This is a genomic window from Lebetimonas sp. JS032 (genome assembly GCF_000523315.1).
GTDB lineage: Bacteria > Campylobacterota > Campylobacteria > Campylobacterales > Nautiliaceae > Lebetimonas.
In genome coordinates, this window is sequence record NZ_ATHS01000001.1 from 675,001 (window position 1) to 788,936 (window position 113,936).

At 30.5% G+C, this 113,936-nt stretch carries 124 protein-coding genes and 6 pseudogenes (2 of these 130 only partly in view); 89 read left to right on the forward strand and 41 right to left on the reverse strand.

The annotated features are described in order from the left end of the window. The 10 genes from secG to DZ65_RS0103745 all read left to right on the forward strand — a co-directional run. Positions 1-168: the 3' portion of a preprotein translocase subunit SecG gene (secG, locus tag DZ65_RS0103700; protein WP_024789502.1), read on the forward strand. Its footprint begins 129 nt before the window's first position; 168 of the gene's 297 nt are visible here — the last part of the coding sequence; the start codon falls outside the window, past its left edge; it ends in the stop codon at positions 166-168. Then, positions 165-1,091 (forward strand): polysaccharide deacetylase family protein, encoded by a 927-nt coding sequence (locus tag DZ65_RS0103705; RefSeq protein ID WP_024791230.1) that lies wholly within the window; start codon positions 165-167, stop codon positions 1,089-1,091. Before secG ends, DZ65_RS0103705 begins: the two co-directional genes overlap by 4 nt. A gap of 11 nt (positions 1,092-1,102) precedes the next feature. Continuing rightward, complete coding sequence (frr, locus tag DZ65_RS0103710; RefSeq protein ID WP_035907071.1) at positions 1,103-1,657, forward strand: ribosome recycling factor; 555 nt, start codon at positions 1,103-1,105, stop codon at positions 1,655-1,657. Between the two features lie 26 nt (positions 1,658-1,683). Then, positions 1,684-2,292, forward strand: coding sequence for an orotate phosphoribosyltransferase (pyrE, locus tag DZ65_RS0103715; RefSeq protein WP_024787316.1), 609 nt, complete (start codon positions 1,684-1,686; stop codon positions 2,290-2,292). After that, positions 2,292-2,693: an HIT family protein gene (locus DZ65_RS0103720; protein WP_024787317.1), complete on the forward strand. Its 402-nt coding sequence runs from the start codon at positions 2,292-2,294 to the stop codon at positions 2,691-2,693. The genes pyrE and DZ65_RS0103720 overlap by 1 nt, the downstream gene beginning before the upstream one ends. Beyond that, positions 2,675-3,715, forward strand: a complete 1,041-nt coding sequence (locus tag DZ65_RS0103725) for an MFS transporter (RefSeq protein WP_024791231.1) — start codon at positions 2,675-2,677, stop codon at positions 3,713-3,715. Before DZ65_RS0103720 ends, DZ65_RS0103725 begins: the two co-directional genes overlap by 19 nt. 18 nt (positions 3,716-3,733) lie before the next feature. After that, complete coding sequence (locus DZ65_RS0103730; protein ID WP_024791232.1) at positions 3,734-4,699, forward strand: ATP-binding protein; 966 nt, start codon at positions 3,734-3,736, stop codon at positions 4,697-4,699. Continuing rightward, positions 4,681-5,253, forward strand: a complete 573-nt coding sequence (locus DZ65_RS0103735; RefSeq protein ID WP_024791233.1) for a ribonuclease HII — start codon at positions 4,681-4,683, stop codon at positions 5,251-5,253. The genes DZ65_RS0103730 and DZ65_RS0103735 overlap by 19 nt, the downstream gene beginning before the upstream one ends. A gap of 7 nt (positions 5,254-5,260) precedes the next feature. After that, positions 5,261-5,968 carry a glucosaminidase domain-containing protein gene (locus DZ65_RS0103740; RefSeq protein ID WP_024791234.1) on the forward strand — a complete coding sequence of 236 codons (708 nt, stop codon included), beginning with the start codon at positions 5,261-5,263 and terminating at the stop codon, positions 5,966-5,968. Between the two features lie 64 nt (positions 5,969-6,032). Further along, positions 6,033-6,830: a mechanosensitive ion channel family protein gene (locus DZ65_RS0103745; RefSeq protein WP_024791235.1), complete on the forward strand. Its 798-nt coding sequence runs from the start codon at positions 6,033-6,035 to the stop codon at positions 6,828-6,830. On the opposite strand, the gene DZ65_RS0103750 is transcribed toward DZ65_RS0103745, so the two are convergent. Further along, positions 6,827-7,747 carry a D-2-hydroxyacid dehydrogenase gene (locus tag DZ65_RS0103750; protein ID WP_024791236.1) on the reverse strand — a complete coding sequence of 307 codons (921 nt, stop codon included), beginning with the start codon at positions 7,745-7,747 and terminating at the stop codon, positions 6,827-6,829. The genes DZ65_RS0103745 and DZ65_RS0103750 overlap by 4 nt on opposite strands. Positions 7,748-7,784: 37 nt before the next feature. Here DZ65_RS0103750 and DZ65_RS0103755 point away from each other — a divergent pair, with 37 nt between their 5' ends. After that, on the forward strand, positions 7,785-8,489 hold the full coding sequence (locus tag DZ65_RS0103755) for a DUF3108 domain-containing protein (RefSeq protein ID WP_024791237.1): 705 nt from the start codon (positions 7,785-7,787) through the stop codon (positions 8,487-8,489). Here DZ65_RS0103755 and DZ65_RS0103760 read toward each other — a convergent pair. Next, complete coding sequence (locus tag DZ65_RS0103760; RefSeq protein WP_024791238.1) at positions 8,473-9,807, reverse strand: acetyl-CoA carboxylase biotin carboxylase subunit; 1,335 nt, start codon at positions 9,805-9,807, stop codon at positions 8,473-8,475. The genes DZ65_RS0103755 and DZ65_RS0103760 overlap by 17 nt on opposite strands. Further along, a complete protein-coding gene (gene accB / locus DZ65_RS0103765; RefSeq protein WP_024791239.1) occupies positions 9,804-10,250 on the reverse strand; it encodes an acetyl-CoA carboxylase biotin carboxyl carrier protein in 447 nt (148 codons plus the stop codon). Before accB ends, DZ65_RS0103760 begins: the two co-directional genes overlap by 4 nt. A 76-nt stretch (positions 10,251-10,326) precedes the next feature. Here accB and dcd point away from each other — a divergent pair, with 76 nt between their 5' ends. From dcd to DZ65_RS0103830, 13 genes and pseudogenes are all read left to right on the forward strand, one after another. Beyond that, on the forward strand, positions 10,327-10,887 hold the full coding sequence (gene dcd, locus DZ65_RS0103770; RefSeq protein ID WP_024791240.1) for a dCTP deaminase: 561 nt from the start codon (positions 10,327-10,329) through the stop codon (positions 10,885-10,887). Between the two features lies 1 nt (position 10,888). After that, a pseudogene (gene pyrF / locus DZ65_RS09830) lies at positions 10,889-11,574 on the forward strand (orotidine-5'-phosphate decarboxylase). Next, complete coding sequence (locus tag DZ65_RS0103780; protein ID WP_024791241.1) at positions 11,574-12,311, forward strand: thioredoxin fold domain-containing protein; 738 nt, start codon at positions 11,574-11,576, stop codon at positions 12,309-12,311. Before pyrF ends, DZ65_RS0103780 begins: the two are co-directional and overlap by 1 nt. Beyond that, a complete protein-coding gene (locus DZ65_RS0103785) occupies positions 12,308-12,997 on the forward strand; it encodes a suhb (RefSeq protein ID WP_024791242.1) in 690 nt (229 codons plus the stop codon). Before DZ65_RS0103780 ends, DZ65_RS0103785 begins: the two co-directional genes overlap by 4 nt. 1 nt (position 12,998) lies before the next feature. Next, positions 12,999-13,847 (forward strand): acetyl-CoA carboxylase, carboxyltransferase subunit beta, encoded by an 849-nt coding sequence (accD, locus tag DZ65_RS0103790; protein WP_024791243.1) that lies wholly within the window; start codon positions 12,999-13,001, stop codon positions 13,845-13,847. Further along, positions 13,847-14,509 (forward strand): thiamine phosphate synthase, encoded by a 663-nt coding sequence (locus DZ65_RS0103795; protein WP_024787331.1) that lies wholly within the window; start codon positions 13,847-13,849, stop codon positions 14,507-14,509. The genes accD and DZ65_RS0103795 overlap by 1 nt, the downstream gene beginning before the upstream one ends. Continuing rightward, the gene (locus tag DZ65_RS0103800) at positions 14,443-14,874 is read left to right on the forward strand and encodes a 23S rRNA (pseudouridine(1915)-N(3))-methyltransferase RlmH (protein ID WP_024787332.1); all 432 of its coding nucleotides are present in this window, start codon (positions 14,443-14,445) and stop codon (positions 14,872-14,874) included. Before DZ65_RS0103795 ends, DZ65_RS0103800 begins: the two co-directional genes overlap by 67 nt. 114 nt (positions 14,875-14,988) lie before the next feature. Next, a complete protein-coding gene (gene dksA / locus DZ65_RS0103805) occupies positions 14,989-15,351 on the forward strand; it encodes an RNA polymerase-binding protein DksA (RefSeq protein WP_024787333.1) in 363 nt (120 codons plus the stop codon). Continuing rightward, entirely contained in the window at positions 15,348-16,268 is a 921-nt protein-coding gene (locus tag DZ65_RS0103810) for a hypothetical protein (protein WP_024791244.1), read from the forward strand. Before dksA ends, DZ65_RS0103810 begins: the two co-directional genes overlap by 4 nt. Next, the gene (locus DZ65_RS0103815) at positions 16,243-17,169 is read left to right on the forward strand and encodes a tRNA-dihydrouridine synthase (protein ID WP_024787335.1); all 927 of its coding nucleotides are present in this window, start codon (positions 16,243-16,245) and stop codon (positions 17,167-17,169) included. Before DZ65_RS0103810 ends, DZ65_RS0103815 begins: the two co-directional genes overlap by 26 nt. Next, a complete protein-coding gene (gene ribE, locus DZ65_RS0103820) occupies positions 17,169-17,771 on the forward strand; it encodes a riboflavin synthase (RefSeq protein WP_024791245.1) in 603 nt (200 codons plus the stop codon). The genes DZ65_RS0103815 and ribE overlap by 1 nt, the downstream gene beginning before the upstream one ends. A 139-nt stretch (positions 17,772-17,910) precedes the next feature. Continuing rightward, positions 17,911-19,293, forward strand: a complete 1,383-nt coding sequence (locus DZ65_RS0103825) for a Do family serine endopeptidase (RefSeq protein ID WP_024787337.1) — start codon at positions 17,911-17,913, stop codon at positions 19,291-19,293. After that, positions 19,290-19,985, forward strand: coding sequence for a YaaA family protein (locus DZ65_RS0103830; protein WP_024787338.1), 696 nt, complete (start codon positions 19,290-19,292; stop codon positions 19,983-19,985). The genes DZ65_RS0103825 and DZ65_RS0103830 overlap by 4 nt, the downstream gene beginning before the upstream one ends. On the opposite strand, the gene DZ65_RS0103835 is transcribed toward DZ65_RS0103830, so the two are convergent. The 8 genes and pseudogenes from DZ65_RS0103835 to DZ65_RS0103870 all read right to left on the reverse strand — a co-directional run bounded on the left by DZ65_RS0103835 (position 19,982) and on the right by DZ65_RS0103870 (position 26,027). Then, positions 19,982-20,521 carry a hypothetical protein gene (locus DZ65_RS0103835; protein ID WP_024787339.1) on the reverse strand — a complete coding sequence of 180 codons (540 nt, stop codon included), beginning with the start codon at positions 20,519-20,521 and terminating at the stop codon, positions 19,982-19,984. The two genes, DZ65_RS0103830 and DZ65_RS0103835, sit on opposite strands and share 4 nt — an antisense overlap. Next, complete coding sequence (gene mreC, locus DZ65_RS0103840; protein WP_024791246.1) at positions 20,511-21,248, reverse strand: rod shape-determining protein MreC; 738 nt, start codon at positions 21,246-21,248, stop codon at positions 20,511-20,513. Before mreC ends, DZ65_RS0103835 begins: the two co-directional genes overlap by 11 nt. Next, complete coding sequence (locus DZ65_RS0103845) at positions 21,241-22,266, reverse strand: rod shape-determining protein (RefSeq protein ID WP_024791247.1); 1,026 nt, start codon at positions 22,264-22,266, stop codon at positions 21,241-21,243. The genes mreC and DZ65_RS0103845 overlap by 8 nt, the downstream gene beginning before the upstream one ends. Continuing rightward, a pseudogene (gene clpX / locus DZ65_RS09835) lies at positions 22,256-23,481 on the reverse strand (ATP-dependent Clp protease ATP-binding subunit ClpX). The gene DZ65_RS0103845 and the pseudogene clpX overlap by 11 nt, the downstream one beginning before the upstream one ends. After that, positions 23,465-24,226, reverse strand: coding sequence for an acyl-ACP--UDP-N-acetylglucosamine O-acyltransferase (lpxA, locus tag DZ65_RS0103855; RefSeq protein WP_024791248.1), 762 nt, complete (start codon positions 24,224-24,226; stop codon positions 23,465-23,467). The pseudogene clpX and the gene lpxA overlap by 17 nt, the downstream one beginning before the upstream one ends. Continuing rightward, a complete protein-coding gene (gene fabZ, locus DZ65_RS0103860) occupies positions 24,226-24,666 on the reverse strand; it encodes a 3-hydroxyacyl-ACP dehydratase FabZ (RefSeq protein ID WP_024787345.1) in 441 nt (146 codons plus the stop codon). Before fabZ ends, lpxA begins: the two co-directional genes overlap by 1 nt. 20 nt (positions 24,667-24,686) lie before the next feature. Further along, positions 24,687-25,760 (reverse strand): epoxyqueuosine reductase QueH, encoded by a 1,074-nt coding sequence (locus DZ65_RS0103865; RefSeq protein ID WP_024791249.1) that lies wholly within the window; start codon positions 25,758-25,760, stop codon positions 24,687-24,689. A 45-nt stretch (positions 25,761-25,805) separates the two neighbouring features. Next, a complete protein-coding gene (locus tag DZ65_RS0103870; protein WP_024791250.1) occupies positions 25,806-26,027 on the reverse strand; it encodes a hypothetical protein in 222 nt (73 codons plus the stop codon). Positions 26,028-26,120: 93 nt separating this feature from the next. Here DZ65_RS0103870 and DZ65_RS0103875 point away from each other — a divergent pair, with 93 nt between their 5' ends. From DZ65_RS0103875 to DZ65_RS09840, 3 genes are read left to right on the forward strand one after another with little or no spacing between them, the layout of a single operon-like run. Then, positions 26,121-26,615, forward strand: a complete 495-nt coding sequence (locus tag DZ65_RS0103875) for a spermidine synthase (RefSeq protein WP_024791251.1) — start codon at positions 26,121-26,123, stop codon at positions 26,613-26,615. A 1-nt stretch (position 26,616) separates the two neighbouring features. Continuing rightward, positions 26,617-27,171, forward strand: a complete 555-nt coding sequence (gene coaE / locus DZ65_RS0103880) for a dephospho-CoA kinase (RefSeq protein WP_024791252.1) — start codon at positions 26,617-26,619, stop codon at positions 27,169-27,171. A gap of 22 nt (positions 27,172-27,193) precedes the next feature. Beyond that, entirely contained in the window at positions 27,194-27,481 is a 288-nt protein-coding gene (locus DZ65_RS09840; RefSeq protein WP_024791253.1) for a hypothetical protein, read from the forward strand. On the opposite strand, the gene DZ65_RS0103890 is transcribed toward DZ65_RS09840, so the two are convergent. From DZ65_RS0103890 to dnaA, 7 genes are all read right to left on the reverse strand, one after another. Continuing rightward, complete coding sequence (locus tag DZ65_RS0103890; RefSeq protein WP_024791254.1) at positions 27,420-28,307, reverse strand: RsmB/NOP family class I SAM-dependent RNA methyltransferase; 888 nt, start codon at positions 28,305-28,307, stop codon at positions 27,420-27,422. The genes DZ65_RS09840 and DZ65_RS0103890 overlap by 62 nt on opposite strands. A gap of 1 nt (position 28,308) precedes the next feature. Continuing rightward, positions 28,309-28,695: an Hpt domain-containing protein gene (locus DZ65_RS0103895; protein ID WP_024791255.1), complete on the reverse strand. Its 387-nt coding sequence runs from the start codon at positions 28,693-28,695 to the stop codon at positions 28,309-28,311. Then, positions 28,695-30,038, reverse strand: a complete 1,344-nt coding sequence (locus DZ65_RS0103900; protein WP_024791256.1) for an FAD-dependent thymidylate synthase — start codon at positions 30,036-30,038, stop codon at positions 28,695-28,697. Before DZ65_RS0103900 ends, DZ65_RS0103895 begins: the two co-directional genes overlap by 1 nt. A 233-nt stretch (positions 30,039-30,271) precedes the next feature. Further along, entirely contained in the window at positions 30,272-30,823 is a 552-nt protein-coding gene (gene queF, locus DZ65_RS0103905) for a preQ(1) synthase (RefSeq protein ID WP_369792328.1), read from the reverse strand. Positions 30,824-30,950: 127 nt separating this feature from the next. Further along, a complete protein-coding gene (gene gyrB, locus DZ65_RS0103915; protein ID WP_024791258.1) occupies positions 30,951-33,227 on the reverse strand; it encodes a DNA topoisomerase (ATP-hydrolyzing) subunit B in 2,277 nt (758 codons plus the stop codon). 39 nt (positions 33,228-33,266) lie between these two features. Continuing rightward, positions 33,267-34,319, reverse strand: coding sequence for a DNA polymerase III subunit beta (dnaN, locus tag DZ65_RS0103920; RefSeq protein ID WP_024791259.1), 1,053 nt, complete (start codon positions 34,317-34,319; stop codon positions 33,267-33,269). Positions 34,320-34,439: 120 nt separating this feature from the next. Further along, on the reverse strand, positions 34,440-35,750 hold the full coding sequence (dnaA, locus tag DZ65_RS0103925; protein ID WP_024791260.1) for a chromosomal replication initiator protein DnaA: 1,311 nt from the start codon (positions 35,748-35,750) through the stop codon (positions 34,440-34,442). A 169-nt stretch (positions 35,751-35,919) separates the two neighbouring features. Between dnaA and ruvC the strand changes: the two genes are divergently transcribed. The 3 genes from ruvC to DZ65_RS0103940 are packed head-to-tail and all read left to right on the forward strand — an operon-like array spanning position 35,920 to position 37,459. Continuing rightward, on the forward strand, positions 35,920-36,384 hold the full coding sequence (gene ruvC, locus DZ65_RS0103930) for a crossover junction endodeoxyribonuclease RuvC (protein ID WP_024791261.1): 465 nt from the start codon (positions 35,920-35,922) through the stop codon (positions 36,382-36,384). Further along, a complete protein-coding gene (locus DZ65_RS0103935) occupies positions 36,378-36,959 on the forward strand; it encodes a trimeric intracellular cation channel family protein (protein ID WP_024791262.1) in 582 nt (193 codons plus the stop codon). The genes ruvC and DZ65_RS0103935 overlap by 7 nt, the downstream gene beginning before the upstream one ends. A gap of 26 nt (positions 36,960-36,985) precedes the next feature. Further along, a complete protein-coding gene (locus DZ65_RS0103940) occupies positions 36,986-37,459 on the forward strand; it encodes a host attachment protein (RefSeq protein ID WP_024791263.1) in 474 nt (157 codons plus the stop codon). Here DZ65_RS0103940 and nusB read toward each other — a convergent pair. From nusB to kdsA, 3 genes and pseudogenes are all read right to left on the reverse strand, one after another. Then, positions 37,437-37,859: a transcription antitermination factor NusB gene (nusB, locus tag DZ65_RS0103945; RefSeq protein WP_024790742.1), complete on the reverse strand. Its 423-nt coding sequence runs from the start codon at positions 37,857-37,859 to the stop codon at positions 37,437-37,439. The two genes, DZ65_RS0103940 and nusB, sit on opposite strands and share 23 nt — an antisense overlap. After that, positions 37,860-38,330, reverse strand: coding sequence for a 6,7-dimethyl-8-ribityllumazine synthase (gene ribH, locus DZ65_RS0103950; RefSeq protein ID WP_024791264.1), 471 nt, complete (start codon positions 38,328-38,330; stop codon positions 37,860-37,862). Positions 38,331-38,363: 33 nt separating this feature from the next. Continuing rightward, positions 38,364-39,161: pseudogene (gene kdsA / locus DZ65_RS0103955) on the reverse strand (3-deoxy-8-phosphooctulonate synthase); the annotation flags it as partial. Positions 39,162-39,199: 38 nt separating this feature from the next. On the opposite strand from kdsA, the gene DZ65_RS10325 reads away from it, so the two are divergent. From DZ65_RS10325 to DZ65_RS0103980, 5 genes are read left to right on the forward strand one after another with little or no spacing between them, the layout of a single operon-like run. Further along, on the forward strand, positions 39,200-41,269 hold the full coding sequence (locus tag DZ65_RS10325; protein ID WP_024791266.1) for an EAL domain-containing protein: 2,070 nt from the start codon (positions 39,200-39,202) through the stop codon (positions 41,267-41,269). After that, a complete protein-coding gene (dapF, locus tag DZ65_RS0103965; RefSeq protein ID WP_024790745.1) occupies positions 41,269-42,027 on the forward strand; it encodes a diaminopimelate epimerase in 759 nt (252 codons plus the stop codon). The genes DZ65_RS10325 and dapF overlap by 1 nt, the downstream gene beginning before the upstream one ends. Further along, positions 42,008-42,739, forward strand: a complete 732-nt coding sequence (locus DZ65_RS0103970; protein ID WP_024790746.1) for a TIGR01458 family HAD-type hydrolase — start codon at positions 42,008-42,010, stop codon at positions 42,737-42,739. Before dapF ends, DZ65_RS0103970 begins: the two co-directional genes overlap by 20 nt. 48 nt (positions 42,740-42,787) lie before the next feature. Then, positions 42,788-43,207, forward strand: coding sequence for a MarR family winged helix-turn-helix transcriptional regulator (locus tag DZ65_RS0103975; protein WP_024790747.1), 420 nt, complete (start codon positions 42,788-42,790; stop codon positions 43,205-43,207). Between the two features lies 1 nt (position 43,208). Further along, positions 43,209-44,024, forward strand: a complete 816-nt coding sequence (locus DZ65_RS0103980) for a hypothetical protein (protein ID WP_024790748.1) — start codon at positions 43,209-43,211, stop codon at positions 44,022-44,024. On the opposite strand, the gene DZ65_RS0103985 is transcribed toward DZ65_RS0103980, so the two are convergent. Genes DZ65_RS0103985 through hisF form a run of 5 tightly spaced genes read right to left on the reverse strand, consistent with a single transcriptional unit; the run spans position 44,017 to position 47,238 of the window. Then, entirely contained in the window at positions 44,017-44,361 is a 345-nt protein-coding gene (locus DZ65_RS0103985; protein WP_024787370.1) for a DUF3343 domain-containing protein, read from the reverse strand. The genes DZ65_RS0103980 and DZ65_RS0103985 overlap by 8 nt on opposite strands. Next, positions 44,354-45,397, reverse strand: a complete 1,044-nt coding sequence (rlmN, locus tag DZ65_RS09850; protein WP_035908141.1) for a 23S rRNA (adenine(2503)-C(2))-methyltransferase RlmN — start codon at positions 45,395-45,397, stop codon at positions 44,354-44,356. Before rlmN ends, DZ65_RS0103985 begins: the two co-directional genes overlap by 8 nt. After that, positions 45,390-45,947: a purine-nucleoside phosphorylase gene (locus DZ65_RS0103995; RefSeq protein ID WP_024791267.1), complete on the reverse strand. Its 558-nt coding sequence runs from the start codon at positions 45,945-45,947 to the stop codon at positions 45,390-45,392. The genes rlmN and DZ65_RS0103995 overlap by 8 nt, the downstream gene beginning before the upstream one ends. 41 nt (positions 45,948-45,988) lie before the next feature. Then, the gene (locus DZ65_RS0104000; RefSeq protein WP_024791268.1) at positions 45,989-46,462 is read right to left on the reverse strand and encodes a hypothetical protein; all 474 of its coding nucleotides are present in this window, start codon (positions 46,460-46,462) and stop codon (positions 45,989-45,991) included. Positions 46,463-46,476: 14 nt separating this feature from the next. Further along, complete coding sequence (gene hisF / locus DZ65_RS0104005; protein WP_024791269.1) at positions 46,477-47,238, reverse strand: imidazole glycerol phosphate synthase subunit HisF; 762 nt, start codon at positions 47,236-47,238, stop codon at positions 46,477-46,479. 110 nt (positions 47,239-47,348) lie between these two features. Between hisF and rsmA the strand changes: the two genes are divergently transcribed. Further along, a complete protein-coding gene (gene rsmA, locus DZ65_RS0104010) occupies positions 47,349-48,068 on the forward strand; it encodes a 16S rRNA (adenine(1518)-N(6)/adenine(1519)-N(6))-dimethyltransferase RsmA (protein WP_236617344.1) in 720 nt (239 codons plus the stop codon). Next, positions 48,037-49,893, forward strand: coding sequence for a ribonuclease J (locus DZ65_RS0104015; RefSeq protein WP_024791270.1), 1,857 nt, complete (start codon positions 48,037-48,039; stop codon positions 49,891-49,893). Before rsmA ends, DZ65_RS0104015 begins: the two co-directional genes overlap by 32 nt. Here the strand turns inward: DZ65_RS0104015 and DZ65_RS0104020 are convergent. Beyond that, positions 49,881-52,103 (reverse strand): diguanylate cyclase, encoded by a 2,223-nt coding sequence (locus tag DZ65_RS0104020; RefSeq protein WP_024791271.1) that lies wholly within the window; start codon positions 52,101-52,103, stop codon positions 49,881-49,883. The two genes, DZ65_RS0104015 and DZ65_RS0104020, sit on opposite strands and share 13 nt — an antisense overlap. Positions 52,104-52,159: 56 nt before the next feature. Between DZ65_RS0104020 and DZ65_RS0104025 the strand changes: the two genes are divergently transcribed. The 7 genes and pseudogenes from DZ65_RS0104025 to DZ65_RS0104060 all read left to right on the forward strand — a co-directional run bounded on the left by DZ65_RS0104025 (position 52,160) and on the right by DZ65_RS0104060 (position 57,914). Beyond that, the gene (locus tag DZ65_RS0104025; protein ID WP_024791272.1) at positions 52,160-52,399 is read left to right on the forward strand and encodes a DUF493 domain-containing protein; all 240 of its coding nucleotides are present in this window, start codon (positions 52,160-52,162) and stop codon (positions 52,397-52,399) included. A 9-nt stretch (positions 52,400-52,408) separates the two neighbouring features. Further along, positions 52,409-52,621 (forward strand): hypothetical protein, encoded by a 213-nt coding sequence (locus DZ65_RS0104030; RefSeq protein WP_024787379.1) that lies wholly within the window; start codon positions 52,409-52,411, stop codon positions 52,619-52,621. Beyond that, positions 52,608-53,012 carry a type II toxin-antitoxin system VapC family toxin gene (locus DZ65_RS0104035; RefSeq protein ID WP_024787380.1) on the forward strand — a complete coding sequence of 135 codons (405 nt, stop codon included), beginning with the start codon at positions 52,608-52,610 and terminating at the stop codon, positions 53,010-53,012. The genes DZ65_RS0104030 and DZ65_RS0104035 overlap by 14 nt, the downstream gene beginning before the upstream one ends. A 9-nt stretch (positions 53,013-53,021) precedes the next feature. Continuing rightward, positions 53,022-53,991: pseudogene (pyrC, locus tag DZ65_RS11460) on the forward strand (dihydroorotase). A 118-nt stretch (positions 53,992-54,109) separates the two neighbouring features. Further along, positions 54,110-56,407 (forward strand): annotated as a pseudogene (locus DZ65_RS0104045) (ribonucleoside triphosphate reductase). After that, a complete protein-coding gene (locus DZ65_RS0104055) occupies positions 56,407-57,084 on the forward strand; it encodes an anaerobic ribonucleoside-triphosphate reductase activating protein (protein ID WP_024787384.1) in 678 nt (225 codons plus the stop codon). The pseudogene DZ65_RS0104045 and the gene DZ65_RS0104055 overlap by 1 nt, the downstream one beginning before the upstream one ends. 32 nt (positions 57,085-57,116) lie before the next feature. Then, complete coding sequence (locus tag DZ65_RS0104060; protein ID WP_024787385.1) at positions 57,117-57,914, forward strand: sulfite exporter TauE/SafE family protein; 798 nt, start codon at positions 57,117-57,119, stop codon at positions 57,912-57,914. Positions 57,915-57,932: 18 nt separating this feature from the next. Here DZ65_RS0104060 and DZ65_RS0104065 read toward each other — a convergent pair whose 3' ends face one another. After that, on the reverse strand, positions 57,933-58,295 hold the full coding sequence (locus tag DZ65_RS0104065) for a DsrE/DsrF/TusD sulfur relay family protein (protein ID WP_035908145.1): 363 nt from the start codon (positions 58,293-58,295) through the stop codon (positions 57,933-57,935). Between the two features lie 93 nt (positions 58,296-58,388). Between DZ65_RS0104065 and DZ65_RS0104070 the strand changes: the two genes are divergently transcribed. The 3 genes from DZ65_RS0104070 to DZ65_RS0104080 are packed head-to-tail and all read left to right on the forward strand — an operon-like array spanning position 58,389 to position 60,019. Beyond that, positions 58,389-58,718 (forward strand): helix-turn-helix transcriptional regulator, encoded by a 330-nt coding sequence (locus DZ65_RS0104070; protein WP_024790757.1) that lies wholly within the window; start codon positions 58,389-58,391, stop codon positions 58,716-58,718. Between the two features lie 3 nt (positions 58,719-58,721). Beyond that, the gene (locus tag DZ65_RS0104075; RefSeq protein WP_024790758.1) at positions 58,722-59,327 is read left to right on the forward strand and encodes a class I SAM-dependent methyltransferase; all 606 of its coding nucleotides are present in this window, start codon (positions 58,722-58,724) and stop codon (positions 59,325-59,327) included. Next, positions 59,324-60,019 (forward strand): MBL fold metallo-hydrolase, encoded by a 696-nt coding sequence (locus tag DZ65_RS0104080; RefSeq protein WP_024790759.1) that lies wholly within the window; start codon positions 59,324-59,326, stop codon positions 60,017-60,019. Before DZ65_RS0104075 ends, DZ65_RS0104080 begins: the two co-directional genes overlap by 4 nt. Here DZ65_RS0104080 and DZ65_RS0104085 read toward each other — a convergent pair. Further along, positions 60,006-60,641 carry a TrmH family RNA methyltransferase gene (locus DZ65_RS0104085; RefSeq protein WP_024790760.1) on the reverse strand — a complete coding sequence of 212 codons (636 nt, stop codon included), beginning with the start codon at positions 60,639-60,641 and terminating at the stop codon, positions 60,006-60,008. The two genes, DZ65_RS0104080 and DZ65_RS0104085, sit on opposite strands and share 14 nt — an antisense overlap. 65 nt (positions 60,642-60,706) lie before the next feature. Between DZ65_RS0104085 and DZ65_RS0104090 the strand changes: the two genes are divergently transcribed. The 4 genes from DZ65_RS0104090 to DZ65_RS0104105 all read left to right on the forward strand — a co-directional run bounded on the left by DZ65_RS0104090 (position 60,707) and on the right by DZ65_RS0104105 (position 66,636). Beyond that, positions 60,707-62,404 carry a lysophospholipid acyltransferase family protein gene (locus DZ65_RS0104090; RefSeq protein WP_024789581.1) on the forward strand — a complete coding sequence of 566 codons (1,698 nt, stop codon included), beginning with the start codon at positions 60,707-60,709 and terminating at the stop codon, positions 62,402-62,404. A gap of 63 nt (positions 62,405-62,467) precedes the next feature. After that, a complete protein-coding gene (locus DZ65_RS0104095; protein ID WP_024791273.1) occupies positions 62,468-65,131 on the forward strand; it encodes a bifunctional YncE family protein/alkaline phosphatase family protein in 2,664 nt (887 codons plus the stop codon). Between the two features lie 40 nt (positions 65,132-65,171). After that, complete coding sequence (locus tag DZ65_RS0104100) at positions 65,172-65,915, forward strand: UDP-2,3-diacylglucosamine diphosphatase (protein WP_024787391.1); 744 nt, start codon at positions 65,172-65,174, stop codon at positions 65,913-65,915. After that, complete coding sequence (locus DZ65_RS0104105) at positions 65,905-66,636, forward strand: patatin-like phospholipase family protein (RefSeq protein ID WP_024787392.1); 732 nt, start codon at positions 65,905-65,907, stop codon at positions 66,634-66,636. Before DZ65_RS0104100 ends, DZ65_RS0104105 begins: the two co-directional genes overlap by 11 nt. On the opposite strand, the gene DZ65_RS0104110 is transcribed toward DZ65_RS0104105, so the two are convergent. From DZ65_RS0104110 to purB, 7 genes are read right to left on the reverse strand one after another with little or no spacing between them, the layout of a single operon-like run. Beyond that, positions 66,623-67,402 (reverse strand): metal ABC transporter permease, encoded by a 780-nt coding sequence (locus DZ65_RS0104110; protein WP_024789583.1) that lies wholly within the window; start codon positions 67,400-67,402, stop codon positions 66,623-66,625. The genes DZ65_RS0104105 and DZ65_RS0104110 overlap by 14 nt on opposite strands. Continuing rightward, a complete protein-coding gene (locus tag DZ65_RS0104115; protein ID WP_024787394.1) occupies positions 67,383-68,111 on the reverse strand; it encodes a metal ABC transporter ATP-binding protein in 729 nt (242 codons plus the stop codon). The genes DZ65_RS0104110 and DZ65_RS0104115 overlap by 20 nt, the downstream gene beginning before the upstream one ends. After that, positions 68,108-68,911: a metal ABC transporter solute-binding protein, Zn/Mn family gene (locus tag DZ65_RS0104120; protein ID WP_024787395.1), complete on the reverse strand. Its 804-nt coding sequence runs from the start codon at positions 68,909-68,911 to the stop codon at positions 68,108-68,110. The genes DZ65_RS0104115 and DZ65_RS0104120 overlap by 4 nt, the downstream gene beginning before the upstream one ends. Beyond that, positions 68,880-69,272 carry a Fur family transcriptional regulator gene (locus tag DZ65_RS0104125; protein ID WP_024787396.1) on the reverse strand — a complete coding sequence of 131 codons (393 nt, stop codon included), beginning with the start codon at positions 69,270-69,272 and terminating at the stop codon, positions 68,880-68,882. Before DZ65_RS0104125 ends, DZ65_RS0104120 begins: the two co-directional genes overlap by 32 nt. A 37-nt stretch (positions 69,273-69,309) precedes the next feature. Then, complete coding sequence (locus tag DZ65_RS0104130) at positions 69,310-69,918, reverse strand: protein-L-isoaspartate(D-aspartate) O-methyltransferase (RefSeq protein ID WP_024787397.1); 609 nt, start codon at positions 69,916-69,918, stop codon at positions 69,310-69,312. Continuing rightward, on the reverse strand, positions 69,915-70,607 hold the full coding sequence (locus DZ65_RS0104135) for a carbon-nitrogen hydrolase family protein (protein ID WP_024791274.1): 693 nt from the start codon (positions 70,605-70,607) through the stop codon (positions 69,915-69,917). The genes DZ65_RS0104130 and DZ65_RS0104135 overlap by 4 nt, the downstream gene beginning before the upstream one ends. Beyond that, entirely contained in the window at positions 70,591-71,928 is a 1,338-nt protein-coding gene (gene purB, locus DZ65_RS0104140; protein ID WP_024791275.1) for an adenylosuccinate lyase, read from the reverse strand. The genes DZ65_RS0104135 and purB overlap by 17 nt, the downstream gene beginning before the upstream one ends. 116 nt (positions 71,929-72,044) lie before the next feature. Between purB and tatB the strand changes: the two genes are divergently transcribed. Together tatB and DZ65_RS0104150 are read left to right on the forward strand one after the other, a co-directional pair. Next, positions 72,045-72,464 carry a Sec-independent protein translocase protein TatB gene (tatB, locus tag DZ65_RS09860; RefSeq protein WP_024787399.1) on the forward strand — a complete coding sequence of 140 codons (420 nt, stop codon included), beginning with the start codon at positions 72,045-72,047 and terminating at the stop codon, positions 72,462-72,464. 39 nt (positions 72,465-72,503) lie between these two features. Then, entirely contained in the window at positions 72,504-73,388 is an 885-nt protein-coding gene (locus DZ65_RS0104150; protein ID WP_024787400.1) for an RluA family pseudouridine synthase, read from the forward strand. A 240-nt stretch (positions 73,389-73,628) separates the two neighbouring features. Here the strand turns inward: DZ65_RS0104150 and DZ65_RS0104155 are convergent, their stop codons facing one another. Then, positions 73,629-76,088, reverse strand: a complete 2,460-nt coding sequence (locus DZ65_RS0104155; protein ID WP_024790770.1) for a GGDEF domain-containing phosphodiesterase — start codon at positions 76,086-76,088, stop codon at positions 73,629-73,631. A 24-nt stretch (positions 76,089-76,112) separates the two neighbouring features. After that, complete coding sequence (gene fliI / locus DZ65_RS0104160) at positions 76,113-77,411, reverse strand: flagellar protein export ATPase FliI (protein WP_024790771.1); 1,299 nt, start codon at positions 77,409-77,411, stop codon at positions 76,113-76,115. Positions 77,412-77,470: 59 nt separating this feature from the next. Here fliI and tig point away from each other — a divergent pair, with 59 nt between their 5' ends. The 10 genes and pseudogenes from tig to DZ65_RS0104210 all read left to right on the forward strand — a co-directional run bounded on the left by tig (position 77,471) and on the right by DZ65_RS0104210 (position 85,906). Then, complete coding sequence (gene tig / locus DZ65_RS0104165; protein WP_024791276.1) at positions 77,471-78,757, forward strand: trigger factor; 1,287 nt, start codon at positions 77,471-77,473, stop codon at positions 78,755-78,757. Positions 78,758-78,760: 3 nt separating this feature from the next. After that, the gene (clpP, locus tag DZ65_RS0104170; protein WP_024791277.1) at positions 78,761-79,348 is read left to right on the forward strand and encodes an ATP-dependent Clp endopeptidase proteolytic subunit ClpP; all 588 of its coding nucleotides are present in this window, start codon (positions 78,761-78,763) and stop codon (positions 79,346-79,348) included. Continuing rightward, the gene (locus DZ65_RS0104175) at positions 79,348-80,352 is read left to right on the forward strand and encodes a diguanylate cyclase domain-containing protein (RefSeq protein WP_024790774.1); all 1,005 of its coding nucleotides are present in this window, start codon (positions 79,348-79,350) and stop codon (positions 80,350-80,352) included. The genes clpP and DZ65_RS0104175 overlap by 1 nt, the downstream gene beginning before the upstream one ends. Continuing rightward, the gene (gene def, locus DZ65_RS0104180) at positions 80,352-80,876 is read left to right on the forward strand and encodes a peptide deformylase (RefSeq protein WP_024789595.1); all 525 of its coding nucleotides are present in this window, start codon (positions 80,352-80,354) and stop codon (positions 80,874-80,876) included. The genes DZ65_RS0104175 and def overlap by 1 nt, the downstream gene beginning before the upstream one ends. After that, a complete protein-coding gene (locus tag DZ65_RS0104185) occupies positions 80,840-81,172 on the forward strand; it encodes a magnesium chelatase domain-containing protein (protein ID WP_024791278.1) in 333 nt (110 codons plus the stop codon). The genes def and DZ65_RS0104185 overlap by 37 nt, the downstream gene beginning before the upstream one ends. A 424-nt stretch (positions 81,173-81,596) precedes the next feature. Next, entirely contained in the window at positions 81,597-81,731 is a 135-nt protein-coding gene (locus DZ65_RS11285; protein WP_255327422.1) for a hypothetical protein, read from the forward strand. A 964-nt stretch (positions 81,732-82,695) separates the two neighbouring features. After that, a pseudogene (locus tag DZ65_RS11465) lies at positions 82,696-82,851 on the forward strand (magnesium chelatase domain-containing protein); the annotation flags it as partial. Between the two features lie 30 nt (positions 82,852-82,881). After that, positions 82,882-83,919, forward strand: a complete 1,038-nt coding sequence (locus DZ65_RS11470; RefSeq protein WP_369792329.1) for an ATP-binding protein — start codon at positions 82,882-82,884, stop codon at positions 83,917-83,919. Continuing rightward, positions 83,916-84,524 (forward strand): tyrosine-protein phosphatase, encoded by a 609-nt coding sequence (locus DZ65_RS0104205; protein WP_024789598.1) that lies wholly within the window; start codon positions 83,916-83,918, stop codon positions 84,522-84,524. The genes DZ65_RS11470 and DZ65_RS0104205 overlap by 4 nt, the downstream gene beginning before the upstream one ends. Continuing rightward, positions 84,524-85,906, forward strand: coding sequence for a bifunctional ADP-dependent NAD(P)H-hydrate dehydratase/NAD(P)H-hydrate epimerase (locus tag DZ65_RS0104210; RefSeq protein WP_024789599.1), 1,383 nt, complete (start codon positions 84,524-84,526; stop codon positions 85,904-85,906). The genes DZ65_RS0104205 and DZ65_RS0104210 overlap by 1 nt, the downstream gene beginning before the upstream one ends. Here the strand turns inward: DZ65_RS0104210 and DZ65_RS0104215 are convergent. Beyond that, positions 85,896-87,593 (reverse strand): ABC transporter ATP-binding protein, encoded by a 1,698-nt coding sequence (locus DZ65_RS0104215; protein ID WP_024789600.1) that lies wholly within the window; start codon positions 87,591-87,593, stop codon positions 85,896-85,898. The genes DZ65_RS0104210 and DZ65_RS0104215 overlap by 11 nt on opposite strands. A 47-nt stretch (positions 87,594-87,640) precedes the next feature. On the opposite strand from DZ65_RS0104215, the gene DZ65_RS0104220 reads away from it, so the two are divergent. From DZ65_RS0104220 to gmhA, 17 genes are all read left to right on the forward strand, one after another. After that, positions 87,641-88,558 (forward strand): glycosyltransferase family 9 protein, encoded by a 918-nt coding sequence (locus DZ65_RS0104220; RefSeq protein WP_024789601.1) that lies wholly within the window; start codon positions 87,641-87,643, stop codon positions 88,556-88,558. Further along, positions 88,548-89,432, forward strand: coding sequence for a lipid A biosynthesis lauroyl acyltransferase (locus DZ65_RS0104225; RefSeq protein WP_024790783.1), 885 nt, complete (start codon positions 88,548-88,550; stop codon positions 89,430-89,432). The genes DZ65_RS0104220 and DZ65_RS0104225 overlap by 11 nt, the downstream gene beginning before the upstream one ends. Before the next feature lies 1 nt (position 89,433). Next, positions 89,434-90,192, forward strand: coding sequence for a glycosyltransferase family 2 protein (locus tag DZ65_RS0104230; RefSeq protein ID WP_051428246.1), 759 nt, complete (start codon positions 89,434-89,436; stop codon positions 90,190-90,192). Between the two features lie 2 nt (positions 90,193-90,194). Continuing rightward, positions 90,195-91,286, forward strand: a complete 1,092-nt coding sequence (rfaQ, locus tag DZ65_RS0104235) for a putative lipopolysaccharide heptosyltransferase III (RefSeq protein WP_236617350.1) — start codon at positions 90,195-90,197, stop codon at positions 91,284-91,286. Then, the gene (locus DZ65_RS0104240) at positions 91,273-92,328 is read left to right on the forward strand and encodes a glycosyltransferase family 4 protein (protein ID WP_024790785.1); all 1,056 of its coding nucleotides are present in this window, start codon (positions 91,273-91,275) and stop codon (positions 92,326-92,328) included. Before rfaQ ends, DZ65_RS0104240 begins: the two co-directional genes overlap by 14 nt. Beyond that, positions 92,321-93,082: a polysaccharide deacetylase family protein gene (locus DZ65_RS0104245; RefSeq protein WP_024790786.1), complete on the forward strand. Its 762-nt coding sequence runs from the start codon at positions 92,321-92,323 to the stop codon at positions 93,080-93,082. Before DZ65_RS0104240 ends, DZ65_RS0104245 begins: the two co-directional genes overlap by 8 nt. After that, positions 93,079-94,014 carry a glycosyltransferase family 9 protein gene (locus DZ65_RS0104250; RefSeq protein WP_024791280.1) on the forward strand — a complete coding sequence of 312 codons (936 nt, stop codon included), beginning with the start codon at positions 93,079-93,081 and terminating at the stop codon, positions 94,012-94,014. Before DZ65_RS0104245 ends, DZ65_RS0104250 begins: the two co-directional genes overlap by 4 nt. Further along, the gene (locus DZ65_RS0104255) at positions 94,011-95,066 is read left to right on the forward strand and encodes a glycosyltransferase family 9 protein (protein ID WP_024787435.1); all 1,056 of its coding nucleotides are present in this window, start codon (positions 94,011-94,013) and stop codon (positions 95,064-95,066) included. Before DZ65_RS0104250 ends, DZ65_RS0104255 begins: the two co-directional genes overlap by 4 nt. After that, entirely contained in the window at positions 95,063-96,145 is a 1,083-nt protein-coding gene (locus DZ65_RS0104260) for a glycosyltransferase family 4 protein (protein ID WP_024787436.1), read from the forward strand. Before DZ65_RS0104255 ends, DZ65_RS0104260 begins: the two co-directional genes overlap by 4 nt. Beyond that, complete coding sequence (locus tag DZ65_RS0104265) at positions 96,135-97,349, forward strand: O-antigen ligase (RefSeq protein ID WP_156920218.1); 1,215 nt, start codon at positions 96,135-96,137, stop codon at positions 97,347-97,349. Before DZ65_RS0104260 ends, DZ65_RS0104265 begins: the two co-directional genes overlap by 11 nt. Then, the gene (locus DZ65_RS0104270) at positions 97,324-98,394 is read left to right on the forward strand and encodes a glycosyltransferase family 4 protein (RefSeq protein ID WP_024787438.1); all 1,071 of its coding nucleotides are present in this window, start codon (positions 97,324-97,326) and stop codon (positions 98,392-98,394) included. The genes DZ65_RS0104265 and DZ65_RS0104270 overlap by 26 nt, the downstream gene beginning before the upstream one ends. Then, positions 98,366-99,379 (forward strand): glycosyltransferase family 4 protein, encoded by a 1,014-nt coding sequence (locus tag DZ65_RS0104275; protein WP_024787439.1) that lies wholly within the window; start codon positions 98,366-98,368, stop codon positions 99,377-99,379. The genes DZ65_RS0104270 and DZ65_RS0104275 overlap by 29 nt, the downstream gene beginning before the upstream one ends. Further along, positions 99,363-100,250 (forward strand): lipopolysaccharide heptosyltransferase II, encoded by an 888-nt coding sequence (waaF, locus tag DZ65_RS0104280; RefSeq protein ID WP_024787440.1) that lies wholly within the window; start codon positions 99,363-99,365, stop codon positions 100,248-100,250. The genes DZ65_RS0104275 and waaF overlap by 17 nt, the downstream gene beginning before the upstream one ends. 120 nt (positions 100,251-100,370) lie before the next feature. Next, complete coding sequence (gene gmhB / locus DZ65_RS0104285; protein WP_035907104.1) at positions 100,371-100,847, forward strand: D-glycero-beta-D-manno-heptose 1,7-bisphosphate 7-phosphatase; 477 nt, start codon at positions 100,371-100,373, stop codon at positions 100,845-100,847. 1 nt (position 100,848) lies between these two features. Further along, entirely contained in the window at positions 100,849-101,844 is a 996-nt protein-coding gene (gene rfaD, locus DZ65_RS0104290; protein WP_024787442.1) for an ADP-glyceromanno-heptose 6-epimerase, read from the forward strand. Beyond that, positions 101,841-103,229 carry a D-glycero-beta-D-manno-heptose-7-phosphate kinase gene (rfaE1, locus tag DZ65_RS0104295; RefSeq protein ID WP_024787443.1) on the forward strand — a complete coding sequence of 463 codons (1,389 nt, stop codon included), beginning with the start codon at positions 101,841-101,843 and terminating at the stop codon, positions 103,227-103,229. The genes rfaD and rfaE1 overlap by 4 nt, the downstream gene beginning before the upstream one ends. A 191-nt stretch (positions 103,230-103,420) precedes the next feature. Continuing rightward, positions 103,421-103,927, forward strand: coding sequence for a D-sedoheptulose 7-phosphate isomerase (gene gmhA, locus DZ65_RS0104300; protein ID WP_369792211.1), 507 nt, complete (start codon positions 103,421-103,423; stop codon positions 103,925-103,927). On the opposite strand, the gene murG is transcribed toward gmhA, so the two are convergent. Then, positions 103,905-104,933 carry an undecaprenyldiphospho-muramoylpentapeptide beta-N-acetylglucosaminyltransferase gene (gene murG, locus DZ65_RS0104305; protein ID WP_035907106.1) on the reverse strand — a complete coding sequence of 343 codons (1,029 nt, stop codon included), beginning with the start codon at positions 104,931-104,933 and terminating at the stop codon, positions 103,905-103,907. The genes gmhA and murG overlap by 23 nt on opposite strands. 48 nt (positions 104,934-104,981) lie before the next feature. Continuing rightward, positions 104,982-106,121 carry an FtsW/RodA/SpoVE family cell cycle protein gene (locus DZ65_RS0104310; RefSeq protein ID WP_024790788.1) on the reverse strand — a complete coding sequence of 380 codons (1,140 nt, stop codon included), beginning with the start codon at positions 106,119-106,121 and terminating at the stop codon, positions 104,982-104,984. A gap of 186 nt (positions 106,122-106,307) precedes the next feature. On the opposite strand from DZ65_RS0104310, the gene flgB reads away from it, so the two are divergent. From flgB to rpmJ, 9 genes are all read left to right on the forward strand, one after another. Then, positions 106,308-106,715, forward strand: coding sequence for a flagellar basal body rod protein FlgB (gene flgB, locus DZ65_RS0104315; protein ID WP_024787447.1), 408 nt, complete (start codon positions 106,308-106,310; stop codon positions 106,713-106,715). A 78-nt stretch (positions 106,716-106,793) separates the two neighbouring features. Beyond that, the gene (gene flgC, locus DZ65_RS0104320) at positions 106,794-107,291 is read left to right on the forward strand and encodes a flagellar basal body rod protein FlgC (protein WP_024787448.1); all 498 of its coding nucleotides are present in this window, start codon (positions 106,794-106,796) and stop codon (positions 107,289-107,291) included. Positions 107,292-107,301: 10 nt separating this feature from the next. Further along, positions 107,302-107,592 carry a flagellar hook-basal body complex protein FliE gene (fliE, locus tag DZ65_RS0104325; RefSeq protein ID WP_024787449.1) on the forward strand — a complete coding sequence of 97 codons (291 nt, stop codon included), beginning with the start codon at positions 107,302-107,304 and terminating at the stop codon, positions 107,590-107,592. Positions 107,593-107,663: 71 nt separating this feature from the next. Beyond that, positions 107,664-109,322 carry a penicillin-binding protein 2 gene (locus tag DZ65_RS0104330; RefSeq protein WP_236617351.1) on the forward strand — a complete coding sequence of 553 codons (1,659 nt, stop codon included), beginning with the start codon at positions 107,664-107,666 and terminating at the stop codon, positions 109,320-109,322. Continuing rightward, positions 109,306-110,376, forward strand: coding sequence for a mechanosensitive ion channel family protein (locus DZ65_RS0104335; protein WP_236617352.1), 1,071 nt, complete (start codon positions 109,306-109,308; stop codon positions 110,374-110,376). Before DZ65_RS0104330 ends, DZ65_RS0104335 begins: the two co-directional genes overlap by 17 nt. Continuing rightward, entirely contained in the window at positions 110,373-111,674 is a 1,302-nt protein-coding gene (locus tag DZ65_RS0104340) for a hypothetical protein (RefSeq protein WP_024787452.1), read from the forward strand. The genes DZ65_RS0104335 and DZ65_RS0104340 overlap by 4 nt, the downstream gene beginning before the upstream one ends. 77 nt (positions 111,675-111,751) lie before the next feature. Next, positions 111,752-112,177: an Hsp20/alpha crystallin family protein gene (locus DZ65_RS0104345; RefSeq protein WP_236617353.1), complete on the forward strand. Its 426-nt coding sequence runs from the start codon at positions 111,752-111,754 to the stop codon at positions 112,175-112,177. Between the two features lie 155 nt (positions 112,178-112,332). Continuing rightward, positions 112,333-113,619, forward strand: a complete 1,287-nt coding sequence (locus DZ65_RS0104350) for an NCS2 family permease (protein WP_024787454.1) — start codon at positions 112,333-112,335, stop codon at positions 113,617-113,619. Positions 113,620-113,876: 257 nt separating this feature from the next. Next, positions 113,877-113,936, forward strand: the 5' portion of a protein-coding gene (rpmJ, locus tag DZ65_RS0104355) for a 50S ribosomal protein L36 (RefSeq protein ID WP_024787455.1). 54 nt of this gene lie beyond the right edge of the window; only the first 60 of its 114 coding nucleotides appear in the window; the start codon lies at positions 113,877-113,879; its stop codon lies off the right edge, out of view.

Here is a 113,936-nt window from a genome sequence, read left to right on the forward strand (position 1 = left end):
AAAGGTCCTATGAACTTTTTGGCAAAAGCAACAATAATTTTAGGATTTTTATTTGTATTAAATACTTTAACACTGACATATTTGTATAATAAACAAGCAAACACTTCTGTTGTAAGTGAAGTTAAACTTCCAAAATCAACCCCTGTTCCTCCCGCTCCTGTAAAATGAAATTTTTTCTTTTTTTTCTACCTATTTTTCTTTTCGCCCAAGCCCATATTTTTGTACTTCACAGAATAAATGACCCCAGACATTCATATACAAACACCTCAACAAAAGAACTTGAGAAATATTTAAAATATATAAAAAATAATAATTACAAAGCTGTTAAACTCTCAGCCCTTGTAAAAAAAATAGAAAACAGAGAAAATATTGATAATTATGTTGTTTTTACCATAGATGACAATTATAAAAGTTTTTATAAAAACGGCCTGCCTTTATTTAAAAAATACCATATTCCTTTTACCCTTTTTGTATATACAAAGGCAACTGAAGGTAAATGGGGAGATTTTATGACATGGAAAATGGTAAAAGAATGTGCAAAATACGGTGAACTTGGAGTCCACAGCTACGCTCATCCGCATCTGCCAAAACTTAGCGATAAAGAAATAAACCAGGATACGCTTAAGGCTATTAATTTATTTAAAAAAAGAATCGGTTACGTTCCCGACATGTATGCATATCCGTATGGAGAATATGACAAGAGGGTAAAAAAAATAATTTCAAAATATTTTAAGGTTATTGCAAATCAAAATCCCGGAGCAATTGATTTAACCACTCCGATTGACGATTTGGACAGAATCGCACTGACAGGAAAAGTAAATATAGCAGAAAAACTAAAGCTCAAAAGACTCCATATAAAAAATTTGATAATTAAAAGAAATAAAAATTCAATTACTGAAATTTCGGGAAAACTGATAAATAAAATTCCATATATAAATATCTATTTAACAGATTTCGGCTGGAAATACCATATAAAAATTAAAAATAATAAATTCTGTTTTCATCCGAATTTTAAGCTCAAAAGATTCAGAAACAGGATTATCATAAGGTATAATTATAAAATCTTTTCAAGAATGATAATAAAATATTAAGGAGGATAAAAATGGAAGAAGTTTTTAAATTTGCCAAAGAGCATATGCAAAAAAGTATAGATGTATTAAAAAAAGATTTAAATACACTAAGAACCGGAAAAGTTTCTATTCATGTTCTTGACGGGGTGAAAGTTGAATATTACGGAACGCCAACTCCACTAAATCAGGTTGCAAACGTAAATGCCGTGGATGCAACAACCATTGTAATTCAGCCTTGGGACAAATCTATTATGAAAGATATAGAAAAAGCCATTCAAGAAGCCAATGTTGGAGCAAATCCTAACAATGACGGAGAAGTTATCAAAATGTACTTTCCTCCAATGACAGAAGAAGAGAGAAAAAAACAGGCCAAAAAAGCAAAAGAGTTTGCAGAAAAAGCAAAAATCGCTATTAGAAACGTAAGACGCGAAGCCAATGATAAAATCAAAAAAATGTTTAAAGACAAAGAAATAACAGAAGATGAAGAAAGAAAAGGACTCGATAAAGTTCAGGAAATAACCGATAGTTTTGTTAATAAAGTTGATGAAACAGTAAATAAAAAAATTGATGAAGTAATGAAAGTATAATTTAATGGAAAATGGGAAATAAAAAAATGAATGTAAAAGATATTTATGAAAAACACGCCGCTTTATTAAAAGGCCATTTTCTTTTAAGCAGCGGAAAACACAGCGAATATTACCTTCAAAGCGCGAGAGTTTTGGAATATCCAGAAGTTGCCGAGACTTTGGCAAAAGAACTTGCAAAAAAAATAATTGAAGCCGGAGTTAAAGTAGATACTGTATGTTCTCCGGCTATCGGGGGGCTGCTTGCCGGATACGAACTGGCAAGGGCTCTTGATGTCAGATTTATTTTTACCGAAAGAGTTAACGGTAAAATGACTTTAAGAAGAGGATTTGAAGTAAAGGAAAATGAGAAAGTATTAATCTGTGAAGACATTATTACAACCGGCGGATCCGCAATGGAAGCGGCAAGAGAAATTGAAAAAAGAGGCGGCAGGGTAGTAGGATTTGGGGCAATTGCCAACAGAGGCGTTTGTAAAAGGGTTAATGGAAAAACCGAGAGAAAACCGGAATGTAAATTACCCCAAAACAAACCTTTTTTTGCTTTAGAAGACTTTGATTTTGAAGTTTATGAACCGGAAAACTGCCCAATGTGCAAAACAGGAAGCAAACCGGTTAAACCCGGCAGCAGAGGAAATTAGTGAACTGCCCTTTGTGTAATCCGGAAAATGAAAATATAATTTTTCAGAATACCCTTTTTAGGGTTATTTTGATTAATGAAATTCCTGGCTACATTAGAATCATTACACAAAAACATATAAAAGAATTCAGCGATTTGGAAGATAAAGAAATAATACAAATAATGCAGTCTGTCAAAAATATTGAAAAAACAATGATAAAACTGCTTAATCCTGATAAAATAAATATTGCTGAATTCGGAAATATGGTTCCCCACCTCCATTTTCACATAATGCCGAGATATATAAATGACCCATGGTGGCCGGCAAGCACTTTTTGTAAAAAAGTAAGAAATTTTACATATCCAGAGTTTGATAAAAACAGATATAAAAAAGCAATAAAAGCGTGCTTAGAGAATTTATAGCCCTTAGTTTATATTATTTCCTCTTTTTTGCATTAATCGGTGATTATGTAATTTTTATGCCAAAAATGTATTCAGCTTATTTTACACCGGCTCAAATAGGAATTCTTTTTTCCATGCTTCCAATTGCCAGATTTTTAACTCCTTTTTTGTTTTTTAAACTTACAATAAATAAAAAAATATTTTTATCGGCGCTTACATTTTCAATATTTGCTTCATTTTTACTTATCAATAAAAATTTTTATTTAATTTCTTTCGCTTTTTTTCTGATAGGGGCATGCTTTAGTATAATATTTCCTTATATTGAAACAATTGCAGTTGAAAAATTGAAAGAAAATTACGGCAGAGCGAGAGTGTATGGAAGTATAGGATTTATGCTGTTTGGGATTATATTTTCATATTTTAAAATAAATTTCATTTATATTTTTATTATTTTGATGATATTTACCAATATTACAGCTTTATATTTTTTGGAAGACAAATATGTAAAAAAAGAAACCAGACCGATAAATTTTTTTATTGCATGGAAATTCTGGTTTGCTTTAATATTAATGCAGATTAGTTTCGGGGGATTTTATAATTTTTTTACAATTTATAATTTAAATCACAACATTCCAAAAGAAATAAACGGATGGCTTTGGGCTATAGGGGTAATTGCTGAAATTTTAATTTTTCTGATTCAACATAAATTTATAAAAAAACACCCCCCTCTCTTTTGGATTAAAATTTCAATATTTTTAACATCAATCAGATGGCTGATGCTATATTTGTTTGCCGGCAATATAATGTTAATAGCTCTTTCGCAGCTGCTTCATGCTTTTTCTTTTGCTATATTCCATACATCTGCTATGTTGTATCTTTTTGGAATTTATAAAAACAAAACACTTGCCCAGCAGTTTTATGCAGGAATCGGTTACGGGTTTGCCGCATTTTTAGGAAGTGTCATATCAGGAATTTTATACGGGGAAAATCTTTATTTATACGAAAGCCTGATAGCAATGGCGGGATTTTTAATTATGCTATAATTAAGCAAAAAGGTTTTTATGTTTCCCAAAAAAATATATGACAGAAAAATAAAATTAAATTATGAAAACACATTAATTACCGGCCCTAAAGGGGTTGGAAAAACATTTTTGATTTTTAATTTTTTAAAAAAATTTAAAGGTAGCTGGAAATATTATGATTTCTCTGATTACAGGGAAAAAAACTTTGAATTAACATCCGATTTAATTATTTTTGAAAATTTCGATTTTTCGGTAAAAATTCCTGCTGATAAAACAGTTTTTATAACAAGCTCTGAAAATATTGAAATTGAAAATTTTAAAAAAATAGAATTAAAAGCGCTTGATTTTGAAGAATTTTTCGCTTTTGAAAAATCAAATTCCCCGACAAACACATTTGATAAATTTTTAAAATACGGGAATTTTGCAAAAAACGCTTTTGTAGAAGATTATTTTAAAGAAGAATATTTAAAAGATGTGTTTGACCTACTGCCTTTTAATAAAGAAATTTTAAAATTCTTTTTTGCCCATATCGGAGAAAAACTGACTCTTTATCAAATATTTCAGATTTTAAAAAAAAGAATAAAAATAAGTAAAGACAGTTTTTATAAAACAACAAATGAATTGATTAAAAACAGGGTTATTTATGAAGTTGAAAAATATAAGGCACCGAAATCACCTAAAAAATTTTTTGCTTATAATTTTGCCTTCAGAAATATTTTAACTAATAAAAAAAATTTTTCCCATAAATTTGAAAATATGGTTTTTCTTGAATTAAATGAAAAAGAAATTTATTATAAAGATACCCTTAATTTTTATTTACCTCAAAAAGAGATGGGAATACTTATAATGCCTTTTGCAGATGAAAACACAATTTTGGAAAAACTAAACAAAGTAAACGATGTAAAAAAAATTGAAATCATTACAATTTCAAACGAACTTGAAATAAAACATAAAAATTTTGAAGTGGAGGTAAAGCCGTTTTGGCAATGGAGATTTGCGGAATAGACGAGGCTGGACGCGGACCTATTGCAGGGCCTTTAGTTGTGGCTGGATGCTTAATAAGTGAAAAATGTAAAGTAAAAAGTGAAAAATGGTATAAAGAGTTAACAGATTCAAAAAAATTAACCTCTAAAAAAAGAGATGAACTATTTGAAATAATAAAAGAAACCAGTATCTATCATATTGTATGGATTGACAATAAAACAATAGATAAAAAAGGGCTTTCTTTTGCCATCAATTTTGCATTAAAAGAAATAAAAGAAAAAATTAAAGCGGACAAATACCTGTTTGACGGAAACAGTAATTTTGGGGTTAAGCAAATAGAAACTATAATAAAAGGGGATTTTAAAATTAAAGAAATAGGCGCAGCAAGTATTTTGGCAAAAGTAAGCAGAGACAGATACATGATAAAAATTGCCGATAAATATCCCGAATATAATCTCGCCAAACATAAAGGATATATAACGAAGGAGCATATTGAAGAAATTAAAAAATTCGGATTTAGCGATATTCACAGAATCAGCTATAAATTAAAAGCATTAGAGAAAACACTTTTTTAGGAGTACAATGAAAAAAATTATTTCACTTTTAATTTTTAATTTTTTACTTTTCACTGTTTTAAACGCAGCTTTCCCGGACTGGTATTATAATATCAGAAATATTAACGAGCAAAAAAAAGCATTTGTGGAAATAATGCTGCCTTTAATTCAAACAGAAAACAAAAATATATTAAATTTAAGAAAAAAAATTATAAAAATATTTAACGACCCGGCCTTTTTATTAAAACCGGAAAAAATTGCTTTTTTGGCTAAAGAGGCCAAAAAATACAAAATAAAAAATATACTGAACAGAGATGAATTTTTAAAAAAAATAGACACAATACCCCCTTCACTCGCCCTGGCCCAGGCTGCAATAGAAAGCGGATGGGGAAAAAGCAGATTTGTTAAGTTAGCTAACAACCTCTTTGGACACTGGGAATATTCTAATAATGGCCTTTCTCCAAAAGACAGATATAGTAGCATTGATATAAACTATTCATTAAAAATTTTTCCAAGCATCGAAGATTCCATAAAAGCCTATATGCTGAATCTAAACAGAAACCCGGCTTATAAAGAATTTAGAAATGTAAGATATTTTTATAAATTAAAAAATAAAAAATTTACCGGTCTCATAGCTGCAACTACAATGGAATTATATTCCCAAAAAAGAGATGAATATGTGAAACTTCTTCAAAAAATGATAATCCAAAATCACTGGGAAAAATTTGACAAATAAATTTTGTCATTTAAATATCATTTAAATTTGTTAAAATGTTATTAAATCCTAAAAAGGAGATAAAATGGATAAATACATTAATTTGACAATGCAGTGGGGAATCAAAATCATCGGAGCCATTGCCATTTATATCATCGGTAAATGGATTGCGAAAATTATTACAAATATTGTGAAAAAACTTCTGGAAAAATCAAAAGTAGATATTACACTGGTAAAATTTTTAGGAAATTTAACATATATCGGTCTGCTTATTTTAGTAATTATTACGGCTCTTGGAACATTAGGGGTTGATACCACCTCGTTTGCAGCAATAATTGCGGGTGCAGGTTTAGCTGTAGGTATGGCACTTAAAGATAATATATCAAATTTCGGTGCGGGAGTATTGATTTTATTCCTTAGGCCGTTTAAAATCGGGGATTTTGTTGAAGCGGCCGGAACTTCTGGCGTTGTTGATGAAATAGGTATTTTCAACACTATTATGAAAACAGGGGATAACAGAGTAATTATAATTCCTAACAACAATATAATCGGAAATAATATAATAAATTATTCAAGAGAAAAAATCAGAAGAATTGATTTGGTGATAGGCGTGGGATATGAAGATGATTTAAAACTGACTAAATCTACACTCGAAGAAATTTTAAATTCTAATCCTAAAATATTAAAAGAACCGGCACCGACAGTGGCTCTTGCAGAATTGGCTGATAGCAGTGTTAACTTTAATGTAAGACCTTGGGTTAAGAGTGACGATTATTGGGGGGTAAGAAGCGAACTACTCGAAACGATAAAACAAACATTTGATGAAAAAGGCATTAATATCCCGTATCCTCAAATGGATGTACACATAGAAAAAACGCTTTAATTTCCGCTTTTTATAAATTTTTCTATATTTTTATAAATTCCTTCCATCAATTTTTCCCTTGCTTCAATGCTGCTCCAGGCCATATGCGGGGTTAATAAAACTTTTTTACTTTTTAAAAGCGGATTATCAATATTTACAGGTTCTTTTTCAAATACATCCAGACCGACAAAAATATTTTTTTCTTTTAAAATTTTTACCAACTCATCTTCATTTATTATTCCGCCTCTTCCCACATTTACTAAAATACTTCCTTCTTGCATGAGCGAAAGTTTTTCATAATTTAAAAGATTTTTGGTATTTTTATTTAAAGGCGCATGGATTGTTATTATTCCTGAAGTTTTAAGAAGCTCTTCAAGTCCAACTCTTTTAAATTCTTTTGAACTGTTTTTCCCGCTTGTTGAATAATACACAACCTTGGCCCCGAAACATTCAGCCGCTCTTGCAACATTTTTTCCTATTTCACCAAGTCCTATGATTCCCCATTTTTTTCCTTTTATTTCAAACCAGTTTTGAATATGGGTAAATATTTTTGAATTTGGATATTCTTTCCTTACATATTTATCAAAATAACAAATTTTGTTTATTAGCCCCAACACAACAGCAAAAGTATGCTGAACAACCGCATTTGTGGAATATTCCGCTACATTCTTTACAATTATCCCCTTAGCTTTGGCATATTCTAAATCCACATTATTCATACTCGTTGCCGCAATTTGAATAAATTTTAATCTTTTTGCATTATCTAAAACACTTTTATCAATTACAACTTTATTAGTTACAACTATATCAGCATTTTTAATCCTATCTATTGTTTCATCTTTATCTGTAGTCTGATAAATTTCAACCTCACCGAATTCTTTAAACCTTTCAAAATCTACACTCCCAAGAGTTAATGCATCTAAAAATACTATTTTCAATTTCTTCCTTTGATATAATTTCTAAAAAAGGCAAATTATGAAATATATTTTACTATGTTTTTTATTCTTTTCATTATACTCTAAAACACTAACTGCCACATACGAGGCAAAATACGGCTGGTTCGGTACAATTGCAACAGCCCAGGGTTTTTTTGAAAAGAATCAAACAAATTATAAAATTCAGACAATAGTAAAAACAAAAGGGCTCGCAGCCGTACTTTCGCATCATATGATACAAAAATACACAAGCATAGGAATAATTAAAAATAATAAACTGATTCCTTTTGAATATATCACATACAGAAAAAGGGGGGATAAAGAATATAAAAGAATATATCTGTTTGACCATAAAAAGAAAACAATTACAAGGATAAAATACTTTAATAACAAATTTGACGGAAAGGAAAAATTCGATTATTATGCGCCTCAGGATATTTTAAGCCTTTATTTTAATTTGCCGTTATATCTCAAAGACAAAAATAAAATTTATACATTTTATGCGTTAGGGGCAAGAAAGCGTGACGGAAGGGTTGATGTAAATTTTTGTAAACAAAATATTTTTGAGAGTAAAGGCGTTTGTATAAAAGCAAATTTATATAATAAAGTTTTTTCAGGGGATAAAGGAATTTTATATTTACTTATAAACCAAAAAAACTGGGTCACTTTAAAAGGAATTGTAAAAAATGTATTAAAAATCGGGGACTTGAAAGGAAAACTTGTTGATTTTAAACAAGTCCCTTAGTTTCTAAATATTTAGTATCATAGTTATTATTTAGAAAATCTTCATTTTCAAGCATTTTTAAATGAAAAGGTATTGTAGTTTTTATACCGCTTATTTGAAATTCCCTCAGAGCCTCTTTCATAATTTCAATTGCTTCATTTCTGTCTTTTCCCAAAACAATTACTTTTGCAATTAAACTGTCATAATATTGTGGAATAATATAACCTGCATATATATGTGTATCAACCCTTACATCTTTTCCTCCCGGGATATAAAGCTTTTGAATTTTTCCGGGATTTGGAATAAATTTATCAGGATCTTCGGCCAAAATTCTGCATTCAAGGGAATGCCCTTTTATATTTATATCTTTTTGTTCAGGTATTTTTTCACCTTCTTCTACTCTTATCATCCATTCAACCAGATCAATTCCGCTTACCATTTCACTTACCGGATGTTCTACCTGAAGCCTTGTATTCATTTCCATAAAATAAAAATTTAAATTTTTATCTACTAAAAATTCAATTGTTCCGGCTGAATAATATCCTATAGCTTTAGCGGCTTTTACAGCCGTTTCATGTAATTTATTCCTGGTTTTTTCATCTAAAATAACTGCCGGGGATTCTTCTATAAGTTTTTGGTGTCTTCTTTGAAGAGAACAGTCCCGCTCACCCAAATGAATAACATTTCCGTGTTTGTCGCCTAAAATCTGAACTTCAACATGGCGCGGTTTTTCAATATATTTTTCCATATAAATAGTTGGGTCTCCAAAAGCACTCTGGGCTTCCGAGGAAGCTGCTAAAAAAGCATTTTCTATATAACTTTCATTTTCAACAACCCTCATTCCTCTTCCGCCTCCGCCGCTTGCCGCTTTGAGAATAACAGGATATCCTATTTCAGCAGCCACTTTTTTAGCAGCTTCAACATCTTTTACAGCCCCGGCACTACCCGGAATTACGGGAACACCGGATTTTTTCATAACTTCTTTGGCTTTTGATTTATCGGCCATAAGCTCCATAACTTCAAGACTCGGACCTATAAAAGCGACATTATGGGCTTTGCATATTTCTACAAACGTCTGACTTTCACTCAAAAATCCGTATCCGGGGAAAATTGCGTCACATTCGGTAATTTCTGCCGCACTTATTATAGAAGGTATGTTTAAATAACTCTCATTGCTTCTTGGTCCGCCTACACAGACGCCCCCATCGGCAAAATTAAGATAAACTGCATCCCTGTCGGCCGTAGAATAGACACAAACAGCCTCTTTTTTTAATTTATGTATAGCCCTGATAGCCCTTAAGGCAATTTCCCCTCTGTTTGCTATTAAAATTCTTTTCATAATTTTTTAACCTTAAAAAGAGGAGTGTCAAATTCAACAGGTTGGCCGTCTTCCACTAAAATATCAATTATTTCACAATCAAATTCGGCTTCCAATTCATTCATTATTTTCATAGCTTCTATAATGCAAAGCGTATCTCCCTTTTTTATTTTATCGCCCACTCTTACATAAGGAGGGGAATCCGGGCTTGGAGCCTGATAAAAAGTCCCGACCATCGGAGAAGCAATAAGTTCCCCTTCCTCTTCACACTCAGGTTTTGCTTCTACTTTTTGAACTGCCTTAGGAGTGTCTTCCAAAACCAATGCCGGTGCGGGTGTTTGGGCAGGAACGGCTTTCACAGATTTATCAAGAAAAATCCTAAATTGTTCATTTTCAAGTTCCAAAACATTGGCTTTTGAATTATCAAATATTTTTACAATTTCTTTTAATGTTTTAATATCCATAATATTAACTCCTTAATCCTTTTTAAAATAATATCATAAATTTGTTATAATTTTAAATATTCAATAAAGGATGCCGATGGGTGTAAAATCTGATAAATGGATTAGGACAATGGCCAAAGAATTTGGCATGATAAATCCTTTTGAAGAAAAACAGGTTCGCACAAACACTATAAGCTACGGAGTTTCTTCATACGGATATGATATAAGAGTAAGCGATGAATTTATGGTTTTTACAAATATAAATTCCACTATAGTCGACCCTAAAAATTTTGATGAAAACAATGTAGTTAATATTAAAGGAGATTGTATTATTCCTCCAAATTCATTTGCACTTTGCAGGAGTGTGGAATATTTTAAAATGCCAAGGGATGTACTTGCAGTATGTGTTGGGAAATCCACTTATGCAAGATGCGGAATAATTGTAAATGTAACACCGATTGAACCGGAATGGGAAGGACATATTACCATAGAAATAAGCAATACCACACCTCTTCCGGCAAAAATTTATGCAAATGAGGGAATTGCACAATTAATTTTTCTTAGCGCTGATGATGAAATGTGCGAAATTAGCTACGCCGATAAAAAAGGAAAATATCACGGGCAAAAAGGAATTACCCTTCCTAAGGTGGATAAATAAAATGAAACTCTGTATTGCTTTAGATTTACCGAGTAAAGAAGAAAATTTAAAATTAGCTAAAGAAATTGGCGAACATGCAAATGATATTTGGCTTAAAGTCGGTTTTAGAAGCTATATAAGAGACGGAAACGAATTTTTAAAAGAATTAAAAAAATTAGGGTTTAACCTGTTTTTAGACTTAAAGCTTTATGATATCCCTAACACCATGGCGGACAGCGCGGAAGAAATCGCAAAACTCGGGATTGATATGTTCAATGTTCATGCAAGTGCGGGTGAAAAAGCAATGAAAGAGGTAATGAAAAGAATTTCTAAATTTGAAAAAAGGCCGTTGGTTTTGGCGGTAACGGCACTGACCAGTTTTTCAAACGATGAATTTAAAAAAATATACGGAAACGATATTGACATTAAAGCCAAAGAATTCGCAAAAACGGCTTTTCATTCCGGGCTTGACGGCGTTGTTTGCAGTGTTTGGGGGAAATTAAAAACATCACTTCAAATAATTTTATTACACTTACGCCTGGTATAAGACCTTTCGGAGAAAATGCCGGAGATCAAAAAAGAGTTGCCGATATAGATTTTGCCAAAAGCAATTTAGTTGATTTTATAGTTGTGGGAAGACCGATTTATAAAGATAAAAACCCTAAACATAAGGTTAAAAAAATTTTAAATAAAATCAAGGAGATATAATGAAAAAATTATTTTTAAGTTTAAGTGTAGCAATAAGTCTATTTGCAAGCGATAAACTGTTGCCTCAAAAAGAATTAAATTCCATTTTAAAATCAAGTATTTTATACCCAAGACTCTCCCAGGATATAAAAAAAGGCCTTATCAAAGTCAGAGGAGTTAAAAAAGACGGATTTTATATAATAAATATTCAAACAAAAAGAGGGGCCGGAAATATTTATATAACAGCCGATAAAAAATATACTATTATAGGAAGAATATTAAACAATAAAAACGGAAGCACATTAAGCGCAAATTTTCCGGTAAATAAAAAAATAGTAAATAAGGGAATTTCTTTCAGTTTCGGAAAAGGTAAAAAAGATTTGTATGTTGTTACAGACCCTGAGTGTCCATTTTGCAGAATGATGGAACAGAAAACAAAAAATACCCTGGCAAAAAATTACAGAGTTCACGTAATTTTATTCCCTCTGCCGTTTCATAAAGACGCAAGGGCAATGAGCTGTTATATTTTAGCAGGAAGAACAAATAAAGAAAGACAAAAAAGATTTAAAGAAACTTTGCTTGGCGGAAATGAATGGAAAAATTATAAACCTTCAAAAACAGAACTCAACAAATGTTACAGCGAGCTTGAAAAATCAAAAAAAGCGGCAATTGAACTTCAGGCAAAAGGCACACCAAGCGTATATGATGAAAATTTTAATTCTATTGAATGGCCGAGTTTAATAAAAGGTAAAAAATGAGTTTTATCGATGCTGCTTTATGCGCAAGTTTAAAAATCATAAGGGCCCTTCACGAAGAAGAAGGTATTTTTGAAGCCAAAGGAATAGGATACGGAGGGGACAGAAGTTTAAAAATAGACCTTTTGGCAGAAGAAATGTTTATAAAGGCATTAAGCCACTATGGAAATATTTTTTCAGAAGAAAGAGGGTTTATAGATAACGGGAAAGATAAAAGAATTATAATTGACCCAATTGACGGAAGTTACAATGTCTCAAACCATATCCCCTATTTTGGAAGCAGTGTTTATCTTGAAGATGAAGCGGCTGTTATTGTAAATTTAAGTAACGGTGATTATTTTGTTAAAGACAAAAACGGCAAAAGATTTGAAAATTTATTTAGAAAACCGTTTCAGTCAAATTACAGACACGATGTCGTTTTATTTGAAAAGGCATACAAAAATCCGGAAATTGTCGCAAAATTAAATAAACATAATTTAAAATTCAGAGCACCTGGTGCACTCAGTTTATCCCTGTGTTACGGAGAATTTTCAAAAGCGATAATATACAAAGGGGAAATAAGGGAATTCGATATTGCCGCCGCAAAATTTTATAACAGCGAATATTTCTGGTATTTTGAGGAGAGTTTGATAATAATGGCACCTAAAAAAAATGATTTAGAAGAAATTCTAAGGATAATAAAGGAATAAAATGGGATTCAGTAATTTTTTGAAAAAATTTAAAAAACCTCAGCCTAAAAAAGAAGACACCTCTAACAACTGGATAAAATGCCCCGCCTGTGGCGCAATAAGTTTTTACAAAGAAGTTCAAAAACAAAATAACACATGTCCAAAATGCGGATATCATTTCAGAATGAGCACAAACGACAGAATAAAATTACTTGCCGATGAAGATACTTTTACTGAATTTGATAAAAACTTAAAACCGAACGACCCTCTAAATTTTGTGGATAAAAAAAGCTATAAAAAAAGAATAGAAGAAAATTACAAAAAAACACAAAACTATTCTTCTGTAATAAGCGGAGAATGCAGAATTAATTCTATCTTAACCCAGCTTGTAGTGTTTGATTTTAACTTTATGGGAGGAAGCCTGGGAAGCGTTGAAGGTGAAAAAATAGTAAGGGCTGTAAAGAGAGCCATTGAGAAAAAATGCGGTTTGGTTATTGTATCCACCAGCGGAGGCGCCAGAATGCAGGAGAGCACATTTTCTCTTATGCAAATGGCTAAAACATCCGCAGCACTTGCAAGTTTATCTGAACATAATCTCCCGTATATTTCTGTTTTAACAGACCCGACTTTCGGGGGAGTAAGCGCAAGTTTTGCATTTTTAGGCGATTTTATTATTGCAGAACCCGGGGCAATGATTGGATTTGCAGGACCTAGGGTTATTAAACAGACAATCGGGGAAGATCTGCCGGAAGGCTTTCAAAGGGCGGAGTTTTTACTTGAGCACGGGTTAATAGATATGGTTGTAAAAAGAGACAAATTAAAACAGAGTATTGCCGATTTATTAAAATATACGCTAAAGAATGCCGGTTAATGATTTATGCCCTCTTAGACTGGGATACGCTGCAAAAATATCATTTATCCATTAAAGATTTTTGCAAAACGGCAAAAGGGCTCAAAGCAAAATTTTTACAATACAGAGACAAAAATTCCTCTCTGGAAGAAAAACTAAACAGACTCCGTGAAATTAGAAAACAGTGGAAAAAAACATTAATAATAAATGATGCAATAGAACTTCTTCCTTATGCTGACGGAATACACATAGGACAGGAAGACCTTGAAAATTTATGCAAAAGATTTAATCTATCAAAAAAAGAAGTAATATTAAATTTAAAAAATGGGAATATTAGTGGCCAAGTTCCAAGTTCCAAGTTACAAGACAACAAATTTAAAACCAAAATTGTTGGTCTTTCCACACACAATAAAAAAGAGATACTTAAAACCAATAAACTGCCGCTTGATTATATAGGGCTTGGGGCTTACAAAAAAACTTCCACAAAAGATACATCAAATATTTTGGGAAAAAAAGTAATAGAACTTATAAAATTTTCAAATCATCCTGTTGCAATTATAGGCGGAGTAAAAATTTATGATAAAATTCCAGCCATAAAAGTAATAGGAAGTGATATATGCAAATTAACGTCTATTCGATTGAAAAAAAAGAAGAATATAAAAAAGAGATTGAAGAATTTATAAAAAAATCACGCCCCTTTGCAGATGTTAAAAATATAACACTCTATTCTAAAAATCTTTCCAAAACAAATAATCCAAAAAGAGAATATTCAAACATTTTTGAAAAATATACAGCTGAGGGGTTCAATATTATATTGACACCCGAAGGGAAACTGATTGATTCAATTGAATTTTCAAAGATGTTTGAATATCCGAAAATTAACTTTTTTATAGGGGGTGCGTGGGGATTTGACGAGGAATTCAAAAAAAAAGGGATTAATGTTTCGCTGAGTCCTTTAACTATGAGTCATAAAATAGCAAAAATTGTTTTATTTGAACAAATTTATAGAGCTCTCAGTATAAAAAACAATCATCCGTATCATAAATAGTGAAAATGGTGAGTTGTGAGCTTGCCCGGCCGCTTGAAAAGCGGCGGGGTGGTGAGTTGTGAGTTATGAGTTGCTAAGAAGCCAAGTTTAATTAAGAAATAAAAAGGAGAGAGAATGACAATGAATAACAATCATATTTTTAAAGAAAAACTGCTTGAAAGAAAAAAAGAAATTATTAAAATTCTTGATGACATTACAAACGAAATAAAAGAACTTTCATGTGATGATGTATGCGACGAAGGCGATGAGGCTACAAGTGCAATGGACAGCGGAAGAAAACAGCAAATTTATTTAACACTGAAAAACGAACTTGAAGAAATAAATATTGCCCTAAAAAAAATAGAAGAAGGCACATACGGAATATGTGAAATGTGCGAAGAACCTATAAATAAAGAAAGACTTTTAATAAAACCTTATGCAAAATATTGTATAATATGTAGAGAAATAGTTGAAAAAGAAGGAAAAAACAAAAAATGAAAAAATATTCCGTTTTCAGTCTTATTTTTATTGCATTAATGACTCTTTTTGTTTATATACAGGATAATTCATCTACCGTCTTTTCAATATTTGGAATTAATATCTCTTTGCCTAATGCCGTATGGATAGCACTGTTTTTAGGAATTTTTTATATTTTATCCATTCTCTTTTTTGTTTTTATACATTTACAAACCTTCTTTTATAAAAAAAACATACAAAAAGATATAGAAATAATAATAAATAATATTAAAAACAAAATTCTTTATAAAAACAGTTTAAAAGAAGTCAAAGTTCTTAAATACTGCAACAATTTTGTAAAAAACATCAACGGGCTTAATATAGAACCAAATCCTAGTGAAAAATTTGAATTTTTAGAAGATTTGAAAAAACTTAAAAACGGCAAGGTTATAGAAATCAGCAAATATAAACTGAGTGAAAACAATCCGTGGTATATTTTAAATATAAAAAACAGACTCAAAAAAGATGGAAACTATGCAAAAGAAGTGTTGAGAAAATTTAAAAATGAAGAACTTAAAAAAGAAGCTTTTCAAATTTTTGCCCAAAAAGCCCCTATCGAAGAAATTTTAAAATATAAATATCCCCTAACAAAAGAGATAATACTTTCGCATATAAATGATAAAGATTTAAAAAAACTGCTTGAAATTGCCAAACTCTCTAAATTTGAAGAAATAAAAATAGCAAAAGCACTTTACGGCTCAAGAACGCCTGATGAGGAACTTGAAATAATATTTCCGTTTGTTTACGGAAGTGCTTATTTAGCATTAAAATATGAGCATATTGAAAAAGCAAAAGAAATTATTGAAAAGCATTCACTTAAAATTTTTGAATATATTTTAAAATTAAAAGAATGCGGAGTCAAAATAGACATTGATGAATATCTTCAGGCAATATCCTAAATTTTTTTTGGCTCCTTTAGCAGGATATACCGACCTTCCATTCAGAAGCGTCGTTAAAAAATTCGGATGTGATTTGACATTTTCTGAAATGATAAATGTAAACGCTTTTGTATATAATAATGAAAAAACAAAAAAAATGATGCAAAAATCCCCAATTGAAACCCCTTATTTTGTACAAATTGCCGCTAATAACACTGAAAACGCAAGAAAAGCTGTAGAAATTATTAATGAAATAGATGAAATTGACGGAATTGACATAAACCTGGGATGCCCCGTAAAAAAAGCCAGAAGAAGCGGATTTGGAGGAATTTTGCTAAAAGATGAAAATAAAGAATTTTTAAAAGAAATTATAAAAGTAATTGTCAATACTTCCAAAAAACCTGTAAGTGCCAAAATAAGGCTTGGATTTGAGAGAAGCGTGGCGGTAGAGAGGGCTAAAATGCTAGAAGATCTGGGAATTAAATTTTTAACTCTTCACGGAAGATCGATCACACAAATGTACAAAGGCAAAAGTAATTATGAAGAAATCAAAAAAGTGGTGAAAGCCGTAAATATCCCGGTAATTGCAAACGGAGACATTACCGATTTCAAAAAAGCCAAATATGTTTTGGAATACACTGGTGCAAAAGGCGTCTCAATTGGAAGAGGTGCTATCGGAAAACCCTGGATTTTTCTTGAAATGAAACAAAGCGGTAATATTACACCTAAGCAGAAAAAAGAAGTAATAATTGAACATTTAAAACAGATGCATAATTTTTACAGAGATTACGGCGTTATTTTATTTAGAAAGCATGCGCACGGATATTCAAAAGGAATAGAAAAAGCAAGCGAATTTAGAAGTAAAATAAATAGTGTTACTGATTTTAATGAAGCGATGAAGCTAATTGAGGAGTATTTTTAATGTTTAACGGAGTAATAAGAGAAATAGGAAAAATAAAAAATTTCAGCAATAACAAACTAAGTATAATTTCAAAATTACAACCGCAAACAGGTGATTCAATAGCGGTAAACGGAGCATGTCTTACGGTTACCAAAATTTTTAGTGACGGATTTGAAGTAGAACTCTCTCCTGAAACCCAAAAAATAGTTGAAATTAAAAATTACCAAAGCGGAAAAAAAGTTCATTTAGAAGAGGCGTTGCGTTTTGGAGACAAAATAGACGGACATCTGATTCAGGGGCATATTGACGCAGTTGGAGAAATACTTGAAATTAAAAAAAACAGAAACTCTTATGATGTAATAATAAAAACAGACCCTAAAATAATGAAATATATTGCCCAAAAAGGCTCTATTGCAATAGACGGGGTCAGCCTTACAATAAATGATGTTTTTTCTGACAGGTTTAGACTGACTATTATTCCCCATACTTTTGAAAACACTCTATTTAGAGAATATAAAATTCATAGGAGGGTAAATATAGAAACAGATTTGTTTGCAAGATATATATATAATATGTTTAAAAAAGAAAATAATAATTTCGATGAGGTTTTGGCCTGGTGGTAATATTAAATGTTAAATGATGAATGTTAAATGTTAAATTGAATGTTAATTTTTAAGAAAAGTTTAAGAAATTTAATATTTTAACCTCTTTTTAATAAAAAAGATTTATACTTATGAAAACAAAAACTTTTAAGGAGAGGTTATGAAAAAGATTATATTAAGCTCATTTTTAGCAGCTGCCCTGTTGGCAGGAAATATCAATATAAAAAGTGACAATTCCACATTAAACAGAGTTGCGCCTAATCAAAATCAGGTTATGTCCTTTTCACCGGTAGTAAAAAAAGTAATCCCTAGCGTTGTAAACATTTCCACCACTAAAATAGTAAAAATAAAAATTCCCGATCAGTTCAGAAGATTTTTCAACGACCCGTTTTTTAAAAGATTCTTCGGACCGTTCGGAAATGTTCCAAACACTCCGAAAGAACAGAAAGAATATGCACTCGGTAGCGGCGTGATTATCTCCAAAAACGGATATATTGTTACAAATAACCATGTTGTATCGGGAGCGACTAAAATTATAGTAAAAACATTTGATGGGAAAAAATATACAGCAAAACTTATAGGAAGCGACCCGGCAACAGATATTGCAGTTATAAAAATAGAAGCAAAAAATTTACATCCTATCACTTTTACAAATTCAAACAAAGTAAAAGTGGGGGATGTTGTTTTGGCTATAGGTGAACCTTTCGGACTCGGAGAGAGTGTAACACACGGAATTATAAGCGCAAAAAACAGAACTTCGATTGGACTAAATTCCTATGAAAACTTCATTCAAACCGATGCGGCCATAAATCCCGGAAACAGCGGGGGAGCTCTCGTGGATTTAAAAGGAAGGCTTATAGGGATAAATTCCGCAATAATTACAAAAAGCGGCGGAAATAACGGAATAGGTTTTGCAATTCCAAGCAATATGGTCAAATTTGTAGCAACTTCACTTATTGAAAAAGGGAAAGTAGTAAGAGGCTACCTTGGGGTTATGATTAGCAATATAGATTCAAGCAAGGCAAAACTGTACGGAATTGACCACGGTGTACTTGTAAACAAGGTTCAAAAAAATTCCGCTGCAAGTAAAGCAGGAATAAAACCTGGGGATATTATTGTGGCTGTTGACGGTGAAAAAGTTAAAAATGCAGGCGAACTTAGAAATAAAATAGCATTTAAAGGAGCGGGGGCCGAAATTACTTTAACCGTATACAGAAACGGAAAATATATAACACTAAAGGCAAAATTAAAAGCTCTAAAAGTAAAAAAAGAAAAAATTCAAAATATTAAACTGCTTGAAGGCCTTACTTTGAAAGAAGAAAAAAATGAAGTAAAAGTAGACAATGTCAATCCAAATTCTTATCCTTCAATGGTGGGCGTTCAAAAAGGCGACATTATACTTGCGGTTAAAACTGTAAAAACGGGAAAATGGGTTGAAATACACTCAATAAATGAATTGAAAACTTTGTTAAAAGGATTGGACAGGGGTGATGCACTACTTAAATTAAAAAGAGAAAATTCAATATTCATAATTCAGTTATGAAAATTTTATTAGCCCCGAGCGAAAGAAAAACAAAGGGGAGAGATTTTTCTCCTATTAATAAAGACTCTTTTATATTCCCTGAAATATATAAAAAAAGAGTTGAAATTGTTAAAAAGTATGATGAGTTTTTGCAAAAGAATACAGATACGAAAAATTTTGGTGATGATAAATCTTCAGTTTTTACACGTCCTACAAAAAAAGCGATTTTAAGATATTCAGGGGTTGCGTTTGAACATTTAGACTATCCTTCCCTGGATAAAGAATCTCAAAATTATATAGATGACAATCTGTTTATTTTTTCCAATCTTTTTGGAGTAATTAGCGCAAAAGATTTAATACCTTTTTATACACTTAAACAGGGGGCAAAACCGGGATTTGATATTTATAAAATGCATAAGGAAATATTTACCCCTATTCTGGATGAAATAAACAAACATGAAGAATTTATAGATTTAAGAGCCAAATTTTATGAAAAAATATATAAACCGAAAAACGCAGTTACTTTTAAATTTATAAAAAACAATAAAATAGTTAGCCATTTTGCCAAGGCTTACAGAGGCAAACTTACAAGAATTATAGCTGTAAATAAACCTTCAAACATTAATGAACTTTTAAAAATAAATTTTCCTGATATTAAAATCATGGAAATAACAGAAAAAAAAGGAATTAGAGAAATAGTCTGCGAAGTTTAAACATCATCAATTCCGTCAAAATCGTCAAATCCGCTGTCAAAATCATTGTCAGGTAAATTATTTTCATAACTTTCATAATAATCATTATCCATTATATCATCACTGTTAGCTGAATTATTTTCATCCAGTTTTTGATCAATTTCATCAAGTTTATTATCAATTTCACCCAGTCTTTCATCAATATAATCAAAATTATTACCGGTTGTTTCATTTATCTCATTTGTATCCATTCCAAGAGATTCTCCAAAATTTTCGGGGGTAACGGAATGATCAAACAATAAATGATAAAGTCCCATCCCGGCCATTGAACCTGTAAGGGAGCCCAAAAAACTATTTCCAAAACCACTTAAGGAACTGCTTGAAGAATGTTTCGTCTGAGTTTGGGTTTGAGTCTGAAAATCCTTGCTTGAGAACTTTTTTTCAACGTCTCCTGATTTTTCTTCCAATTTAGAAACCCTCTTATCTAATTCATCAACCTTCCCAGCCAATTTTTCAATCACCAGGCCCATTTTTTTTAATGTATTTTCAATTTCCATTGTTACCTCCTTCAATTACATAAAAAAATTCCGGATGTAAATCATTATAAAAAAGCTTTACCTTTGCCTCCTGATAAAGTTTCTTTTGTATTATTTCAGTTATTATACCAACTTTCGCACCTTTGTAAAAAATACCGTCAAGCCCGCTTGTAACAACCTCATCCCCTACATTTATATGTTTAAATTTGGGAATATATTTTAATGTATCTGTTTTTCCGTAAAAAATACCTGGAATTTCATTTTTTCCTATATAAACGGTATATCTTGTTTTTTCATTTGAATTAAGAATAGCCAGTGAATAATTTCCTATGTTTTTAATAACCTCCCCGCAAACCAAATTATTATAAACCAATCCTTTAGGCTTAATTAATTTTTTATGATAATTTATATAAATTTTACTGAAATCAGGCACTGAGGCATAAGAGAGGGTATAAACAAATGTCAGATTGGGTTTATTTATATATTTAAAATATTTTAAATCTCTGCAAGAGTTAATTTTAGCTTCCAGATTATTTATTTTGTTTACCAGCAGTTTATTTTTTTCAACAAGATTTTTAATTTTTTCCGCCTGATTAAAATGCTCATTTATTTGTTCATAAATTTTATTTTTTATAAAAAGAACACTGTTCCCGACATATAAAGAAGATTCAATTATAAAATCCTTAAAAAGAAAAGAAAAGAAAAAAGCTAATAATAAGCTTATAATTAAAATTAATTTTTTACTCATTGATACTTGAAAGAAGTTCTATTTCATCAAGCACTTTTCCGGTACCTTTTGCAACGGCTAAAAGAGGCTCTTCTGCCACATATACAGGAAGGTTAACCAAATCGCTTATATATGAATCAATCCCTCTGAGAAGGGCTCCGCCTCCAGTCATTACAATACCGTTCTCTACAATATCCCCTGCCAAATCAGCCGGGGTATCTTCCAAAACTTCTTTTACAGCTTCACCTATATCTTTTACCGGCTCTTTAAGAGCTTCCCTGATATCTTCGCTTGTAATTGTAATAGTCTCAAGAAGCCCGGAAATTCTGTTTTTACCCTGAATTTGAATTGACATTTCCTCTTCAAGTTTAACGGCACTTCCTATTGCTTTTTTAATTTCTTCCGCTGTTCTTTCACCTATAATCAGGTTATATTTTTTATTTATATAATCAACTATGGATTTATCAAACTTATCCCCTGCGACCCTGATTGATTTACTTACCACCAAACCGCCTAAAGATATCACACCTATTTCTGTCGTACCGCCGCCTATATCAATTACCATGCTTCCCTGAGGCTCTTTTACAGGAAGCCCTGCCCCGATGGCAGCAGCCATCGGCTCTTCTATTAAATAAACTTCCCTAGCCCCCGCACTCATAGCAGACTCTTTAACGGCTTTTCTTTCAACCTGGGTTAATCCGAAAGGCACGCAGATTACAATTCTTGGACGAATCAGGGTTTTTCTGTTGTGAACTTTTTGAATAAAATGTCTTATCATCTCTTCAGTTACAGTAAAATCGGCAATTACCCCGTCTTTCATAGGTCTTATTGCCACTATGTTTTTAGGAGTTTTTCCGACCATTTCTTTTGCTTTGTGACCTACAGCCAAAACCTTTCTTTTATGTTTATCATCCTGAATGGCAACAACACTCGGCTCGTTGATAATTATACCTTTTCCCTTAATGCTTACAAGCGTATTTGCAGTACCCAAATCAATTGCCAAATCACTGCTGAAAAGCCCCAATAATTTATTTAGCATTTTTATTCCTTTTTATAAGAATAGGCTCATTCTTTTTTTCTATTACATCTTTTGTAATAATTATTTCATATCCCCTGTATTCAGGCAAATTAAACATAACATCAACCATTGCTTCTTCAAGAATTGCCCTGAGCCCTCTGGCTCCTGTGCCTCTTTGAATGGCTTTTTTGGCAATTGCCCTTAAAGCGTCTTCTTCAAAAGTAAGTTTAACATTATCAAGTGCAAAAAGAGCCTGATATTGTTTAATTAAAGCATCTTTTGGCTCGGTTAAAACCCTTATTAAATCATCTTCGCCAAGTTCTTTTAATGTGCAATAACGGGAAGCCTTCCGATAAGTTCCGGAATAAGGCCGTATTTAACCAAATCTTCAGGTTCTGCCAATGCATAAATATCATCTTTTTTCATTTTTGCTTTTGCATTTCCCAAAAATCCCACGGTTGAGCCTTCAAGCCTTTTTTCTATAATATCACCCAGTCCGTCAAATGCACCGCCGCATATAAATAAAATATTGCTTGTGTCTATTTGTATAAACTCCTGGTTCGGATGTTTTCTTCCACCCTGAGGGGGAACGTTTACTATACTTCCTTCTATAATTTTTAAAAGCGCCTGCTGGACACCTTCTCCGGATACATCCCTCGTAATGGAGCGGTTTTCAGAAAGTCTTGAAATTTTATCAATTTCATCTATAAATACAATACCCCTTTGGGCCCTCTCAATATCCCAGTCGGCAGCCTGAATTAATTTTAATAAAACATTTTCAACATCCTCACCTACATACCCGGCTTCCGTTAAAGAAGTCGCATCTGCTATTGCCAAAGGAACATCAAGAAGCTTTGCAAGGGTTCTTGCTATTAATGTTTTACCGCTACCTGTTGGTCCTATCATCAAAATATTTGATTTTTGAATTTCTACATCCTGATTCTCACCGTAAAGTATTCTTTTATAATGGTTATAAACAGCAACTGAAACAATTTTTTTAGCTCTTTCCTGACCAATTACATATTCATCCAAATGAGCTTTTATCTCTTTTGGGGTTAATAATTTTATCTGCTCGCTTTTTTTATTTTTTTTATCCTGCTTTTCCTCGGCCCCCATTATAATTTCATAAGCGGTTATTACACAGTTTTTACAAATAAAAGCCTTATTGTCCGGTGCTGCCAAAAGAGGGTTATCTTCACTCTCAACACTTCCGCAAAAACTACACTTTTCTAACATACGGTATTCCCCTTTTTGAATTTAATACAAACTCGCATAAATGTTTTACATATTTATTGTAATTATTTTCTAATATTTTTTTTGCTACATCTTTTAACGGTTTTCCGCTTTCAAACAGTTCTTTATAAGCTTTTTTAAGTTCATCTATATCGTTTCTGTTCTCAAGCTTTCTCCTAAGCCCTGTAATATTAAGACCCCTTAGTTTTGCCCTGTTTCCCTCAGCTAAACAATAAGGAGGAATATCCTGACTTAAAGCGCTCGCACCGGCTATCATGGCAAATTCTCCTATTTTTACAAATTGGTGAATCGGAGTCATGCCCCCGATTACAACATTGTTTTCTAAAACCACATGCCCGGCTAAAGTTGCCGCATTTGCCAAAATACAGTTATCTCCTATTATTACATCATGCGCCACGTGAACATATCCCATTAAAAGGTTGTTATTACCTATTTTTGTCACTCCGCCTCCGCCTTGGGTCCCTGGATTTATTAAAGTAAATTCACGGATTTTATTATTATCACCTATTACAAGATAGGTTTTTTCACCGTTATATTTTAAATCCTGAGGAATACTTCCTATAACTGCATGGGAAAATATATGATTATTATTTCCTATTTTTGTATATCCCGTAATTACGGCATATGGGTCTATTATACAGTTATCCCCTATTTCTACAAATTCATCAATTATTGCACCCTCTCCTATTTTACAGTTTTTACCAATTTTGCCTTTTATATTATTCATTATTTATCCATTATCATAGCTTTTAAATCTGCTTCGGCTACAATTTCATTATCTATATATGCTTCCCCGTGAAGCATCCAGATTTTCCCTCTTTGTTTAACAGTTGAAACCCTGTATTCCAATCTGTCCCCTGGTCTTACCGGTTTTCTGAATTTAGCATTATCTATACTCATAAAATATACAACTTTGTTTTTTAACTCTTTTTTATCCATTACAGTAAAAGGCAAAACTGCTCCGGTTTGAGCCATACCTTCAATTATTAAAACACCTGGATATATGGGATGACCTGGAAAATGCCCCTGAAATACAGCATTTGTAATAGAAATATTAAGAAAACCCTCCACATATTCTCCTGTTTTTACACTGGTAATTCTGTCTACCAGTAAAAAAGGATATCTGTGTGGAAGCATTTCCTGAATTTCATTAATATTGTAAACCATTCTTTTCCTTTTTTTAAAAATTATATCAAAATTTCCCGTGTGTCAGGATATATTTTAGCTTCTATTTTTATATCAATTGTTTTATCCGTCAGTTTATCTAAAACTATTATAGGTGATAGATTAAACGGTGTGTTTGTAATAAAATTTCTAATTTTTAATTCTTCTTCTATTGTTAAAGGGTTAGAATAAAATTCATTTATATTTTTATAAGATTTACCTAAAATTTCATTTATTTTTTTTACAGTAACAAATATTACATTCGCCCTATTTGCATATCCAACTCCATTTTTAATATATTCAATTCTAACTCTTTGTTTTCTATCAAGATACGAATAAAATAAAGTATAACTATAAATTATTTCACTTTTCACTTTACATTTTACATTTGATTGAAGCAGTCTGTAATTTAAAAAACCCTCTTTTTCTATTTTATAAAGAGTTCCCTTTTCTTCTAACTTCATTCTATTTTCATAAAAATTTAACCTCTCTTCTATACTTGCTGGAAGTATCTGAAATGGATATGGAGAAATAAGCTCATCAATAATTTCCTGATTTTGTTTTTGCTGCCAGATTCCGTAAATACATCCGCAGTAATCCTGACGGTAAAGCTGATTTTCTTTTGCATATAACTGCTGCTCTTGCGTACCGCCTTTTTTCCTGTAATCAACCACTAAAAAATCGACATCATATTTTCTTTTTACCGCTTTTCCGATTGATGACAGCTGCTCCTGGGATTTCATCGGAGACATAAGAAGTGAAGTTGTAATTTTATTTTCCCCTATTTTTTTAGCAAACCTTGCCGTTCTTTCAAGGGAATGGTCAAAACATATTGAACATCTAATTCCTTTTTCAGGCTCTTCTTCATACCCTTTTACAGCCTTAAGCCAGCTTTCATAATCATATTTACCCTCAATATATTCAACCCCAAGTTTTTCACAAATTCTTTTTGTATCCATACTTCTTAATTTAAATTCGCTGTATGGATGGATATTTGAGTTATAAAAATATCCTATTATTTTTTCATTAGGATAATCTTTTTGTAATCTTTTTAAAAAATAGCCTGCATCAACACTGCAGCATAAATGTACAACCATAAAAAACCCTATTAATGTTTAATTACAAATGTCAATGTTAAATTTTTAACTAATTTTAGGACAGGAAAGTTCTACACAGATTGTAAAATTATTCCCTTCTTCATTAACAAAAAACCTGTGTTTTTTACAATAATTGGCATTCATATAATTTGCTAGCTTCAGTGCTTCAAATTCCGCTTCTTTTTTATCCTTAAAAGTTTTTGGAAGTTCTAAGCTAGTGTCTTTTTTTACACATCCGCATCTTTTTTCTATGTCGATATTATACATTTTTTTATCCTTAATATAGTTTTGTCTTAAATATATCAAATTTTTTTGAAATTTCAAGATTTTTTGTTATATTAACCCAAAAAAAGGATAATAATGAGTCAAATTAAAAAAGAGATGATGGCGTTGGTCGGCGCTTGTGTCAGCGAGGGAACAAAGGTTTTAGCTCCAAGTGAATTTAACAGTGAGTTTAAAAAAATAATAACTGCTAAATTTGATATTTTCAATGAAGACAGCGAAGAAAAATATGACTTAATTATAGAAGACAAACCGACAGATTACATTAAAATTTATCAAAAACTAAACGACAAAGGCGTATATATTACTACAGCTGAAAGTTTAGCGGATAAAGCACTTTTTGAAAATTTAAGCAAAATGTTTTATATAGTGCTGCCTTATTATTACATTGAAGAGAATAAAATTTATCCGCTTGTATTCGCAAGTAAAAAACCTCATCCTACAGCGGATATTATAAGACACAGAAGTGATTTTGTGGAAAATACATATTATTATCATACAGACATACATTTGGCTTCTTTTGTAATGCCAAAATATATTTTTGAAGAAATAAAAAACTTTATTAAAATGTAAAATGGAAAATGAAAAATTTAAAAATGCAATATTTTTAACAGGAGGCATAGGCACAGGAAAAAGCACCGTTGCATCTTTACTAAAACTTTACGGATATAAAATTATTGATGCAGATAAAATAAGTAAAAAAATTTTTGAAGAAAAAAAAGATAAAATTAAAGAAATTTTTGGTACAGATAATAGAAAAAAGCTTAGAAAAATAGTTTTTAACGATAAAGAAAAACTTAAAATTTTAGAAGATTTGATTTTGCCGGTATTAGAACTTGCCAAAAAACATGAAAAAGACGGGGTAATTTATTTTGTAGATTTGCCGCTTTTTTTTGAAAAACAGAATTATCCAGAATTTGATAAAGTTTTAGTTGTATATACCCCAAAAGATTTTCAAATAAAAAGAGTAATAAAGAGGGATAAAGTAGATGAAAAAGGGGCTTTATCAATTATAAACAATCAAATGAATATAGAAGAAAAGAAAAAAAAAGCGGATTTTGTAATAGAAAATTCAAAAGATTTAAAGTATTTGCAAAAAGAAATTGAAAAATTTTTAAATATGATATAATAAATTAAAAAAGGAGGGGAATATGAAAAAAACTGTTCCTATAGCTGAATTTCCTCTGGCTCATACAAAAGAAGGGGTTATCAGCATAACTCATATAGAAGAACCTTACGGAGAAGGAAGTAAACCGATTGTAAGTATCGGTATTTCAATTAACGGGGAAAAACCTGACTGGAAAGCGCATATTCCATATGAAAATATAGATGATGTAATAAACGCACTAAAAGTGGCAAAAGAAAAATATAAAAAAGCTAATTTTTCTTTATTTTACAGAAGAAAAAGCCGCTGTATGCATCTTTTGGCAGTATTCTAACTGACTTTTTGACTTCATTACTAAATGTTTTATCTTCCCATTTAGTTATACCTTCTTGGATATTCTCAATTGGTAAATCAACTTCCAAAACTTCGGCATTAGGGAATTTATTTAATAAAAAATCTATATTTTCCTCATTTTCCTCAGGGGAAAAAGTACAGGTTGCATAAATCATCTCACCCCCACTTTTTAAACAGTTAAATGCAGAAATTATAAGCTCTTTTTGGAGTTTTGAAAATCTTTTTACCCTTTTTAAATTCCACCAAGTAACTTCCCCATCTATATGCGCTTCGCTGCTACAGGGTGCATCCAAAAAGACTTTATCAAACATCTCGCCTGTTGCTTTATACACAAATCTTCCGTCTTTATTGTATGTCTGAATATTTTTTGCACCGTGTTCTTTAAAATTTCTTTTCATTCTGAAAAATCTCTTTTTATCTGGCTCAACCGCACTAACTTTTTTTGCCATCTCGCTGAAAATTAAACTTTTCCCCCCGGGGGCTGCCGCAAGGTCTAATACCCAGTCTTCTTCATTTACATTCAGGCTAAGAGCAGCTATAATTGATGATAGGTTTTGGATATAAATTTTATTTTGTGTATATGAGGATGATTTTATTATTTTTTTACGCTCTTCAATTGGCAACGTAAAAACATATTCATTCCATTCAACTTTTTTAGGAGAAAAACCTTCTTTTTTAAGTTCATCAATTACATCTAAATCAGCTTTGTGTCTGTTTATTCTAAAAGAAAACTCTTTTTTTTCTTTTAAACCTTTTAAAATTTCAGGATTTATTTTATTAATTTTTTCTTCAAATACCTTTTGCAATTTAAACCTTTGGCAGTTTTTTTAATATGCTCATATCAGCAGGACTAAGTTCTCTATTTTTATCAATATCCTCATACCATTTATGAATTTGAGCTGTAGCATCAAACAGCCAGTCAATTACTTCTTTTGGGATTTTTTCTTTTCCCCTTATTTTATCTAAAATATCTTCTATTAAATGCGCATAATTTGAAATTCTGCTTAGTTTTAAATAAGCAGTTGCAGATTTTAAATTATGAAACATTCTAAAAAGGTCATTTACAGCTTCCGGATTGTTATAAAGCTCTTCTAACAAAAGGTCTAAATTATCTTCAATAATATCATAAAGCATTAAAAATTCATCAACAATTTCACTGTCAAATTCAGAATATAAATAATCTTTTATACCCATTAAATTATCCTGTTATATTCCTCAAAATTAAGTTTCCATACCTTTACCCCGCAAAATCTTTCACCTTCAGGACAGACAGGCCTTAAACCTTCTTTATACCTTATAGCACAAGGAGGTAAAAAATTTTTAGAAGCTTTGACTCCTGCTTTTTTTAACTGATTAACCTGATTATAAACTATATCAAAAATTTCCTCCTGGGCATTATAACAAAGCCTCATTTGAGCCTTATGGGCAAATTCATTAAAATCATCATGCTCAATTATTTCAATATTATGGGCATTCAAAAGAGCATAAGCAGCTTCACTAAACCCTAATTTTTCTCTTTCTTTTTCAAAAAATTCATACGCATAATTTATAGCTTCTTCATATAAATCTTTTGCAAATTTTTCTATTACCGGTGGAATATAAAAATCTCTTTTATAGATAGTTTCTAACTTCGGCCTAATTGCAGGTGAACGGCGGTGTCTTTGATTTTGAGCATCGGCTGAGAGAGATAATTTTATATAAGAATTAAAGCTGCCTAAGATAGATTCATCTAAATACATACTGCTAAGCCTCATAACACCTGCATAGTTTGAATTAAGCTCAAAATCATAATCCACTATATCAAAAACCTTTACTTTCTCGTTTTTAATATGTCTTTTTTTTATCTTTTCAATATCAGTATCAGGAAAAACCACTTTTTCATTTTCTGCAAACTCTATTAAATCTCTCAAATTTTCATCTATTTTTAACATCTCCTGTTTTAACTGATTTATAAATTCCTTTGCTTCATCTTTAGCTTCCGGGATTGCTTCTGCGGCTGTAATATACCTTAGGGCTGTTATTACATTAATAGTATGGTAAAGATGTGCATTCATACCCATTGGCAATAAATATCTTGCAAATTCCTGGGCTTTTTTCTTAGCTAATTTTTTTTGGAATTTTGGCAAAATTTTTTCAATTACAGGAGTCAGTTTTTCTATTAATTTTTCATAATAAGAAAACATTTTTTCATAATATTTATGCCACTTCTTTTTGTCTGCATTTTTTGGATAGGTGAAATTATCGTGTTTCATTTTTGCATATCTCTGGCTTACCTGCTCGGAATTATAAAAAGGGTGCGAATGAAGTAATCTCCAGATTAAAAGCCTGCTCATTCCCTCAATTAAAAAAGTAAAATTGTAATGCATAAGCGTTGTATGATGCCCCGCTTTAAAAATGGAATTTAAAAGTTCATTTTTTTTATCCCAATTAGCTGCACCTTCCGGAGTTATTATATGCTTTCCAAAATAGCAGCTTCTTGCACTCCCCACTGCAATATCTGTCGGTTTATAATTAGTTTTTAGAGCCGTTATTTTCATTGTCTGCCTTTAATAAAAACACTATTAATTTTTTATATTGTAACATTTTTTTTAAAAATTAAAAAAATTAATATAATACTTAAATCCAATATTCAAATAGCTATTCAGTAAAATCACTATCTTCTTTATCTATAGTATTAAAATTTTGATATTCTTTATAAGAAAGCTTTGTAGACGTAATTAAATAATTATATATATTTGCTGATAAAAAAGAGGAAAAATAATAAAATTTTTTATTTTTCTTTATTAATTTTTTCGCTGTCTATTTCAATTACGGTATGAACGTTTCCCCTCGGATTAAAATCCATTGTAATTTTCATATATTTTGGTTTTAGTTTGTTATAAAGCGTGTCAAAAATTTCATTTGCACTGTCTTCATGTGAAATGTATCTGTTCATAAATGAATTTATATAAAGCTTAAGAGCTTTAAGCTCAACCACCCATTCATCAGGAATATATTCCAAATAAACTGTTGCAAAATCGGGATATCCGCTTCTTGGACACTTACACATAAATTCAGGCAGAGTGATTTTAATTAAATAATTTTTTTTGTTTTTATTCGGCCATATTTCCATTTTATCCAGGTTAAATTTCGCTATCTCTTTTTCACCGTATTTCATCTCCTCTAAAGTAATTAATTTATTAAATTTTTTATTTTTTAATCCATTAAAAAGTTTTTTATCCCCTGTTAATAAAAGCCCATTCAATTCAATTGTTAATGCTACAAAACTTATATCATTTCTGTCAATATCTTTACATAATTCATATGCGATTGTATTGATAATGTTTCCTCATTTACTTTTCAAAAAAATTGCTTTTTTTAATAATTTTCATTTATTTCAATATTACCTATATCTTTATCAATTTCTATTAACAATTTTCCATTTTTATAACAAAATTGCATTTTATTCCTTACACATCCAGATTTTCAACTTCTTTTGCATTAGCCTGGATATATTCTCTTCTCGGTGCCACTTCGCTTCCCATAAACAGTTCAAATTTTTTGGCCGCTTCTTCGGCATCTTCCATAGTTACCTGCACCAATACCCTGTTTTCAGGATTCATTGTAGTCTCCCAAAGCTGTTCCGGATTCATTTCACCAAGACCTTTGTATCTTTGTATGTTAGCCCCTTTTCTTGCTTTGGCAACCACCTCATCCAATAATTCCAAATAATCACCTTCAATCAAATCTTTATATTCTTTTAATTTATTAAAAATTTTTTTAGCTTCTATAAACAAAGGATGATTAAGAAGTTTTTCATCAATTGTCATCTCTTCAAGTCCTCTTGTTGTTTGAATATAAAAATGGTTGTTATGTCTGGAAATAATATTAAATCCGATTGATTTTAAATACTCTTCCAAACCTTCAATTGAATCATGCTCTACCAAATATCTTATGACTTCGGGAATATTAAACCTGATTGAAAGTTTTTTAAGCAGCAGTTTATAATAAGCCGCATTTTTGAGTAATTCTTTGAGTTCCGGTTTTCCTACCCCTGTAATATCTATGGAATTTATACCCTGCTCAATTAAAAATTCATTCAGTTCTTTTTCGTCTTTAAGATATTTTTCAATTTTCCCTTTTTTGTATCTGTATAAAGGAGGCTGGGCTATATATAAATAACCGTTTTCAATTACTTCCCTTAAATGATTAAAGAAAAATGTCATAATAAGTGTTTGGATATGGCTTCCGTCCACATCGGCATCGGTCATTATAATAATTTTATTGTATCTGATTTTTTCTATATCAAAATCACCCCCTATACCTGTTCCAAGCGCTGTAATTATATTTTTAATCTCTTCAGAACTTAGAGCTTTGGCATTCGTAGATTTTTGAGTATTAAGTATTTTACCCCTAAGAGGCAAAATTGCTTGAAATACTCTATCTCTTCCTTGTTTTGCACTTCCTCCGGCACTGTCTCCCTCAACCAGATACAATTCGGATTCACCTGCATCTTTGCTTTGGCAGTCCGCTAATTTTCCGGGAAGTGTTCCGACACCGACTTTTGCCTGTTTTCTTGTTAAATCCCTTGCTCTTTTTGCGGCAAGCCTGCTTCTTGCTGCTGCTATTGCTTTTTGGGAAATAATTTTTGCGCCATTGGGATTTTCTTCAAAATATCTTGTTAAAAATTCATAAGTGACTTTTTGTGTAATCGGTTTTACGTAAGAACTTCCGAGTTTTCCTTTTGTCTGTCCTTCAAACTGAGGCTCACTCATTTTAACGCTGATTATTGCATTGATTCCTTCTTTTACATCGTCCCCGGTAATTTTTATATTGTCTTTAAGTTTCATATTTTTATTTATATAATTAATCACCGCTTTAGAGAGCCCTGCTTTAAATCCGCTTTCATGCGTTCCTCCCTCCGGTGTTTTAATATTGTTTACAAAACTTAAAACCTTTTCATCATAACCGCTGTCATAACATAAAGCAATTTCCAAATCCAATGCTTTTTCTTCATCTTCATAACGGTCGTTTGTATAAATAACATCTGTAATGCACTCTTTGTTTGTAAGAGTTTTTACAAAATCTTTTATTCCGCCTTCATAATGATAAACTTCTTTAACGCCGTCATTTTCATTTTCAAAATAAATAGTAATATTCGGATTAAGATAAGCCAATTCTTTTAGTCTTTTTTTTAGAATTTCGCTTTTAAATTCAGTGGTTTCAAATATTTCATCATCAGGCCAAAATCTTATTGATGTACCTGTTCTGTTTGTATCTCCTGTTATTTCTAAATCGGTTACGGGTTTGCCTCTTTCAAATTCCTGAAAATATATTTTTCCGTTTCTTTTAATAGTCATTATCAGTTTTTTACTTAGGGCATTTACTACAGACACCCCTACCCCGTGAAGTCCGCCCGAAACTTTATATGTTTTATTGTCAAATTTTCCTCCGGCGTGAAGTACCGTTAAAACAACGGTGGCTGCCGGTATTTTTTCGTCCGGATGTATATCAACGGGAATTCCTCTTCCGTTGTCTTCTATTTCCGCACTGCCGTCTCTAAGAATTTTTACTTTTATCTTATTGGCATATCCTGCCATCGCTTCATCTATTGAATTATCAACCACTTCATAAACCAGATGATGAAGACCTCTTACACCGGTATCACCGATATACATTCCCGGTCTTTTTCTGACAGCTTCAAGTCCTTTTAGAACTCTTATATTTTTAGCTTTGTATTCACCCATATATAACCTTTAAAATATATTTATTTTATTAATATTATATCATATATTAAGAGGCATTACTATTGTCAGGAAATTCTCACTGTTTAAGATAAATGGAATATTTGGTTCGTTTAACCCCAAGATAAAATCTTCTTTATCTATTACAGTTAAAAAGTCTATTATATATCTGCTGTTGACGGCAAATGTGAATTCTTCTATATCACAGCTGTAATCAAAACTTGTTTTAGCCTGCATACTTTCTTCTGATATACTTTCAAATTCAATTTTGTCTTTTCTTATTGTAATTTTTACCTCTGTGGATACTATACTTATCTGTTTTAAATGGGAAAGAAATTCATTTTTATCAATTTTTAATTTATATATCAGATTTTTTGGTATAATTTTTTCATAAGTAGGAAATTTTCCATTTATCAGTTTGGTGAAAAAGAATATGTTTTTGTTTTTTAAAATTAAATAAGTCTCGTCATAAAAAATCTGCATATCATCTCTTATAATTCTTTTAATTTCTGCAATTGAACGTTTAGGTACTATTATTTTATTTTCTTTTGCTTTTGCATTTGAATAATAAACAGCAAGTCTTCTTGTATCGGTTGAAACAAAATTTGATTTTTCTTTTAAATCAAATAAAGCACCGTTTAATTCATATTTCGGATTATTTGTATCGATTACCGGATAAATTTTTTTTATTGCATCCTGAAATTCATCTATATTTATATCTATTGCTTCCAAATTATCTGTTGTCGGAAATTCAGGAAATTGATTAGGATCGAATGAAATTAACTTATATACGGAGGTGTCTTGGATTACTGTTATTTTGTCATTTTCGGAAATTATTTCAATTTCTTTGTTTTTAAGGGCTTTTACGATATCATTTATTTTTTTAGCATTTAATGTTGTTTTGCCTTTTTTTAATATTTCACATTCTGTTGATAGTTTTATTCCTATTTCTTTATCTGTAGCTTTTATCGTCAGTTCTTCGTCTGCTTCTAATAAAATATGTGATGTTATCTGGGTGTTGTCTTTTTTTTCAGTAAAACCCATTATATTTGATAATATGCTTTCCATTAACGGTTTTTCAATTTTGATATGCATTGTTTCTCCTTTTTAAATTTCTTTAATAGTAATAGTAAGCAGCGTTAATATGTGAAAAACTTTATTTTTTACCATTATATCTAATTTTTCTTGGTGAATGTGAAATTTTTTTTGTTCACATTATTCACTTTTTTTAAGTTGTATTTTACTTTTGAGCTCTTCTATTTTCATTCTGAAATCCCCGTCTTCTTTTAATTTTTTGTTAAAACTTTTTATAGCATGGCTTACCGCACTGTGATCTTTGAGACCAAAATATTTCGCAATTTTAGGAGTTGATTCCTGGGTAAATTCTCTTGCAAGGTAAATTGCGCATCTTCTTGCCTGAACAATATTTCTGTTTCTGCTTTTTGAACTTATTTCGCTTGGTTTTATATTGAATTCTTTTGCAATTAATTCTATTATATCCTCGAGTGTAATATTTTCTTTTTTATCTTTTATGTGTTCTTTTAGCGCCTGTTTTGCAAAATCGAGAGTAATTTTGTTTACTCCAAGAATTTTGGACATTGCATTTATTTTTGTAATCATCCCTTCAATTTCACGTATATTGGAATCGAGTTTTGTAGCAATATATTCTATTATTTCATCTGGCAGATAAATTCCGTTAAGTTCACATTTTTTTCTTATTATTTCTATTTTTGTTTCAAGTTCCGGAGGTTGGATATCCACTATAAGTCCTGCTTCAAATCTGCTTCTGAGTCTGTCTACCAGGTCATAAAGTTTTTTGGGAGGTCTGTCCGCTGTTAGGCAGATTTGTTTTTTTTGATTATACAGTTCATTGAAAGTATGGAAAAATTCTTCCTGGGTCTGTTCTTTCCCGGCAAAAAACTGAACATCGTCGATAAGCAGTACATCGCAGTTTCTGTATTTTTCGTGAAATCTCTCGGGTGTTTTCATTCTTATGTTTTCTATAAATTCGTTCATAAACTGTTCGCTTGTTACATACAATACATTGAGTCTGTTTTTAAGATAATTTCCAATTGCCTGGAGCAGGTGCGTTTTTCCGAGTCCGACACCTCCGTATATAAACAGTGGGTTGTAATTTTTTCCTGGGTTTTCAGCCACACTTTTTGCAGCTGTGTATGCAAACTGGTTTGAAGGGCCCACTATAAAACTCTCAAACGTATATTCGGGAATCAGAACACTGATTTGGGTAAGGGAAGGGGCGGTTTCAATATTTGTAATTTTAGGTTTTATTTTTCCGGTTATAATTTCAATATTGGGTTTTATTCCCGTTTCTTTTTCATAAAGTGAAATTATTTTATTTAAAAATTTTCTTTTTATATAACTTGCTATGAAAATATTTGCGGCTTTGATTATCAGATGCGATGATGATGAATTTTCTTCATCGAGTGTTAAATTTTTTAAAAATTTATTATAATTCACAGGATTTTCACTTTTTAAGTGTTTTTTTATTTTTTCAAATAAGTTCAATTTAAACCTTTGTATAAATTTTGTGAAAATTTTTTTATTCACATATTGAAAAATTTGTGAAAATTTATGTGAATTTAATTTTATCATAACCTAAAATAAATGTCTATATAAGTTATTCACATTGTGAAAAAGATGTGAATAAAAACTGAATTAATTGTGAAAGGAAATAATGAAAATATTGGGAATCGATCCCGGAACCATCAGGTGCGGATATGCAATTATTGAAACAAAGCCCAAAATTCATCTGATAGATGCGGGAATTATAAAAATAAAAGAAAAAGAGTTACAGTATCAATTGTCCGAACTTATAGAAGGGATTGATAATATATATCAAAATGATATAGACGATGTCGCAATAGAAAATATTTTTTATGCGTTTAACCCGAAAACCGTTCTTAAACTGGCCCAGTTCAGGGGGGCTTTGAGTCTTAGGGTTTTGCAAATCCATGGGAATTTTTTTGAATATACCCCACTTCAGGTAAAAAAAGCTGTAACAGGAAACGGAAAAGCCGCAAAAGAGCAGGTTGCATTTATGGTTAAAAAAATTTTGGGTATAAAAAGTGAAATCAAACCTTTTGATATTACCGATGCAATTGCTGTGGCAATTACCCACGCTCAGAGGATAAAATGTTAGAAATAGCGGATATTATAGGTATAATAGCTTTTTCAATCAGCGGATTTATAATAGGCGTTAAAAACAGGCTTGATATGCTTGGAATAATTTTAAGCGCTTTTTTTACAGCGCTCGGGGGAGGGATTATCAGGGATTTATTGACTCATAGAAATATTTTTGCTTTTAATAATTCTTTTGCAGGGAGCATAGTTTTAATAGTTGTAATTATAGGAATTTATTTAAAATTTCATCAAAAAAATATTGAAAATAAAACCATTTTTATTTTAAGCGATGCGATAGGGCTTTCCTCTTTTTCTATTTCCGGATCTTTAGCGGCAATAAATGCGGGGTTTAATATTTTCGGTGTTGTTTTTTTGGCTTTAATAACAGCTGTGGGCGGCGGAATGATAAGGGATATTATGATAAATGAGGTTCCCTTTATATTAAGAGAAAAATTTTACGGAAGCATCAGTATTATTATCGGTTTTATAATTTATTTTTTTAATTATAATTTTTTAATACCGTTTATTTTTATTTTTGGAATAATTTTAAGAATTTTTGCATATATTTACGATTGGCATTTGCCAAAAATTTAAGTATAATTTAAAAAAAAAGGAGTAATATGAAAGTAGGAGATTTAGTTATAGTTGCAGGACTTGGAGAAATTAAAGCATATATTGCCTCTCCAAGAACACCGGAAGCCGAAGCCGGTTTAAAACCTGAGAAAATCAAACTTGATTTTGTAAGAGGTATAGATGTGGTCGAATCCCATAAAAAACTTCAGGATTTAATTACAGACACAGCCGGCACGACGTATAAGCCAGGATTTTTAGACAGAGCCACAAGTGGGGAAAAACATACCCTAAAACAGGAAATTATAAATGAAGCCGTAAAAGATGTGGCCGAAGATATTGATTTAATAATAAATGAACTTGGAGAAAAAAAAGTGTTTTTATCTCTTCCTAAAATTTATGCCAAAGATATTTTGGAAAAACTTAAAAATAAAGATAAAATTTTCAGGGTAGTTGAAAAAGATTTATTAAAAACAGATAAAAACAGACTACTTAAAGAATTTAAGCCAGAGATTTTAAAATAATCTCTTTCTCTTTTGCCACTTTATCCAAAATACCGTTAATAAAACCTTTTGATTTGTCTTCTGAAAAGTTTTTGGCTATTTTAATTGCTTCGTTTATAACTATCTGATAAGGTGTGTCGGTAAAAAGTATTTCATAAACACCAAGTCTTAAAATCTGTTTGTCAACCTTATCAAGTCTCTCAAAATCCCAGTCTATTAAATGATTTTTTATTATTTCATCTATTTTGTCTAAATTTTCTGTTATTCCTTTTAATAATTTTTTGGCAAACCCTGCTTTGGCATCTTTTACTTTTTTGTCTTTTAATATTTCTTCAAACTGGTTAAAAGCATCGTCATTTCCCATTTCTTTTGCATATAATGTTTGAATGACTGCTTCTCTTGCATGTGTGATTGTGGCCATTTATTCTCCTAAATTTTTATATAAATTTATCATTTCAATAAGTCCTGTCATTGCTTCAAAACCTTTGTTTCCGGCTTTTGTCCCTGCCCTTTCTATGGCCTGTTCTATTGTATCTGTGGTTAAAAGGCCAAATGTCACAGGTGTGTTTGAATGTAAGGTGGTATTTGCTATTCCTTTTGTGGCTTCCGCCGCCACATAATCGAAATGAGGGGTTGCCCCCCTGATTACCGCCCCCACACAGACAATTCCGTCAAATTTATTTAATTTTAGCGCTCTTTTTAGGGCAAACGGAATTTCAAATGCACCTGGAACCAAAATAAGGCTCAAATTTTCTTCCTTTCCCCCGTTTCTTAAAAATGCATCTTTTGCCCCTTCTACTAATCTGTCCGTAATTAAATGATTGAATCTGCTTGCTATTATTGCAATTTTTTCACTTCCTTTTAATTGTAAATTTCCTTCGATTACTTTCATGCTGTTCCTTTCTCTTAATTTTCCATTATTAATTTATTTGCATTTATTTATACAATCAATGTCTTTTAAAATGTTTTTCAATATTTCAGGTGTAATCATATTAGGTCCGTCGCTTAAAGCCTCATCTGGATTGTAATGTGTTTCAAAGAAAAATCCGTCAATCCCAACCGCTGCGGCAGCTTTGCTTAAATATGGCACGAATTCCCTTTTACCGCTGCTTTTTCCTCCGGCGCCGCCCGGCATCTGAACGCTGTGTGTTGCATCAAAAACAACAGGTGCGTAATTTCTCATAATAATCAGACTTCTCATATCAACCACTAAATTTCCATATCCGAATGTGGTGCCTCTTTCAGTTAACCATACACCGTATTTTTTTGAATTTTCGTATGCGGCTTCTTTTATCCCTCTTGTTTCAAGCACTTTTAAAACAGAATATTTCATATCGGCCGGATTCATAAACTGGCCTTTTTTAATATTAACTATTTTATCTGTTTTTGCTGCTTCTACAAGTAAATCCGTCTGGCGGCAAAGAAACGCCGGAATTTGAAGAACATCCACAACCTCAGCTGCTTTTTGAACCTGCCATGTTTCATGAACATCAGTTAAAAGTTTGTATCCGAATTTTTCTTTTACTTCATTTAGTATCTCAAGCCCCTTGTCAATTCCGGGGCCTCTATAGGAATTTAATGAAGTTCTGTTGGCTTTATCAAAGCTTGCTTTAAAATAAAAATCGTATTTTTCTTTGTATGGTTTTAGATATTCCGCAATTTTAAAAATCTGTTCTTTGCTTTCTATTACGCAAGGTCCTGAAATTAATATCATAAACCGCCTTTTTTTGGTATGATTATAACATAATAAAAAGGAGCTGAATGACCAAAAAAGTTAAAAAGATATCTTTGCAGATTTTTTTATTGCCTATTTTAATGACACTTTTTGCGGTTGTTGTTTCTTATGTTTCTGTTTTTATCACGCTTGAGGGTTATTTTAAAAAACAGCAGATTCAAACTCAAAAAGAATTTTTCAAAGACCTTAAAACAACTACCAAAATCAGGGTTGATATAGCTTATAATATTTTAGTCACAATATATAATGAAGAAATTCAAAAATGTAATAAACAGCATATTTCAAAAAATATTTGTAAACAGAAAATTTTAAAAAAAATAGTGAAAATTTTTGATAATTTCAGATGGCCCAATAAAGGTTATATTTTTATTTTGGATTTTTACGGAAACACATTATATCATCCCGATCATGGTTTAATGAAAATAAACAGATGGAATTTAACAAGAAACGGAATAAAAGTGTTTCAGCTTTTGGTAAATGAAGCCAAAAAACATCCCGGCGGGACATATGTAAAATATTTGGGATACAATTTTAACAAAAAGCCTGTGTGGAAAGTTTCTTATGTTAAAGTTTTCAAACCGTTTGACGCATTGGTGGGAAGCGGGGTATATATTAATTTTTTGAATAAAAGATTGGTGAAACTTCAAAAAAAACAGCAGCAGTTATTTAAAGAAATGAGTAAAAAATTAAAAATTTTCAGTTTTTTAATTTTATTTGTTTCTTTAATTATTTCATATATTCTGGCAAAAATAGTTCAAAAAATGTTCTTGGATTATGAAAAAGAAATTGAAAAAGAACAGTTAAAAATAAGAGAAAAAAGCATTACGGACAATTTAACGGGACTTTTTAACAGAAATTATTTAAAATATGTATTTGGAATCTTACAGGCAAAAATTAAAAGGGAAAATAAAAAACTGGCCGTTTTGTTTATAGATTTGGATTACTTTAAAGAAGTTAATGACACTTTGGGACATAAATACGGAGATATCTTATTAAAGGTAATTTCAAAAAGATTAAAAAATGTTTTAAGAAAAGACGATATTTTAATCAGATTCGGCGGGGATGAGTTTCTTGTTTTTATTCCTTATAATAAAATTGATGAGGTTTTAATTGTTATTGACAGGCTTAAAAAGGCTATAAAAGAAAAAATTTTAATAAACATTAAAGAAATTAATATAGATTCGAGCATAGGTGTTTCTGTTTATCCGGTTGACAGCGAAGATTTGAATGATTTGATTAAATATGCCGATATGGCAATGTATGAAGCAAAAAGAAAAGGTAAAGGAAATTTTGAATTTTATAAAAAAGAGTTGGGTGAAAAAATTAAAGAAAAAACCGAATTAAAAAGGGATTTAATAAAAGCAATAGAAAATGAAGAGTTTGATATTTATTTTCAGCCGAAAGTTTCAAAAGATGAACACTTATACGGAAGTGAAGTGCTGATAAGATGGAATCATCCTAAAAAAGGTCTGTTAACTCCCGATAAATTTTTGCAAATTGCATATGAAAAAAAATTAATCAAAAATATTGATTTAATTGTGCTGAAAAAAGCTGTTAATCAATATATAAAATGGCAGGAAGAGGGATATAATCCCGGGAAAATCAGCTGCAATATTACTATGATAGATTTGCAGGACAATAATTTTATAAATCAAATAGAAGCTATTTTAAACGATAATAATTTTGATTCTAAAAATTTGATTTTAGAAGTCACGGAAGAGAGTATAATGAAAAATCCACAAAAAAGTGTTGGTGGTTTAAACAGGCTGAGAAATTTGGGAATAGGAATTTCCATTGACGATTTTGGGACGGATTATTCATCTTTATCATACCTTAAAAAATTTCCATTAACAGAGTTGAAGATAGATAAAACTTTTGTAAAAGATATAGGTATAGACAGGGATGACGAAGAAATAGTGAGAATTATTATTTTACTTGGAAGAGTCCTTAATTTATCGATTGTCGCAGAAGGGGTTGAAACAAACAGACAAAAGGAATTTTTATTATTGGAAGGTGTTGACATTATTCAGGGATATTTGTATTCTCCCCCGATTAACGCAGAAGAATTTGAAGAAAAATTTCTAAAAGGATTTTAATGGTTGTAAATAAATATAATGCAAGTGGAAACGATTTTGTAATTTTTCACACATTTAAAAAAATAAACAGAAGTAATTTGGCAAAAGCTTTATGTGACAGATTTAAAGGGATGGGAGCGGACGGTCTTATTGTAATTTTACCTCATGACAAATATGATTTTGAATGGCAGTTTTATAATTCAGACGGAAGTGAGGCTGAAATGTGTGGGAACGGGAGCAGGGCGGCCGCTCATTATGCGTATTATAATAATCTCGCAGACAATAAAATGCGGTTTTTAACCCTTGCAGGAGTTATAGAGGCGCAGGTAGAAGGAAATATTGTAAAAACACAGTTAAGTCCTTATAAATTTATTGAAAGATATGAAGATTTTGGAAAAAAATTTACAATATATGATACAGGGGTTCCTCATATTGTGATTTTGGAAAACATAAATAATTTTGATAAAAACTTAGCCAGAAAACTTAGGGAAAAATATAATGCAAATGTAAACTGGGCCGAAGTTAAGGATAATAAACTTTTTGTAAGAACTTATGAAAGAGGTGTTGAAGATGAAACACTTGCATGCGGTACGGGTATGTGTGCAAGCTTTTTGGTTGCGAGAGATAATAATTTAATAAAGGATAGTCTAAAGGTTTATCCAAAAAGCAAGGAAGAGCTTGAAATTATTATAAATAATGACAGACTTTATTTAAAAGGAAAAGTAAAACAGTGTTTTACTGCGGTATTGGAGGGAAGAAATGAAAGGGATTTTATGTGATATAGGAGGGGTTTTATATGAAGGAAATAAAGTAATTGACGGGGCGATAGAGACAATAGATTATTTAAAAAGAAAATATAAAATCAGATTTTTGTCCAATTCTTCAAGAAACACACCTGAAATAATTTATAAAAAACTTAAAAATTTTGGATTCAATATTGAAAAAAAAGAAATTTTTACAGCCCTTTACGCAGTTAAGAAATATTTAATTAACCATGGCAAAAAAGCATTTATAATAGCAACGGACGAGGCGGAAGAATATTTAAAAGAGTTAAAAGGTGAGGGCAGTGTGGTAATAGCGGACGCATATAAAAATTTTTCTTATGACAATTTGAATATTGCTTTTAGAAAAATAATGGACGGTGCCGAATTTCTGGCAACGAATAAAAACAGATATTTTAAAGATAACGGCGGGTTGTCACTTGATGCAGGGGCATTTGTAAATGCATTGGAATATTCAAGCGAAATTGAGGCTAAAATACTTGGAAAACCAAGCTGTGAATTTTTTAATGAAGCAATAGATGATATGGAATTAAATAAAAACGAGGTAATAATGGTAGGAGATGATATTGAAAGCGATATAACAGGTGCTAAAAAATGCGGGATTAAAACTGTTTTGGTAAAAACAGGCAAATTTAAAAAAAACGATTTGAAAAAAGCAAAACCGGACTTTTTAATTGAATCAATAAAAGAAATAGTAAGAGTTTTATAAATTTTTCTGTTTTTGATACAATTCTAAGTAAATTGACGAAGGGAAATTATGCATTTTAATATAGAAAATTCTATAGCTCTTAAATTATCCAATACACTCAATTCCTTAAGAAAAGCTTTTAACAAGGAAATTAAAGATTTTGGTATATCAAGTGAGCAATATGCATTTCTTAAATTGATAAGCATTAAAAATTTAACGCCTTCTGAAATTGCGGATATTTTAAATAAAGATAAAGCAGCCATAACAAGATTTATTATTGCGTTGGAAAAAAAAGATTTAATAAAAAAGGAAAATATAGATAAACGTTCTTATAAATTAATATTAAAAGAAAAAGGCAGAAAAATTTTAAATAAAGTTGATAAAAAAGCTTTGGAATTTAGAAAAAAAATAGAACAAAATATACCGGAAGAAAAAATCGAGTGTTTGTTTAAAACATTGGAAAAAATAGAAAAAATAATGAAGGAATGAAATGAAAAAATATTTATTAATCGCATTGTTGATTATGGGTCTAAATGCCAAAACAGTTGATAAAGTTATTGCCAATGTGGAGGGTGAGCCCATTACTTCATATGAGTTAAACAGTTTTGCCAAAAACAGTAATCTCTCTAAAGAAAAGGCTTTGTCTGTTTTGATTGATCAAAAATTAATCGAAAGTGAAATAAAAAAAAGAGGAATAAATGTAGACGATTTTGAAATAGAAAATGAAATGGAGAAAATTGCAAAACAAAACGGTATGGATTTGTTTCAGTTTAAAAATATATTGACCCAAAAAGGTGAACTAAATAAATTAAGAAAACAGATAAAAAACAATCTTTTGAAAAGAAAATTGTTTGAGCAGATTATTCAGACCAAACTTAGAATCGCACCAAGCGAAATAACGGATTATTATAAAAATCATAAAAAAGATTTTACTATTTTTGATTCCATTCAGGTTATAAAATATTCCGCCAATAATCCTGAACTTTTAAAAAAGATAAAAGAAAATCCGTTAATAAACAATCCCTTGATAAGTACCAAAAATTTGGTTTTAAATTCTGATAATATGCCTTTATCGCTTATTTTTATTTTAAAAGATATAAAAGAAGGCGGATATTCCCCGATTTTTAACGACGGGGCAAATTACTCAATGTTTTATGTTGTGAAAAAAGAAGGTGAAAAAACAATGCCTTTGGAAAAAGTAAAAAATTTAATTTATTCAAAATTGGCCCAGCAAAAACAGGAAGTTATCTTAAAAACATATTTTGACAGGCTTAAAAACAGGGCGGATATAGAAATATTTAACTAACCCTGCAGCTTTTAGCTTCTATATTTCCTTCTATTTTTACAGGCTTTTTATTCTCATATTTATAAATTTCATAATTTATATCTCTGTTTTTTAAAATATTTTTTATTTTTTCTTTTTCTTTTGTTAGAATTGCCACCCCGCAATCTTTAAAAATATCATTTGGGACAGGAATTGATTTTATATTTTCTTTTTGTAAAATTTTTTCAGCTTTTAACCCTGATTCAATTGAATCAAAATGAAAATAATAATACTCATTAAGATTATCATGTGTTAATTTATAATAAAATTCTTTTAAATGAAGTCTGATTCCATCTGCTAAATATTTAAGCTCAGCCATTTTTTTCCTTTAATTTTTTTTCTCTCAGTTGACCGCAGGCAGCTGAAATATCCATTCCTTTACTTTTTCTTATAGTGCACATAATTCCTTTATTTATCAGATAATCTTGAAATTTTTTCATACTCTCTTCGTCAGGCCTTTTAAAATCTGTTCCTGGATAGGGGTTAAAATAAATCAAATTAACCTTACTTGGAATTCCGTTTAATAATTTTACCAATTTTTTAGCGGCATTGATGTCATCATTTACATTTTTAATAACTAAATATTCAAACATAACTTTTTTTCTTTTATCGACAGGAAATTTTTTAATGGCGTCTATAACACTTTTGATGTTATATGCTTTATTCATAGGAATTAGTTTTTCTCTTGTTTCGTCATCAACAGCATGAAGGGAAATTGCCAAATTAACCCCTAAATTTTCTTCCCCCAATTTTTTTATTTTTGGTGCAATACCGGAAGTTGAGACAGTTTGTCTTCTTGTTGAAATATTCATCCCGTCCGGATGTGAAATAATTTTAATTGCTTTTATTAAATTATTATAATTATCAAGAGGTTCGCCCATACCCATATAAACAACATTTAGTGCTTTGTTTTCATCAAAATTTTTAAATTTTTTCATCCACCAGACTTGTCCGACAATTTCCCCTGCACTTAAATTTCTGACAAATCCCCCTTTTGCAGTCAAACAAAAAGCACAGCCTACTTTGCATCCCACCTGAGTTGAAACACATACTGTATATTTGTTCTCTTTCATTTTAATTAGAACTGTTTCCACCGTTCTTCCGTCAATTAACTTAAATAAAAATTTTTCTGTCTCATCACTTGAAATTTCATGGTTTATAAGTTCAAACGGATTTATCATAAATTCTTTTGAAAGTTTTTCTCTTAAAAGTTTTGGAATATTTTGCATTTTTTCAAATTCATCTGTATATTTTCTGTATATCCACTGGTATAATTGTTTTATTCTGAATTTTGGCTCAATTCCCATTTCGAGCAGTTCTTCAGGTAAATAATCCATAAACTGTTTTTTAAGCATTAATTTCATTTATTATTTTTTCATCAGTTAGATATTTAATTAATTTTTCTTTTGCTTTTTTTATATTTTGGCTGTATTCTTTATGTGCATTTTTAAAGCAGTAATTTGTAATTACAAAAATGCCAATTGCGGGAATATTAAATTCTTTTGCCACTCTAAGTACGGAAAAAAATTCCATATTTTCAGCATCAATATTCAATGAAAGATATTTTTTTGAAATTTTTTTACTTGTTGTTATATAATTTGATGAATTTATAATTGTTTCACGTGAAACAGAAAGAGAAATTACATTTTCAATCGGTGTGTAACATTTTTGATTTAAAAAACAGTGTTCTATATTTGAAGCGGTTTTTGTTTTTATTATTTCAAAAGGTTTTATTTTTCCATAACTTCCGGCACTGCCTATGAATATTATAATATCAGGTTTGTCAAAAAGACATAATCTTGTCAAATTTACAGCACTTTCTATCAGTCCTATACCAATAGGATAAGCAAAATTAAAAAATTCTTGATTTCCGGCTGAAATAATTACCGATTTTTTATTTTTCATTGTTATTCTCCATTTATTATAAATAGTTTCACGTGAAACATTTATTTACAATCCAATGTAATTTTATATCTTAATTTTATTTCTGTCGGTTTTAAAACAATTTTTTCCTCGTCCGGATTTAAAAAAATAATATTTTTTATTTTACATGATTTATAAATGTTTGATAGTTTTTTAATAATTTGATACTGAAATTGGTCCATATCAACAACAGCAATTTTAATGTATTTAAATTTTGCGTCTTTCGGGGCGTAAAATTTATTATTCAGGTAATTTTCAATTTCTCTGGTATCTTTTATAATATAACCGTTTTTTGTTCTGTAAAATTTAAAAGGAAATATTAAATTTTCTTTTGTCTGAATTAAAACTGCATCTTCATTTGGAATAATAAATTTTTTTTCTATTTTTATAAATTTAACATTAAAAGCATTTAAAATTAAAGGTAACAATAAAATTATTTTCCATTTTCCATCATAGCCGCTTTTCAAGCGGCCAGATGAGCAAAGCTCATTTTTCATTTTTCATTCTCCATTTAAATTCTCACGCTTATATTGTTTTGCTGTAAATATTTTTTAAGGTCCATTATCTCTATTTCTCTAAAATGAAAAATACTTGCTGCTAATGCAGCATCTGCCGAGTGTTCAAAAACTTCTTTGAAATGCTCCATTTTTCCTGCCCCTCCGCTGGCAATAACAGGTACGTTGAGCATTTTTGAAATAATTTCCGTTATTTGAATATCAAATCCTGCTTTTGTCCCGTCTGTATCCATTGATGTTAAAAGTATTTCCCCCGCACCTCTGTTTACTACCTCCTTTGCCCAGTTAATAGCATCAAGTCCTGTGTCTTCGCGGCCTCCTTTTATAAAAACATTCCATTTTTGAGGCGCTACTTTTTTTACATCAATTGCAACTACTATACACTGGCTTCCGAATCTTTTTGCCCCTTCATTTATAAAATCCGGATTTTTTACAGCGGCTGAATTTACTGAAACCTTATCGCATCCCACGTTTAATAAATTATAAATATCATCAAGTTCGCTTATACCCCCTCCCACGGTTAAAGGAATAAAAACTTCTTTTGCCACGTTTTTGATAATATCAATTATAGGTTTTCTTTTTTCATGGCTTGCGTTAATATCAAGAAAAGTCAGTTCATCCGCTCCTTCATCATTATATCTTATTGCAGCTTCAACAGGGTCACCGGCATCGCGCAAGCCTACAAAATTTACCCCTTTTACAACCCTTCCTTCTTTAACATCAAGACAGGGAATTATTCTTTTTGCAAAATATTCCATAAAAAACCTTTTTTGTTATAATTTTAACATACTTTACATTATAAAAAGGATATGTTATAATCAGAGCAAAGAAAAAATTTGGTCAAAATTTTTTAAAAGATAAATATTATTTGGAAAAAATCGTCGAAGCGATGCCCAATACTCAAAATTTAATTATAGAGATTGGGCCTGGCTTAGGCGATTTAACGGAAAAGTTGCTGGAAAAAAGAAGAGTGACAGCAATAGAAATTGATAAAGATTTGTGTGAAATTTTAAAAGATAAATTTCCGAACTTAAATCTAATTTGTGGTGATGTTCTTGAATTTTGGAAAAAGGGTTTTTTAGCTGAAGAAAATTATGATTTGATTGCAAATTTACCATATTATATAGCAACAAATATAATTTTAAAAGCCCTTAAAGATAAAAACGCAAAAAATATTTTGGTTTTAATTCAAAAGGAAGTGGCAGATAAATTCAGTGCGAAAACAGGCAATAGAAATTATTCTTCTTTGGCTGTTTTGGCAAGCAGTGTTGCAAAAGTAAAAAAATTGTTTGATATACCTCCCGGGGCGTTTGTTCCTGCTCCGAAGGTGACAAGCAGTGTAATTTTATTTGAAAAATTTAAAAAAAACTATGATGAAGAGTTTGCTAAATTTTTAAAAATTGCATTTAGTAATCCCAGAAAAACACTCAGTAAGAATTTATCTGCAACAGGGCTGAATTTGAAAGATTTTGAACTTGATCCGAAATTAAGACCTCACCAGGTAGACGGCTTAACTTTTTTCCGGCTCTTTTCCGCGCTAAAGGAAAGGAGTAAGAATGGAAGAAAACAAAAACCAAAATCTCAGTAAACAGAATAATAAAAACAGCAATCAAAAACAAAATTTAAAATCTGCACAAAAAAAAGCAGATCCAAAAAATTTTGTATGGTTTAAAGATTTGAACAAAGCTTTTAATGAAAATGAAAAAATTCACCAATCAAGGCTTAATACATTTAATAAAATAAATGAAAATACAAAAAGATGGATTAAGTTTACCCCGCTTGGCGGACTTGATGAAATAGGGGGAAACTGTGCAGTACTTGAAACAGAACACAGTGCAATTATAATTGACTGCGGGATGAGTTTTCCGAGCGAGGATATGCACGGAGTTGATATTTTAATTCCAGATTTTACATATTTAAGGGAAATTAGGCATAAAATAAAAGGGCTTATAATAACACACGGTCACGAAGACCATATAGGGGCCGTGCCATATCTTTTTAAAGAAATACAGCTTCTAATATATGGAACAAGTTTGCCTCTTGCCATGATAGAAAACAAATTTAAAGAACATAAAATTCTGCAATACAAAAGTTATTTCAGAAGCGTAAAAAAAAGGCATCCTATTCAAATAGGGGATTTTAAAGTAGAGTGGATTCATATGACACATTCTATTATTGATTCATCTTCGCTTGCCATACAGACCCCGGCGGGGACAGTAATACATACCGGGGATTTTAAAATCGACCATACACCGATTGACGGATACGCCCCTGATTTAAACAGGATTGCATATTACGGTGAAAAAGGGGTGCTTGCACTTTTCAGCGATTCTACAAATTCATATAAACCGGGTGTTACCCCGAGTGAAAGCATAGTTGGAAACACATTTGACGATCTGTTTTTGAAAAGCAAAGGCAGGGTTATAATGTCAACATTTTCTTCCAACATACACAGGGTTTATCAGGCAATTGAAAGGGGTATAAAACACGGAAGAAAAGTTTGTATTATCGGAAGAAGTATGGAACAGAACTTAAACGTAGCAATGGATTTAGGTTATATCAAACTTCCAAGGGATATATTTATAGACCCTTATGAAATAGGGAAATATCAGGACAATGAAATATTGATTGTAACAACTGGAAGCCAGGGGGAAAGCATGAGTGCATTATACAGAATGGCTATAGACGAGCACAGACACGTTAAAATAAAAGAAGGTGATCAGATTGTGCTAAGTGCAAGGGCCATACCCGGTAATGAGCCAAGTGTTTCCCAACTGATAAACTTTTTAATGAAAAAAGGCGCAAAAGTCGCTTATCAACAATTCAGTGAAATACATGTAAGCGGACATGCTTCTCAGGAAGAGCAAAAATTGATGATAAGGCTTGTTAAGCCCAAATATTTTTTTCCGGTTCACGGAGAATACAACCACAGGATGAAACACAGGGAAACTGCTCTTACAACAGGATTGGATGAAAATAATATCTTTATAATGGAAGACGGCGAACAATGGGAAATAACTCCAAAAAGGGTCAGAAAGGTAAAATCTGTAAAAACAGGAAAAATATATATTGACAACCAGATAAACGAACAGATTGAAACAGATATTGTTTTGGACAGGCAAAAATTAGCAAATGAGGGGATTATTATGGTTGTTGCCCAAATAGATAGGCAAAATAAAAAACTTATAGGAAGGCCGAGAGTTACAACATACGGAATTATCGCGGACAGACAGGATAAAGCATTTGCCAAAGAAATGGAAGATATTTTGGTAAATTATATTGATCATGCGAAAGATTATGTATATGAAAAAAACAGAATTTTTGAAAATGAACTCAGAAATGTGATAAGAAAACATGTTTTCAGAAAAACCAAAAAATACCCTACAATAGTGCCTGTTGTCTATTTTATGTAAACAACTATGTTTCTTCCTTTTTCTTTTGCCTTATAAAGAGCTCTGTCGGCTCTGTTTACTATTGAAATATTATCGTCATTTTCTTTTAATTCAGCTATACCGAAAGATATGGTAACATTTAAACCGTCAAAATTATGCTCTTGTATAATTTTTCTTAATTTTTCAGAAATTTTAACCGCTTCTTTTGCTTTGGTGGAAGGTAATATGATTAAAAACTCTTCACCTCCCCACCTTCCAAATATATCTGTTTTTCTAATATTTTCTTTTATAAGTTTAGAAATTTCTTTTAAAACAAAATCACCTTTTTCATGTCCATAAGTGTCATTAATTTTTTTGAAATAGTCTATATCAAAATAAATGATAGATAACGGTGTTTTATATCTTTTTGCTCTTTCAATTTCCTCAATTAATCTTTTGTTCATTTCCAGTCTGTTATAAATTTCTGTAATAAGTTTGTCATGAGTTGCAATTATTTCCAATTTGTTTTTTATTTTTTTTATTTTAAAAAACAAAATTACCAATAAAACCAGTATTAACGATAAGCTTGCTATTATAACAGCACCTATTAAATATCTTTTTTTTACTTTTTCGTATGGTATTCCTTCATAAATGTTTACCGAAACATATTTATTTAATATATTTACTTTTTCTTTTGCTGGAATATCGTTTATAACTTTATTTAAAATATTTTTTAATGTGTTGTAATCATTTCTTATCATAAATTTCAGAGGGAAAGAAAAAGGTGTTATTCCTTTTATAGAAATATTTAAATATTTATGTTTGGATATATAATATGCCAGTGTGGGGAAAATATCAACAACTCCGAAAACTTTTCCTTTTTCCAAAAGTTTTAAACCTTCTTCAGAATCTTTTACAGGAACAATTTTGATTTTTGGATAATATTTTTTAATTAATTCATATGCTGTATAATTTTTTCCTACGGCAATTTTTTTGTTATATAAATCTTCCATATTTAAAATAACATTTACATTGTTTTTTGTAGCTATCACAATGGGATAACTTACATATGCCTTTGTAAAAATAGCGTATTTTTTTCTTTCCGGGGTATCGGTTGTATTTGGAATAACATCTGCTTCTTTGTTTTTTACTTTATTTAATTCAGTCGTAAAATCAGGTGCAATTTCACAAAATTTTTTCAGATAAATTTTATTACTGATATTTTTCCAAAAATCTATAGATATTCCCGTTAATTCATTATTTTGTAAAAAATTAAAAGGCGGCCAGGTTGAAGTGGATATACAATGAATGAGGTTGTTTTCTATAAAGGTTTTTTCTGTTTTCTCTGTGATATAAGGGGAATATACAAAATCAAAAAAATCAAAATCGTTTTTTATATTAAAAATTAACTGGTATAATAGTTTAAGCTGATTTATTTTGTCTCTGTTAAAAAGATAATTTTCCGATAAAAACGGGATAGTTTTATATGCTTCATTTTTTAATTTTTTATAAGTGAAATGCTGTGTATTGTATTTTCTGAGAATTGTTTTTACAGTTTCATCTATATGGGTTTTTGTATACTCCCACCCTTTTTTGGTGGCTTTTACAAAATTTTTAACTGTTTTGGGATTATTTTTTAAATAACTTTCGGATGTAAACAATACATCACCATAAGCATCGATGCCTTCATTTAAAGGCGAAAAGAGTTTGTATGGAATTTTGTTTTTTTCAAGCCAATATAATTGGTCGGTTATGTAAATAATATAAACACCCTTTTTTTTTAAATCTGTTTCGCTAAAAATCTTATTGGTAATTTTAATTTTTTTAAAGTCTATACCGGCTTTTTTTAACATTCCGATGATAGCGATGTTATAAAATGCCATTTTAGGGGTATGTATTATTTTTCTTTTTAAATCTTTAAGTGTTTTTACTTTAGGGTCGGTTGAAACAATTGCAATAGGGGTATTCTCAAAAACAGGCATAAGGGCAACTACATGTTTTCCTTTTAGTTTATAATAAATTAAAGAGGAATTTGCAATTCCAAACTGAGCTTTGTTATTTAAAACATCGCTTATAGGATTATTATCACTAAGTTCTTTAAAAGTTACATTTAAATCATATTTTTTGTAAAATCCTTTTTCTTTGGCCATATAAAAACCGGCAAACTGAAAAGCGTTTTTCCATTTTAAATCCAGTGTAATATTTTCGGCGCTAAGAATTGAAAGTAATATCATAATAATTATTACAGGCATCTCTCCCCCTTATGATATAATTATATAATAAATTAATATAAAATTAAAGGAGTAATATGGGAAAAAAGATAGAATATCCGAGAATATGGGGATATACTATTATTGGAGAAGATAAAGAAAAAATGAAAAAAGCCGTAAAAGAGTGTATAAACAACCAGGAATGTGAAATTAAAGATTCAAAATCGCACGGGAAATACCATTCACAAAAATTTGAAGTTTATGTTACATATGAGGAAGAGAGAAATGAATTTTTTAAGCGTCTCAATAAACATAAAGATATAAAATTTGTTTTGTAAAGGTATATAATGATTAGAGAAATTGTAAAGCCAGATAAAGAAAAATTAATTATTCATATACCAAAAGAATATATTGGAAAAGAAATTGAAATTTTAATTTTTCCAAAGAATGAAAATAAAAATGATTTAGAAGAATTTAAACAAATTACTAAAAAAAGAGTTAAACCCAAAGTTTCATATTATAAAGGTATGGAAAATGAGGTAAATAATGATTTATTTTGATACTAATGTTTTAATTTATAATACGCTAAATCAAGATGAAGAAAAATATTTATTGGCTGAAAAATTGATAAAAGATGCCTTAGAACACGATGAGTTTGTAATTTCTTCTCTTGTAATAAGTGAATATATTTTTACTTTATCAAAACTAAAAATTATTAATGAATGTAGGGAACATATTGATTTTTATTCTAAATTTTGTCAATTTACTTTTAATAAACATGATGTTTTAAATGCTTATCAAAAATGTATAAAATTAAATAAATGTAGAAATATTAATGATTTTATTCATTTAGAAACGGCAAATAAGTTTTGTAAAAAGATTATTACATTTGATTTTGATTTTAAAAATTTAGAAAAATTTTATAATATAGAAATTGAAATTGTAAAATAAAGGATAATAATGATTTTAAATACTCCGATTGATATGCATTTGCATTTAAGAGAGGGCAAAATATTAAAAGATGTTTTACCTTACACTGAAAGTCAGTTTGCAGCGGCAGTTGTTATGCCGAATTTAGTACCGCCCGTTGATAATAAGGAAAGACTTCTTTCATATAAAGAGAAAATTTTAAGCAGTTCCAAAGATTTTACTCCTTTAATGAATGTTTTTATGAGAGAATATTCAGAAAAGGATATTAAAAGAATTAAAAGAGTTTATTTTTGCTGTAAAACTTTATCCCGCCGGAATTACAACTAACAGTGAAGGCGGTGTCAGGGGAATTGAAACGGTTTATCCGGTACTTGAAATGATGCAGGAACTTGGAATTCCTCTCAGTATTCATGGTGAAACCCACGGATTTGTAATGGAGAGGGAAAGAGAATTTATTCCAGTTTATGAAAAACTGGCCCGTGATTTTCCAAAATTAAAAATTATAATGGAGCATGTCGGAACTGCCCAAACATTGGATTTGCTTGATAAATATGAGAATTTGTATGCGACCATCACGCTTCATCATCTTCTTTTAACGCTTGATGAGGTTGCAGGTGGAATGCTAAATCCCCATTATTTTTGCAAGCCTGTTGTCAAAACTCCAAAAGACAGGAATGCAATCCAAAAATTTGTAAAATCCGGTCATAAAAAAGTTATGTTTGGAAGCGATTCGGCCCCTCATCCGATAAAAAACAAATTAAAAGGTGCAGCGGGAATTTTCAGCGCCCCTATAATACTTCCGGCACTTGCCGAATTTTTTGAAGAAGATATAGAAACACTTCAAAAATTTGTAAGCAACAATGCAAGAGAAAATTTCAATATTGATGTGCCGGAGAAAAAAGTAAAATTAATAAAAGAGGAATGGACAGCCCCATATATTGTGGGTGAAATTAAACCGATGTTTGCAGGAAAAATTTTTAAATATAAAGTGGTTTCTTAAGCCCCAATATAGGGAATGAATGATTGTTTAGGACAAAAAGAGTCCGGTAATCCCGGGCTTTTTTAAGCTTTTATTAAGTTTATAGATGTATAATTTTAAAAACTCCAAGGGCTGAAAAATGAAAAGAGTAATAAAAAGAGACGGAAGTTATCAAAACTATTTCCCTTATAAAATTGAAGAAGCGATAATTAAGGCTTTTGATGCCACAAATGTTAAATATGACCCTCATGTGTTTAATGAAGTAATTGAACAGATTAAAGAAATAGAGACACCTGAAGTCGAATATATTCAGGATTTAATAGAAAAATCTCTTTATAAACACGGATATTTTGATGTAATGAAAAATTTTATGCTTTATCGGCATTTGCATAAACTTCAAAGAGAAAATTTATTAAATAAAGATGCTACATATATAAACTGCAATACAACAATCGAAGAGTATATTAATAAACAGGACTGGAGAATAAACGCCAATTCCAATACGGGTTATTCACATGCAGGACTTATTAATAATACCGCAGGAAAAGTTATTGCTAATTTCTGGCTTGATAAGGTATATTCTCCCGAAGAGGGAAGGGCCCACAGAGACGGGGATTATCATATACATGATTTGGACTGTCTGAGCGGATACTGTGCGGGTTGGAGTTTAAGGAATCTTTTAAATGAAGGGTTTAACGGAGTAAGGGGAAGGGTGGAAAGCAAGGCGCCCTCTCATTTCAGAAGTGCTCTTGGACAGATGGCGAATTTTCTTGGAATACTTCAGAGTGAATGGGCCGGAGCTCAGGCATTCAGCAGTTTTGATACATATCTGGCCCCTTATGTGTTTAAAGATAAACTGAAATTTAATGAAATTAAAGAGGCGGTTGAGAGTTTTGTATATAATCTTAATGTTCCTGCAAGGTGGGGACAGAGTCCTTTTACAAACATTACCATAGATTTTACGGTTCCGGATGATTTGAAAGACCAGATACCGACAAGAAACAATAAACATTTGCTTGAAGGTATGGAAGATGAAGAATTATTGAAAAAATTACAAAAAAGGAACCCCAATATCAAAAAACTGACAGATGCCACATATAAAGATTTCGAGCCCGAAATGCAGGAAATTATAAAAGCTTATTATGAGGTAATGACAGAAGGTGATGCAATAGGCCAGCCTTTTACTTTTCCTATCCCTACGGTAAACATTACCGAAGATTTTGACTGGGATTCACCTGCTGCTAAGGCTCTTTGGGAAAACACCGCAAAAATAGGAAGTAGTTATTTTCAAAATTTTATAGGTAGTCAGTATATTACAGATGAAAACGGAAACAGGGTGAGAAATCCAAATGCTTATGAGCCCGGAGCGGTCAGAAGTATGTGCTGCAGGCTTCAGCTCGATTTGAGAGAACTTAAAAGAAGAGGCGGCGGGCTTTTCGGAAGTGCCGAAATGACAGGAAGTATAGGTGTTGTAACTATCAATATGGCAAGACTTGGGTATCTGTTTAAAGGCGATAAGGAAGCGTTACTTGAAAGATTGGAATATTTAATGGATTTGGCTAAATCAACCTTGGAAAAGAAAAGAAAATTTGTAGAGGAAATGTATGACAGGGGGCTTTATCCTTATACAAAAAGATATTTGCCGGGATTTAACAACCATTTTTCCACAATCGGCGTAAACGGTATAAATGAAATGATAAGAAATTTTACAAGTGATAGGGAAAATATAGCAACTGTTTGGGGAGTGGAATTTGCAAAAGAAGTGCTTGAATTTATGAGAAATAAGCTTATAAAATATCAGGAAATTACAGGAAATTTATATAACCTTGAAGCGACTCCGGCAGAGGGGACAACATACAGGTTTGCAAAAGAAGATAAAAAAAGATTTCCAAATATTATTCAGGCGGGGTATGAAGATGCGCCTTATTATACGAATTCATCCCAGCTTCCTGCAAATTATACAGACGATCCTTTTGAAGCCCTAAGTCTGCAGGATGATTTGCAAACTTTGTATACGGGGGGAACGGTATTGCATTTATATATGAGTGAAAAATTAAGCTCACCCGAAGCTGCTAAAAAGCTGGTTAGAAAGGCAATTTCTAATTTTAGAATGCCTTATATTTCAATAACGCCTGTGTTTAGTGTATGTCCAAAACACGGATATATAGCGGGTGAACATGAATACTGTCCTTATTGTGATGAAGAGCTTTTAAGGGAAATTGAAGAAGGAAAATATAAAATCGATGACTAATCTAAAAAAGGAGAGAATATGAAAGTAAAAGAATTATCTAAAGAAGAAATTTTGGAAAAATTAAAAGAAAAAAGACAAAAATGTATGGTTTATACAAGGGTTATGGGATATCACAGACCTGTTGAGAGTTTCAATATAGGTAAAAAGGCGGAGCACAGAGAAAGAAAATATTTTAAAGAAAGTTAATGAACGGAATTTATTCCATTCAAAAATTTTCATCCCTTGATTTTCCCGGAAGGCTTTGTGCCATATTGTGGTTTAGCGGATGTAATATGAGATGCCCTTATTGTTACAATAAAGATGTTGTGTTCGGTAAAAAGAGAATTGAAGAAGATGAAATAATCGGATTTTTAAAAACAAGAACAGGGTTGCTTGACGGAGTGACATTTACCGGGGGATGCCCCACGCTTTATCCAAATTTAATAAATTTTGCTAAAAAAATAAAAGATATGGGCTTTGAAATCAAACTCGATACAAACGGTATTAATACAGAAATAATTAAAGAAATGGTTGAAAATAATTTAGTGGATTACATAGCACTTGATTTTAAAGCCCCTCCTGAAAAATTTGAACAGATTACCAAAAACAGATATTATGATAAATTTGAAAAAACACTTGAAATGTTAATAAAAAGCAATATTGACTTTGAAGTAAGAACTACCGTGCATACTGATTTACTGAATGAAAAAGATATAAACAAAATTATTGATGTTTTGTATGATTTGGGATATAAAAAAACGTATTATCTTCAGAATTTTTTTGAAAGTGAAAAAGAAACTCTTGGAAATATCGGACCTCAAAAAAGAAAACTTGACCGTTCGCAAATAATTTCCTCCATTCCTGTAGAATTTAGAAATTTTTAGTATAATAACCTAATTTGTAAATAAGGCTTTTTATGATTTTATATTATATAATATTAGGTATTATCACAGGTATACTTGCGGGCATATTGGGAATCGGCGGGGGTTTGGTAATCGTACCCGGGCTTTTGCTGATTTTTAAACATTTTGGACTGTTTCATAATGAGTATATGCATTTTGTCTCAGGCACTTCTTTGGCAATTGTTTCTTTAACTGTTGTAGGAAATATTATTTCTTATCAAAAACAAAAAAGAATTGATTGGAAACTTTTTAAAACATTAATTTTATATATTGTGCCTTTTAATATTATAGGGGCTCTTATAGCAACCTATCTTCCTTCAAAACTGCTTGAAAAATTTTTCGGACTGGTTATATTAATTTTATGTATCAATATGATTATAAATACATTTAAAAAATATAAATTAAAAAAAGAATTTGAAAAAAAAGAAATTCCTTTTGTTGTAAAAATGGTTATAGGAATTGTCATGGGATTAAAATCCGGAATGTTCGGAATAGGAGGAGGAGCTTTTATAACACCTGTTTTGTTAAAATACGGAATTGACATTAAAAAAGCGACAGCCACTACATCGGCATTGATACTGCCGCTTGGAATAATCGGAATGTTAATGTATATTTTTCTGGGTTTTAATAAAGTCCATTTTCAATGGACGCTTGGATATGTATATTTTCCGGCTGTTTTATTTGTGGCCCCAATTTCTATGGCTTCCACTTATATAGGGGCATGGATGTCTCATAAAATGCCAAAACTCTGGCTTAGAATTTTATTTATTTTGTTTTTGCTTTTTGTAGGGTTACATTCCCTTTTGGGTTAAAATTGGCAGAAGAAGAAATTAAAAAGTTATTACTTTGTCGCATTCTTCCACCCATTTTGCCAAGTCTTGCATCGTAGCTTTTATGGTATCTTCAAAATATGGCTGGTTTTTATAAATTCCGCATCTTGCCTGACATGTTCCGCAAACTTTTAGTTTTATTCCGTTTTGATACATCTCTTTAAGCATTGCAACTAAATCCGTATCATAGGTTTCAGGTTTTTTGTAACATTCCCTTGCCATATCCACAGAATCATTCATTAAAAAAATTCTGACATCATTTCCGTTTTCAAACAATGTTTTGGCAAGTCTTAACCCGTTCCATGCAATATCACTGCCGTCATATGGTTCGTGGTTGAAAATAAATAAAATTTTTTGATTCATATCCGCTCCTTTTTACTAATTTAGCTATTTAGCTTTTTTGCTAAATATTAAAGCGTATGGTATAATCTTTTATAAAAAAAATCAAGGATTTTTATGTTGACGCTTGAAGAAAAAGTCAAGGCTTTTAAAGCCCTGGGCCATAAGACGAGGCTTGAAATTTTTTTAAATATTTTAAGAAAACCTTATGTTTGTGGAATTAACAAAAAAGCCAGAAAAGATGATATTATTTCCCAGGCTTTGTGTGTAGGGGTTATTGCCGAACAGTTTGAATATTCACTGCCCACTATTTCAAGACATATAAAAGAATTAAAAGAAGCCAATTTAATAAAAATGAAAAAAATAGGTAACAGAATTTTTTTAGAACCAAATATGGAAGTTATAAAAGAATTGCAGGAATGCTTTAATTCTATGGTGAAGGAATAACAAATGCTTTTTGATAATTTAGTAAAAGATTACGAAGAATGGTTTGAAAAACATACAAAAATTTATGAAGAGGAGTTAAAAACAATTAAAGAATTATTGCCTGAGGGAAAAGGTATTGAAATAGGGGTGGGAACCGGCAGGTTTGCAGCACCTCTTGGCATTAAAGTTGGGATTGAACCAAGCAAAGAAATGAGCGAAATCGCCAAAAAAAGAGACATTGAAGTAATTAATATTACAGCTGAGGAGATGGATTTCGAGGAAGAGTTTGATTTTGCTTTGATTGTAACAACAATCTGTTTTGTAAAAGACCCACTTAAAACGCTTCAAAACACATATAAAGCATTGAAACAAGGCGGGTTTGTAATTGTAGCTTTTGTAGATTTAAACTCTCCTCTTGGCATGTTTTATGAAAAAAATAAATTTAAGTCTAAATTTTATAAAGAAGCTATCTTTTTTACAAAAGATGATATAATTGATTTACTTCAAAAAGCCGGATTTAGTGAATTTGAATGTGTGGAAAATTTATACGGAGAGGGTTTAGATAATTTAAGTTTTGAAATAAAAAGTTGCAACGGCGGGGCATTTAAGGTTATAAGGGGAAGAAAATGAGATTCAGTATAGTTTTTGATAATTACAGGGCAAATGAAAAATTAGAGAGTTTTTGGGGATTTGGATGTATTATAAATGATAATTTTTTGTTTGATACAGGTTCTAACGGAAGGGCGCTAATCAGGAATATTTCAAAAATGGGATTTGATATAAAAAAACTTGAATATCTTTTTATTTCACATCCTCACTGGGACCACATAGGAGGAATTGATTCTGTGGTTGATATAAACAGAAATTTAACAATGTTTTTACCGGATTCATTATCAGCATTATATATAAGGGATTTAAAAAAATTAAGCAAAAAAGTAAAAGTTATTAATGAATATCCCACTAAACTTTTTGATAATTTTTATTCAACCGGAGTTATGCATCCAATTGGTGAACAAAGCCTTGTAATTGATGAAGGAGAGTTTTCAATAGTTGTTACAGGCTGTGCGCATCCGGGGATTGTAAATATTGTAAAAAGAGCAATTGAGATGCTAAATAAACCGGTGCTTTATGCACTTGGAGGATTTCATTTAATGAGAAGCAGTGAAGAAGAAATTGCTGAAGTTATAAATGAACTTAAAAATTTAGGGGTTGAATATGTAACACCAACTCATTGCAGCGGTGATTTGGCAATAGGGATGTTTAAAGAAACTTATGGGGAAAATTTTATACCGGGCGGAGTCGGTAGAATTATTGAATTTTAGATTTTTTATGTCTCACCCTCCTTAGTTCTTTTTCAATAATATCATCATAAGCCCATTTTTTAAGGGTTTTTTGAATAAGTTTAGGTGGCAGCTGAGGTTTGTTATACATTCCTTTTGCCTGTCTCTGACGCTGGGCTTCATACAGCATTACTGCATTTGCCACAGATACATTAAGACTCTGACTCATTCCATACATTGGAATAATCACTTTTTTATCTGCATATTTAATTGAAATATCACTTACACCATCAACTTCGTTGCCAAGAACTATTAAAGTAGGTTTTGTATAATCAACTTCTCTAAAATCAACAGAAGTTTCATCAAGCATGGTAACTACCACCTGATAGCCTTCTTTTTTAATATCCTGATAAAATTTTTCTATATCGTTAATATATTCATTAAATATCCAGTTATGGGCACCCATAGTTATATCATTGTTTAATTTTACTTTTTTCTGGTGCCTGTAATAAAGTTTTCCTATATTTACGGCATCGCAGGTCCTGACAATTGCCGAGAGATTGTGGGCGGAATAGACATAATCCATAAAAACCCTTAAATCCCGCTGTCTTGTGTTTAAAATTTGTTTCATTTTACCTAATCTTTCCTGAGTAACTAAATACACTTTTTTCCTTTTTGTTATTTGAATGTTATTTTAACATTTTAAAATAATGAAAAAATGGAGGTTTTATGTTAAATATTAATAAAACAGTCTTAAAAAAATATCCTCAGTTAAAAAAGCTTCCAAAACCTGTCTCTAAAGGTGTAATTAAAACAATAAACAAAATTGTCCATAAAAATGAAATTGACGAATTTTTAAAAGAATTTCCCCAAAAAGAGCCTTTTACTTTCATTGAGGAAGCGCTTGAGAAGTTAAATTTCTCTTATAAATATACAGTATCTGAGATAGAGAATATTCCCGTAAACGGCAGGATTATAATTATCGCGAATCATCCGACGGGTATTTTAGATACATTTTGTCTTATTGATTTGGTAAAGAAGGTCAGAAAAGATATAAAGGTTATGGCAAATAATTTGTTGTTACTTGAACAGTTAAAATCTATTCTAATAGGGGTTGATAATTTTGACAATAAAATTACAAAAGCTTCGTTATCAAACATTAATAAGTCCCTTCATAATGAGGAAGCTGTAATAATTTTTCCTTCGGGTGAAGTTTCAAGGCCGACTCCCACAGGAATAAGGGACGGCAAATGGCATAAAGGATTTTTACATTTTGCAAAACATAATAAAGCCCCGATTTTACCTGTTTTTATAAAAGCTAAAAATTCCAAAATATTTTACAGTATGTCTTTGATTAATAAAAATTTATCTTCTCTTCTTTTATTTAATGAAATGTTTAAGAAAAAAAATTCGCATCTTGAATTTAAAATTGGAGAATTAATCCCGTTTGATAGTTTTGATAATAAAATTGATGAACAATATCAGGTAAAACTTTTTAAAAAACATCTTTATAAAATTGGAAAAAATAAAAAGGAAGTTTACCAAACTCAAAAACCGATTATTCATCCTGTTGATAAAAAAGAGCTTAAAGATGAATTAAAGCGCTGCGAAGTTTTAGGAAAAACAACCGATGGAAAAATTATATATCTGTATAAATATTCTCCAGACAGTGTTATTTTAAAAGAGATTGCAAGGCTAAGGGAATATACATTCAGAAAAGTGGGCGAGGGGACAGGTAAAAGAAAAGATAAAGACAAGTATGATTATTATTATGACCATATAATTTTATGGAATGAAGATGAACTTGAAATAGTGGGCTCTTACAGAATAGGAAATGGAGAGTTTATATATAAAAAATTTAAAGAAAAAGGGTTTTATACCAATACTTTGTATGAATTCGGTGATGAGTTTATAAAAATTTTACCGAATGCAATAGAACTTGGAAGAAGTTTTGTAGTACCAAAATACTGGGGCAGCAGGGCGCTTGATTTACTTTGGCAGGGAATAGGTGCTTATATTAAAAGTAAAAATAATATTAGATATCTTTTCGGGCCTGTGAGTTTAAGCACTGAAATTCCTCTTTTTGCCCAGGAGATGATAATTTATTATTTTGATAAATATTATGGAAAAAACAAACATTTAGTAAAAGCAAAAAATCCTTTTATTGTTTCAAAAAATTCATTGGAAGAATTTAATTCTGTTTTTAAAGGCGGTTTAAAAGAAGATTTTAATATTTTAAGAAGCTATCTAAATTACTATAATACTTCTATTCCTACTTTATATAAGCAATATACTGATTTATGCGAAAGAGAAGGAGCCAGCTTTATAGATTACAATGTGGATGAGGATTTTAACAATTGTATTGACAGTTTTGTATTGGTTGATATTTCTACCATTAAGCCGCAAAAGAAAAAAAGATATCTTTAATTGTTATTTTAATGTTATTTTAATTTCCTATACTTTCTTTTGAAAAACTTTTAAGGAGAGGGAATGAAAATTAGAAAATACGGTTTGATGTTATCAATTGGTTTGATAATGATGAGCGGATGTGCAAACAATATGAATTTGGACAGACAATCAAAAAATGTTCAAAATGAATATTTTGCACCGACCGGAGATAGGTTAACACCCGCAGGCAAATTAATAAAATACGGAACTGCGGACATAGAGCAGCATGCAATGGACTGCAGGCTTTCGCCGGATGGGAAAATACTTGCGGTTGAGGGGAGGTTTTATTTAACATTGATTGATACAAAAACAGATAAAGTTATAAATGAAATTAATCTTAAAAAATCTTTTTTATCTAAAAAACATTCAGGTAATATGTATTCGGGAATTGCTTTTTCAAAAGACGGAAAACATATTTACTGGACAACAAGTTTGGGAGATATTCTGGAAGCCGCTTTAACAGGTACAAATGCGGCAATAAGTAAATTTTATCATTTTGATAAAGAAAACGGCAGACCCGCACTTCCTAACGATATAAAATTTTCAAAAGACGGGAAATATATGTACGTTACACTTAACGGTGCTGATAAAGTAGCAAAAATAGATGTGGCCACAAAAAAATTGGTTTGGGAAAAAGGGACAAAAGGAAATTTCCCATACGGCTTGGCAATTGCCAATAAGAAAATTTTTGTTACAAACTGGGGAGGGAAATTAGCCAATCCGTATAATGACATTGTTTCAAAAGGCGGATGGAATGATGAAAAAGCAGGATTTATAAAGGTTGATTCCATGAGTGAAAGTGCGGCAAGCGGCACTGTAAGCGTTATGGATGAAAACGGCAATGTAATAAAAACCTTAAACGTGGGGCTTCATCCGAATGACATTATTTCAAACGAAGAAGGAAGCAAAGTTTATGTGGCAAATGCAAACTCCGATACTGTTTCGGTTATTGACACAAAAACTTATAAAATTGAAAATATAGGTGTTTCACCAAACAGGGTTCCTTACGGATTTTCTCCTGATGCCCTGGCGCTGTCCCCAGATGAAAAATTTCTTTTTGTGGCGGATGGAAACCTTAATTGTGTCAGTGTAATTGATTTAAGTAATAATCAAGTAATCGGACTTATCCCAACAGGTGCGTATCCTGGGGGGCTTGATGTTTCAAAAGACGGGGAAAAGTTATATGTAGCCGATACGGAAGGGCTTTATTCAAGAGCTACAACTCAAAATAAAAATGACAAACACTTCAAATTGAATTATCCTCAAAAAGGAAGAAAAAACATTTCAACTGCTGGGTATTACAATACACACAGAGAATTTGCATATATTTCTGATATAAAATTGCCTGAGCTTGAAAAAGAGGATTTACAATACTGGACAAATCAGGTTAAGACCAATATGCAATATAGAAAACTTAAAAAAGCAATCGAAGAATCTATGCTTCCTCCGAGAAAAAATGTTAAACCTGTTCCGGTTCCTGAAAGACTCGGGGAACCTTCTGTATTTAAGCATGTTATTTATATTATAAAAGAAAACAGAACGTATGACCAGGTTTTAGGTGATATGAAAGAAGGTAACGGGGAAGCTTATTTAACGGTATTCGGTAAAAAAGTTACTCCTAATATGCATAAATTAGCACGTGAATTCGGACTTTTGGATAATTTTTATGATGTAGGCAAATGTTCGGCCGAAGGACATCCTTGGAGTGATAGTGCATTTGTGGATGATTATGTGGAAAAAAATGTAAGAGGCTGGTTCAGGGGATATCCTCATGTAATTTTGGATGCGATGGTTTCACCAAAAACAGGATATATCTGGGATGATGTTCTTTTCCACGGACATACTTTTAAAAATTACGGTGAAAATGTTCAGGCTGATGTTCCAAAATATTCAACATGGAAACAGTTTTACACTGATTATAAGAATGGAATTTCAATACCGTTTAAAAATTATGTATCTTTAAACAATATTGCAAAATATACTTCAAATACATATCCGGGATATGATCATCACAGAATACCTGACGAGATAAGGGCGGACGCATTTATTAAAGATATTAAAAAAGCAACTGACAGTAATTTCCCTGATTTTACCATAATGGCTCTTCCGGCTGACCATACTTCTCATCTAAAACCTGGATATCCGACACCTGCGTCAATGGTTGCGGATAATGATTTGGCTTTGGGGAGAATTGTAGAAGCCGTTTCGCACAGCCCTATATGGAAAGATACTGTAATTTTTGTATTGGAAGACGATACCCAGGACGGCTGGGACCATGTTTCTTCATACAGAGGTCCTGCATGGGTTATCAGCCCTTATTCAAAAAAACACCAGGTAATTCATACTTTTTATACACAGTTATCGGTTTTGCATACTATAGAAAGAATTTTAGGAATTCCTCCTATGAATATTAATGACGCAACTGCCCCTGTTATGTACAGCTGTTTTACAAATAAACCTGATTTCACCCCTTATACGCATGTTAAAAACCAGATACCTCTTGATAATATGAATCCAAAACCTGATGAGTTAAGTGGATTGGCTCGTAAATGGTCTCAAATAGCATCAAAATTGGATACAAAAATGGATAATTCAGCAAATGATGATTTGCTCAATAAAATGATTTGGTATTCTGCAAAAGGCTATAATACGCCTTATCCTTCAAAATATGTTATAAAAAGCAGCCATATAGACGATGACGATTAAAATCACGGAAAATTTTCCGTGTATTTTCAGGGAATGAGCAATGAAATATAAATCAATTTTTATATCCGATGTGCATTTAGGGACAAAATATTCAAAGACAGAAAAACTTCTTTCATTTATGAGGAAAAATGAATCTGAAAATCTTTATCTTGTTGGTGATATAATTGATGGTTGGGCATTAAAAAGAAAAATAAAATGGGCTCAGTCCCACTCAGATGTTATTCAAAAACTTTTAAGAAAAGCAAGAAAAGGAACAGAAGTTTATTATATCACCGGAAACCATGATGATTTTTTAAGGCCTTTTTTGCCAGTGGTATTGGGGGAGAGAACCCATATTTTAAATGAGGCTGAATATGATGCAATTAACGGTAAAAAATATTATATTACACACGGTGATTTTTTTGATTCTATAACTATGACAAAAAAATGGCTCTCAATCCTTGGAGATTACAGCTATGAAATTCTGCTTCATTTAAACGACCCGATTAACAGAATCAGAAAAATCTGTGGAATAAACAGATACTGGTCACTTTCAAAATATATGAAAGACAATGTCAAATCTTCTGTCAATTTTATAACCGATTTTGAAAATGTATTGGCGCAGTATGCAAAAACAAATAAATATAATGGTATAATCTGCGGGCATATTCATAAAGCTGAAATAAGAAAAATAGGGGATATTGATTATATGAACTGCGGGGACTGGGTGGAATCCTGCACTGCTTTGGTTGAAACGTATGAGGGGGAATGGAAAATAATTGAATGGTTAAATTATGAAAATTAATCTGGCACTTTCAGGCGGAGCCTTCAGAGGGGCTTTTCATTTAGGGTTTTTGGAAGCTATTGATTCAAAGATAGATATAAATGCAATTTCAGGCAGCAGTATAGGTGCATTAATCGGTGCAAGTTATGCATGCGGGGTAAAACCTCAAAAACAGCTTGAACTTTTAAAATCAAAAGCGTTTAAAAAAGTTTTTAAATTCAATTCTCTTACTAAAGGCTTTTTTAAAATAGATATAAATTCAGAGATTGCCAAAAAATTTATTCCACTTTCAACTTTTGAAGAACTTAACATTAAAACATATGTAAATGCACTCGATTTAAACAGCGGAAAAATTATCTACTTTGAAAAAGGTGATTTAAAAAAGGCTGTTTTGGCTTCAAGTGCCATAATGCCTTTTTTCCCTCCGGTTGAGCTGGATAATCTTTTTTTGGTTGACGGGGGGATTAAGGAAAACCTGCCTGTCGGTGTTTTTAAAGAGGGGATAATTGTCGGGGTTGATTTGTTTCCTTTAAAAAAAGAGTTTAAAAAAAGCTTTTTTGGAATTTTAAAAAGAATGTTTTATCTTTCATGGAGGGTTTCGTCAGAGGGCAGCATTAAAAAGTGTAATTTTTATATAACCGATGAAAGACTTTCAGATTATAAGCTCTGTTCATTTAAAAATTTTGACGATTTGTTTGAAATGGGGTATGAGAGGGGAGAGGAGTTTCTTAATTCTTTTTAAAAAGGCTCAAAAAAAGTCCGATACTTGCAATAATTACAATAGCAGGGGTTGGGGCGATGTCGTATTTTGCACTTATAAAAATTCCGGCGGTTGTAAAAACTGCGGCTAAAACAGCACTTAAAATAATCATTTTATAAAATTTATCTGTAAATCTTTCGGCTATAAGAGGCGGAATTGTAAAAAGAGCTAAAACCAATATAATTCCAATGGCTCTTACGCTCATTACAATACTAAGAGTCGTAAGAATTAAAAACAGTGTATAAATAATATTTGCGTTTATCCCCCTTAAATATAAAAATTCCCTGTCATAACTCATTGCAAGAAAATAGTTATATAAAAAAATTATAGAAATTAACAAAATAAAATCAACTCCTATCATATATTTTAAATCATTTGAATCAACAAGTAGAATATTTCCAAACAGATAACTTAACACGTCTGAATGATACCCTGGAGCCAAGGATAAAAATAAAATTCCCAAACTCATTCCAAGCGCCCAGATAACACCTAAAAAACTGTCAAGCCTATGGGGATATTTTATGGAAATAAATGCCAAAATCAGTGTTAAAAAAATGGCAAAAACAGTGGTTGTTAAAAGTACGGAACTCCCAAGAAAAATTGCAAGTCCTATTCCTCCAAAACTTCCATGGGCAATACTTCCGGTAATTGCTGAAGCTTTGTTTATAACTATCAGTGAGCCTATTATTCCAATTGCAATGCTAAGAAGAATTCCTGCATATACTGAATTACTTATTAAATCCCACATTTTTTTCCTTTAAAAAATCCATAAGCTCAATTTCGCAAAAATGCTTGTCTGTTGGAATATTAAGTTTTGGACCTTCGTGAATTACGGCAGTTTTATTAATATAAGCTATTTTATCAACTTCTTTAAATAATATTTTAATATCGTGACTAACAACAATACGTGTTATTTTAATATTTTCTATTAAATCAAGAATTTCTTTTTGTCCGTTTATGTCTATTGCGCTTGTAGGCTCATCCATTATTAAAATTTTAGGCTCGGTGACAAGTGCCCTTGCAATTAAGACTTTTTGCCTCTGGCCTCCTGAGAGATCGCTTATTTTTTTATTTTTAAGATTTTCTATTTTTAATTTTTTAAGGATATTTACTGCTTTTTCCTTGTCTTCTTTTGAATAAAAAAATTTACCTTTTTTAACTCTTCCCTGAAGCACTATATCAAAAACGGTTATTGGAATATCAAGGGAAAAGGTTGTATATTGGGGAACATAACCTATTAAATTTCTGGCTGAAAGCGGGGATTTATTATAAATTTTAATTTCCCCTTTATCTGGTTTTAAAAATCCTAAAATCAGTTTTAAAAGGGTGGTTTTTCCACCTCCGTTTGGCCCGATAATAGCTAAAAACTCTTTATCATCAAGAGTTAAATTAATATTTTTCAATATCCATTCACTATTATATTTAAAGAAAAGCTCTTTTATTTCAACCGCTTTCATTTAAGGGCTTTAATGAGTTCTTTAATGGTATATCTCGGATCTTCATTCAAAGGACTTATCACATAAGTTTTGGCATTTATTTTTTGAGCGATGATTTCGGCATATTTTTTAGGAAATTCCGGTGAAATTATTACTGTTTTTATATGATTTTCTTTTGCTGTTTTCAACACTTTATTAAGATATGAAAAGCTTGGTTCTTTACCTTCTTTTTCAAGAGCAACTTCTTTTATGTGAAAATCCTGGCTGAAATGATAAAATGCCGGGTGGAATGTAATAAATGATTTTTGATTTATATTTAAAAATCCTTCTTTTTCCAAAGCAGCTAAGGAATTAATATATTTTATATAATTATTTAAATAAAATTCTTTGTTTTTTGGATCTGCTTTAATTAATTCATCTAAAACAACTTTTGCTTCAAGCTGTAGTTTAGCAGGGCTTAGCCATATATGCGGGTTGGGTTCTTTATTTAAATATTTTCCAAAATATACCACTTTTATATTTGGATTTGTTTCTTTAATTTTGTTTATATATTTTTTATCAAAAGGCACTCCGATTGTAAAATAAACATCTGAATTTTTAATGTTTTTAAGCTCTTTAAAACTTATTGAATAGGTTGCAGGGCTGCTTCCGGGAGGTACCATTACATAAACATTGGCCTTTTCTTCGGCAATAGCTTTAACAACGCCTTTTTGGGGTAAAACCGTTACACTTATGTTTAAAGCAAAACTGAAAATAGGCAGTAATAAAATTAAAATTTTCCATTTTCCATTATCCATTTTCCATTGTTTTTTTGCATTCATTGCATATTCCTTTAAATTTAATTTCAACTGAATCTATTTCAAAATCCGTATATTTGGTTAGACTTATTACATCTTCAGGCTTTAAAGCATTCAGGCAGTAAATTTTTTTACATATTTTGCATTCAAAATGTGGATGAATAGGATTGTGAATTTTACAGTTTATTTCATAAAAACTAATGCCCTCGCTGTTTTTTATTTCTCTTATTATCTTTTTTTTAAGTAAGGAATGTATGTTTCTGTAAACAGTTGCTTTATCTACATTTAAATTTTTTTGCAACTCTTTTGCAGAACAGATACCTTTTTGTAACAATTTAGCTATTTTTAACTCTGTTTTTTTAAGATTTAATAACTTTTCACACATGTTGAAATTATATCAAAAATGCAACTTGGTTGCAATACTATTTTATTATCCCTTTTTTTAAAGGGACAAATTCACAGGTCTCAATTTCTTCTTTTTTTCCGTTTTTATAAAATTTTGTAATTATCTGTTTGTTACCTTTATTAATTGGGGCTAAAATAAAACCGTTATTATTAAGCTGGGTGAATAATTCTTCCGGTATCTCTTCTGTTGCAACGGAAAAAAGTATTCTCTCATAAGGGGCAAATTCTCTCCAGCCAGCTCTTCCGTCGTCGCATTTTATATTTATATTAAAGAGTCTCATTTCTTCAAACCGTTTTTTTGCTTCTTTAACAAGTCTGCAGATTCTTTCAACTGTAAAAACGCGTCTTACAATTTTGCTTAAAATTGCCGCCTGATATCCGCTTCCGCTGCCTATTTCCAAAACTTTGTCAGTCCCGTCCAATTCAAGCAGACAGGTCATTTTTGCAATGGTTAAAGGGGAGGAAATTGTAGATTGTTTATCAAGAGGGAGGGGGGTAATTTCATAAGTATGTTTTTCCAAGCCGGCAGGCACAAAAAATTTTCTGTCAATTTCACAGAATGCTTTGTAAATAGCGGGTGAAAAATTTACAAAATCGGCTAATTTATCTGCTAATATATGATTCATTTTATTCCTATGTCAAGTTTTTTTCTGATTTTTTGGTTTTTTTCCAAATCAATAAAAGTGATTATTTTTTCGTTTTTAAATTCAACACCTTCACCCCAAGCATCAAAACTGCATCCGTAAGGCTTTTCATTTGCACTGTTTACCGCCAATACCTGGGACTGGGAGGAAAGAGCCAGGGCTTTATTAAGAGTTTTAAAGTGCTCAATTCTCTCTTTTCCCCATCTTGAAGGAGCTAAAATCAAATCAATGCCTTTAAATTTTTCCCAATACTGGGTAAATCTGATTTCAAAACAGATAAGACTTGCTATTTTTAAACCTCTCCATTCAAAAACATCCGGTTTTCCGCCTACTTCAAAAAATTTTTTTTCATATCCGAAAAGATTATATTTGGCTCTTTTGTAAACAAGACCGTTGTCAAAAAAACAAAAACAGTTTTTGTTTTCTAAAATAATACTCATAGCAAATGCTTTATTTATTTTTGAAAGTTCATCTATTGCAAATTCACCGAATTCATTAGCTTTTTTCCAGTTTTTATAATCAAACCCGGTTAAACAGACTTCCGGAAAAAGAAGAAAATCGGAAGAGGAATTTTTTATTATATTAATAACTTTTTCTAAATTTTTTTTATAATCATCGGTTGTATAAAAATTAACTAATTCAACTTTTAACTTTTCACTTTTCACTTCCATACACTCTTTTATAAATTTTGTCTACATTTCTCGTATAATAATTGTAATCAAAAAGACTTCTTATTTCATCCTCTTTCATAACTTTTCTCAAATCCTCATCTTTTAGCAGGTTTTCCAAAAACAGGCTCTCACCTTTGTCATTGATTGGTTTTTTTCCTTTTTGAAGCTCCTCCCATACTTTCATTGCGTTTCTTTGAACTATTTTATAAGCGTTTTCCCTGCTTATTCCTTTTTTGGGAAGTTCTAAAAGAACTCTTTGAGAAAATACAAGCCCTCCCGTTAAATTAAGGTTTTTCATCATATTTTCCGGATATACCAAAAGATTTGCAATAATATTATTTAGTCTGTGGAGCATAAAATCGGTGGTAACAAATGCGTCCGGCAGCCAGAATCTCTCAACCGAGCTGTGGCTTATGTCTCTTTCATGCCAAAGGGCGACATCTTCCATTGCAGGAATAGTATAGCTTCTGATAACCCTTGCTAAACCTGTAATATTTTCGCTAAGAACGGGATTTCTTTTGTGCGGCATTGCGGAACTTCCTTTTTGACCTTTTGAAAAATATTCTTCCGCTTCATAAACTTCCGTTCTTTGAAAATGTCTTATATTTACCGCTATTTTTTCCACTGTGCTTGCGAGCAGTCCCAAAGATGAAGCAAGGCGCGCATATCTGTCTCTCTGGATTACCTGATTTGAAATAGGAGCCGGTTTAAGACCTAAAAATTCACATGTAAGCTCTTCAAGCTCAATCGGAGCGTGGGCAAAATTACCCATAGCACCGCTTAATTTTCCGACACTGATAACGTCAAGTGTTTCTTTTAAATTTTTAAGGTGTCTTTTCATTTCTTCATACCAGATGGATAAAACAAGCCCAAATGTAATAGGCTCCCCGTGAATTCCGTGGCTTCTTCCAACCATTAACGTATATTTATGCTCCATTGCCCTTTTTTTAATGCTTTCCATTACCATTTTTACATCATCAATAATTATTTTAAGAGAATCTCTCATTTGAAGGGCTGTTGCTGTGTCAATAGTGTCTGAGCTGGTGAGGGCATAATGGACCCATCTGCTCTCCTTTCCCAGGCTTTCAGCCACGCTTGTTAAAAATGCTATTACATCGTGTTTTGTTTCTTTTTCTATTGTCTCAATTCTTTTAATATCAAATTTTGCATTTTCAATAATTTTTTTTGCATCAACATCCGGAATTAAACCCAGTTTGTTCCATGCTTTTACCGCCGCTTTTTCAACTTCCAGCCATGCGCCGTATTTAGCTTCCTGGCTCCACAGTTTTTTCATTTCACTCCTGGCATATCTTTCAACCATATATATCCTTTTTTTTGATACAATTATACAATAATATAGTACATAGTGAGTAGTGAGCTTGCCCGGCCGCTTGCAAAGCGGCGTGGTTGTGAGTAGTAATAATAAAAGGATAAATTATGCCGGATATGGGCTTTAGCGAAATTTTATTTGTGGCGGTTATAGCCATTATTGTTTTGGGACCGGAAAAACTTCCGGATGCCATGAGGGATTTGGGAAGACTTTTTATAAAAATAAAAAAAATGTGGAGGGACGCAACGGCTGATATCAGAAGAGAGCTGGAACTTGAAGAGATGAAAACGGAAATGGAAGAATATAAAAAACAGCTTCAGGAGCTTCAAAATAAAGTAAGCGGTGAAGTAAACGATATAAAAAGCTCCCTGACAAGTCTTGATGAACTTACGGCAACAGGAAATACAAGGGATTTTTCAGATATGATAAGCTCCAATGAAAAAAAAATGGATAATATAAAATGTAAAATGGAAAATGAGGGTAAAAATAATGAAAAATTAGAAAAAAATGAAAATAAAGAAAAATAATTATCCATTTTCCATTATCAATTTTACATTAGGATAATTATGGGTTTTGTAGTTAAAGAATTTGAAATTGAAAATCAAAAAATACTTGATTTTTTAATTGAACTCGGATTTGGTATGCGTGAAGCCAAAAGGGCGATTGACAGGGGCAGGGTCAGTTTAAACGGAAAAAGGGTGAGTGAAAAATCCGCAAGAGGCAGCGGTATTCTTAAAGCCATAGTGTTCGAGCCCAACGGTTACGGACTAAAACCTGTTTTTGAAACAACCCATTTTGCAGTTTTTGACAAACCGAGCGGGGTTGCTATTCATCCAAAAAAACTGGCTAACACCAAAAGTCTTCTTGATGATGTAAGGGTACTCTGGGGAAGAGATGCAAATTTGGTCCACAGGCTTGATCGAGAAACGAGCGGACTTGTAATGGCGAGTAAAAATAAATTTGCCGAGAGCGTTTTAAAACGCTCTTTTCAAAACAAAGAAATAAAAAAAAGTTATCTGGCCCTAATCAGGGGGCATTTGGATAAAATTATGACTATTAAAAAACCCATTTTGGCAAACAGAGATGAAAATATAAAAGTTAAAGTAATGATTCATCCCGAGGGTAAAGAATCAATAACCATTATAAAGCCCGTTAAAAAAATAGGAGACAACACACTTGTTGAATGTGATTTGTTAACAGGCCGCCAGCATCAGATAAGGGTGCATCTTTTCAGTATAGGCCATCCGGTTGTGGGGGATCCGTTATACGGGGTGGGCAATGAATTTGCCGACAGATATTTAAATAAACAGATAAGCGAAGAAGAGAGAATTAAAACAACCGGGGCAAAAAGGCTTATGCTTCATTCTTACAAGCTTGAATTTTATTTTATGAATAATAAATATGTAATAAAAAGCGATAAATTTTTAGAAATATTGGCACTGGCTAAATAAGTTCAACAAAAAGTGCAAATTTTTTCCTTTTCGCAAAAGCTAAAAAGCATTAACTCGCTACGCTCAAACAAAATGCTTTTTTTAACACTTTTTCTTCACTCAAATTTGCAATTGTTTCACTTTATTTAGTCAGTGCCGAAAAAATTAAGCTAACTTTAAGCTTTTTCTGATATAATTTTAGCTCAATTTCACCTCCTTAAAAGTTTTTAATAATTACCTCCTCTTTAAGCCCTTCCGGGCTTATAAAAGAGATTTAAATTCATTAAAAGGCATAGGCTTATAAAAATAAAATCCCTGGATATAATCACACTCGGCATTTTGGAGCAGTTTTAACTGGTTAATGTTTTCTACACCCTCGGCTATTGTTTTCATATTAAATTTATGGGCAAAATCAATAATTGTTTCAACAATGGCATAATCTTTTTTTGAGTTTTCTATGTTTCTTACAAAAGATATATCAATTTTTAAATAATCAGCCGGCAGATCTTTTAAATAACTAAACGATGAATAACCCGTTCCAAAATCGTCAATTGAAAGTCTGAATTTTTTATTTTTAAAATAATTGAATATTTTCTTGGTATATTCAATATCTCCCGCTATTTCCCTTTCAGTTAATTCTATATTTATAGGTAAATTGTGTATTTTTTTAAATAAATTTTTAATATGCTCTTCATCTGTTAAGGATTTACCTGAAATATTAAAAGAAAGGGGTATGTTTATCTGTTGCAGATATTCTAAAAATTTTGGAAACATCTGTTTTTCTATTGTTTTTATAAATCCGCTGTTTTCGGCATAATCAATAAATTCGTTTGGATAAATAATTTTATTTTCATGTTTTATTCTAATTAATGTTTCGGCTCCAACTATTTTAAAATTTTTTGAATCAACATACGGTTGAAAATAATATATAAATTCTTTGTTTTTTAAAGCGGTTTTTAAAAGATTTTTGGTTTGTGTATATTTTAAAATCTGTTCGTTGATTTGTGAAGAAAAAAATTCGTATGTAAATTCTCCTTTTTCTTTTGCAAGCTCTAGTGCTAAATAAGCTTTATCTAATAATTTTACTATGTCGGTATCATCATTGGGATATAGAGCAATGCCTATATTGACAGCAATTTTGTTTTGAAACTCTTCTAAAGTTTTTATTTTTGTGTTGAAATTTTTAATTATTGAAAGAATTTCGTCTAAAGACTTATATTTTATAAAAACTGCAAATTCATCTGCTCCTATTCTTGCTATAATATCTTCTGTATGGAAAAATGTTTTTAAAAATTCAGCAAATTTTCTTAAAATATAATCGCCTTGTTCAATACCGTTTAACTGGTTAAATATTTTAAAATCTTTTAAATCAATTAATAATAAGGCATATCTGTTTTTTTTGTCAATAGAATTTAAAATTTTATATATAAATTCGTTTCTGTTTGGCAGTTTTGTTAAAAAATCTTCTTTTAATTTTTTTTCTAAAATCTTTTCTTTTGTTATGTCTTCACCCAAAGAAATATAATATTTTTTCCCTTCATGTGAAAAAACAGGTATTATTTTGTCTTTTAAATAAAATAAATTTCCATCTTTTTTTCTGTTAATTATAACCGTTTCAACAGGGATGTTTGATGTTAATTTGTCCCACATGATTTTAAAATATCTGATAGAATGAAAGCCTGATTTAAAAATTCTTGGATTTTTTCCTAAAAGTTCCTCTGCTTTATAACCGCTTATTTCTTCAACGCTTTTATTTGTATATAAAATATTTGCATTTTCATCTGTAATAACAATCCATGAATAAGTTTTGTCAATGGCTTCTTTTAGTAAATCAAGAAGAGTGTAATCTTCTATTTTTTTAATGGCATATTCAATGTCTTCTTTTATCTCTTTAAAAATTGATAAACAAACTTTATTAAAATAATTTTTGTATTTTACGCATAAACCAATGCCTGCGTCCATTTTGCCGTTTTTATAAATTGGTATAAATAATGCTGAATGAAAATTATTGTCAATTAATTGTTTTAGTAATTTTTTATTTGGGAAATTAACTGAATTTATATCATTTATTATCATTATTTGATTTTTAAGAATATATTGTGTAGCCATACATTTGTCTGAATATTTTGGGTCGGTTTCAAAAATTTCTGCTAAATACTCTAAAAACTCTTTTTTATAATCTCCTTTGCAGTATTTCAACTCCATTTTTGTAAAATTTTCATTTTTTGTGGCAATACATACAAAATCAAATGTTTTTTGATTGTAAAAAGATTCCATAACGTTTTTATATATTTCATCTTTAGAAGAGAGTTTTATTATAATTTGATTTATATTTTTTAAAATTTCAAGCAAATTTTCCTTTTTTATTTCTTCTGTAATATCTATTGCATAAATTAGACCTGCAAACGAATCGTTTAATTTTATTGTCTGAGAATAAATATTTACTAATTTAAATTCATTGTTTTTATTTATAACTTGCAAACTTTCATATGTTTTTGAAAAAAATTCTCCGTTTAATCTTTTTTTTATAGTATTTAAAATTTCATATTTTTTTTTATTTAATTTAAATATTGATTCTGGGGAGAAATTTTTTAATTCATTTTGAGAATATCCTGAAATTTCTTGAAATTTTTTATTTGAATAAATTATATTTTTTTGGTATATCATTACACCGATGTAGTTTTGATTATTAAAAATAGAAATTAAATCATTTAAATACATTTAATTTCTCCTCATTTTTTCAAATTATAACAAGCTTTTTAGCTGATTAATAATCTCTTCATATTTGTATAATTCATCGGGATTTTGTCTTAAAAAGTTTTCCATGGCTTCTTTTTTGTCAATGGCTTCATCTAAATCAGGGTCAATTCCTTTTTGATATGCACCGATTCTGATTAACACTTCGTTTTCTTTGAGCATTGAATAGAGATATTTAAATTTTTGCGCAAAATTTATATGCTCTTTATCTACCACATTCGGCATTACCCTGCTGGCTGAAGAAAGAATGTCTATTGGAGGATATAGCCCCCTGTCTGTCAGTTCCCTGTTTAAAATAATGTGTCCGTCGAGTATGCTTCTGGCCTGGTCCGCTATAGGGTCGGCCGAAGTGTCGTCTCCTTCCACCAATACTGTAAAAAATGCAGTGATAGAGCCTTTTCCTTTTTCTTTTCCAGCCCTCTCCATTAATTGCGGTAAAAGAATAATTGAGCTTGGAGGATAACCTTTGCTTGTAGGCGGTTCCCCCTGGGCAAGCCCTATTTCCCTCTGAGCCATGGCAAAACGCGTTATACTGTCCATTAAAAAGAGTACGTCTTTCCCACGGTCTTTAAAATATTCCGCCACCGCCATGGCGCTAAACGCCCCGTATTTTCTCATAAGGGCTGAATCGTCGCTTGTTGCCGCTATAATTACCGTATTCGTCAAATCCCCTTTTAAATTATGTTCTATAAATTCCGGGATTTCCCTCCCCCTTTCGCCAATCAGGGCTATTACTTTAACCTGGGCATCACTTCCTTTTACAATCATACTCATGAGTGTGCTTTTACCAATCCCGCTTCCGGCAAAAATACCCATTTTTTGGCCTTTTCCACAGGTTAAAAGAGCGTCTATCGCTTTAACCCCGGTTGAGAAGACTTCATTTATCATGCCTCTTTTAAGGGGGGAAATAGGTTTTTTCATTATAGGATATTTTGTTTCAAAATTTATTTTACCGAGGGAGTCAATAGGATTCATAAACGGGTCAACCACTCTTCCAAGCAGCCCCTCCCCAACAGGAATTTTCATTCCGTTTTCGTCAATATATACCTTGTCCCCTGTTTTAAAACCTTCTAAAAAACTAAAAGGCGTTACCACAAAAGATTTTTCATCGAGGCTTGTTACCATCCCGAGCATTTCCTTATTGGATGAGACAATTTTTACAATATCCCCTATAGAAGGGTTAAGTCCTACGGCTATAAGATTGGTGGAATTTATTTTTTTTACCGTTCCAAACGGAAGGGATAATTTTTTAGAGCCAATTTTCGATTTGATATTTTTAAGCGGCATCGTTTCCTTTCAATTAATTATAAAATTATGGTATTATACACTTTAAAAAAGGATAATGTATGGTTGAAGCAAAAAAAATTGATTCTGCTAATAGTATAATAAAAGCAAACATAGAAAATCAAGATTTGGAAGCAAAAAAAGACAAAATTGCCAAACAAATTGCAAAAAAAGCTAAAGTTCAAGGATTCAGAGCGGGAAAAGTTCCCGTAAAAGTTGTTAAAAAAATGTATGCAAGCGATATTGAAAACGATGCAGTAAGTGAAGCCGTAAGAGATGTTTTAAATGAAGGTTTAAAAGAGCTCGGAATTAAAGATATGATTGCGGAGCCTGATGTGGTGAAATTTGAAAAAGGCGAAGAAAAAATAGAAGTTGAAATTAAAGTATATTCAAGGCCAGAAGCAGAAATAGAAGGTTACAAAGAATGTGTTCCTGAAATTGAAAAAATAGAAGTAAGCGAAGAAGAAATTAACGAAGAACTTGAAAATATTGCAAAAAGCATGGCTGAAGTAAAAGACAGCGAAAAGCAAGTTGCCGAAAAAGGCGATATAGCGGTAATTGATTTTAAAGGCTTTATTGACGGAAAAGAAATGGAAAACGGAAGTGTCGAGGATTATCCTCTTGAGCTTGGAAGCAATTCTTTTATTCCGGGATTTGAAGAACAGATTATCGGAATGAAAGTGGGAGAGAGTAAAAAAATAAAAGTGACTTTCCCTGAAAATTACGGTGCAAAAGAATTAGCGGGCAAAGAGGCTGAATTTGAAGTAACACTTAAAAAAATTCAGGAAAAAATTCCGGCTGAAATAAATGACGATTTGGCTAAAAAATATTTAAATAAAGAAGACGCCGCTTTGGATGATCTTAAAAATCATGTAAAAGAGCTTATTTTAAGCAGAAAAAAAGCCGAAGTTTTCGGACCAAAAAAAGACGAAATACTTGAATGTCTGGTTAAAAAATATGAAATAGATTTGCCTGAGGCCGTTGTTGAAAAAGAACTTGAAATAATGATTAATCAGGAAGCCTCAAAAATGAGTCCTGCCGAAATTAAAGAACTTCAGGAAAATCCTGAAAAAGTTAAAGAACTCAGGGAAAAACTGCTTCCTGAAGCAAAAGACAGGGTAAAACTTACATTTTTGGTTGATACCATAGCCAAAAAAGAAAATGTTGATGTGAGCGATCAGGAACTCTCCCAGGTAATTTATTATGAAGCTTTAATGCAGGGGCAAAATCCTCAGGATGTAATAAAATATTATCAGGAAAACAATTTATTACCTGTAATAAAAATGAATATGATTGAAGAGAAGTTATTAAACAAACTTCTTGATGATAAATTATCAAGTGAAGGATAAAAATTGAGTATATTAATACCTACAGTAATTGAAAAAACGGGAAGGGGCGAGAGGGCGTATGATATATATTCTCGTCTGCTTAAAGACAGAATTGTTATGCTCCAGGGAGAAATTAACGACCATGTTTCAAGCATTATAGTGGCACAGTTACTCTTTCTTGAAGCCGAGAATCCTGAAAAGGACATTTATTTATATGTCAATTCACCTGGAGGTGTTGTAACAAGCGGTATGGCAATATATGATACCATGAATTATATAAAACCTGACGTAGTAACCATCTGTATGGGGCAGGCGGCAAGCATGGGGGCGTTTTTACTCAGCAGCGGTGCCAAGGGGAAAAGATTTGCGCTCCCTCATGCAAGAATTATGATACATCAGCCTTTGGGAGGAGCCCAGGGTCAGGCAACTGACATTGAAATTCATGCGAAAGAAATTTTAAGAATGAAAAAAGAACTTAACAGAATTTTGGCTGAAAATACAGGGCAGAGCCTTAGAAAAATAGAAAAAGACACTGAAAGAGATTTCTTTATGGGTGCCGAGGAGGCTATGAAATACGGGCTTGTAGACAAAGTGCTTAAAAAGAGAGATTAATGCTAAATAAACAAGAAGATAAATATGTAACCCAGAATGTTTCAAATTCTTCTAATAATTCATTGGAAAATTTTGCAAAAAGGGTATTTGACAATCTTATCTCAGACGGGGTCCCCCCCATTCCGTATTATTATAAAGTTTATTTTTTTAATGAGCTGGACAACGAAAATGAAGCATTCAGAAAACAGGTTTATGAATTAATATCTTTGGAAGAGAGTAATGATTTAGAAAAAGATTTGGAATTTGAAATAAAACTTAAAAACGCTTTTAAATATTCAAAAGAGCTTTTAAACCATGTTGCGCTGACATATAAAATTACTAAAAAATTAAAAGAACTGCTTGGTTTACAGCTTAAAGAAACAGCCCACATAACCAACAACAAGGCTTTAATAAAATTGATAAACGGTTTTCAAAACAATTTAAAAATAATCGATGAGCGCCTGAACAGGGAAGTTGAAGAGATTAAAAATTTATATTCCCAGAATGTGGAGGTTTTAAAAGATATCGAAAGTAATTCTGTTTTTGATGCGAGATACGGTATATATAATAAAAATTATTTTTTAAATGAAGTTAGGAAAGAACTTAATTTAATAAATAAATTTCATCATACCAGTTCTCTTATAATGGTTAAAATACAAGATGATATTTTGAGTAAACTCAATTCTGAAAAATCGCGTGTCTTAATCAACAGAAGTCTGGCTAAAATAATGCTTAAAACGTCAAGAAGAACAGATATTGTGGCTACATTCGAAGAAAATATTTTTTCAATGCTTCTTAAACATACCGATGTGATAGGGGCGCAAAAAACAGTTGAAAGACTTTCAGATACGTTGTTAAATACCTCTGTTTTTTTAGAGGGTGAAGAACTTACGCTTAAAATTGTGGCCGGTATAGTAGAGCTTAAGGAAAACAGGGATGTGGAAAGATTTATATTTAAAGCGTTAAATACCCTAAAAGAAGCTGAAAGCAATAAAGAATTATATTCCATTGGAAAGGTAGATTGATGGCAGTGCTTGATATAGTTACATATCCGAATAAAGTTTTAAAACAGATTTCAAAACCTGTTGAAAGATTTGATGGCGAGCTTCATAAATTATTGGATGATATGTATGAAACTATGATTGTTAAAAACGGTGTCGGGCTTGCCGCTATTCAGGTGGCGGTTCCAATCCGTGCGTTAATAATTGATATCGGGGATGAAGAAGGAAAACAGAGTGAAAATTCTAAAATAGAAGTAATAAATCCTGAATTTTTACTTTGGGAAGGAAGCCAAAAAGATACGGAAGGCTGCCTCAGCGTTCCGGATTATTTTGACGAAGTTGAAAGATATGCAAATGTTAAAGTTAAATATTTTGACAGATTCGGAAAAGAGCATATCAGGGATGCCGAGGGGCTACTCAGCGTTGCATTTCAGCATGAGACAGACCATCTGGACGGATATCTGTTTGTAGAAAGACTGGATTATATAAAAAGAAAGAAGTTTGAAAAAGAGTGGAAAAAACTATTAAAACAAAAACGAAAAAAATAAATTCGGCCACACTTGAAGGATTTGGTGCCCAAAAAGTGGAAGTCGAAAGCTCTTTTACAAAAGCTCTTCCAGGATTTTCCATTGTCGGGCTTACAAGCCAGTCAATTCAGGAAAGCAAAGAAAGGGTAAAGTCCGCCCTGCTTAACAACGATTTCGAATTTCCGCCTCTTAAAATCACTATTTCATTATCTCCGGCGGATTTGTCTCTTAAAAGATTATTTTTTTTACATAATTCTCCAGATTTTCAAAAACTCAACAGATTTTTTAAAAAGAATTATAAAAAAGCTTGTCTTTGAAACTATTAAAGAGCTTTTGAAAGAAAAAAGAGGAGGCACTTTAATTATTAATTAAAAAATAAAATTAAAAGTTTAAAGTAAATAAACTAATCAAAAGCTATATTAAAAGGATTAAAAATTAATTTAAATATTTAGCAAATTATTATATCGTTTTTAAACTTTATAGTTTAATTTAGATTATCTGTTTTGATTGTTTGATTTAAAAAAAACTGTATTGCTAAAGAAAGAAAAAAAAATTTTATTGCTTTTATATATTTTATGTAGAAAAAATAGTTGAAAGTTTAAATAACTTTTTAAAACTATCCGTTTTGTAAAAAAAGGAAATAAAAATATGATTATTTTGTTAAACCCAAAAATTAGAAGAAAATATTTTAAAAAGATTACAAAAAGAAATTTTACACTAATATAAATTAAAGAAACAATAATGGCTTTTAATTCAAAATATTTACCAAATGTAGATATTAATGTTCAATGTGATAAAGTATTGCATAAAAAAGCATTTGATATATGTTATTCCTGTAATTTGAAAACTCCTAAAATGGTTTTATATAAAGTATAAAAAGTATTTAAGTATTTAAAAACTTTATAAATTAATTGAGAAAATACTTAATAAAAAAGAAATTGAAAAAATAAAACAAGACATTTAATTTATGATATATTTTTTAAAAAAATTAAATTTAAATATAAATTCAAATAGAAGATTTAATTAAAAATAGTAAATATGTTAGAATATTGACCCAACCTGTGGGAGTGGTAAACGATTATGTAATAAAATATTTTAATAATCAATTTTTGAAAAAATTGTTAATGACAAAACTTTTTTTTATTTTTTGGGAAATAATAAAGAACTGGAATTGTTTTCATAGAATTAGAAAAAAAATTAGAAATGTTTATATAAAAAATAAAAATTTCATTGAAATTTTTAAGAAGAATTTTATATAATTATAAAAGATGAATATATTAATGATTTGAAAAAAGAAAGAGAAATTTTTGATTTAGTATTTTATAATTAATATAAGTTTAAAGAAAAAAATAAAAAATTAAAATAATATAAAAGTTTATAATAGTATTTTTAAAAGCATTGAGAGAGGAAATAAATAAAAAAAGCTAAAAAACAAATTTTTTTAAAAAATTTGGAAATTGAATAAAAGTTAATAATTTTATATTTTTATAAAAAAAATAAAGAATAAAAAACCAATTTACAATACTAGATATTCTAAAAGATTTAAGAATTAAAAAAGAATGTTTTAAGAATATCAAATAAATAATCTAAAAAATGAAATTATATTAACTAAAGATAAGAAATTGAAAAGTTAAAAGAAGAAAAAGATTAATTTTAATTTTAAAAAATTCTTCTTTAAATGCAGGATTTTAAAATATTTTCATAAATACTGTCTAATTTGACGATAAAAATTTATTAAATTTATAAAATTTATAAAAATGAAAACCTTTTTGTTTTTTCAATCTTTTTCAAAACTTTTTGAAAAATAATTATCAATTGAGTTGTTAAGAAAAAAGAGGGAAGCCATTTTGATTTGCCGATAGCTTTAAGTATTCTGTATCATAAAAAAGATATTGATTTGAGAGAATTTTTGGTTTTGGGCGAGCTTGGGCTTGACGGTAAACTTAAAGATACAAATACAATTTTTCCTATAATTTTATCTTTAAAGCCTAAAAAAGTGATAATTCCGCTTGAGAGTGCAGGTAAAGTGTCTAAAATCCCAGGAATTGAAATATATGCTTTTTCGCATATAAAAGAGTTTGAAGAATTTGCTCCAAAAAAAAGTGAAAAAAGTGAATTAAATTATGACTCGATAAATATTAACGGTAAAAAATATTACTATTTAAATGAATTTAAAGAGGATTTTAAAGATGTAATAGGTCAAAACGAGGCAAAAGAAGCGGCTTTGATTTCAGCGGCTGGGTTTCATAATATTTTGTTTGAGGGAAGTCCGGGAGTCGGTAAATCTATGATAATAAACAGAATGAAATATATTCTGCCTCCTATGAGTCTGGAAGAGATACTTGAAGTTGAAAAATATAATTCACTTGAGGGGAAAGAAGTTACATTTAAGCCTGTCAGGCCTTATAGAGCGCCGCATTATTCATCTACAAAAGCAGCAATATTCGGAGGCGGAAGCAGGGGGGCTAAAATTGGGGAAATTGCATTTGCGAACAAGGGGATTTTGTTTTTTGACGAGCTTCCTTATTTTCAAAAAGATGTTTTGGAAAATCTGCGTCTTCCACTGCAGGATAAAAAAGTGTTAATCAGCAGGGTAAATTCAAAAATAGAGTATGAAACGGATATTTTATTTGCGGCGGCTATGAATCCATGCCCCTGCGGAAATTTGTTAAGTCCTCTTAAAGAATGCAGATGCACGGACCTTGAAATCAGAAGGTATAAAAACAGGATAAGCGAGCCTCTTTATGACAGGATTGAAATATATCATCAGATGATTGAAGACGACTCAAAAGATACAATTTCAAGCAAAGAGATGTTTGAGAAGGTTTTAACTGCATTTGAAATGCAAAAAGGTAAATTTAATGCCAATTTAGAAGAAAATTATCAATTTGACTTAGAAAACGAAGCTTATGATATTTTAAATAAAGCCAAAAGAAATTTTGCACTCTCTAAAAGAAGCGAATTTAATTTATTAAAGGTGGCAAAAACCATTGCAAATTTAGATAAAAGAGATAAAATAAAAAAAGTTGATTTATTAAAAGCGTTAAAGTATAGGAAAAGATGAAAGAAATTATCAAAATTTTAACAGAAGAACATAATTTTATAAATCTGTTTTGGAATAATTTTCACAAAATTGACGAAGGCGTTTACAGAAGCGCCCAGATACTTCCCTGGAGGCTTAAAAAAATAATTAAAAAATATAATATAAAAACTGTAATAAATCTAAGAGGCAGCGATAATTATTTATATAAAAAAGAAAAAGAAATATGCGATAAATTAGGGGTTGAATATATAGAGCTTCCAATTTCATCAAGAACACTTCCCAAAATAGAAGAGATGGAAAAATTAAAAGATATTTTAATGAATAAAAACAAAAAACCCCTTCTTTTTCACTGCAAGGCTGGGGCTGACAGGAGCGGGTTTGTTGCAACATTTTATAGAATACTTAAAGGCGAATCTCCAAAAGAGGCTCTCAAAAAAGAACTTAAATTGCAATACGGCTTTATAAGTTTAAGTAAAGCCGGAAGAATTAAGGAATTTTTTTCAAAATATGACGGTAAAAATGATTTTATGGCTTGGGCTGAAAAAAACAGGGATAAAATTCAATCGGAATTCAGTGAAAACCCTTTTGTCGATTTTATATATGAGAAAATTTTAAGGAGAGAGTGATGAGAGAAGTGTTTGAGAATGTCTATTTTTTGGATAAAAAATGTTATGAAAAATATAACTTGAGAGAAGATATTTTAATGGAACACGCAGCTTACGAAATGGCTCTTGAAATATATAAAAGATTTGAGAAAGGAAGCAGTGTAACTATAATTTCTGGTCCCGGAAACAACGGGGCAGACGGGATAACACTTGCAAGAATCCTTTTAGGGGATTATAAGGTTAATCTGTTTTTACCCCTAAATGCAAAATCCGCCATGGCAAAACTCCAGCTTGAAAGGTTTTTAAGAATTGGCGGGAAAGTCAGTAAAAAGATAAAAAAAGCTGATGTTTTGGTGGATGCAATTTTTGGAAGCGGGTTAAAAAGGGATTTAGATGACGGGATAGCGGATGTAGTTGAAAATATGAATGAAATGGATTCTTTTAAAATAGCCTGTGATATCCCAACCGGAATTGATGATAAAGGGAATTTAAGACCTGTGTCTTTCAGGGCAGATGTGACCGTTACAATGGGTGCTGAAAAATTAGCTTTATATTCAGACATGGCAAAAGATTATGTGGGTGAGATTAAAATAGCAAATTTGGGTGTTTCTTTTTCAAACTATATTGAAAAAAGCAGTTTTTTTGTTTTGGAAAAAAATGACTTAAAACTTCCTTTTAGAAATAAACAAAATACTCACAAAAGAAGTTATGGCCATTTAGGTATTTTATGCGGAGAGAAAAAAGGCGCTTCAATAATGGCGGGTATGGCCGCATTTAATTTCGGGTGCGGACTTGTTAGTTTAGTCACTCATAAAGAGGTTAATGCCCCTTATGAAATTATGCAGACACACCATATTGAAAATTTCTCAGCACTTGCATTTGGTATGGGGCTTGGCAATTATTTTGATGATGAGCTTGAAGAAATTGCAAAACTTGATATACCGATGATAATAGATGCGGATATGTTTTATAAAAAAGAGATTTTAAAATTTTTAAAAAAAGATGTTGTTTTAACCCCTCATCCAAAAGAGTTTTCATCACTTCTTAAATTAACCGGTATTGGAGAATACAGCGTAAAAGAAATTCAAAAAAACAGGTTTGATTTGGCATTGGAATTCAGTAAAAAATATCCCGGAGTTGTATTGCTTCTTAAAGGCGCAAACAAAATAATTGTGCATAATAAAAAACTTTTTATTGACCCTCTTGGAAACGTTGCATTGGCAAAAGGCGGGAGCGGAGATGTTTTGGCCGGAATGATAGGAAGTTTATTGGCTCAGGGAGAAAGTTTGCTTGATGCTACAATTAATGCAAGTTTGGCCCACTCGGTTGCAGGAAATTATGAACCGAATTATGCCTTGACCCCTATAAAACTTATAAAAAGACTTGAAGAAATTAATATTTAGCGTATAGTTTTTTAAATTCTTCACAGTTTTTTAATAATTCTTCTTTTTTTCCTTTACATACAATCTGTCCATTTTTAAAAACTAAAATTTCATCTGCATTTTCAATGGTATTTAATCTGTGTGCCACTATAAAAACAAGTTTGTCTTTAAGTTTTAAAATACTATCCATTATTACTTTTTCGCTTTTATTGTCCAGTGCGCTTGTTGCTTCGTCTAAAATTAAAACATCCGGGTTTTTATATAAAGCCCTTGCTATTGCTATTCTTTGTTTTTGCCCTCCGCTTAGATTGCTTCCTCCTTCGTTCAAAACGGTGTATATACCATTTTCCAAACTTTTTACATAATCCCATAAATTTGCTTTTTTAAGTGCTTCGATTATTTTTTCTTCGTTAATTTCTCTTCCGTAGGAGATGTTTGCGGCAATTGTGTCGTTAAAAATGTGAACATTCTGCGGAATATAGGCAATTTTGCCCCTTAAATCAAAAATATTATATTTTTTTATATTTTTTTCATTTATTAAAATTTCGCCGCTGTTTGCATCATAAAATCTTTCAAGCATTGATACAAAAGAACTTTTCCCCCCTCCGCTGTCCCCTACAAGACCTATAATTTTGGGTTTTTTTGTTTCATAGTTTATGTTTTGTAAAGCTTTTTTGTTTCCGTATTTTAAATTTACATTTTTAAATTCTATTTTTTCAATAGAGCTTAATTTTTTATTGCCCGAAATGATTTCAGGTTTTAGATTAAATATTTCTTTTAATCTTTCATTTGCGGCAATTGCATCCTGGAATCTTGAATATGTGTTTGCTATTCTTCTAATCGGGTCTGTCATCATAAAAAGTGCCGTCATAAAAGAAAAAAACGCTCCGACACTCATTTGATTTTCAATTACCTCTTTTCCTCCGATAATAATTACAATTGCGCCTATTGCCGCGGTAAGGGTTTCCAACACCGGAATCAAAACAGCCTGTGTCCGTATGGTTTTAAGATTTATTTTTAAATATTTGAGATTCAGCTCTTCAAATTTTTTTATTTCATATTTTTTTGCGTTAAATGCTTTTATTGTTTCTATGTTCTTAAAAATTTCACTTAGGTGTTTATTTAATTTTGCGGTTTGATTCTGAGCTTCTTTGGATAATTTTTTCAGTTTTTTAGAAATAATGCTAACAGGGTAAATAATAAAAGGCAAAATAATCAGTGCAAAAAAAGCCAATTTCGGGTTTTGATATATTACCACCGCCAAAAGAAAAACAGCCATTAATATATCTCTAAGTAAATTGGCCAAAGAATGGCTAACCGCTCCTTGGATTCTGTTTATATCATTTATTGTTCTGCTGACCAGCTCTCCTGAGTGGGTTTTTTTAAAATAGAGCAGGTCAAAACTTAAAATATGCTTTAAAAATTTATCTCTGATTTGCCTTACAATATCTTCTCCTATGAAGCTTACATAATACTGCTGCAAAACCGAGCCCACACCTTTTAAAAAATAGGCAAGTACAATTGCAAACGGTAATAAATATAATAAACGGATGTTTTTTTCTATAAATATTTTATCAAGTACCGGTTTTACTAAATATGCGGTTGCGGCAGTTGCAAGAGAAACCAAAATCATTCCTATTACGGATAAGAAAATCTGTTTTTTATAATGTTTGTAATAAGGCATATACTCTTTTAAAAATTTAAACACTTATTTCCTTTTTGTTATAATTTTACATATTTTACCAAAAGGAAATAATGGAAGCAATAATAAAACTCAGTTCTCTTGGAGATATAATTCATTCACTTATTGTTTTGCCTAAACTTAATAAAAAAGTTGATTTTTTTGTGGATAATGTTTTTAAAGAAATTTTAGAATATAATCCTTTTATTGAAAATATTGTGCCGGTTAAATTAAGACAAGCAAAAAAACAAAAAAGTTTATATATTAAAGAATTTGTAAGACTTAAATCAATGGATGCGTATGAGAGGGTATATGACCTGCAGGGGCTGATTAAAAGTGCTCTTTTGGCAAGACTTGTCGGTGATATAGTGGTTGGTTTTAAAAATCCAAGGGAGAAAATAGCCAGGTTTTTTTATGATGAAAAAAAAGATGTTTTAGGCGAAATTGCTATTAGAAGATATATCAATCTTTTCGGCTTTGATGATACTCAGTATTTAAAAAATCATCCAAAACTTTTGTTTTATAAAGATAAAGAGTTTGAATTTTTAAGCAAAACTAAAAAAAACATAGTTTTTATAATAGGGGCAAGCTGGGAGTGTAAAAAAACGCCTTTAAAAATATGGGATAAACTGGCAAAACATTTTAAAAATGAAAATATAATTATTCCTTATTATGGGGAAAGCGAAAAAAAAGATGCATTTTTTTTGGCTGAAAATAATTCAAACATTTTGCCGATTAGCTTAAATCTAAATGCTTTAAAAGCATTAATTGATAAGTGTGATTTACTTATTGGAAACGATACTGGTCCTAGCTTTATAGCGTGGGCAAACAATATTAACAATGTGATTTTATACGGCTGTACATATAATAACAAAATTTATGAAAACAAGTTTTCTAAAAGTGTAGAAATGCAAAAAAGCATAAAAAAAGGCTTAATGGTAATGGATAAAATGGATTTAAATCAAATTTTAAAGAAAATAGATGAATTTTAAAGATTTAAGTTATTACGGATTTAATATGTTAGAATTTATAATTAAATATACCCCAATGCCCTTTGTTGATTTTTTAAAAAAAATACTTCTGTTTAGTGTGTATCATTTGGACAATAAAAGGAAAAAAGTAATTTGCATAAATTTAAATTTGGCATATGGAAATACATTAAGTAAAGAAAAAAAAGAAGAAATTACAAAAAAAGTTTATGAGAATTTTATAAATAATCTCTTTGAATTTATCGAACTTTCATTTATTTCAAAAGAAGAACTCAGAAAGAGAATTGAGTTTAAAAATTTAGATAAAATAAAAGAATATTTAAATAAAGGGCCTGTAATATTCAGTGGGGCACATTTTGGTAACTGGGAAATAGCTACATCTGCAATAGGTGCTTTTGTGACGCCTATAAGCGCAGTTGTAAGAAATATAGACAATCCTAAGCTTAATGAAAAAATAAAAAGAACAAGGGAAAAATTCGGAGTTAGAATTTATAATAAAAAAGGCGCTCTTAAAAAATTAATGAGAGATTTAAAAAACAATAAAAGTATTGGAATTTTGGTAGATCAGAATACGGCTGAAAATGAAGGGGTGGAAACAGTTTTTTTTGGCAAAAAAGTTTTACATACACCTTCGGCATGTCTTTTAAGTAAGAAATTTAAAATCCCAATTGTTATGGGTTTTGTTGAAAAAGAAAAGGATAAATGGATTATAGATTTTAAAGAAATTTTTTATGCGGATGATATTAAAAAATGCGTGGATAAACAATCAAAAATTATTGAAGAAGAGGTGAAACAATATCCAGAACTTTGGTATTGGATGCATAGAAGATTTAAACATTTTTATGAAAATGAATACAATAAAAAATGTAGAGTGTAAAATGAAAAGTGGGTTTTACTCATCTGGCTGCTTAAAAAGCGGCCACGATGAAAAATTAAGTGTAGTGATTTTGACAAAAAATTCCCAAAAGTATTTAAAAGAAGTATTAAAAAGTGTGGAATTTGCCGATGAAGTTATTATTTATGACAATGAAAGCACCGATAATACATCAGAAATTGCTAAAAAGTTTAAAAACACTAAAATTTTTATTGATAAGAACTGGGAAGGTTTTGGAGTTCAAAAACAAAAAGCTGTTAATAAAGCTGCGAATAAATGGGTGTTTGTATTAGATAGCGATGAAGTCTTTACTGGAAGTCTTAAAAATGAGGTTTTAAAAACTATTAAAAATCCAAAATATAATGCTTATAAAGTTGCAAGACTTAATAATTTTTTTGGCAAATGGATTAGACACTGCGGCCTTTTCCCTGACTATTCTATAAGGCTTTTTAACAAAGAAAAGTGCAAATTTAATGAAAGAAAAGTGCATGAAAGTGTAGAGTGTGAAAGGGTAGGAGAGCTTAAAAACTATTTTTTGCACTATGCATATGAGAGTGTTGAAGAATTTATTGAAAAGCAAAATAGATACTCAAGCCTTGGTGCAAAACCTAATAAATTAAAAGCCATATTTTCACCATATTGGACTTTTTTTAAGATATACTTTTTAAAGTTAGGTTTTATTGATGGATGGAGTGGCTTTGTAATTGCTAAACTTTATAGTGAATATACTTTTTGGAAATATGTTAAAAAAATGGATAATTGAAAATGGAAAATGGAAAATTGAAAATATTGGTAATAAAATTTAGAAACATAGGAGATGTTTTACTTACAACTCCTTTAATTAAAAATTTAAAACTAAATTACCCTGATTCACAAATTGATTGTGTAGTAAATAAAGGCACAGAAGAGATGCTAACGCTAAATCCAAATATTAATAATATTTTTACTTATGATAGAAGTTATTTTAAATCCCTTCCAAAACTAAAAAGAATAATAGAAGAATTTAAATTTTTAAGAAGTTTTAGAAATTATGATATTATAATAAATACAACAGAAGGCGATAGAGGGGCTTTTATTGCAAAATTTAGCAGGGCAAAAATAAAAATAGGATTTTCTCCAAAAAAAAATATCTTTTTAAAAAATACATTTACTCATAAATTACAAAATCCTCCTTTAATGAGACATATAATAGAGAATAATTTAGATGCTATAAGAATTTTAAATAAAAAAATTTTTGAAAAAAGAGTTAAAATTTTTTGGGATAAAAAAGATGATGAGTTTATTGACAGTTTTAATTTACCTAAAAAATTTGTTCATTTTCATCCGGTGAGCAGATGGCTTTTTAAATGTATAGATGATACAATTTCAGCAAAAATTATTGATTTTATTCAAGAGGAGCTAAATTTAAGGGTAGTTTTAACGGCAGCTCCTGTTGAAGCAGAAATTAAAAAAATAGAAAATATTAAATCTTTATGTAAAACAAATCCAATTGATTTAAGTGGAAAACTTAGCTTAAAACAGACAGCTGCTCTTAATAAAAGGGCTAAATTTTTTATAGGAGTTGATACTGCCATAATGCATATAAGTGCGGCCAACGATATCCCTGTAATTGCATTTTTTGGACCGAGCGGGGCTTTTAATTGGGGGCCTTGGGATAATAATTTAATGGAGAGTGGATATAATAAAAAAAACGGATTTCAAAAAATGGGAAAACATAGAGTTATTCAGGTAGATTGGGATTGTGCTCCTTGTGGGCAGGATGGATGTAATGGAAGCAAGATAAGCGAATGTTTAATAAGCGGACTTGATTTTGAATTTATCAAAAAAAATATAGAGGAAGTAAATGAAAATACTTGAACTTGAATCGTCAAAAGGCTGGGGCGGACAGGAAAAAAGGACTGTCAGGCTTAATAATAATCTCTCAGATGAATTTGAAGTTTTTTGGGGAGTGGAGAAAGATAGCGTTTTATTTAAAAGACAAGAAGAAATAAGAGGTGAATTTTTTGATTTTAAATTAAATAAGATTTATAATTTAAAAACTATTTATCAGTTAGTAAATTTTGTAAAGAATAAAAAAATAGATATTATTTCTACTCATTCTGGAAAAGATGCTTGGATTGGAAACATTGTAGGTAAATTATGCGGTGTAAAGGTAATTCGCACAAGACATCTTTTAACTCCGATAAAAAGTGCAAAAAGTTATAATTTATCAGATAAAGTTGTTTGTGTTAGCAGACAAGTAAAAGAATATTTAGAAAGTGTAGGGGTTAAAAAAGAGAAATTAGAGGTTATTTATACAGGTATTGATACAGATAAGTTTAAACCTTTTAGCGGTTATGATTTAAGAGGTGAATATAATATTAATAATGATACTGTAATTATAGGAATTGTGGCAGTTTTAAGGGCTGCAAAAAGACATATAGATTTATTAGAGGCTATAAAACCTTTAGAAAATATAAAAATTGTAATAGTTGGGAATGGTCCGCAGGAGATGAATATTAAAAATTTTATAAAAGAAAATAATTTAGAAAATAAAGTTTTGATGCTTGGTCATAGAGAAGATATAGATAAAATTTTACCTAATTTTGATATTTTTGTATTGCCTTCAAATCTTGAAGCTCTTGGGACCGCTCTTTTAGAAGCTCAGTCTTGCGGTGTGCCTGTTGTGGCAAGCAGGGTTGGTGGAATTCCAGAGTGTGTGAGTGAAGGTAAGACAGGGTTTTTGTTTGAAAAAGAAAATGTAAATGATTTAAGAGAAAAGTTAATCAAGTTAATAGAGAATAAAAACTTAAGATATGAATTTTCAAAAAATGCAATAGAATGGATAGAAAATAATTTTTCAACTCAAAAAATGGTTAAAGATACCGAAAATTTGTATAAAAGAATTATAAATGAATAGTGTGCCGGTTTTAATGTATCATCATATTTTAGAAAAAGATAGTTTTATTGCAAGTAGCATAGAAAATTTTGAAAAACAGATGAAGTTTTTAGCAGAAAATAATTATAAAACTCTTACAAGCAAAGAATTTTTAGAATTTAAACAGGGCAAAAAAAAATTTAAAAAAGCTGTTTTTATTACATTTGATGATGGATGGAGGGATAATTACTATTTTGCATATCCTGTTTTAAAAAAATACAATTTAAAAGCCACAATATTTTTAGTAACTGAATGGATTGAAAAAGCAAGTGAAAAAAAATCAGAATTTAAACCTCTAAAACATAATGAGGCTAAAAAAGAAGTCCAGATTAATCCTTCATCAGTTATTTTAAATTGGAATGAAATAGAAAAAATGAGTGATGTTTTAGATTTTCACTCACATACTCATTCGCATAGGGATTTTTATTTTGGTAAAGAATATTCGTGGGAAGAAGAGTTTGAAAAATCAAAAGAAATTTTAAAAAATAGGCTTGGTGTTGATTCAAAACATTTATGCTGGCCAAGAGGAAAATATGATAATAATTTGATAATGTTAGTAAAAAAAAATTTTAAAATTTTTTATACTACAAAAAGAGGAATTAATTTAGCTGATAATAATTTAGATGAAATAAAAAGAATAGCAATAAAAAAAGATGATAGATGGCTAAAAAAACAGATAAAAATTTTTTCTAATCCAATTTTTGGATATTTATATTCAAAGGTAAAACCTGAATGAAAATTTTGCTTGTTAGAAATGATAATATTGGAGATTTAATTTGCACAACTCCTGCTATTGAAGCTTTAAGAAAAAAATATCCTGATGCTCAAATTGATATAGTGGTAAACAGTTATAATTTTTTAGCAATTAATAAAAATCCTTTTGTGGATAAAATTTATGTTTACATAAAACCAAAGCATAAAAAAAATTTATCTGATAAAATTAAAGCATTAGGCGGTAAGATAAAAATTATGAGTGAAATTTTTTTTGAAAAATATGACGCGGCAGTTGTTTTTAGAAGCGGATATTCAAGTTCGGCTGAGCAGTTTAGTAATATAAGTAGAGCTAAAATTAAAATTGGTGTAAAAGATATTAAAAACAGGGATAATTTTACACATCACATTATTCCAAATCCAAATGAGCATGAAGTTGAATTTTGTTATAGATGTTTAGAACCTTTGAGAATTAAACAAGGTGATGAAAAAATGTTTTTTTATATGCCTGAGAATTTTAAGAAAAAATATAAAGGTTATAAAAATTATATTTTGTTTCACATCTCTTCAAGAATTAAAGAAAATAGATATTCTAAAGAAAAATTTAAAGCAGTTATTGATAAATTAGATGAAAATATTATAATTACAGCAGAACCAAGTGATTTTGAAAATGCAAAATGGCTTGAAGAAAACAGTAAAGCTAAATGGATAAAAACTGAAAGTCTTTTAGATTTAGCCGGGTTAATCAGCAATGTAAAATTATTTGTTAGTCTTGATGGCGGGGCTATGCATATAGGACCTGCTCTTGGAGTTAAAACAATTGCAATTAGTGGCAAAACAAATATGAATAAATGGTATCCTTGGGGATATAAAGATTTGGTAACTCAGGATGAAAGTAAAATTGCTGGAAATATTGAGCCTGAAATTGTTGTTGAGAAAATTAAGGAGAATATTTGAGTTTGTTTGAAAAAATAATTAATCTGTTTTTATCTCCTGCAAAATCTATAGAATATTTAAAAATTAATGATAATGATAATTTTGTAGTTATATCAAATACCGCATTAGGAGATACATTACTATCAACTCCTGCTATAAAATCACTTAAAAAATCTTTTCCAAATAATAAAATTATTGCAGTTTTAAAAAGCAATTTTTCACCATTATTTAGAAATTTTGAATATATAGATGAAATAATTGAATATAATGGCAAATATAATGATTTTTTTAAAATAATGTTTAGAATAAAAAAATATAATCCAAAAATTACTTTAATTTTTCATTCAAATTCTCCACAGGATATACAATTAGCTGTTTTAAGTGGCAGTGAATATATTTTAAAACACCCTACTAAAAATTATTTAAAAAAATATTTATCGTATGATTTTATAAAAAAAAACCAACATGCTATAGAAGATAGATTAGATTTAATCAAAAAAATAGGTGGAAAAATAATTGAAAAAGAGATGAAAATAGGAAATGTTTTAAATAAAGAATATTTACAATTTAAGAATTATATTGGTTTTCAAGTAGGGGCTGCTGATGTTTATAAGATGTGGCCGATTGAAAGATTTAGTAAATTGGCTGAAAAATTATTAAAAAATAATGAAAAAATTGTAATATTAGGCACTCAAAACGAAAAAAAATTGGGAGATAAAATAATACAAAATGTTGGCAATAAAAATATTGTAAATATGTGCGGAAAAACAAATATTATAGAGTTAGCAAATATTGTAAATAATTTAAAGATGTTAATTACAAATGATACAGGCACAATGCATTTGGCGATTGCACTTAAAACTCCTACGGTTTCACTTTTTTCAGCTACAGATTCAAAAACTATAGGACCTTATCAGGATTTAGAACTTCATAAAGTTATTCAAAAAAATGGCAGTTTTGTCCAAAAATTGCCTAAAAAACAAAGAGACAATTCTGCAATGCAATTAATTGATGTAAATGAGGTTTTTGAAAAATATGAGGAATTAAATAATTATTTAAAGAGCAGAAAATGAAATTTTGTATGTATAACATAACTACAACCATAAAAACTGGCGGAATTGAAACTTTTTACTGGGAAGTTGCTAAAGAATTAATAAGACAGGGACATGAAGTAGAAATAATCTCAGGCAAAGGAGACTATATAAAATATGTTGAAATTCCTTTGAAAATGTTTGATTTTATTCCAAGAGATAAAATTATTGATTTAGGAAACAGATTTAGGAAATGGTGGGAAAGGGTAAGTTTTTTTAGAAATGCATATTCTTATTTAAAAAATAAAAAATATGATATTTTTTTAATTCATAAACCACTGGATTTTTTTACATGTTATTTTATGAAAAAAATAAATCCTGAAATAAAAACTGTTTTTGTTTCCGGTGGGGAAGATTTTTATGGATTTGATAAATTTTTTTCAAAATATGTAGATTATATGTTTGCAGTAAGTAAATCAAATAAAAAAATAATTGAAAACAGATACAAAAGAAAAGTGAAAGTTTTATATAATGGTGTTGATATAGAATTATTCAAAGCAGATAAACAAATTAGAAACGATATGCGTAAAAAATTTAATTTGGAAAATAAAAAAATTTTATTAAGTGTTGGAAGAATTGTTGGATTAAAAGGTTTTCATTTAGCAATTGAAATATTGCCTGAATTACCAGAAAATTTTATATATGTTTTAATAGGTAAAGGAAAAGAATTAGAAAATTTAAAGAAATTAGCAAAAAAATTAAATGTAGAAAATAAAGTTTTATTTTTAGGTGAGATTGAAAATAAAGAGCTTTATAAATATATAAATATAGCTGATATATTTATTCAACCAAGTATTGGAAAAGAAGCTTTTGGAATAACTTTAATTGAAGCTATGGCTTGTGGAGTACCTGTAATTGCAAGCAATAATGGGGGTATGAAAGAAATAGTAAAAAATGGAGAAAACGGATTTTTATTTGAAATAAACAATAAAGAAGAATTAAAAGAAAAAATATTAAAAGCTATGAATATGACATTTAATACAAGAGAATATGTTAAAAATAATTTTACATGGGAAAATACGGTAGATAATTTATTAAAGGGGATTGGTGTTGAAAAATAAGTTAGATTATATAAAAATATTTTTTTTAAGCCTTTTTCTATTTGTATTTTTAATAAATGGATATACTCCAATAAAATATATTGGTTTATCAGGGGCTGTTTTATTTTATTTGATAGATTTGTTTTTAAATTTTGATAAAATAAAAAAAATTTATATTGAGTATTACCAAGATGAAAAAACTCTTTTTATTCTTTTTAGTTTTATTTTAATTTCAATTATTATTTCTATTATTTTTTCTTTTTCTAATTCTTTGCCATCATGGAAAGAGTTTAGAGTTGAGTTTTTAAATATATTTTTGTTTATGTTAGTTTCATTAAGTGTAGAAAAAAAAGAATTATTAAAAAATATATTGTTTATTGCTACAATATGTGCTTTTGTATTTGATGTATTTAAATTTGCGTATGAGTATATTAAAATTAATCCTAAGTTAGATTTTTCTATAAGGCTTGAAAGAATAGCGGCTGTATATTTTGATATATTGATTCCTTTTGTGTTTATTTCTTTGTTTTTAATAAAAAATAAAATTTTTAAACTTTTATTAAGTATAATTTTTTTATTTGGATTATTTGAATTATTTTTAACAGGGGCAAGAGGTGCATGGGGTACAGTTTTTATTGAAATATTTTTAATTGCAGTAGTATTAAGTTTAAAATTTAATTATAAAAAAATGTTTATTTATTTAGGAATTGTATTTATTTTATTGATAATGGGCGGATATTTAATTTATAAAAATTCTTATTTAATACAAACTAAGATTCATCAGGGGTTAAATCCAAACGGAAGGGATAAAATTGTTGAAACAAGGTTGCCAATTTTTCTAAAACATAGTAATTTGTTTATAGGGGTTGGCGGTCCTGATAATTATCAATATAACAGATTTCTTAATTTTTATCATGCGCCTAAAAAATATGGCGTTCAAGAAGGAAATAACTTTCATTATTGGTCTGATGAACCTTTTTTACTTCAAATTTTTTATAAAGAAGGTATTTTGGGATTAATTGCTTTTTTAGCTTTTAGTATAGTTTTTATTTTTAAATTATATAAAAATTTAAATTTATTTACTTTGGCAATATTAGTGTCTTTTGTTGGATATTATTTTGTAAGAGGATTAGCTGAGGGTAGGAATTTTAAATATTTGATTTTTTATTTTATGCTTTATTTAATATTTAAGGAAAAAGATGAAAATAGCTTACGTATATCCTGAAAAATTGCCATCTAAAAAAGCAAGGGCTATTTCTGTTGTTAATACAGCTTGTGAATTATCTAAAATTGTTGATACTACTTTAATTTATGAAAAAAGTGAGAATAATGTTTTAGATTTTTATGAACTTAGTTGTAATTTAAAATTAAAAGAGTTGCCAAGAAAATTTATTATAAGAAGTAATAAAATTTTTAATTTAAACCTAAAAAAAGAAATAAAAAAATATGATTATTTTTATGTAAGACATTTAAAAACAGCAGAATTTTTAATAAAAAATGGAGCTAATGTTATTTTTGAATGTCATGAAATTTTTCAATTTAAAAATAAAAAAATAGGAGAAATAGAAAAATTTGTTTATGAAAATACTTTAGGGCTTACTTTTATAAATAAAAGTTTAAAAAAAGAAATTAATAATAGTTTTAATGTTTCAAATTTACAAAAAGTTATACATAATGGTTGTGATTTTTTTGAATATAAAAAGAAAGATTTTACTTCAATTAAAGAAATTTTTTATATTGGAAGTTTACAAAAATGGAAAGGAGTTGATTTTTTAGTAGATGTGTTAAATAAAAAAAATATTGTACTTAAAATGATAGGAGATGGAAATAGAAAAAAAGAATTGCTAAATAAAGCTGCTAACAATATTGAATTTTTAGGTTTTAAAAAACCTGAAGAAATTAAACATATTTTATTAAATGAAGTAAAATTAGCAGTAATTCCTAATATTAGTTCTCATTATAATAAATTTTCTACACCTATCAAACTTTATGAATATTTAATGACTTCTAATATTGTTTTGGCCAGTGATTTTGAACCTATTAAGGAAATAATAAAAGATGGAGTAAATGGTTTTTTATTTAAAGCAGGTGATAAAAAAGATTTTTTAAATAAATTGAATTATATATTATCTTTGCCAAAAGAAAAATTGGAAAAAATTTCTAAAAATGCTTATGAAACAGGAAAACAGTTTACTTGGGAAAACAGGGCCAAACAAATAGTTGATTTTATTAAGGAAATTGATGAAAAAACTAACATTTCTTCGTCTTAAAAAAAATCCTTTCGGCGGGGCTGAGAGGTATTTGGAAAGACTTAGTAATGAGCTTAAAAAACAAAATATTGATTATGAAGTAATTTATTGTAATTGTCCTAAAATAATGCCTAGCTTTTTAAAGGCATTTTGGTATAACCTGCAGGTTTGCTTAAATAAAAAAAATAAATTTTATTTTTCTCTTGAAAGAATCACATGTCCTGATATTTATAGGGCTGGAGATGGGGTACACAAAGCGTTTTTAGAAACTAAAAAATCAATTAATCCTTTGCATTTAGTCTATCTTTTTATAGAAAAAAGAATGTTTAAAAATGCTAAAAAAATTATTGCAAATTCTAATATGGTTAAAAATCAAATTATTAAATATTATAATATTAGTCCTGAAAAAATAGAAGTAATTTATAACGGAATTCCTTTAAAAGAAAAGGCTGATTTTAGTAATATAAAAAAAGAATTTAATTTAAAACAAGAAAAAATTATTCTTTATGTTGGCAGTGGTTTTAAAAGAAAAGGGGTAAAAGAAGCGCTTGAAATTATTTCTAAAATTAAAAGAGATTTTAAATTTTTAGTTGTGGGGAAAGAAAAAAAAATTAATTATTATAAAAATTATGCTAAAGAATTAGGAGTTGAAAAAAAAGTAATTTTTACAGGGCCAAGAAGAGATGTGGATAAATTTTATTCTATGGCAGATATTTTTCTTTTTCCTACAAAATATGAACCTTTCAGCAATGTAGTTTTAGAAGCTATGAATTTTGAATGTGTGGTATTTACAACAAAGCAAAACGGGGCAAGTGAAATTTTGCCTGAATTTAATGTAATGGAAAATCCCAATGATTTAAGTGTTGTTGAAAAAATAAATTTTCTTTTAGAAAATGATAAAATATTAAAAGAAAAACAAAAAGAAATGAAAGATATCTCAAAAAATTTCAGTATAGAAAAAAATGTGAAAAAAACACTTAAGGTTATAAATGAAACTCTTAATTGAATCTCCAACATGGCTTGGCGATGCCGTAATGGCAAGCGGGTCGATAGAGGGGCTTCTTGAATATTTTAAACCTAAAAAATCTATTCTTTTTGGAAGTTTTGTAAGTACTGAGCTTTTTAAAGAAAAATTTGATGAGGTTATTGTAGATGATAGAAAACACAGGTTTAGGCAGTTTTTTAAAATTCCAAGTGCCGATTTATTTATAAGTTTTAGAGGAAGTTTATATTCAAAAGTTTTAGGATTAAAAGCAAAAAAGTCTTTTACATTTGACAATAACTTTTCAGGTCATATGGTGGAGAAATATTCAAAATATGTAAATTCTATAATAAATGAAAATAAAATATATAATCCAAAACTTGATTTTAAACCTTTTGAATTTGCAAAACCCACAATCGGCATTAATCCCGGGGCTACATACGGAAGTGCCAAAAGATGGTATCCCGAAAAGTTTGCCGAGGTCGGAAACTATTTTAAAAATTATAAACTGATAATTTTTGGAGGTCCCGGGGAAGAGGAAATTGCAAAAGATATAGAAAAAAATTTAGACCATCCGGATTTTTTAAATTTATGTGGAAGGCTCAATATAAAAGAGCTTTGCCAATATATTGGGGGACTTAGTCTTTTTGTTACGAACGATTCAGGGCCTATGCATATAGCGGCGGCTTACAATGTGCCAATTGTGGCTGTTTTTGGGCCCACTGATTATACTGAAACGAGTCCCTGGAGTAAAAATTATAAAATAGTTACTAAAAATCTGGAATGTGCTCCCTGTAAAAAAAGAGAGTGTCCTTTGAAGTCGCATGAATGTATGAAAAGTATTGAAGCTGGTGAGGTGATTGAAGCGGCAAAAGAGTTGCTAATTGAAAAATGAAAAGTGAAAAGTTAAAAATTGTGGAAAATGGAAAATGAGCGAAAATTAGCAAAGCGAATTAAGCTCATCTGACTGCTTGAAAAGCGTCCATGATGAAAAGTTAAAAATTAAAGGATAATAATGAAAGCGGCTTTTTTAGACAGAGACGGGGTTATAAATGTTGATAAAAATTATGTTTATAAAATAGAAGATTTTCAATTCAAAGAAGGGATTTTTGAATTATTAAAATTACTTCAGGATAAAGGTTTTACTTTATTTATTGTAACCAATCAGTCAGGTATAGGCAGGGGATATTACAGGGAAGAGGATTTTAAAAAACTCACAGATTATATGCTAAATGAACTTGAAAAAAGGGGGTTTGAAATAAAAGAAGTCGCTTTTTGCCCCCATCATCCGGATGTTGGATGTTACTGTAGAAAACCAAATCCCGGGATGATTTTGAATTTGGCAAAAAAATATAATATTTCTTTAAAAGATTCCATAATGATAGGCGATAAAATAAGTGATATTAAAGCCGGGAAAAATGCGGGAGTTGGGAAAACTTATTTAGTTAAAAATTCTTTATTTGATATAATTGAAAAAATCAAAAAGGAATGAAATGAAGTATGTTGATATTGATTTTAATAATAAAACTGTTTTAGTTACAGGTGGAGCCGGATTTATAGGCAGTAATTTAGCTTTTTACTTTCAGGAAAATTATCCTGATGCAAAAGTAATTGTTTTTGATAAATTCAGAAACGAAGAGACTTTTTCAAACGGAAACTTAAAAAGTTTTGGGCATTTTAAAAATCTGTTGGGATTCAAGGGGATTGTAATCAGCGGAGATATTACAAAAAAAGAAGACTTGGAAAGACTTGAAGTTTATGATATTGATTATATATTCCATGAAGCCGCAATTTCAGATACCACGGTTCTTGATCAGAAAATAATGATAGATACGAATGTAAATGCTTTTAAGGATTTATTGGATTTGGTAGTTAAAAAAGATGCTTCTATGATTTATGCAAGCTCTGCGGCGACTTATGGAAATTCTAAAATATTTAAAGTGGGGCATGAAAATCCAAATAATGTATACGGCTTTTCCAAACTTATGATGGATAATTTAGCAAAAGAGTATTATGATAAAATTAGAGTTATTGGACTTAGGTATTTTAATGTATACGGTGAGAGGGAATATTTTAAGAATAAAACAGCTTCAATGGTTTTGCAGTTTGGACTTCAGCTTTTAAAAGGAGAGAGTGCAAAACTGTTTGAGGGAAGTGATAAAATAAAAAGGGATTTTATATATGTTGAAGATGTAATTCAGGCGAATATAAAAGCCTGCGCAGCCAAAAAAAACGGGGTTTATAATGTGGGAACCGGAAAGGCCAGAAGTTTTCAGGATATTGTGGATATATTAAAAAAAGAGTTAGGTATTGAAAGAGATGATATATACATTCCAAATCCATATGCAAAGCAGTATCAGTATTTTACCCAGGCTGATATTGAAGATACAAGAAAATATCTGGATTATAATCCGAGATTCAGCCTGGAAGACGGGATAAAAGCTTATTTACCTGAAATTAGACGAATTTACGAAGAAGAAGTGAAATGATAGCAATTGTCGGCGATTTTATGATAGACCATTATCTATGGGGGAAAAGCCACAGGATTTCCCCTGAGGCTCCGGTGCCTGTTGTGGAAGTTGAAAAAGAAGAAGACAGACTCGGAGGTGCCGGGAATGTCGTAAATAATTTAATAACACTTGAGGCTGAAGTGATAGTTTCAAGTGTTATTGGCAGAAATTATAAAAGAATGTTAAAGCTTTTAGAAGAAAAAAATATAGACACAAACGGGATTTTTATAGATAAATCGCGTGAGACTATTATAAAAAGCAGGGTAATAGCGTCCCATCAGCAGGTAATCAGGTATGATAAAGAGACAATAGAACCTATTGGTGAAGAATATGAAGAAAAAATAATTGAATTTTTAGATAAAAATATTAAAAATATTGAAATAATTCTTTTAAGCGATTATGAAAAAGGTGTTTTAACAAAAAGTCTAACTCAAAAAATAATCAAACTTGCAAACAGATATAATAAAAAGCTTATAATTGATCCAAAAAAAGATTTTTCAAAATATATAAATGCGTGGATGTTAAAGCCTAATAAAAAAGAGCTTGAAACTGCGGCAGGGATGAAGATAAAAAATAAAGATGATTTAATAAAAGCTGGATGGAAAGTTAAAAAAGAGCTGAATCTTGATTATTTGTTAGTAACTCTCAGTGAAGATGGAATGGCTCTTTTTGCAGATAATTTCGTAGAAGTGCCTACTTTGGCAAGAGAAGTATATGATGTAACGGGGGCAGGGGATACGGTTTTGGCAAGTCTGGGATATTATTTAAATAAAAGTGATGATTTAATCAATGCCATGCATTTTGCAAACGCGGCCGCCGCTGTTGTAGTAGGAAAACTCGGAAGTGCTACTGTGTCGCTTGAAGAAATTAAAGAAGCCGAAAAAAGAATAGATAACAATGTGGATTATAAAATAGTTGATTTTAAATTAATTGAAAAAATAGCAAATGCTTTAAGGGCTGAAAATAAAAAAATAGTTTTTACAAACGGATGTTTTGATATTTTACATATAGGTCATGTAAAATACCTTCAAAAGGCAAAAGCTCTTGGAGATAAACTTATAGTCGGTGTTAATTCAAATGAATCAGTAAGTAGACTTAAAGGTCCTAATAGACCGGTAAATGATGAATACGACAGGGCTTATCTTTTAGCTTCTCTTGAGGTTGTTGATTATGTGGTTATTTTTGATGAAGATACCCCGTATGAACTCATTAAAAAAATAAAACCGGATATTTTGGTAAAAGGGGCCGATTATAAAAATAAAGAGGTTGTAGGAAGCGATATTGCAAAAGAAGTAAGACTCATTGATTTTGTTGAGGGGAAAAGTACTACGAATATTATAAAAAAAGTGAGGAATGGTGAGTAGTGAGTTGTGAGTAGTTAAGTTGCCAAGTTATACCAATTGAAAATGGAAAATGGATAATGGAAAATGAGCGAAAATGAGCAAAGCGAATTACGCTCATCTGGCTGCTTGAAAAGCGGCCATGATGAAAAGTAAAAAAAAGGAGAGAAATGTTAAATAAATGTTTGATGAATCATATCGAGGTAGCTAAAAAAATGGAAAAACTGTTGCCTGATATTGTAAGTGCGGCCGAGCTTTGTTTGGCTTCTTTAAAAGACGGAGGTAAAATTTTACTTTGTGGAAACGGAGGAAGTGCGGCCGATTCTCAGCATATTGCAGCCGAGCTTAGCGGCAGGTTTAAAAAAGAGCGTAAAGCTCTTGCCGGTATAGCTCTAACTACCGATACATCCGCTCTTACAGCAATAGGAAATGATTACGGTTTTGAACAAATATTTTCAAGACAGGTAGAAGCGTTGGCAAATGAAGATGATATATTAATAGCAATTTCAACAAGCGGCAATTCAAAAAATGTAATAAATGCAATAGATTATGCCAGAAAAACAGGCTGTAAGGTTATTACTTTAACAGGAAAAGACGGCGGTAAGATGAAAGATTTGGGAGATGTGAATATTGTTATTCCAAGCTATGATACGCCAAGAATTCAGGAAATGCATATAATGGTCGGACATATGATTTGCGCTATGATTGATGAAGAGTTTTAAAAATTTCATTTATTATAAATTCAGCCCCGTTTTTTTTGTTTATTTTAGCCAAATTTTTTGAAATAGCCTCTAAGTTAGAATCAAAAAGAATTTTTATAATCTTTTCATCGTTTATTTCATTTTGTCTTATTACAAATCCCGCTTTTTTTTCTTCTAAAAATTTTGCATTATAATATTGATGGTTTCCCGCTGCATAAGGGTAGGGAATAAAAAGAGTCGGAATCTGGTTTGCGACAAGTTCAAACAGTGTTGAAGCTCCGGCTCTGCTTATTGCAAAATCGGCTTGTGTGATTTTATCGGCTAAATCTTTTGAAAAATCAAAAACGTCTGCTTTTACACCGTTTTTTTCATAAAAATTTTTAATTCTTTCGTAATCCCTTTTTCCTGTCTGATGAATTATATTAATATTTTTTTCTTTTAAAACGGGGGCGAGCGACAAAGCCAAATCGTTTATTGCAATCGCCCCCTGGCTTCCTCCTAAAAAAATAACAGTTTTTAGCTTTTTCCTGATTCTATTTTTTTCAAAAAAAATTTGTTCCACAGGATAGGGGTCGTTATATAAAAATGTGGAAAAAAATCTTCTGGAAAAAGGTTTTAATAATTTATTAAGTGAGCCGATATGTGCATTTTGTTCATGAATAAAAAGGGGATTATTGCTTGTTATAGCGGCAAAAGCTGCCGGGGCTGCTGAATATCCTCCTACACTGAAAACTGCATTTATATTATTTTCTTTTAATATTTTTTTTGCCTGAAAAGATAATTTTATTATATTAATTAAAGAATCTATTTTTTTTATTCCTTTTTTATTTACAACACCTGTGGATGAGAGAAAATATTTTTTGCTAAACCCTTCATCTTCACTAAACCACTCTTTGTCTGCCCCAGAGGTTGAACCTATGTAAATTGGATTTAATCCTCTTTTATTTAATTCATTTTTTATAATTTTTGCAATTTTAAGGTGTCCCCCCGTTCCACCGCCTGTTATTGCCATATTTAAATTTTCCATTTATTCTCCAATTTCACCATTTTCACTACTCACTATTTTCACCATTTATTATAACTTCGTTCTTTTGCTTATCATTAAAACCATTCCTATTGCCGTTAAAAAAGCTAAAAGTGAACTTCCGCCGTAGCTTAAAAAAGGGACTGTAAGACCTTTTATAGGAATCAATGACGTAACGCCCAGTGCATTTAGAATAAACTGCAGTGAAATTAAAGTCCCTATTCCGAAGGCAAAAAGCTGATATTCTTTTTTTTCGCTCCTGTTTGCGATTCTGAATATTCTGTAAATTAAGGCACTGAACAAAATTACAATTAAGCTGATTCCTATTATACCTGTTTCCTCCGCAATACCGGCCAATACAAAATCGGTATGCACATCGCTTAAAAATCCGAGTTTGAATACACCGTTTCCTATGCCTGTCCCCAAAATTCCACCGTTGTGAATTGCATTCAAAGCTTCCTGGACCTGTCCGTAACTTGCTGGGGAAGTGTCAACTATCGGATGTGGAAAAAAATTTGACGACATAAGTGCCAGCCATGCTTTAAACCTTAAAAGGCGGTATTTAGATGAGAAAACGGCTAAAATAAACACAAAAATACCGCCCGAAATAATTAAAGTGAATGTTTGAAATCTGCCCCCTGCAATTAATAACATAAAAGCAAAAACCAAAGCCATTATCATAACCTGTCCCAAATCCGATTGAAAAGCAAGTATCAGATACCAAAAACCTCCCAGTATTATAAGATAGGGTAAAATAAGTTTTATCTCTTCTTTTAGGGAATTGATGTTTTTAACTTTTCTTGTAAAAGACCATGATAAAAAAAATATTACTCCGATTTTGAAAAATTCAACGGGGGAAAATTTAAACGCCCCTATTTTTATCCATCTTCTTGCACCGTTAATTACAGGGGCAATACTTTCGGGTAAAAAAGGCATTAATATTACCAATATAGAAGAAGTTATAAAAATAAGCCATCCAAGCTTGTTAAACCATATATCAGTGTTTAGAAAAGAAAGAATCGTCATAATTACAAAACCTAAAAAACCAAAAAAAAGATATCTGCTTACAAAATGATATTCCCCCAGGTTTTTTGAAGTTTCCAAAAAAACAGGCAGAGAATATGAAAAAAGGGAACCTATCAGTAAAAATATGGCAACTATAATAAAAATTAACGCATCGACTTTTTGCAAAATTAACCTTTATAGTGTATAATTAATATAGAATTTTATCATAATAATACAGTGAGTTGTGAGTAGTGAATTGTGACTAGCCAAGTTGCCAAGTTTAAAGTGAAAAATGGAAAGTGAAAAGTGAAAGCTGAGAGGTTGTAGGTAAAGGGAATAAAAATTGCTTGAAATTAAAAAAGGAGTTTTGGTTTGTTTAAAACAATTAATTTTTTGGAAAAATCTCTTGAATACAGAAAAATCAGACAGGATTTAATTGCAAGCAATATAGCAAATGCCGATACTCCTTATTACAAACCAAAAGATATAAGATTTGAAGATACCTTAAGAAATGAAATAGAACATGGAAACAATAAAAAATTAGAGCTTGCAAAAACTAATGCTATGCATTTGGAGCCTAAAAATGTAGAAGATAAAAATGAGCCTGTTGTGTTTTTCAGAGACGGTCATTTGGCAAGAAATGACGGAAACAGCGTTGATATAGATGTGGAAACTACAGAAATGGCAAAAAATGCCCTTATGTATAACGCCGAGGTGGCTGCGGTAAAAAAAAGAATAGATTTGTTTAAGCTGGTGATTGATTCAAGTAAGAATATATAATAGTGAGTGGTGAGTTGTGAGTAGTGAGTTGTGAGTAATGAGTTGGCAAGTGGCCAAGTTTTAAATAAAAGGAAAAAAATGGGATTTTTAAACAGTTTTGATATATCCGGATACGGACTTTCAGCCCAGAGATTCAGAATAAATATAATTTCAGAAAATATTGCAAACGCAAATACCACAAGAACCGATGAAGGCGGGCCGTACAGAAGAAAAGAGGTTGTTTTTAAAGCTGTGCCTTTTGAAAAAACGCTTAACAAAGAACTTGAAAACAATGCTTCTTTTGCCGGATATGAAAATCCTTTGGATGAAGAGGGAGAAGACGGTGCAAAGGCGAAACCTCCGATTGAAACTGTAATGGTGGATAAAGTGGTAAGGGATGATTCAAAACCGATTTTAAAATATGACCCGACAAACCCTGATGCAAATGCCAAAGGTTATGTAGCGTATCCAAATATTAATCCTGTAATTGAAATGGCCGATTTATTGGAAGCAACAAGGGCGTATCAGGCTAATGTGGCGGCATTTCAGAGTGCAAAAACAATGGCGAACAGTGCCATAAACATATTACAAAGCTAAGGAATAAAAAATGGCTTTTATTAATAAAATAGATTCAAATATAAATATCGGAAATATACAAAACAAAAACAAATCAAATGATGATAATTTTGAAGAAATTTTAAAAAAAGAGTTAAATGAGACAAATAATTTTCTACAAAGCGCCAAAAAAGCCGAAACCGATATAGCAACCGGAGATGTTAAAGATTTGGCAAAAGCAAGTATAACTATTCAAAAAGCGGAACTTAAAATGAAAATGATGCTTGAAGTCAGAAATAAGGCTATAAGTGCCTATAAAGAGCTACTTAAAACTCAAATTTAATGAAAAATATTAAAATACCTTTAGTTTATATTCTTTTTTTTATTCTTTTTTTAGTTATATTCGGCGCTTTTTTGTTTTTTTCTATTTATAGACCGAAATCATATTTTAATCCTTATATTAAAAAAATCGAAAGTGCGCTCAGGGGGAATATTGTCGCCGGTAATTTTACCTTGGCCAAGAGTGAGAGAATCTATGCTGTTTATATAGACCCCGATTATATATCGTTTTTTAAAAAAAAACTGTTTGTAGATTTATTCAGTATTTATACCGGTATAAGTAAAAGAGAAATTGTTGATAAATTAAAAATCCATAAGAGAATTCTGCTGGCCGTTATAGACAAAAATACCAAACAACAGTTAATTTATTTAAGACGTGTCCTTGATAAATACCGTGTTTTCATAAGTGTTAACGGTATAAGAAGAGGATATGACATTGAAAGCGTGGCTCCTAAAAATATAGACGGAAATATAGTCCTTTCACCTCTTTTTAAAAGGGTATATCCGTATAATGATACGTTTGAACCGTATCTCGGAAGTTATTCAAAAGAAACACAAAAAGGAAACAACGGGATAGAAGAATATTATAACAATGTTTTAAGCCCGGGGGAAAATGGAATTATAACGGGATACAGGGATGTCGGGGGAAATATTATCTACGATAAAAATGCCGTTGTCAAATATCCTAAAAACGGAAAAACATTAAAGCTTAACATAAACCTTGTTTTACAGAAAAGAATAGAAAATATTTTGGATGAGGCAAAAGAAAAATATAAAGCGGATGAGGTAATAGCCGCAGTAATGGAAAGCAAAAGCGGAAAAATTTTAGCATTGGCTTCTTCAAACAGGTTTAACCCGAACCATATAACAAAAAAAGACATTCCCAATATGAAAATTTCTGCCCTAAGGGAACTTTTTGAACCCGGGTCAGTTATGAAACCGATAACATTTGCCATTTTACTTGAACATAATAAAGTAAATCCTTATGAAGTATTGAATGCATATAACGGCAGATGGAAACCCGACTGGAGAAAAACTCCTATTATAGATGATAAGCCGTTTAAATGGCTGAGTGCCGAAAACGCAATTGTGTATTCAAGCAATATTGTCATGTCCCAGCTGGCGCTCAGGCTTTCTGCAAAAGAGCAGTTTTACGGTTACAGAAAATTTGGACTTGACAAAATAAGCGGAATCGATTTACCTTATGAACTAAAAGGCAGACTTCAACCTTTAAAACTTTATAATTATCCTGTTTACAAATCAACTTCAGCTTACGGATACGGAATAGTTGTCAATTTTATGGAACTTTTAAAAGCCTATAATGTATTTAACAATAACGGTGTTATGGTAACTCCTAAAATTGCCGATGTTCCTACGGATAAAAAAAAGGTTATTAAGACCTTAACGGCGAATGAAATGCTAAACATTCTAAGAAAAGTTGTTTTAAAAGGGACGGCAAAGGCTGCTTTAATGGATAATATATTTACCGCAGGGAAAACAGGAACCGCCCATACAACCCAAAACGGGGTGTATCAGAAAGTTTATAATTCCTCTTTTTTCGGATTTGCCGATGCAAACGGTAAAAAATATACCATAGGTATTACATTTTTCCATGTAAAAGCGCCTTTCCCGTATTATTTCGCATCAGCCACAGCTGTGCCGGTTTTTAAAAAAATTGTTATAATTATGAAAGATGAAAAAATGTTTGGGGGAAAGGATGAGGGGAATAATTGAAATTTTAAACACTACTTTTTTAAATACGCCTTTATATAAAATAATTCTGGCTTTTATTGTTTTATTTATATTTTTGGTTTTCAGAAAAATTTTTACACTTTTTGTTCTTTCGTTTTTCCAGAAACTCTCTTCAAAAACCAAAACAGATATAGATGACAAATTTTTTGCCGCATTTAAAAATCCTTTAAGATTTTTGTTTGTTATAGCCGGTATTTGGGGATTTTTTTATTTTCTGAATCTTAAAGGCGAATTTTTAAACCATATAATAAGAGGACTTTTAATTTTTGATATTTTTTGGGTAATGTATAATCTTGTATGTGAATTCGAAGACTGGGTATATCATCTGCTTGGAAAATACGGAAAAGCTTCGAGGGAACTGGCTTCTTTTCTTATAAAAATCACTAAAGCTTTTGTTGTTATTATCGGTATTGTGGCAATGCTTCAGGAATTTGGAATTAACGTTACAGGATTTATCGCTTCACTCGGTCTCGGCGGTTTGGCGTTTGCCCTGGCGGCAAAAGATACGGCTGCAAATCTTTTCGGCGGGATTGCAATACTGACCGACAATATTTTTAAAGTCGGAGAATGGGTGAAAATAGGAAATGCCGAGGGAATTGTGGAAGATATAGGAATGAGAACAACAAAAATAAGGGCTTTTGACAAAAGAGTGATAGTTGTTCCGAATTCGGTAATTGCTGTTTCAAATGTGGAAAATTTTTCAAGGCGTGACAGAAGAAGGGTTATGATGAGAATAGGCCTTACATATTCTACAAGTGTGGAAGATTTAAACAAACTGTTAAATGAAATAAGAAGTTATTTAAAAAACCACCCTTTAGTTCATAAAGAACCCCTTTTAATATATTTTGATGAATACGCAGACAGTTCCCTTAATATATTTTGCTATTTTTTTACCAAAACGGCTGATTGGGAAAAATATCTGGAAATAAAAGAGGAAATAAATCTGGAAATTAAAAAAACCGTTGAAAAATATACATCATTTGCGTTTCCGTCAAACAGTGTATATTTTGAAACACCTATAAAGGTGGAACAATGAAAATTAAAAAATTAATAAAAATATTTTCAGGTATTTTAATTTTGTCTGTAGTTTTTGTCTGGTTGTTATTTAATACGGATATAGGGAAAAATATAATTAAATTTTATCTTCAAAAAGAAATTGACCATTATTTTAAGAATACAAAAATAGAAAAACTTATAATCAACTATAATACATTTTCCATGCTTCTGTATCAAGATGGCAATATATATAAATTATACGGGGAAATGTTCCCTTTTGATGCGATTATAGAAGGCAGGCTTAAATATATAGATTTGGCAAATAAAAAAATAAAAGAAAATGCGATAATAAGCGGAAACGTTATAAAAAAAATTACAGGATATCTTATAAACAGTATGGTTTATTTTGATAATAATATAGGTTTTTTGAAAATAAAACTGAATAAAAATAAAAAAGATATAAATTTTAAAACCGGTGATATCGATTTAGGGTATGTTTTAAATAAACTGTCTGTCAAAATTCCGAAAAATCTTAACGGCAAAGTGAAAATTAATCTCTCTTCGAATAATTATAATTATAATATTTACGCTTCGATAAACGGAACTTATCAAAAAAATCCGTTTAATTCAAATATAAATGTTTTTTTCAATTCGTTTAACAATATAAATATAAACGGTAAAATAAAAAGCGAAATTTTAGAAGGAAATTTTAAAGCTACAGTAGATAATAAAAACAACATTAAATATATTGTTGATCTGGATAAACTTGATTTGAAACTTCTTCCTTTGATTTATCCGTTTAAAGGCGAGGTAAGCTTAAAAGCGGAGAATAATCCGGAGTATGGAATAATAAAATTTAAAGGAAATAATTTCAGCGGATTTTATGACCAAAATATTACAAATATAGTTTTTGATATGCCGTCAAATATGTTTTTCAATTATATAAATTTACCAAATATTTTTGATTATGGAAAAATAACCGGCAGAATTGTTGTGTCCGATAAAGGCAGTTTTAACTTTTTAATTCAAAATGCTAAATTAAAAGAGGATGTTTCAAAGAAACTCAATATAAAATACGATGAATTTGAAAAAATTTTTGTCAAAGGGACATTTAATAAAAAAGAGGTAGTTTTTGATTTATTATGTGATAAAAACGATTTGACTATTAGTATTAAAAAGGGAAAATTATTAATTAAGGGAGATAAAATAATACCGGTGTTTGTTTTAAATGTAAATGACGGGAAAGATTTATATATATATAAATTTAAAAATAACATGCTTAAATTGTTAAAGAAAGAAAATCTAAATAATGAAGATAATCAAATATTAGTCTTTTAGTATAAACTTTCTTGACAAAGAATATAAAATTTGATATAATTTCACTGTAAATAAATAAAATTCTTTTAAAGGAGGGGATGATGTGGCCAACAGTATTCGATCCGTTTAAAGAATTACAAGATATAGAAAGAAGATTGGGAGCAGTTCTTGGAGCAAACAAACCTGTTCAAAAAGTGGAAGCTTTTACACCTGCTGTAAATGAAAAGGCAGATGAAAACGGCTATTATGTCGAAGTCGATTTGCCCGGCGTTAAAAAAGAAGATATTAATATCAGCATAAATGAAGGAATTTTGAGTATCTCAGGTGAAAGAAAACTTGAGAAAAAAGAAGAAAAAGAAAATTATACAAGAATTGAAAGCTTTTTTGGAAGATTTGAAAGAAGCTTTAAATTGCCTTCAGATGCTGACGCTGAAAAAATTGAAGCAAAATTTGAAGACGGGGTGTTAAAAGTGTTTATTCCAAGAAAACCTAAAGCCGAAGGTAAAAAAATAGAAATTAAATAAGGGGTTTTCCCTTATTTAATTATTACTTTATAAGTATCCCTCACTTATAAATTGTTTATTTGTATAAATTATTAAATTTTTAATCAGTCCTACCTTTTAAAAAGTTAATTCTATTTTAATAATTATGATATAATTTGCCTAAAAAAAGGGTAAAAATGCTGGAAAAAATATTTAAACTTTCAGAAAAAAACACAAATGTTTCTACAGAGGTGAGAGCCGGGTTAACTACATTTTTAGCTATGATGTATATAGTGCCTGTCAACGCTTCCATTATGAGTTTAACCGGTATGCCGTTTGACGAGCTTATTACCGCAACAGCTGTTGTTACCATTATTTCCACCATATTAAACGGTATTTGGTCTAATACCCCGGTTGCTATGAGTGTGGGAATGGGGCTTAATGCATATTTTACATTCGGTCTGGTCAAAGGGATGCATATTCCGTGGCAGAGCGCTCTTGGTATTGTAATGATTTCCGGACTTATATTTTTAGCTCTTTCATTTACAAAATTCAGAGTTTGGGTTTTGGAATCGGTACCTATTGATGTAAGAAGGGCTATAAGTGCGGGTATAGGAATGTTTATAGCGTTTATAGGTCTTAAGGGAATGGGTGTTATTGTGGATAATCCGGCTACACTTGTAAGTCTTGGAAATTTTCACGATCCTAAAGTTTTACTCGGTGTTTTCGGATTTATAGTTGCTGCTGTACTTTTTGCATACAGAATAAAAGGGGCTTTTATAATAGCTATTATAATCACTTCAATAGTTGCATGGATGCTGGGTTTAGGCGAGCTTCCAAAAGGGATTGTGTCTATGCCTTCGGGGATAGGAAATATAGCATTTCATTTTGATATAAAAAGTGCGCTTACACTGGCACTTTTACCTGTTATTATGACATTTTTAATTACAGATATGTTTGATACCATCGGTACACTTGCCGGAATCGGTATGAGGGCCGGTTTATTTAAAAAAGGCAGCCGTGAGCTTCAAAAAACCCTTGAAGCAGATGCTGCCGCTACCGTAATAGGAGCCAGTCTTGGTACGTCTACCACAACATCGTTTATTGAAAGTGCCGCCGGAGTTGAAGAAGGGGGTAGGACCGGACTAACTGCGGTAGTTACTGGGCTTTTGTTTATCACAACACTGTTTTTTCTACCAATTTATAAAGCGATTCCTGACAATGCCATTTATCCTATTTTGGTAATGGTTGGTGTGCTTATGTTTAGCGAACTTAAAAACATAGATTTTTCAGACGGAACCGTAGCCGTTACAAGTTTTATCACGGCTGTTTTAATGCCTCTTACCTATTCCATTACAATAGGTATCAGTGCGGGTTTTGTCATTTATTTAATTTTGGCTTTGTTAAAAAGAGAATTTGATAAAATAAATGTCGGAACTGTAACTCTTGCATTAATAGGATTACTTGCGTTTATTTTTCATTAATTCCTTTTAATAAGGAAATATTATAAAAGATTTTTCTTTTTTTCTCACCACTCACCACCAACCGCTCACCACCCACTAAAATTATTTATGGTATAATTCCATCCCCCTGAACAAAATAGAGGCTTTGCATCTGTTAAAAAACAGTTGCAAGGGCTGGTCTATTGACCTAAGGGGGATAAAAATAAGTGAAAAGTTAAAAATGAAGAGTGAATTTCTTTTTCACTTTACACTTTTTTAATTTAAATTAAGGGGATATTATGAAAGTAAGAGCTTCAGTTAAAAAAATTTGCCCGAAATGCAAAATCGTTAAAAGAAAA

What these genes read in the sequence shown, in the direction of transcription:
- DZ65_RS0104210 (WP_024789599.1), top strand. Translation starts at nt 84,524, where the DNA reads ATGAGAGAAGTGTTTGAGAATGTCTATTTTTTGGATAAAAAATGTTAT.
- DZ65_RS0104345 (WP_236617353.1), top strand. Translation starts at nt 111,752, where the DNA reads ATGATGTGGCCAACAGTATTCGATCCGTTTAAAGAATTACAAGATATA.
- DZ65_RS0104270 (WP_024787438.1), top strand. Translation starts at nt 97,324, where the DNA reads ATGAAAATAGCTTACGTATATCCTGAAAAATTGCCATCTAAAAAAGCA.
- DZ65_RS0103785 (WP_024791242.1), top strand. Translation starts at nt 12,308, where the DNA reads ATGAGTTTTATCGATGCTGCTTTATGCGCAAGTTTAAAAATCATAAGG.
- DZ65_RS0103975 (WP_024790747.1), top strand. Translation starts at nt 42,788, where the DNA reads ATGCATTTTAATATAGAAAATTCTATAGCTCTTAAATTATCCAATACA.
- pyrE (WP_024787316.1), top strand. Translation starts at nt 1,684, where the DNA reads ATGAATGTAAAAGATATTTATGAAAAACACGCCGCTTTATTAAAAGGC.
- DZ65_RS09840 (WP_024791253.1), top strand. Translation starts at nt 27,194, where the DNA reads ATGAAAAAAACTGTTCCTATAGCTGAATTTCCTCTGGCTCATACAAAA.
- DZ65_RS0104125 (WP_024787396.1), bottom strand. Translation starts at nt 69,272, where the DNA reads ATGTGTGAAAAGTTATTAAATCTTAAAAAAACAGAGTTAAAAATAGCT.
- DZ65_RS0104060 (WP_024787385.1), top strand. Translation starts at nt 57,117, where the DNA reads ATGATTTTATATTATATAATATTAGGTATTATCACAGGTATACTTGCG.
- DZ65_RS0104335 (WP_236617352.1), top strand. Translation starts at nt 109,306, where the DNA reads ATGAGGGGAATAATTGAAATTTTAAACACTACTTTTTTAAATACGCCT.
- def (WP_024789595.1), top strand. Translation starts at nt 80,352, where the DNA reads ATGGCAGTGCTTGATATAGTTACATATCCGAATAAAGTTTTAAAACAG.
- DZ65_RS0103895 (WP_024791255.1), bottom strand. Translation starts at nt 28,695, where the DNA reads ATGGGTATAAAAGATTATTTATATTCTGAATTTGACAGTGAAATTGTT.
- DZ65_RS0104250 (WP_024791280.1), top strand. Translation starts at nt 93,079, where the DNA reads ATGAAAATTTTGCTTGTTAGAAATGATAATATTGGAGATTTAATTTGC.
- dksA (WP_024787333.1), top strand. Translation starts at nt 14,989, where the DNA reads ATGACAATGAATAACAATCATATTTTTAAAGAAAAACTGCTTGAAAGA.
- DZ65_RS0104025 (WP_024791272.1), top strand. Translation starts at nt 52,160, where the DNA reads ATGGGAAAAAAGATAGAATATCCGAGAATATGGGGATATACTATTATT.
- DZ65_RS0103705 (WP_024791230.1), top strand. Translation starts at nt 165, where the DNA reads ATGAAATTTTTTCTTTTTTTTCTACCTATTTTTCTTTTCGCCCAAGCC.
- rlmN (WP_035908141.1), bottom strand. Translation starts at nt 45,397, where the DNA reads ATGCTTAAAAAACAGTTTATGGATTATTTACCTGAAGAACTGCTCGAA.
- murG (WP_035907106.1), bottom strand. Translation starts at nt 104,933, where the DNA reads ATGGAAAATTTAAATATGGCAATAACAGGCGGTGGAACGGGGGGACAC.
- purB (WP_024791275.1), bottom strand. Translation starts at nt 71,928, where the DNA reads ATGGTTGAAAGATATGCCAGGAGTGAAATGAAAAAACTGTGGAGCCAG.
- hisF (WP_024791269.1), bottom strand. Translation starts at nt 47,238, where the DNA reads ATGGAATATTTTGCAAAAAGAATAATTCCCTGTCTTGATGTTAAAGAA.
- DZ65_RS0104080 (WP_024790759.1), top strand. Translation starts at nt 59,324, where the DNA reads ATGAGATTCAGTATAGTTTTTGATAATTACAGGGCAAATGAAAAATTA.
- DZ65_RS0104220 (WP_024789601.1), top strand. Translation starts at nt 87,641, where the DNA reads ATGGAAGCAATAATAAAACTCAGTTCTCTTGGAGATATAATTCATTCA.
- DZ65_RS0103970 (WP_024790746.1), top strand. Translation starts at nt 42,008, where the DNA reads ATGAAAGGGATTTTATGTGATATAGGAGGGGTTTTATATGAAGGAAAT.
- DZ65_RS0103980 (WP_024790748.1), top strand. Translation starts at nt 43,209, where the DNA reads ATGAAAAAATATTTATTAATCGCATTGTTGATTATGGGTCTAAATGCC.
- waaF (WP_024787440.1), top strand. Translation starts at nt 99,363, where the DNA reads ATGAAACTCTTAATTGAATCTCCAACATGGCTTGGCGATGCCGTAATG.
- DZ65_RS0103985 (WP_024787370.1), bottom strand. Translation starts at nt 44,361, where the DNA reads ATGGCTGAGCTTAAATATTTAGCAGATGGAATCAGACTTCATTTAAAA.
- dnaN (WP_024791259.1), bottom strand. Translation starts at nt 34,319, where the DNA reads ATGCATATCAAAATTGAAAAACCGTTAATGGAAAGCATATTATCAAAT.
- fliE (WP_024787449.1), top strand. Translation starts at nt 107,302, where the DNA reads ATGGCTTTTATTAATAAAATAGATTCAAATATAAATATCGGAAATATA.
- dapF (WP_024790745.1), top strand. Translation starts at nt 41,269, where the DNA reads ATGGTTGTAAATAAATATAATGCAAGTGGAAACGATTTTGTAATTTTT.
- coaE (WP_024791252.1), top strand. Translation starts at nt 26,617, where the DNA reads ATGGAAAATGAAAAATTTAAAAATGCAATATTTTTAACAGGAGGCATA.
- DZ65_RS11285 (WP_255327422.1), top strand. Translation starts at nt 81,597, where the DNA reads ATGGCTTTTAATTCAAAATATTTACCAAATGTAGATATTAATGTTCAA.
- DZ65_RS0104100 (WP_024787391.1), top strand. Translation starts at nt 65,172, where the DNA reads ATGAAATATAAATCAATTTTTATATCCGATGTGCATTTAGGGACAAAA.
- DZ65_RS0103745 (WP_024791235.1), top strand. Translation starts at nt 6,033, where the DNA reads ATGGATAAATACATTAATTTGACAATGCAGTGGGGAATCAAAATCATC.
- DZ65_RS0103900 (WP_024791256.1), bottom strand. Translation starts at nt 30,038, where the DNA reads ATGAAAATAACGGCTCTAAAAACTAATTATAAACCGACAGATATTGCA.
- DZ65_RS0103875 (WP_024791251.1), top strand. Translation starts at nt 26,121, where the DNA reads ATGAGTCAAATTAAAAAAGAGATGATGGCGTTGGTCGGCGCTTGTGTC.
- DZ65_RS0103995 (WP_024791267.1), bottom strand. Translation starts at nt 45,947, where the DNA reads ATGAAAAATAAAAAATCGGTAATTATTTCAGCCGGAAATCAAGAATTT.
- DZ65_RS0103865 (WP_024791249.1), bottom strand. Translation starts at nt 25,760, where the DNA reads ATGGTTGTACATTTATGCTGCAGTGTTGATGCAGGCTATTTTTTAAAA.
- ruvC (WP_024791261.1), top strand. Translation starts at nt 35,920, where the DNA reads ATGAAAATATTGGGAATCGATCCCGGAACCATCAGGTGCGGATATGCA.
- lpxA (WP_024791248.1), bottom strand. Translation starts at nt 24,226, where the DNA reads ATGAATAATATAAAAGGCAAAATTGGTAAAAACTGTAAAATAGGAGAG.
- DZ65_RS0104130 (WP_024787397.1), bottom strand. Translation starts at nt 69,918, where the DNA reads ATGAATCATATATTAGCAGATAAATTAGCCGATTTTGTAAATTTTTCA.
- DZ65_RS0103870 (WP_024791250.1), bottom strand. Translation starts at nt 26,027, where the DNA reads ATGTATAATATCGACATAGAAAAAAGATGCGGATGTGTAAAAAAAGAC.
- accB (WP_024791239.1), bottom strand. Translation starts at nt 10,250, where the DNA reads ATGGATATTAAAACATTAAAAGAAATTGTAAAAATATTTGATAATTCA.
- DZ65_RS0104020 (WP_024791271.1), bottom strand. Translation starts at nt 52,103, where the DNA reads ATGCCTGTAATAATTATTATGATATTACTTTCAATTCTTAGCGCCGAA.
- flgC (WP_024787448.1), top strand. Translation starts at nt 106,794, where the DNA reads ATGGGATTTTTAAACAGTTTTGATATATCCGGATACGGACTTTCAGCC.
- DZ65_RS0103830 (WP_024787338.1), top strand. Translation starts at nt 19,290, where the DNA reads ATGAAAATTTTATTAGCCCCGAGCGAAAGAAAAACAAAGGGGAGAGAT.
- DZ65_RS0103795 (WP_024787331.1), top strand. Translation starts at nt 13,847, where the DNA reads ATGATTTATGCCCTCTTAGACTGGGATACGCTGCAAAAATATCATTTA.
- DZ65_RS0103780 (WP_024791241.1), top strand. Translation starts at nt 11,574, where the DNA reads ATGAAAAAATTATTTTTAAGTTTAAGTGTAGCAATAAGTCTATTTGCA.
- DZ65_RS0103825 (WP_024787337.1), top strand. Translation starts at nt 17,911, where the DNA reads ATGAAAAAGATTATATTAAGCTCATTTTTAGCAGCTGCCCTGTTGGCA.
- fabZ (WP_024787345.1), bottom strand. Translation starts at nt 24,666, where the DNA reads ATGGTTTACAATATTAATGAAATTCAGGAAATGCTTCCACACAGATAT.
- DZ65_RS0104055 (WP_024787384.1), top strand. Translation starts at nt 56,407, where the DNA reads ATGAACGGAATTTATTCCATTCAAAAATTTTCATCCCTTGATTTTCCC.
- DZ65_RS0103740 (WP_024791234.1), top strand. Translation starts at nt 5,261, where the DNA reads ATGAAAAAAATTATTTCACTTTTAATTTTTAATTTTTTACTTTTCACT.
- DZ65_RS0104070 (WP_024790757.1), top strand. Translation starts at nt 58,389, where the DNA reads ATGTTGACGCTTGAAGAAAAAGTCAAGGCTTTTAAAGCCCTGGGCCAT.
- DZ65_RS0104245 (WP_024790786.1), top strand. Translation starts at nt 92,321, where the DNA reads ATGAATAGTGTGCCGGTTTTAATGTATCATCATATTTTAGAAAAAGAT.
- mreC (WP_024791246.1), bottom strand. Translation starts at nt 21,248, where the DNA reads ATGAGTAAAAAATTAATTTTAATTATAAGCTTATTATTAGCTTTTTTC.
- DZ65_RS0104110 (WP_024789583.1), bottom strand. Translation starts at nt 67,402, where the DNA reads ATGTGGGATTTAATAAGTAATTCAGTATATGCAGGAATTCTTCTTAGC.
- DZ65_RS0104150 (WP_024787400.1), top strand. Translation starts at nt 72,504, where the DNA reads ATGGGTTTTGTAGTTAAAGAATTTGAAATTGAAAATCAAAAAATACTT.
- DZ65_RS0104120 (WP_024787395.1), bottom strand. Translation starts at nt 68,911, where the DNA reads ATGAATGCAAAAAAACAATGGAAAATGGATAATGGAAAATGGAAAATT.
- DZ65_RS0103735 (WP_024791233.1), top strand. Translation starts at nt 4,681, where the DNA reads ATGGAGATTTGCGGAATAGACGAGGCTGGACGCGGACCTATTGCAGGG.
- rfaQ (WP_236617350.1), top strand. Translation starts at nt 90,195, where the DNA reads ATGGAAAATGGAAAATTGAAAATATTGGTAATAAAATTTAGAAACATA.
- DZ65_RS0104030 (WP_024787379.1), top strand. Translation starts at nt 52,409, where the DNA reads ATGATTAGAGAAATTGTAAAGCCAGATAAAGAAAAATTAATTATTCAT.
- ribE (WP_024791245.1), top strand. Translation starts at nt 17,169, where the DNA reads ATGTTTAACGGAGTAATAAGAGAAATAGGAAAAATAAAAAATTTCAGC.
- DZ65_RS0103845 (WP_024791247.1), bottom strand. Translation starts at nt 22,266, where the DNA reads ATGCTAAATAAATTATTGGGGCTTTTCAGCAGTGATTTGGCAATTGAT.
- nusB (WP_024790742.1), bottom strand. Translation starts at nt 37,859, where the DNA reads ATGGCCACAATCACACATGCAAGAGAAGCAGTCATTCAAACATTATAT.
- dcd (WP_024791240.1), top strand. Translation starts at nt 10,327, where the DNA reads ATGGGTGTAAAATCTGATAAATGGATTAGGACAATGGCCAAAGAATTT.
- DZ65_RS0103935 (WP_024791262.1), top strand. Translation starts at nt 36,378, where the DNA reads ATGTTAGAAATAGCGGATATTATAGGTATAATAGCTTTTTCAATCAGC.
- DZ65_RS0104105 (WP_024787392.1), top strand. Translation starts at nt 65,905, where the DNA reads ATGAAAATTAATCTGGCACTTTCAGGCGGAGCCTTCAGAGGGGCTTTT.
- rfaE1 (WP_024787443.1), top strand. Translation starts at nt 101,841, where the DNA reads ATGATAGCAATTGTCGGCGATTTTATGATAGACCATTATCTATGGGGG.
- DZ65_RS0103760 (WP_024791238.1), bottom strand. Translation starts at nt 9,807, where the DNA reads ATGAAAAGAATTTTAATAGCAAACAGAGGGGAAATTGCCTTAAGGGCT.
- DZ65_RS0104275 (WP_024787439.1), top strand. Translation starts at nt 98,366, where the DNA reads ATGAAAAAACTAACATTTCTTCGTCTTAAAAAAAATCCTTTCGGCGGG.
- rfaD (WP_024787442.1), top strand. Translation starts at nt 100,849, where the DNA reads ATGAAGTATGTTGATATTGATTTTAATAATAAAACTGTTTTAGTTACA.
- gyrB (WP_024791258.1), bottom strand. Translation starts at nt 33,227, where the DNA reads ATGGGTGAATACAAAGCTAAAAATATAAGAGTTCTAAAAGGACTTGAA.
- fliI (WP_024790771.1), bottom strand. Translation starts at nt 77,411, where the DNA reads ATGCCGCTTAAAAATATCAAATCGAAAATTGGCTCTAAAAAATTATCC.
- DZ65_RS0104000 (WP_024791268.1), bottom strand. Translation starts at nt 46,462, where the DNA reads ATGAAAAATGAGCTTTGCTCATCTGGCCGCTTGAAAAGCGGCTATGAT.
- frr (WP_035907071.1), top strand. Translation starts at nt 1,103, where the DNA reads ATGGAAGAAGTTTTTAAATTTGCCAAAGAGCATATGCAAAAAAGTATA.
- DZ65_RS0104340 (WP_024787452.1), top strand. Translation starts at nt 110,373, where the DNA reads ATGAAAATTAAAAAATTAATAAAAATATTTTCAGGTATTTTAATTTTG.
- DZ65_RS0104230 (WP_051428246.1), top strand. Translation starts at nt 89,434, where the DNA reads ATGAAAAGTGGGTTTTACTCATCTGGCTGCTTAAAAAGCGGCCACGAT.
- DZ65_RS0103730 (WP_024791232.1), top strand. Translation starts at nt 3,734, where the DNA reads ATGTTTCCCAAAAAAATATATGACAGAAAAATAAAATTAAATTATGAA.
- DZ65_RS0103835 (WP_024787339.1), bottom strand. Translation starts at nt 20,521, where the DNA reads ATGGAAATTGAAAATACATTAAAAAAAATGGGCCTGGTGATTGAAAAA.
- DZ65_RS0103810 (WP_024791244.1), top strand. Translation starts at nt 15,348, where the DNA reads ATGAAAAAATATTCCGTTTTCAGTCTTATTTTTATTGCATTAATGACT.
- DZ65_RS0104175 (WP_024790774.1), top strand. Translation starts at nt 79,348, where the DNA reads ATGCTAAATAAACAAGAAGATAAATATGTAACCCAGAATGTTTCAAAT.
- DZ65_RS0104260 (WP_024787436.1), top strand. Translation starts at nt 95,063, where the DNA reads ATGAAATTTTGTATGTATAACATAACTACAACCATAAAAACTGGCGGA.
- DZ65_RS0104115 (WP_024787394.1), bottom strand. Translation starts at nt 68,111, where the DNA reads ATGAAAGCGGTTGAAATAAAAGAGCTTTTCTTTAAATATAATAGTGAA.
- DZ65_RS10325 (WP_024791266.1), top strand. Translation starts at nt 39,200, where the DNA reads ATGACCAAAAAAGTTAAAAAGATATCTTTGCAGATTTTTTTATTGCCT.
- DZ65_RS0104155 (WP_024790770.1), bottom strand. Translation starts at nt 76,088, where the DNA reads ATGTATTTAAATGATTTAATTTCTATTTTTAATAATCAAAACTACATC.
- gmhA (WP_369792211.1), top strand. Translation starts at nt 103,421, where the DNA reads ATGGAAAAACTGTTGCCTGATATTGTAAGTGCGGCCGAGCTTTGTTTG.
- DZ65_RS0104350 (WP_024787454.1), top strand. Translation starts at nt 112,333, where the DNA reads ATGCTGGAAAAAATATTTAAACTTTCAGAAAAAAACACAAATGTTTCT.
- DZ65_RS0104065 (WP_035908145.1), bottom strand. Translation starts at nt 58,295, where the DNA reads ATGAATCAAAAAATTTTATTTATTTTCAACCACGAACCATATGACGGC.
- accD (WP_024791243.1), top strand. Translation starts at nt 12,999, where the DNA reads ATGGGATTCAGTAATTTTTTGAAAAAATTTAAAAAACCTCAGCCTAAA.
- DZ65_RS0104205 (WP_024789598.1), top strand. Translation starts at nt 83,916, where the DNA reads ATGAAAGAAATTATCAAAATTTTAACAGAAGAACATAATTTTATAAAT.
- DZ65_RS0104095 (WP_024791273.1), top strand. Translation starts at nt 62,468, where the DNA reads ATGAAAATTAGAAAATACGGTTTGATGTTATCAATTGGTTTGATAATG.
- DZ65_RS0103940 (WP_024791263.1), top strand. Translation starts at nt 36,986, where the DNA reads ATGAAAGTAGGAGATTTAGTTATAGTTGCAGGACTTGGAGAAATTAAA.
- DZ65_RS0103815 (WP_024787335.1), top strand. Translation starts at nt 16,243, where the DNA reads ATGAATATCTTCAGGCAATATCCTAAATTTTTTTTGGCTCCTTTAGCA.
- tig (WP_024791276.1), top strand. Translation starts at nt 77,471, where the DNA reads ATGGTTGAAGCAAAAAAAATTGATTCTGCTAATAGTATAATAAAAGCA.
- tatB (WP_024787399.1), top strand. Translation starts at nt 72,045, where the DNA reads ATGCCGGATATGGGCTTTAGCGAAATTTTATTTGTGGCGGTTATAGCC.
- DZ65_RS0104225 (WP_024790783.1), top strand. Translation starts at nt 88,548, where the DNA reads ATGAATTTTAAAGATTTAAGTTATTACGGATTTAATATGTTAGAATTT.
- DZ65_RS0104240 (WP_024790785.1), top strand. Translation starts at nt 91,273, where the DNA reads ATGAAAATACTTGAACTTGAATCGTCAAAAGGCTGGGGCGGACAGGAA.
- DZ65_RS0103755 (WP_024791237.1), top strand. Translation starts at nt 7,785, where the DNA reads ATGAAATATATTTTACTATGTTTTTTATTCTTTTCATTATACTCTAAA.
- DZ65_RS0104090 (WP_024789581.1), top strand. Translation starts at nt 60,707, where the DNA reads ATGTTAAATATTAATAAAACAGTCTTAAAAAAATATCCTCAGTTAAAA.
- DZ65_RS0104135 (WP_024791274.1), bottom strand. Translation starts at nt 70,607, where the DNA reads ATGGAAGTGAAAAGTGAAAAGTTAAAAGTTGAATTAGTTAATTTTTAT.
- DZ65_RS0104075 (WP_024790758.1), top strand. Translation starts at nt 58,722, where the DNA reads ATGCTTTTTGATAATTTAGTAAAAGATTACGAAGAATGGTTTGAAAAA.
- DZ65_RS0104035 (WP_024787380.1), top strand. Translation starts at nt 52,608, where the DNA reads ATGATTTATTTTGATACTAATGTTTTAATTTATAATACGCTAAATCAA.
- gmhB (WP_035907104.1), top strand. Translation starts at nt 100,371, where the DNA reads ATGAAAGCGGCTTTTTTAGACAGAGACGGGGTTATAAATGTTGATAAA.
- DZ65_RS0103800 (WP_024787332.1), top strand. Translation starts at nt 14,443, where the DNA reads ATGCAAATTAACGTCTATTCGATTGAAAAAAAAGAAGAATATAAAAAA.
- ribH (WP_024791264.1), bottom strand. Translation starts at nt 38,330, where the DNA reads ATGAAAGTAATCGAAGGAAATTTACAATTAAAAGGAAGTGAAAAAATT.
- DZ65_RS0104015 (WP_024791270.1), top strand. Translation starts at nt 48,037, where the DNA reads ATGGAAGAAAACAAAAACCAAAATCTCAGTAAACAGAATAATAAAAAC.